This window comes from Streptomyces sp. cg35 (assembly GCF_050410835.1).
Classification (GTDB): Bacteria; Actinomycetota; Actinomycetes; order Streptomycetales; family Streptomycetaceae; genus Streptomyces.
In genome coordinates this window covers 1-112,463 of the sequence record NZ_CP191268.1, presented here as the reverse complement: position 1 = coordinate 112,463, position 112,463 = coordinate 1, and the positions used below count along the sequence as shown (strand labels likewise).

At 69.1% G+C, this 112,463-nt stretch carries 102 protein-coding genes and 5 pseudogenes (1 of these 107 running past the window's edge); 59 read left to right on the top strand and 48 right to left on the bottom strand.

Translation table 11 applies throughout. The features are described from left to right. The 3 genes from ACQUQD_RS00535 to ACQUQD_RS00525 all read left to right on the top strand — a co-directional run. Positions 1-4 carry the 3' portion of an N-acetyltransferase family protein gene (locus ACQUQD_RS00535; protein WP_428957408.1) on the top strand. Its footprint begins 554 nt before the window's first position, so 4 of the gene's 558 nt are visible here — the last part of the coding sequence; its start codon lies off the left edge, out of view; the stop codon is at positions 2-4. Between the two features lie 227 nt (positions 5-231). Then, complete coding sequence (locus tag ACQUQD_RS00530; RefSeq protein WP_428949883.1) at positions 232-2,112, top strand: glycoside hydrolase family 5 protein; 1,881 nt, start codon at positions 232-234, stop codon at positions 2,110-2,112. A gap of 280 nt (positions 2,113-2,392) precedes the next feature. Then, the gene (locus tag ACQUQD_RS00525; RefSeq protein ID WP_428949882.1) at positions 2,393-3,121 is read left to right on the top strand and encodes a glycoside hydrolase family 16 protein; all 729 of its coding nucleotides are present in this window, start codon (positions 2,393-2,395) and stop codon (positions 3,119-3,121) included. Between the two features lie 66 nt (positions 3,122-3,187). Here ACQUQD_RS00525 and glgB read toward each other — a convergent pair whose 3' ends face one another. Genes glgB through ACQUQD_RS00500 form a run of 5 tightly spaced genes read right to left on the bottom strand, consistent with a single transcriptional unit; the run spans position 3,188 to position 10,840 of the window. Next, complete coding sequence (gene glgB, locus ACQUQD_RS00520; RefSeq protein ID WP_428949881.1) at positions 3,188-5,440, bottom strand: 1,4-alpha-glucan branching enzyme; 2,253 nt, start codon at positions 5,438-5,440, stop codon at positions 3,188-3,190. A 37-nt stretch (positions 5,441-5,477) separates the two neighbouring features. Then, entirely contained in the window at positions 5,478-6,806 is a 1,329-nt protein-coding gene (locus tag ACQUQD_RS00515) for a maltokinase N-terminal cap-like domain-containing protein (RefSeq protein ID WP_428949880.1), read from the bottom strand. 6 nt (positions 6,807-6,812) lie between these two features. Then, positions 6,813-8,537: a maltose alpha-D-glucosyltransferase gene (treS, locus tag ACQUQD_RS00510; protein ID WP_428949879.1), complete on the bottom strand. Its 1,725-nt coding sequence runs from the start codon at positions 8,535-8,537 to the stop codon at positions 6,813-6,815. Between the two features lie 56 nt (positions 8,538-8,593). Continuing rightward, complete coding sequence (locus ACQUQD_RS00505; RefSeq protein ID WP_428949878.1) at positions 8,594-10,564, bottom strand: maltotransferase domain-containing protein; 1,971 nt, start codon at positions 10,562-10,564, stop codon at positions 8,594-8,596. 36 nt (positions 10,565-10,600) lie between these two features. After that, a complete protein-coding gene (locus tag ACQUQD_RS00500; protein ID WP_428949877.1) occupies positions 10,601-10,840 on the bottom strand; it encodes a DUF5133 domain-containing protein in 240 nt (79 codons plus the stop codon). 287 nt (positions 10,841-11,127) lie between these two features. Between ACQUQD_RS00500 and ACQUQD_RS00495 the strand changes: the two genes are divergently transcribed. Together ACQUQD_RS00495 and glgX are read left to right on the top strand one after the other, a co-directional pair. Then, positions 11,128-11,610, top strand: coding sequence for a pep a2 (locus ACQUQD_RS00495; RefSeq protein WP_428949876.1), 483 nt, complete (start codon positions 11,128-11,130; stop codon positions 11,608-11,610). Continuing rightward, positions 11,607-13,685, top strand: coding sequence for a glycogen debranching protein GlgX (gene glgX / locus ACQUQD_RS00490; protein ID WP_428949875.1), 2,079 nt, complete (start codon positions 11,607-11,609; stop codon positions 13,683-13,685). Before ACQUQD_RS00495 ends, glgX begins: the two co-directional genes overlap by 4 nt. A gap of 54 nt (positions 13,686-13,739) precedes the next feature. Here the strand turns inward: glgX and ACQUQD_RS00485 are convergent, their stop codons facing one another. Beyond that, on the bottom strand, positions 13,740-14,363 hold the full coding sequence (locus ACQUQD_RS00485; RefSeq protein ID WP_428949874.1) for a hypothetical protein: 624 nt from the start codon (positions 14,361-14,363) through the stop codon (positions 13,740-13,742). 89 nt (positions 14,364-14,452) lie between these two features. Beyond that, on the bottom strand, positions 14,453-15,190 hold the full coding sequence (locus tag ACQUQD_RS00480; RefSeq protein WP_428949873.1) for an SDR family oxidoreductase: 738 nt from the start codon (positions 15,188-15,190) through the stop codon (positions 14,453-14,455). A gap of 270 nt (positions 15,191-15,460) precedes the next feature. On the opposite strand from ACQUQD_RS00480, the gene ACQUQD_RS00475 reads away from it, so the two are divergent. After that, complete coding sequence (locus tag ACQUQD_RS00475; RefSeq protein ID WP_428949872.1) at positions 15,461-16,270, top strand: hypothetical protein; 810 nt, start codon at positions 15,461-15,463, stop codon at positions 16,268-16,270. Here ACQUQD_RS00475 and ACQUQD_RS00470 read toward each other — a convergent pair. The 3 genes and pseudogenes from ACQUQD_RS00470 to ACQUQD_RS00460 form a co-directional block, all read right to left on the bottom strand. Further along, positions 16,254-17,092: pseudogene (locus tag ACQUQD_RS00470) on the bottom strand (IS5 family transposase); the annotation flags it as partial. The gene ACQUQD_RS00475 and the pseudogene ACQUQD_RS00470 sit on opposite strands and share 17 nt — an antisense overlap. A gap of 90 nt (positions 17,093-17,182) precedes the next feature. Then, positions 17,183-17,422: a hypothetical protein gene (locus tag ACQUQD_RS00465; RefSeq protein ID WP_428949871.1), complete on the bottom strand. Its 240-nt coding sequence runs from the start codon at positions 17,420-17,422 to the stop codon at positions 17,183-17,185. Positions 17,423-17,722: 300 nt separating this feature from the next. Further along, complete coding sequence (locus ACQUQD_RS00460) at positions 17,723-20,476, bottom strand: DUF6585 family protein (protein ID WP_428949870.1); 2,754 nt, start codon at positions 20,474-20,476, stop codon at positions 17,723-17,725. A 129-nt stretch (positions 20,477-20,605) separates the two neighbouring features. On the opposite strand from ACQUQD_RS00460, the gene ACQUQD_RS00455 reads away from it, so the two are divergent. Together ACQUQD_RS00455 and ACQUQD_RS00450 are read left to right on the top strand one after the other, a co-directional pair. Then, a complete protein-coding gene (locus ACQUQD_RS00455; protein ID WP_428949869.1) occupies positions 20,606-21,061 on the top strand; it encodes a VOC family protein in 456 nt (151 codons plus the stop codon). A gap of 437 nt (positions 21,062-21,498) precedes the next feature. Further along, entirely contained in the window at positions 21,499-22,176 is a 678-nt protein-coding gene (locus ACQUQD_RS00450) for a DUF4232 domain-containing protein (protein ID WP_428949868.1), read from the top strand. Positions 22,177-22,344: 168 nt separating this feature from the next. On the opposite strand, the pseudogene ACQUQD_RS00445 reads toward ACQUQD_RS00450, so the two are convergent. Beyond that, positions 22,345-22,476, bottom strand: a pseudogene (locus ACQUQD_RS00445) (transcriptional regulator); the annotation flags it as partial. Positions 22,477-22,835: 359 nt separating this feature from the next. Between ACQUQD_RS00445 and ACQUQD_RS00440 the strand changes: the two are divergent. The 3 genes from ACQUQD_RS00440 to ACQUQD_RS00430 all read left to right on the top strand — a co-directional run bounded on the left by ACQUQD_RS00440 (position 22,836) and on the right by ACQUQD_RS00430 (position 24,942). Then, a complete protein-coding gene (locus ACQUQD_RS00440) occupies positions 22,836-23,324 on the top strand; it encodes a hypothetical protein (protein WP_428949867.1) in 489 nt (162 codons plus the stop codon). Between the two features lie 302 nt (positions 23,325-23,626). Then, positions 23,627-24,370: an SAM-dependent methyltransferase gene (locus ACQUQD_RS00435; RefSeq protein ID WP_428957407.1), complete on the top strand. Its 744-nt coding sequence runs from the start codon at positions 23,627-23,629 to the stop codon at positions 24,368-24,370. A 284-nt stretch (positions 24,371-24,654) separates the two neighbouring features. Continuing rightward, positions 24,655-24,942: a hypothetical protein gene (locus ACQUQD_RS00430; protein ID WP_428949866.1), complete on the top strand. Its 288-nt coding sequence runs from the start codon at positions 24,655-24,657 to the stop codon at positions 24,940-24,942. 209 nt (positions 24,943-25,151) lie between these two features. On the opposite strand, the gene ACQUQD_RS00425 is transcribed toward ACQUQD_RS00430, so the two are convergent. Beyond that, positions 25,152-25,739: a TetR family transcriptional regulator gene (locus ACQUQD_RS00425; protein WP_428949865.1), complete on the bottom strand. Its 588-nt coding sequence runs from the start codon at positions 25,737-25,739 to the stop codon at positions 25,152-25,154. A gap of 95 nt (positions 25,740-25,834) precedes the next feature. Between ACQUQD_RS00425 and ACQUQD_RS00420 the strand changes: the two genes are divergently transcribed. Next, positions 25,835-26,875, top strand: coding sequence for an NAD(P)-dependent alcohol dehydrogenase (locus tag ACQUQD_RS00420; RefSeq protein WP_428949864.1), 1,041 nt, complete (start codon positions 25,835-25,837; stop codon positions 26,873-26,875). Positions 26,876-26,994: 119 nt separating this feature from the next. Here ACQUQD_RS00420 and ACQUQD_RS00415 read toward each other — a convergent pair whose 3' ends face one another. Further along, the gene (locus ACQUQD_RS00415) at positions 26,995-28,497 is read right to left on the bottom strand and encodes an MFS transporter (protein ID WP_428949863.1); all 1,503 of its coding nucleotides are present in this window, start codon (positions 28,495-28,497) and stop codon (positions 26,995-26,997) included. 281 nt (positions 28,498-28,778) lie between these two features. Between ACQUQD_RS00415 and ACQUQD_RS00410 the strand changes: the two genes are divergently transcribed. After that, a complete protein-coding gene (locus ACQUQD_RS00410; protein WP_428949862.1) occupies positions 28,779-29,261 on the top strand; it encodes a MarR family winged helix-turn-helix transcriptional regulator in 483 nt (160 codons plus the stop codon). Between the two features lie 332 nt (positions 29,262-29,593). On the opposite strand, the gene ACQUQD_RS00405 is transcribed toward ACQUQD_RS00410, so the two are convergent. The 5 genes from ACQUQD_RS00405 to ACQUQD_RS00385 form a co-directional block, all read right to left on the bottom strand. Beyond that, positions 29,594-30,211: an SUKH-4 family immunity protein gene (locus ACQUQD_RS00405; protein WP_428949861.1), complete on the bottom strand. Its 618-nt coding sequence runs from the start codon at positions 30,209-30,211 to the stop codon at positions 29,594-29,596. A 134-nt stretch (positions 30,212-30,345) separates the two neighbouring features. Next, the gene (locus ACQUQD_RS00400; protein ID WP_428949860.1) at positions 30,346-32,055 is read right to left on the bottom strand and encodes a nucleic acid/nucleotide deaminase domain-containing protein; all 1,710 of its coding nucleotides are present in this window, start codon (positions 32,053-32,055) and stop codon (positions 30,346-30,348) included. A 246-nt stretch (positions 32,056-32,301) separates the two neighbouring features. After that, on the bottom strand, positions 32,302-33,990 hold the full coding sequence (locus tag ACQUQD_RS00395; RefSeq protein WP_428949859.1) for a WD40 repeat domain-containing protein: 1,689 nt from the start codon (positions 33,988-33,990) through the stop codon (positions 32,302-32,304). Positions 33,991-34,027: 37 nt separating this feature from the next. Then, positions 34,028-34,897: a nucleic acid/nucleotide deaminase domain-containing protein gene (locus tag ACQUQD_RS00390; protein WP_428949858.1), complete on the bottom strand. Its 870-nt coding sequence runs from the start codon at positions 34,895-34,897 to the stop codon at positions 34,028-34,030. A gap of 241 nt (positions 34,898-35,138) precedes the next feature. Then, on the bottom strand, positions 35,139-35,657 hold the full coding sequence (locus tag ACQUQD_RS00385) for a hypothetical protein (protein WP_428949857.1): 519 nt from the start codon (positions 35,655-35,657) through the stop codon (positions 35,139-35,141). A 464-nt stretch (positions 35,658-36,121) separates the two neighbouring features. Between ACQUQD_RS00385 and ACQUQD_RS00380 the strand changes: the two genes are divergently transcribed. From ACQUQD_RS00380 to ACQUQD_RS00370, 3 genes are all read left to right on the top strand, one after another. Next, positions 36,122-37,099 carry a teichoic acid biosynthesis protein C gene (locus ACQUQD_RS00380; RefSeq protein ID WP_428949856.1) on the top strand — a complete coding sequence of 326 codons (978 nt, stop codon included), beginning with the start codon at positions 36,122-36,124 and terminating at the stop codon, positions 37,097-37,099. An 89-nt stretch (positions 37,100-37,188) separates the two neighbouring features. Then, on the top strand, positions 37,189-38,187 hold the full coding sequence (locus ACQUQD_RS00375; protein ID WP_428949855.1) for a sigma-70 family RNA polymerase sigma factor: 999 nt from the start codon (positions 37,189-37,191) through the stop codon (positions 38,185-38,187). Positions 38,188-38,301: 114 nt separating this feature from the next. Then, a complete protein-coding gene (locus ACQUQD_RS00370; RefSeq protein ID WP_428949854.1) occupies positions 38,302-39,498 on the top strand; it encodes an NAD(P)/FAD-dependent oxidoreductase in 1,197 nt (398 codons plus the stop codon). A gap of 255 nt (positions 39,499-39,753) precedes the next feature. On the opposite strand, the gene ACQUQD_RS00365 is transcribed toward ACQUQD_RS00370, so the two are convergent. After that, positions 39,754-41,394, bottom strand: a complete 1,641-nt coding sequence (locus ACQUQD_RS00365; RefSeq protein WP_428949853.1) for a GMC oxidoreductase — start codon at positions 41,392-41,394, stop codon at positions 39,754-39,756. Between the two features lie 407 nt (positions 41,395-41,801). Here ACQUQD_RS00365 and ACQUQD_RS00360 point away from each other — a divergent pair, with 407 nt between their 5' ends. From ACQUQD_RS00360 to ACQUQD_RS00330, 7 genes are all read left to right on the top strand, one after another. Continuing rightward, on the top strand, positions 41,802-42,794 hold the full coding sequence (locus ACQUQD_RS00360) for an extracellular catalytic domain type 1 short-chain-length polyhydroxyalkanoate depolymerase (RefSeq protein WP_428949852.1): 993 nt from the start codon (positions 41,802-41,804) through the stop codon (positions 42,792-42,794). 459 nt (positions 42,795-43,253) lie between these two features. After that, complete coding sequence (locus ACQUQD_RS00355) at positions 43,254-43,655, top strand: hypothetical protein (protein WP_428949851.1); 402 nt, start codon at positions 43,254-43,256, stop codon at positions 43,653-43,655. Between the two features lie 352 nt (positions 43,656-44,007). Next, positions 44,008-44,397 (top strand): hypothetical protein, encoded by a 390-nt coding sequence (locus ACQUQD_RS00350; protein ID WP_428949850.1) that lies wholly within the window; start codon positions 44,008-44,010, stop codon positions 44,395-44,397. Between the two features lie 283 nt (positions 44,398-44,680). Further along, positions 44,681-45,691 carry an SPFH domain-containing protein gene (locus tag ACQUQD_RS00345; RefSeq protein WP_428949849.1) on the top strand — a complete coding sequence of 337 codons (1,011 nt, stop codon included), beginning with the start codon at positions 44,681-44,683 and terminating at the stop codon, positions 45,689-45,691. Next, positions 45,688-46,587: a hypothetical protein gene (locus tag ACQUQD_RS00340; RefSeq protein ID WP_428949848.1), complete on the top strand. Its 900-nt coding sequence runs from the start codon at positions 45,688-45,690 to the stop codon at positions 46,585-46,587. The genes ACQUQD_RS00345 and ACQUQD_RS00340 overlap by 4 nt, the downstream gene beginning before the upstream one ends. A 198-nt stretch (positions 46,588-46,785) precedes the next feature. Beyond that, positions 46,786-47,910, top strand: a complete 1,125-nt coding sequence (locus tag ACQUQD_RS00335; protein WP_428949847.1) for an NADH:flavin oxidoreductase — start codon at positions 46,786-46,788, stop codon at positions 47,908-47,910. Positions 47,911-48,171: 261 nt separating this feature from the next. Continuing rightward, positions 48,172-48,462: a hypothetical protein gene (locus ACQUQD_RS00330; protein ID WP_428949846.1), complete on the top strand. Its 291-nt coding sequence runs from the start codon at positions 48,172-48,174 to the stop codon at positions 48,460-48,462. A 180-nt stretch (positions 48,463-48,642) separates the two neighbouring features. Here the strand turns inward: ACQUQD_RS00330 and ACQUQD_RS00325 are convergent, their stop codons facing one another. From ACQUQD_RS00325 to ACQUQD_RS00315, 3 genes are all read right to left on the bottom strand, one after another. Beyond that, a complete protein-coding gene (locus ACQUQD_RS00325; protein WP_428949845.1) occupies positions 48,643-49,053 on the bottom strand; it encodes a hypothetical protein in 411 nt (136 codons plus the stop codon). Between the two features lie 250 nt (positions 49,054-49,303). Further along, positions 49,304-49,966, bottom strand: coding sequence for a VanZ family protein (locus tag ACQUQD_RS00320; protein ID WP_428949844.1), 663 nt, complete (start codon positions 49,964-49,966; stop codon positions 49,304-49,306). Between the two features lie 87 nt (positions 49,967-50,053). Then, positions 50,054-50,395, bottom strand: coding sequence for a hypothetical protein (locus ACQUQD_RS00315; protein ID WP_428949843.1), 342 nt, complete (start codon positions 50,393-50,395; stop codon positions 50,054-50,056). A 291-nt stretch (positions 50,396-50,686) separates the two neighbouring features. Here ACQUQD_RS00315 and ACQUQD_RS00310 point away from each other — a divergent pair, with 291 nt between their 5' ends. The 3 genes and pseudogenes from ACQUQD_RS00310 to ACQUQD_RS00300 all read left to right on the top strand — a co-directional run. After that, complete coding sequence (locus ACQUQD_RS00310) at positions 50,687-50,908, top strand: DUF7489 domain-containing protein (protein ID WP_428949842.1); 222 nt, start codon at positions 50,687-50,689, stop codon at positions 50,906-50,908. Between the two features lie 76 nt (positions 50,909-50,984). Continuing rightward, positions 50,985-52,412, top strand: coding sequence for a serine hydrolase domain-containing protein (locus ACQUQD_RS00305; protein ID WP_428949841.1), 1,428 nt, complete (start codon positions 50,985-50,987; stop codon positions 52,410-52,412). 203 nt (positions 52,413-52,615) lie between these two features. Continuing rightward, positions 52,616-52,918: pseudogene (locus tag ACQUQD_RS00300) on the top strand (NUDIX domain-containing protein); the annotation flags it as partial. Positions 52,919-52,934: 16 nt separating this feature from the next. Here ACQUQD_RS00300 and ACQUQD_RS00295 read toward each other — a convergent pair. Next, entirely contained in the window at positions 52,935-53,315 is a 381-nt protein-coding gene (locus ACQUQD_RS00295) for a hypothetical protein (RefSeq protein WP_428949840.1), read from the bottom strand. A gap of 170 nt (positions 53,316-53,485) precedes the next feature. Here ACQUQD_RS00295 and ACQUQD_RS00290 point away from each other — a divergent pair. After that, positions 53,486-53,826 (top strand): annotated as a pseudogene (locus ACQUQD_RS00290) (oxygenase MpaB family protein); the annotation flags it as partial. A 190-nt stretch (positions 53,827-54,016) separates the two neighbouring features. Here ACQUQD_RS00290 and ACQUQD_RS00285 read toward each other — a convergent pair. From ACQUQD_RS00285 to ACQUQD_RS00260, 6 genes are all read right to left on the bottom strand, one after another. Then, on the bottom strand, positions 54,017-56,548 hold the full coding sequence (locus ACQUQD_RS00285) for an ABC transporter permease (RefSeq protein WP_428949839.1): 2,532 nt from the start codon (positions 56,546-56,548) through the stop codon (positions 54,017-54,019). After that, positions 56,545-57,342 (bottom strand): ABC transporter ATP-binding protein, encoded by a 798-nt coding sequence (locus ACQUQD_RS00280; RefSeq protein ID WP_428949838.1) that lies wholly within the window; start codon positions 57,340-57,342, stop codon positions 56,545-56,547. Before ACQUQD_RS00280 ends, ACQUQD_RS00285 begins: the two co-directional genes overlap by 4 nt. 512 nt (positions 57,343-57,854) lie before the next feature. After that, positions 57,855-60,902 (bottom strand): hypothetical protein, encoded by a 3,048-nt coding sequence (locus ACQUQD_RS00275; protein WP_428949837.1) that lies wholly within the window; start codon positions 60,900-60,902, stop codon positions 57,855-57,857. A gap of 155 nt (positions 60,903-61,057) precedes the next feature. Then, the gene (locus tag ACQUQD_RS00270) at positions 61,058-63,127 is read right to left on the bottom strand and encodes an acyltransferase family protein (protein WP_428949836.1); all 2,070 of its coding nucleotides are present in this window, start codon (positions 63,125-63,127) and stop codon (positions 61,058-61,060) included. A 227-nt stretch (positions 63,128-63,354) separates the two neighbouring features. Further along, a complete protein-coding gene (locus tag ACQUQD_RS00265) occupies positions 63,355-63,714 on the bottom strand; it encodes a hypothetical protein (protein WP_428949835.1) in 360 nt (119 codons plus the stop codon). A 302-nt stretch (positions 63,715-64,016) separates the two neighbouring features. Further along, complete coding sequence (locus ACQUQD_RS00260) at positions 64,017-65,129, bottom strand: mandelate racemase/muconate lactonizing enzyme family protein (protein ID WP_428949834.1); 1,113 nt, start codon at positions 65,127-65,129, stop codon at positions 64,017-64,019. 162 nt (positions 65,130-65,291) lie between these two features. On the opposite strand from ACQUQD_RS00260, the gene ACQUQD_RS00255 reads away from it, so the two are divergent. Both ACQUQD_RS00255 and ACQUQD_RS00250 read left to right on the top strand, forming a co-directional pair. Beyond that, entirely contained in the window at positions 65,292-66,149 is an 858-nt protein-coding gene (locus ACQUQD_RS00255; RefSeq protein ID WP_428949833.1) for an IclR family transcriptional regulator, read from the top strand. 124 nt (positions 66,150-66,273) lie between these two features. Further along, positions 66,274-67,674, top strand: a complete 1,401-nt coding sequence (locus ACQUQD_RS00250) for an MFS transporter (RefSeq protein ID WP_428949832.1) — start codon at positions 66,274-66,276, stop codon at positions 67,672-67,674. Between the two features lie 130 nt (positions 67,675-67,804). Here ACQUQD_RS00250 and ACQUQD_RS00245 read toward each other — a convergent pair whose 3' ends face one another. Continuing rightward, entirely contained in the window at positions 67,805-68,443 is a 639-nt protein-coding gene (locus ACQUQD_RS00245; RefSeq protein WP_428949831.1) for a LysE family translocator, read from the bottom strand. Positions 68,444-68,723: 280 nt separating this feature from the next. On the opposite strand from ACQUQD_RS00245, the gene ACQUQD_RS00240 reads away from it, so the two are divergent. Beyond that, positions 68,724-69,668, top strand: a complete 945-nt coding sequence (locus ACQUQD_RS00240; RefSeq protein WP_428957406.1) for an ANTAR domain-containing protein — start codon at positions 68,724-68,726, stop codon at positions 69,666-69,668. A gap of 151 nt (positions 69,669-69,819) precedes the next feature. On the opposite strand, the gene ACQUQD_RS00235 is transcribed toward ACQUQD_RS00240, so the two are convergent. Then, positions 69,820-70,371, bottom strand: coding sequence for a TetR/AcrR family transcriptional regulator (locus tag ACQUQD_RS00235; RefSeq protein WP_428949830.1), 552 nt, complete (start codon positions 70,369-70,371; stop codon positions 69,820-69,822). Positions 70,372-70,485: 114 nt separating this feature from the next. Here ACQUQD_RS00235 and ACQUQD_RS00230 point away from each other — a divergent pair, with 114 nt between their 5' ends. Both ACQUQD_RS00230 and ACQUQD_RS00225 read left to right on the top strand, forming a co-directional pair. Next, positions 70,486-71,535, top strand: a complete 1,050-nt coding sequence (locus tag ACQUQD_RS00230; RefSeq protein ID WP_428949829.1) for an aldo/keto reductase — start codon at positions 70,486-70,488, stop codon at positions 71,533-71,535. A gap of 21 nt (positions 71,536-71,556) precedes the next feature. After that, positions 71,557-71,787 carry a VOC family protein gene (locus ACQUQD_RS00225; protein ID WP_428957405.1) on the top strand — a complete coding sequence of 77 codons (231 nt, stop codon included), beginning with the start codon at positions 71,557-71,559 and terminating at the stop codon, positions 71,785-71,787. 30 nt (positions 71,788-71,817) lie between these two features. On the opposite strand, the gene ACQUQD_RS00220 is transcribed toward ACQUQD_RS00225, so the two are convergent. Next, a complete protein-coding gene (locus ACQUQD_RS00220) occupies positions 71,818-72,138 on the bottom strand; it encodes a cupin domain-containing protein (RefSeq protein ID WP_428949828.1) in 321 nt (106 codons plus the stop codon). Positions 72,139-72,251: 113 nt separating this feature from the next. Further along, a complete protein-coding gene (locus ACQUQD_RS00215) occupies positions 72,252-73,199 on the bottom strand; it encodes a LysR family transcriptional regulator (protein ID WP_428949827.1) in 948 nt (315 codons plus the stop codon). 144 nt (positions 73,200-73,343) lie between these two features. On the opposite strand from ACQUQD_RS00215, the gene ACQUQD_RS00210 reads away from it, so the two are divergent. Beyond that, positions 73,344-74,213, top strand: coding sequence for an EamA family transporter (locus ACQUQD_RS00210; protein ID WP_428949826.1), 870 nt, complete (start codon positions 73,344-73,346; stop codon positions 74,211-74,213). Between the two features lie 226 nt (positions 74,214-74,439). Here ACQUQD_RS00210 and ACQUQD_RS00205 read toward each other — a convergent pair whose 3' ends face one another. The 3 genes from ACQUQD_RS00205 to ACQUQD_RS00195 all read right to left on the bottom strand — a co-directional run bounded on the left by ACQUQD_RS00205 (position 74,440) and on the right by ACQUQD_RS00195 (position 77,554). Further along, a complete protein-coding gene (locus tag ACQUQD_RS00205; protein ID WP_428949825.1) occupies positions 74,440-74,748 on the bottom strand; it encodes a hypothetical protein in 309 nt (102 codons plus the stop codon). A gap of 292 nt (positions 74,749-75,040) precedes the next feature. Beyond that, entirely contained in the window at positions 75,041-75,994 is a 954-nt protein-coding gene (locus tag ACQUQD_RS00200) for a YihY/virulence factor BrkB family protein (RefSeq protein WP_428949824.1), read from the bottom strand. Positions 75,995-76,804: 810 nt separating this feature from the next. Next, positions 76,805-77,554 (bottom strand): helix-turn-helix domain-containing protein, encoded by a 750-nt coding sequence (locus ACQUQD_RS00195; RefSeq protein ID WP_428949823.1) that lies wholly within the window; start codon positions 77,552-77,554, stop codon positions 76,805-76,807. Positions 77,555-77,820: 266 nt separating this feature from the next. Between ACQUQD_RS00195 and ACQUQD_RS00190 the strand changes: the two genes are divergently transcribed. Both ACQUQD_RS00190 and ACQUQD_RS00185 read left to right on the top strand, forming a co-directional pair. Beyond that, on the top strand, positions 77,821-78,489 hold the full coding sequence (locus ACQUQD_RS00190) for a hypothetical protein (RefSeq protein WP_428949822.1): 669 nt from the start codon (positions 77,821-77,823) through the stop codon (positions 78,487-78,489). An 869-nt stretch (positions 78,490-79,358) separates the two neighbouring features. Then, positions 79,359-79,667, top strand: a complete 309-nt coding sequence (locus ACQUQD_RS00185; protein ID WP_428949821.1) for a hypothetical protein — start codon at positions 79,359-79,361, stop codon at positions 79,665-79,667. 992 nt (positions 79,668-80,659) lie between these two features. Here ACQUQD_RS00185 and ACQUQD_RS00180 read toward each other — a convergent pair. Together ACQUQD_RS00180 and ACQUQD_RS00175 are read right to left on the bottom strand one after the other, a co-directional pair. Beyond that, positions 80,660-81,679 carry a DNA-directed RNA polymerase subunit alpha gene (locus ACQUQD_RS00180; RefSeq protein WP_428949820.1) on the bottom strand — a complete coding sequence of 340 codons (1,020 nt, stop codon included), beginning with the start codon at positions 81,677-81,679 and terminating at the stop codon, positions 80,660-80,662. A 250-nt stretch (positions 81,680-81,929) separates the two neighbouring features. Beyond that, positions 81,930-82,409: pseudogene (locus tag ACQUQD_RS00175) on the bottom strand (hypothetical protein); the annotation flags it as partial. Between the two features lie 891 nt (positions 82,410-83,300). Between ACQUQD_RS00175 and ACQUQD_RS00170 the strand changes: the two are divergent. Both ACQUQD_RS00170 and ACQUQD_RS00165 read left to right on the top strand, forming a co-directional pair. Beyond that, positions 83,301-83,735 (top strand): MerR family transcriptional regulator, encoded by a 435-nt coding sequence (locus ACQUQD_RS00170; RefSeq protein ID WP_428949819.1) that lies wholly within the window; start codon positions 83,301-83,303, stop codon positions 83,733-83,735. Continuing rightward, positions 83,735-84,712 (top strand): NAD-dependent epimerase/dehydratase family protein, encoded by a 978-nt coding sequence (locus ACQUQD_RS00165; RefSeq protein WP_428949818.1) that lies wholly within the window; start codon positions 83,735-83,737, stop codon positions 84,710-84,712. Before ACQUQD_RS00170 ends, ACQUQD_RS00165 begins: the two co-directional genes overlap by 1 nt. A 25-nt stretch (positions 84,713-84,737) precedes the next feature. Here the strand turns inward: ACQUQD_RS00165 and ACQUQD_RS00160 are convergent, their stop codons facing one another. Next, positions 84,738-85,151 carry a hypothetical protein gene (locus ACQUQD_RS00160; RefSeq protein ID WP_428949817.1) on the bottom strand — a complete coding sequence of 138 codons (414 nt, stop codon included), beginning with the start codon at positions 85,149-85,151 and terminating at the stop codon, positions 84,738-84,740. Positions 85,152-85,717: 566 nt separating this feature from the next. On the opposite strand from ACQUQD_RS00160, the gene ACQUQD_RS00155 reads away from it, so the two are divergent. Continuing rightward, positions 85,718-86,053, top strand: coding sequence for a hypothetical protein (locus tag ACQUQD_RS00155; RefSeq protein WP_428949816.1), 336 nt, complete (start codon positions 85,718-85,720; stop codon positions 86,051-86,053). Between the two features lie 118 nt (positions 86,054-86,171). Next, positions 86,172-86,333 carry a hypothetical protein gene (locus ACQUQD_RS00150; RefSeq protein WP_428949815.1) on the top strand — a complete coding sequence of 54 codons (162 nt, stop codon included), beginning with the start codon at positions 86,172-86,174 and terminating at the stop codon, positions 86,331-86,333. Positions 86,334-86,789: 456 nt separating this feature from the next. Here the strand turns inward: ACQUQD_RS00150 and ACQUQD_RS00145 are convergent, their stop codons facing one another. Beyond that, positions 86,790-87,359 carry a hypothetical protein gene (locus ACQUQD_RS00145; RefSeq protein ID WP_428949814.1) on the bottom strand — a complete coding sequence of 190 codons (570 nt, stop codon included), beginning with the start codon at positions 87,357-87,359 and terminating at the stop codon, positions 86,790-86,792. A gap of 233 nt (positions 87,360-87,592) precedes the next feature. Then, positions 87,593-87,766 carry a CsbD family protein gene (locus ACQUQD_RS00140; RefSeq protein WP_428949813.1) on the bottom strand — a complete coding sequence of 58 codons (174 nt, stop codon included), beginning with the start codon at positions 87,764-87,766 and terminating at the stop codon, positions 87,593-87,595. A gap of 244 nt (positions 87,767-88,010) precedes the next feature. Between ACQUQD_RS00140 and ACQUQD_RS00135 the strand changes: the two genes are divergently transcribed. Continuing rightward, positions 88,011-88,181 (top strand): hydrophobic protein, encoded by a 171-nt coding sequence (locus tag ACQUQD_RS00135; RefSeq protein WP_428949812.1) that lies wholly within the window; start codon positions 88,011-88,013, stop codon positions 88,179-88,181. Positions 88,182-88,825: 644 nt separating this feature from the next. Then, positions 88,826-89,236 carry a hypothetical protein gene (locus tag ACQUQD_RS00130; protein ID WP_428949811.1) on the top strand — a complete coding sequence of 137 codons (411 nt, stop codon included), beginning with the start codon at positions 88,826-88,828 and terminating at the stop codon, positions 89,234-89,236. A gap of 98 nt (positions 89,237-89,334) precedes the next feature. On the opposite strand, the gene ACQUQD_RS00125 is transcribed toward ACQUQD_RS00130, so the two are convergent. Beyond that, positions 89,335-90,042: an SDR family oxidoreductase gene (locus ACQUQD_RS00125; RefSeq protein ID WP_428949810.1), complete on the bottom strand. Its 708-nt coding sequence runs from the start codon at positions 90,040-90,042 to the stop codon at positions 89,335-89,337. 86 nt (positions 90,043-90,128) lie between these two features. Between ACQUQD_RS00125 and ACQUQD_RS00120 the strand changes: the two genes are divergently transcribed. Both ACQUQD_RS00120 and ACQUQD_RS00115 read left to right on the top strand, forming a co-directional pair. Further along, positions 90,129-90,488, top strand: a complete 360-nt coding sequence (locus tag ACQUQD_RS00120; protein ID WP_428949809.1) for a winged helix-turn-helix transcriptional regulator — start codon at positions 90,129-90,131, stop codon at positions 90,486-90,488. Between the two features lie 504 nt (positions 90,489-90,992). Continuing rightward, entirely contained in the window at positions 90,993-91,865 is an 873-nt protein-coding gene (locus ACQUQD_RS00115) for a site-specific integrase (RefSeq protein ID WP_428949808.1), read from the top strand. 177 nt (positions 91,866-92,042) lie between these two features. On the opposite strand, the gene ACQUQD_RS00110 is transcribed toward ACQUQD_RS00115, so the two are convergent. Continuing rightward, positions 92,043-92,951 carry a helix-turn-helix transcriptional regulator gene (locus ACQUQD_RS00110; protein ID WP_428949807.1) on the bottom strand — a complete coding sequence of 303 codons (909 nt, stop codon included), beginning with the start codon at positions 92,949-92,951 and terminating at the stop codon, positions 92,043-92,045. A gap of 196 nt (positions 92,952-93,147) precedes the next feature. Here ACQUQD_RS00110 and ACQUQD_RS00105 point away from each other — a divergent pair, with 196 nt between their 5' ends. From ACQUQD_RS00105 to ACQUQD_RS00090, 4 genes are all read left to right on the top strand, one after another. After that, complete coding sequence (locus ACQUQD_RS00105; protein ID WP_428949806.1) at positions 93,148-94,125, top strand: aldo/keto reductase; 978 nt, start codon at positions 93,148-93,150, stop codon at positions 94,123-94,125. Positions 94,126-94,195: 70 nt separating this feature from the next. Continuing rightward, entirely contained in the window at positions 94,196-95,224 is a 1,029-nt protein-coding gene (locus ACQUQD_RS00100) for a zinc-binding dehydrogenase (RefSeq protein WP_428949805.1), read from the top strand. A 49-nt stretch (positions 95,225-95,273) separates the two neighbouring features. Continuing rightward, a complete protein-coding gene (locus tag ACQUQD_RS00095) occupies positions 95,274-96,125 on the top strand; it encodes an aldo/keto reductase (RefSeq protein ID WP_428949804.1) in 852 nt (283 codons plus the stop codon). Positions 96,126-96,196: 71 nt separating this feature from the next. Next, on the top strand, positions 96,197-96,901 hold the full coding sequence (locus tag ACQUQD_RS00090) for a flavodoxin (RefSeq protein WP_428949803.1): 705 nt from the start codon (positions 96,197-96,199) through the stop codon (positions 96,899-96,901). A 129-nt stretch (positions 96,902-97,030) separates the two neighbouring features. Here the strand turns inward: ACQUQD_RS00090 and ACQUQD_RS00085 are convergent, their stop codons facing one another. Together ACQUQD_RS00085 and ACQUQD_RS00080 are read right to left on the bottom strand one after the other, a co-directional pair. Beyond that, on the bottom strand, positions 97,031-98,071 hold the full coding sequence (locus ACQUQD_RS00085; protein WP_428949802.1) for a DNA polymerase Y family protein: 1,041 nt from the start codon (positions 98,069-98,071) through the stop codon (positions 97,031-97,033). Then, entirely contained in the window at positions 98,068-98,373 is a 306-nt protein-coding gene (locus ACQUQD_RS00080; RefSeq protein ID WP_428949801.1) for a hypothetical protein, read from the bottom strand. Before ACQUQD_RS00080 ends, ACQUQD_RS00085 begins: the two co-directional genes overlap by 4 nt. Positions 98,374-98,833: 460 nt before the next feature. On the opposite strand from ACQUQD_RS00080, the gene ACQUQD_RS00075 reads away from it, so the two are divergent. Together ACQUQD_RS00075 and ACQUQD_RS00070 are read left to right on the top strand one after the other, a co-directional pair. Beyond that, a complete protein-coding gene (locus ACQUQD_RS00075) occupies positions 98,834-99,442 on the top strand; it encodes a hypothetical protein (RefSeq protein ID WP_428949800.1) in 609 nt (202 codons plus the stop codon). A gap of 416 nt (positions 99,443-99,858) precedes the next feature. Then, positions 99,859-100,584, top strand: a complete 726-nt coding sequence (locus ACQUQD_RS00070) for a hypothetical protein (RefSeq protein ID WP_428949799.1) — start codon at positions 99,859-99,861, stop codon at positions 100,582-100,584. A 1,075-nt stretch (positions 100,585-101,659) separates the two neighbouring features. Here ACQUQD_RS00070 and ACQUQD_RS00065 read toward each other — a convergent pair. Continuing rightward, the gene (locus tag ACQUQD_RS00065; RefSeq protein WP_428949798.1) at positions 101,660-102,073 is read right to left on the bottom strand and encodes a hypothetical protein; all 414 of its coding nucleotides are present in this window, start codon (positions 102,071-102,073) and stop codon (positions 101,660-101,662) included. A 160-nt stretch (positions 102,074-102,233) separates the two neighbouring features. Between ACQUQD_RS00065 and ACQUQD_RS00060 the strand changes: the two genes are divergently transcribed. From ACQUQD_RS00060 to ACQUQD_RS00030, 7 genes are all read left to right on the top strand, one after another. Next, a complete protein-coding gene (locus ACQUQD_RS00060; protein WP_428949797.1) occupies positions 102,234-102,449 on the top strand; it encodes a hypothetical protein in 216 nt (71 codons plus the stop codon). Between the two features lie 570 nt (positions 102,450-103,019). Then, entirely contained in the window at positions 103,020-103,457 is a 438-nt protein-coding gene (locus ACQUQD_RS00055) for a hypothetical protein (protein ID WP_428949796.1), read from the top strand. Positions 103,458-104,182: 725 nt separating this feature from the next. Next, positions 104,183-104,554 (top strand): hypothetical protein, encoded by a 372-nt coding sequence (locus ACQUQD_RS00050; RefSeq protein WP_428949795.1) that lies wholly within the window; start codon positions 104,183-104,185, stop codon positions 104,552-104,554. A gap of 135 nt (positions 104,555-104,689) precedes the next feature. Continuing rightward, positions 104,690-104,965 (top strand): helix-turn-helix transcriptional regulator, encoded by a 276-nt coding sequence (locus tag ACQUQD_RS00045; RefSeq protein WP_428949794.1) that lies wholly within the window; start codon positions 104,690-104,692, stop codon positions 104,963-104,965. A 217-nt stretch (positions 104,966-105,182) separates the two neighbouring features. Further along, a complete protein-coding gene (locus tag ACQUQD_RS00040) occupies positions 105,183-105,779 on the top strand; it encodes a helix-turn-helix domain-containing protein (RefSeq protein WP_428949793.1) in 597 nt (198 codons plus the stop codon). Between the two features lie 1,011 nt (positions 105,780-106,790). After that, positions 106,791-107,918: a hypothetical protein gene (locus ACQUQD_RS00035; protein ID WP_428949792.1), complete on the top strand. Its 1,128-nt coding sequence runs from the start codon at positions 106,791-106,793 to the stop codon at positions 107,916-107,918. Then, positions 107,918-108,634, top strand: a complete 717-nt coding sequence (locus ACQUQD_RS00030; RefSeq protein ID WP_428949791.1) for a helix-turn-helix domain containing protein — start codon at positions 107,918-107,920, stop codon at positions 108,632-108,634. The genes ACQUQD_RS00035 and ACQUQD_RS00030 overlap by 1 nt, the downstream gene beginning before the upstream one ends. A gap of 106 nt (positions 108,635-108,740) precedes the next feature. Here ACQUQD_RS00030 and ACQUQD_RS00025 read toward each other — a convergent pair whose 3' ends face one another. Continuing rightward, positions 108,741-108,926 carry a hypothetical protein gene (locus ACQUQD_RS00025; protein WP_428949790.1) on the bottom strand — a complete coding sequence of 62 codons (186 nt, stop codon included), beginning with the start codon at positions 108,924-108,926 and terminating at the stop codon, positions 108,741-108,743. Positions 108,927-109,451: 525 nt separating this feature from the next. Between ACQUQD_RS00025 and ACQUQD_RS00020 the strand changes: the two genes are divergently transcribed. Next, complete coding sequence (locus ACQUQD_RS00020) at positions 109,452-110,015, top strand: hypothetical protein (protein WP_428949789.1); 564 nt, start codon at positions 109,452-109,454, stop codon at positions 110,013-110,015. After that, positions 110,002-110,436 (top strand): hypothetical protein, encoded by a 435-nt coding sequence (locus tag ACQUQD_RS00015; protein ID WP_428949788.1) that lies wholly within the window; start codon positions 110,002-110,004, stop codon positions 110,434-110,436. Before ACQUQD_RS00020 ends, ACQUQD_RS00015 begins: the two co-directional genes overlap by 14 nt. 243 nt (positions 110,437-110,679) lie before the next feature. On the opposite strand, the gene ACQUQD_RS00010 is transcribed toward ACQUQD_RS00015, so the two are convergent. Beyond that, positions 110,680-111,288: a TetR/AcrR family transcriptional regulator gene (locus tag ACQUQD_RS00010; RefSeq protein WP_428949787.1), complete on the bottom strand. Its 609-nt coding sequence runs from the start codon at positions 111,286-111,288 to the stop codon at positions 110,680-110,682. 61 nt (positions 111,289-111,349) lie between these two features. On the opposite strand from ACQUQD_RS00010, the gene ACQUQD_RS00005 reads away from it, so the two are divergent. Further along, a partial coding sequence (locus tag ACQUQD_RS00005; RefSeq protein WP_428949786.1) for a flavin monoamine oxidase family protein occupies positions 111,350-112,463 on the top strand: 1,114 nt, incomplete at its 3' end.

Genomic DNA, 112,463 nt, shown 5'->3' with positions numbered 1-112,463 from the left:
GTAAAGCTGACCACGGATGGCTGGGCGACGGGAGCCGACGGCAGGCCGGTCGGGCCGACTTCGGGAACTGAGTCAGGGACAAGTCGGCCGATGCCGGCGTACGCAGGTACCTGCCCGCCGCTTCTCGGGCACTCTTGCGTCCAATCCACCCTAAAGATGTCGGTGTCCCTTCAATTCTGCGTAGTGCGGCTCTAAGGTCGGGGCGATCCTTCCCCACAGAGGAGTCGCCCAGTGCGCTCGCGCTTGCTGCTCGTTCTTGCCCTGCTGGCGACGTGGTTGTTGCTCGGCCCGTCCGCGGTCATGGCTCAGCCGGCCAGGACCACGCCGAACGCCACAGCCGATGCACCACCCGCCTGGAGCGCACCGCTCAGCACCCGAGGTTGCTACATCGTCGATGCGGACGGGAAGCGGTTCAAGCTGAAGTCGGGCAACTGGCATGGCTCCAGCGGCACCTGGGACGGATCGGGCTCGCCCGACGATCCGGCGCACAACCACGCGGGGGAAGTGGGGCACCGGGCGCCACTCGGGCTGGACCGGGTCCCGATGAGCCGGATCATCGCCGACTTCCAGGGCCTGGGACTCAACAGCGTGCGCCTGCCCTTCTCCGACGAGATGCTCAGCGACACCCAGCCGGTGACCGGGCTGACAGCGAACCCGCGCCTGAACGGGCTGCGCCCCCTGGAGGTGTTCGACGAAGCGGTTCAGGCGCTGACCGATGCCGGATTCGCGGTCATCCTCAACAACCACACCACGACGACCCGTTGGTGCTGCGGCGTTGACGGCAATGAACGCTGGAACAGCGGCCAGAGCACCCAGAAGTGGCTCGACGACTGGGTGTTCATGGCGAAGCGCTACCGTTCCAACCCCCGCGTCGTGGGGGCCGACCTCCGCAACGAAGTACGCCGCGATGTGTTCGACGACCCCAACTGGGGCCTGGGCGATGCCCACGACTGGGCCGCAGCCGCACAACAAGCCGGCGACCTGATCCTCAAGGACGCCAATCCGGACCTGCTCATCATGGTCGAGGGCATCAACTGGGCCGGCATCCCGGTGGACGGGTTCTGGCACGACCGACCGCTCCTCAAGCCCGTCGCCGCCCTGTCGAACACACTGGTGCGCTCCCACAAGCTCGTCTACGCCGCCCACTTCTACGGCTACACGGGACCCCGGCACAGCGGTGCGACCGGCACCGGCGAGACCACTGATGCCCGCTACCGCGACCTCGGCCGCGACGACCTGTTCTCGGTCATGCGCGACACGGCCTCCTACGTGGCGGACACTCCCGACCGGCACTTCACAGCCCCTGTGTGGATCAGCGAGTTCGGCGTCGCCAAGGACACCGATGCCAAGGAGCGCACCTGGTTCGCCAACACGGTGGACTTCCTCATCGACCACGACCTCGACTTCGCCTACTGGCCGGCCGTCGGCTTCCACGACAATGACCAAGGCAATCGCTGGGGTCTGATCCGCTACGACACCGCAGGCACGGCCCGCAGCATCCTCGACGGCGACGACTGGCGCGCGACCGCCTGGCGCAAGCTCACCGCCGCTCCAGGGCGGGAGGGGACGGTGCCGCAGGTGCGTACCTGGTCGATGCTGAAGGCCACCCATGCGGACGCCAACCGCGCACTGCGGGCCGCAGCCGACTGGGACAGCGGAGCACGCAAACTGTCCTGCCCCGACGACCAACGGCTCATCGGCATCAGCCAGCGAGGCCAGGGCGCTTTGTGCACCGACGCAGGCGCCTCGGCTCTCGCGGCCTCCGGGGCACCGGTCAAGGTTGCCTCGCAGGCGAACGTCACCGCGGACTGGGCGAGCGGCTTCACCAAGTACCAATGCGCCGAAGCACAGTTCATGATCGGGTACAGCGTCCGGGGCAACCGGGTGTCCGCCGTGTTGTGCTCACCCGCACGCATCACACTCGCAGGCGCGGGCCGCACACTGTGGGACGACCGAGGCGACAGCCGCCCCGCCTCCGGCGAAGGCGGCGACTACGCCACAGGCTTCTACAAGGCGCAATGCAACGCCGACGAGTACGCCGCCGGCATCGCCTTCTCCACGGCCATCGGACGCGGCGGAACAGCCGATGCCCTGTACTGCCGCAAAATCTAGCCCTTCGACCGAACCCCTCTGCCTGCAGTCGAAGCTCCGTCCGGCAGCGGAGTTGCCGCCCGGGCCCTTTCGGAGTGCAAACCCTGAGAGTTGACACATCCGACGCGATGCGGTCGCCAGAAGTGCGCAGGAATCCCCACCTCATGTCTTCAACTAAAGAAGTCAGCTGAAATCTGCTGCCGTGAGTCTTGTCAGGTATTGAACGGACTTCTACAGTCCGCTACTGAAGTGGTCGTGGGACCGCTCCCACGGTCAATGTCATCCGAGCAATGGAGCCGCGATGTCATCCGCACTTCTCAAGCCGGCCAGACTCATCACCGTTGTCCTCGCCTCGCTGTCGCTGCTTCTCCTCGGCCAGCCGCGAGCGCACGCGGGAACCTGGGGAGCGCCGCAGACGGTCAACTCCTGGAACACCATCAGCGGGAGATGGACCGCCAACAACGAGTTGGAGACCTACACACCGGACTGCGTCTGGTACGACGGCGGCACGCTCATGATCAAGACGTACAAGGCCGCCGACGGGACGTACTACTCGGGTCGCGTGGAGTCGAAGGCGCTCTACGGCTACGGCACCTACAGCTTCACCGCGAACATGCCCAACGGCCAGGGCCTTCTGCCCGCCGTATGGGCGGCGTACCTGAACCCGTGGCTGCCCGAGTTCGACGCCGCCGAGATCGTCGGGCAGAACCCGAACACCGTGTACCAGACCTTCCACGACCCGAACAACGCCCAGACGCAGTTCTCGAAGGGCAACTCCTCGGGCTGGACCAATGCGTTCCACACGTACTCGTTCACGTGGTGGCCCGACCACATCGACTTCACTGTGGACGGCACCATCACCGGCACGAAGTGGTACACCACCGCTCCGGGTGTCGGCATGCGCTTCATCGTGAACACGGCAGTCGGCGGGGACTGGCCGGGCAACCCGGACTCCTCGACGTGGGCCACAGCAGACGGGGCCAGGTACCTCAAGGTCTCGTCGATCACCTACACGCCGTACACGCCGTGACAGCAAGATCCGCCGCACGCGCCGCATCTTGAGAGGCCTTCCTCGCCAACGCCTCGACGGCGGCGGTCAGGCGAGCCCGGGGGCTCCGGGGCTGAGCCAGAGCGCCGCCAACGGCGGGAGGCGCAGCGTGATCGAGGCGGGGAAGCCGTTGTGGGCGCGGGGCTCCTGGGGGAGGGGCCCCGCGTTCAGGACGCCGCTGCCGCCGTAGCGCAGGGCATCGGTGTTGAGGATCTCGCGCCAGGTCGACGGGGCAACGTGAGGGACACCGATCCGGTAGTCGTCGCGTACCTCGGGGGAGAAGTTGACGACGACCAGGAGCGGGTCGCCGTCGGCGGAGTGGCGGAGGAACGCCAGGACGTTGTCGTCCGCTGCGTCCGCCTCGGTCCAGGAGAACCCCGCAGGAGTGCAGTCCTGCTCCCACAGGGCGGGGTCGGCCGTGTAGAGCCGGTTGAGGTCGGACACCAGACGCTGGACGCCGCGGTGGTCCTCGTGCGCGGGGTGATGCCCGTCGAGCACCCACCATTGGGGTCCGTCGGCCTCGGACCATTCGGCGCCCTGCGCGAATTCCTGCCCCATGAACAACAGTTTCTTGCCGGGGTGGGCCCACATGAAGCCCAGGTAGGCGCGGTGGTTGGCGCGCTGCTGCCACCAGTCGCCGGGCATCTTCGAGACGAGTGAGCGCTTGCCGTGCACGACTTCGTCGTGGGAGACGGGCAGGACGTAGTTCTCGCTGTACGCGTAGACCATCGAGAACGTCATCTCGTGATGGTGGTACTTGCGGTGGACGGGGTCGCGGGCGAGGTAGGCGAGGGAGTCGTGGGACCAGCCCATGTTCCATTTGAGGCCGAAGCCCAGCCCGCCGAGGCCGCCCGCTGCCGGTTGGTCCGTCGGCCGGGTCACGCCGTCCCACGCGGTCGACTCCTCCGCGATGGTGACGATGCCCGGGCAGCGCCGGTAGAGAGTGGAGTTCATCTCCTGCAGAAAGGCGACAGCGTCCAGGTTCTCCCGTCCGCCGTGCGCGTTGGGCGTCCAGGTGCCGTCCGGGCGGGAGTAGTCGAGGTAGAGCATGGAGGCGACGGCGTCGACGCGCAGGCCGTCGATGTGGAACTCCTGACACCAGTAGATGGCGTTGGCGACGAGGAAGTTGCGCACCTCGCGGCGCCCGAAGTCGAAGACGAGCGTGCCCCAGTCGGGGTGGGCGGCCTGTGCCGGGTCCTCTGGTTCGTACAGGGGGCGTCCGTCGAACCGTGCCAGCGCCCATTCGTCGCGGGGGAAGTGGCCGGGAACCCAGTCGAGGATGACGCCGATACCCGCCTGGTGCAGGGTGTCGACGAAGTACTTGAAGTCGTCGGGGGTGCCTAGGCGCGCGGTGGGGGCGTAGAAGCCGCTGACCTGGTAGCCCCAGGAGCCGCCGAAGGGGTGCTCGGCGATCGGCAGGAGTTCCACGTGCGTGAAGCCCAACTCCCTCGTGTACGCGGCCAGTTCATCGGCCAGCTCTCGATAGGTCGCACCGGGTCTCCATGAGGCGAGGTGCACCTCGTAGACGGACATGGGCGCCGTGTGGGCCGGACGGTCGGCGCGTTGCCTCAACCACTGCGCGTCGCCCCAGCCATAGTCGCTGTCCGCCACGATCGAAGCGGTCGCAGGCGGCGGCTGTGTGCGACGGGCCATGGGGTCGGCACGCTCCAGCCTCGCGCCGTCGGGACCCGTGATCTCGAACTTGTAGAGGGCTCCCGCGCCGACTCCGGGGACGAAGAGTTCCCAGACGCCGGAGCTTCCGAGCGAGCGCATCGGCAATGCTGTGCCGTCCCAGTGGCAGAAGTCGCCGCGCACGCGTACGCCCCTGGCGTCGGGCGCCCAGACAGCGAAACGCGTGCCCGAGACACCTTGCCGCTCCAGCACATGGGCGCCGAGCACGGTCCATAGTTCCTCGTGCCGTCCCTCGGAGATGAGGTGGAGATCGAACTCCCCGAGCGTGGGCGGGAAGCGGTACGGGTCGTCGACCTCGACGACCGCGTCCGCATAGGCCACGCGCAGACGGTGCGCGCCGCTGCTTCCACCCGGGATCGTGCCTGCGAACAGGCCGCCGCCCTCGTCGTGCAGGGCCCACGCGGTGGGCCCTGCGAGGACACAGACGGCGAGCGCGTCCGGCCGCAGGCAGCGCACGATCAGACCGTCGGGCCGCGGGTGCGCGCCCAGGACGGAGTGCGGATCATGGTGCTCGCCGCGCAGCAGCCGGCCGCGGTCCTCCGCGGCCAGAGCCGGCGCGCGGTGCGCGCGGTGGGTGGCGGTGGTCGGTGCCACGTCGGCGACGGCCATCTGCGGAACTCCCTTGCTGCGGTCGTGTGAGGAACGGTCAGCCGACGCGGCACAGGCGTGCGACGGCCGTCATGGGAACGGTGATCCAGTCGGGGCGATGGGCCGCCTCGTAGACGACCTCGTAGACGGCCCGGTCCGCCTCGTGCCCGCGCAGCACCGCCGCGATGGCGTGCGGATCGAACCGCCCCGATTCGGCGTACCCGCTGCAGAACGCGGCGCGCGTGCGCTCGGCCCACCGCGGCCGGGGCGAGGCGCCGACATGGGCCGCGTAGTCGAACGACCGCAGCATGCCCGCCACGTCACCGACCGGGGAGTGGTCACCGCGCCGTTCCGCCGGCGGCTTGGCCGGTTCGCCCTCGAAGTCGACGATGTGCCAGGCGCCACGGGTCCGCAGCACCTGCCCCAGATGGAGGTCGCCGTGGATCCTTTGCAGCGGCAGATCACTGCTCGCCAGCGCGAACTCGGCGAAGACGTCCCTGAGTCGCGGCACGTACGCGCGCAGCGACGGCACGAGGGAGGCCGCGCGCCGCAGGCGATGGGTCATGGCGTCCGCCAGTCGCAGGGCGTGGTCCGAGGGGGCCGCGGTGACGGGGAACGCCTCGGACAGGGCCACGTGCAGTGCGGCCGTCGCGCGGCCCAGGTCCCGGGCCTCCTCGACGAAGTCCGTTCGTTCCAGGGCCGATTCGAGCGCCAGAGTCCAGCCGTCCGTGGCATCGGCGAGGTAGGGCTGGACGACGCCCAGTGTCGCGAAGAACGGGGCGGACGTGTGGAACCAGGCAGTGGGCGCGAGGACCTGCGTGCAGCCGTGCCGCGCCAGGACGGCGGGCACCTCCAGGTCGGGGTTGATGCCGGGCTGTACACGCCGGAAGAGTTTGAGGATGAGCCGGTCGCCGTAGACGATCGAGGTGTTCGACTGCTCGACGTCCAGGACGTGGGGCGTCAGGTGGCTCGGGACGCCTGTGCGCGGGAACGACTCGAAGCGCAGAGTGCCCAACCTGCCGCCCCTGCGGATGCGGTCGAGGAGCAGTGCCGCCGCGCGGTGGTCGTGCACGGCGTCGTACACCAGCAGGCCCTGCCCGGCAGCCCCCTCGACCTCGCCGAGGACGCGGCTCCGCAACCGTGGTGACACGTCGGTGGCCGCGCCCAGCAGCAGCTGGTAGTGGACGCAGTCCTGTTCGCCGCCGTGCTCGACCCTGACCAGCAGGTGGAAGCAGTCGGCCGTGAGTTCCGTCGCCGCGACCACGGACAGGCTCGTGATCTTGTGGTCGCGGCCGGTGAACCACCGCTGGTCGGGCAGCCAGCGGGCCAGAAGCGCGGCGAGCCGCGCGGGTGTGACACCCGGTTCGGTCAGCAGGGGCGTGGTCATGGCGGATCAGGTCCAATCGTGGTGAGCGACACGGGGTGTGAGGGATGTGCCGCGCAGCCGGAACCAGTAGAAGCCGTGTCCTGCGAGGGTGAGCAGGTAGGGCAGTTCACCGATGGCGGGGAACTGGACGTCTCCGATGAGTTCGACGGGATGCCGTCCGTTGAAGGCCTGGAGGTCGAGTTCGGTGGGCTGGGCGAAGCGGGAGAAGTTGTGGACGCACAGCACCAGGTCGTCGCCGTACTCGCGGAGGAACGCCAGGACGGCGGAGTTGGAGGAGGCCAGTTCGCGGTACGAGCCGAGGCCGAACGCCGGGTTCTGCTTGCGGATCTCGATCATGCGTCGGGTCCAGTGCAGCAGCGACGACGGGGAGGACATCGAGGCCTCGACGTTGGTGACCTGGTAGCCGTAGACCGGGTCCATGATCGCGGGCAGGGACAGCCGGCCCGGGTCGCAGGAGGAGAAGCCCGCGTTGCGGTCCGGGGTCCACTGCATCGGGGTGCGCACCGCGTCGCGGTCGCCCAGCCAGATGTTGTCGCCCATGCCGATCTCGTCGCCGTAGTAGAGGATCGGCGAGCCGGGCAGGGACAGCAGCAGGGCGGTGAAGAGCTCGATCTGGTTGCGGTCGTTGTCGAGGAGCGGGGCCAGGCGGCGGCGGATGCCGATGTTCGCGCGCATCCGCGGATCCTTGGCGTACTCCGCGTACATGTAGTCGCGTTCCTCGTCGGTGACCATTTCGAGGGTGAGCTCGTCGTGGTTGCGCAGGAAGATGCCCCACTGGCAGCTCGACGGGATCGCCGGGGTCTTGGCGAGGATCTCCGAGACCGGGTAGCGGGACTCCCGGCGCACCGCCATGAAGATGCGCGGCATGACCGGGAAGTGGAACGCCATGTGGCACTCGTCGCCGCCCGACTGGAAGTCGCCGAAGTAGTCGACGACGTCCTCGGGCCACTGGTTCGCCTCGGCGAGGATCACCACGTCCGGGTACTGGGCGTCGATCTCCTTGCGGACCCGTTTGAGGAAGTCGTGGGTGGCGGGGAGGTTCTCGCAGTTGGTGCCCTCCTCGGCGTACAGGTACGGGACCGCGTCGAGGCGGAACCCGTCGATGCCGAGGTCCAGCCAGAACCGCAGCGCGGCCAGGATCTCCTCCTGGACGGCCGGGTTCTCGTAGTTGAGATCCGGCTGGTGGGAGAAGAAGCGGTGCCAGAAGTACTGCTTGCGCACCGGGTCGAAGGTCCAGTTCGAGGCCTCGGTGTCGACGAAGATGATCCGCGCGTCCTGGTACTGCTTGTCGTCGTCCGCCCAGACGTAGTAATCGCCGTACGGCCCCTCGGGGTCGGAGCGCGACTGCTGGAACCACTCGTGCTGGTCACTGGTGTGGTTCATGACGAAGTCGATGATGACGCGCATCCCGCGCTGGTGCGCCGCGTCCACGAACTCGACGAAGTCGGCCAGGTCACCGAACTCCGGCAGGGCGGAGATGTGGTTGGCGACGTCGTAACCGCCGTCCCGCAGCGGCGATTTGAAGAACGGGGGCAGCCAGAGCGCGTCGACCCCGAGCCACTGGAGATAGTCCAGCTTCGCCGTGAGGCCCTTGAGGTCACCGACACCGTCTCCGTTGCTGTCGTAGAACGAGCGCACCAGCACTTCGTAGAAGACGGCACGCTTGAACCAGTCCGGATCCCACCGCCTGTCGGGAGTGGGCGGGGTCAGCATCGGTTCATGGACGGTCATGGTGATCTCCCTCCGTTGCCGCGTCCTTGCGCGTCCTGGCAGAGCGGGCCGGGTGTTCAGTCGAAGGTGAAGATGTGTGCGGGTGACTCGCCAGGAACCAGGCGGACGTAGTTGGTGGCGCCCCAGGTGTAGGTCGCGCCCGTCAGTTCGTCGCGTACGCGGAACGAGGCGTCAGGGGCCAGGTTCAGGTGCGCGCAGTCGAGCGACACCGTCGCTTCCTGCGTGTGGTGCGGATCGAGGTTCACGACCACCAGGACCGTGTTCGAACCGCTGCGCTTCGAGTACACGATCACTTCGTCCTTGTCGGCGTGGTGGAAGTGCACGTCGCGAAGTCGGCGAAGGGCCGGGCTGCGGCGCCTGATGTCGTTGAGCGCGCTGATCAGCGGGGCGATGCTGCGTCCCTCGCGCGCGGCCGACTCCCAGTCCCGTGGCCGTAGTTCGTATTTCTCGGAGTGCAGATACTCCTCGCTGCCGGAACGCAGCGGAGTGTTCTCGCAGAGTTCGTAGCCGCTGTAGACGCCCCAGGCGGGCGAGAGCGTGGCCGCCAGCACCGCCCGCAGCTCGAAGGCCGGGCGGCCTCCGTCCTGGAGGAACCCGGGCAGGATGTCGGGCGTGTTCACGAAGAAGTTCGGTCGCATCACCGCCGCCGACTCCCGAGCCAACTCCTCCACATAGTCCGTGAGTTCGCGCTTCGTGTTGCGCCAGGTGAAGTACGTGTACGACTGCTGGAAGCCGACTTCGGCCAGCGTTCGCATCATCGCCGGACGGGTGAACGCCTCGGCCAGGAAGATCACGTCGGGGTCGGTACGGTTGATGTCCGCGATGACCTGCTCCCAGAAGACGACCGGCTTCGTGTGCGGGTTGTCCACCCGGAAGATCCGCACTCCGTGCGCCATCCAGTGCCGCAGGATCCGCGTTGTCTCCGCCACCAGTCCCAGCATGTCGCGGTCGAAGGCGATCGGGTAGATGTCCTGGTACTTCTTGGGCGGATTCTCCGCGTACGCGATCGACCCGTCGGGCCGGTGGCGGAACCACTCCGGATGTTTGTCCACCCAGGGATGGTCCGGCGAGCACTGCAGCGCGAAGTCGAGGGCGATCTCCAGACCCACCTCCCGCGCGCGTGTCGCGAACGCGTCGAAGTCCTCCAGCGTCCCCAGACCCGGATGCACCGCGTCGTGCCCGCCTTCCGGCGAACCGATCGCCCAGGGCACCCCCACATCATGAGGATCCGGCGAGAGCGTGTTGTCCCGTCCCTTGCGGTGCGTCGTCCCGATCGGATGGATCGGCGGCAGATACACCACGTCGAAACCCATCTCCGCGATCGCCGGTAGGCGTCGTGCCGCCGTCCGGAACGTCCCGCTCACCGGTGGCTTCCCGGCCTCCAGCACCGCCCCCTCGGAGCGCGGGAAGAACTCGTACCAGGACCCGTACAACGCCCGCTCCCGCTCCACCAGCAACGGCAGCGGTTCGCTCTCGGTGAGCCGCTCTCGCAAGGGATGGGACTCCAGTACGGCGAGGACCTCCCGCACGGTCGTCGCCGCCAGCCGGTCACCTGCGTCACGGCGCCCGTCGCACAGCACGTCGAGGGCGGTGCGCAGCGTGGCCGCGGCCGGGGCGTCGTCGGACGTGCCGGTAAGGATCCGTTCCAGGAGCACGGCCCCTTCTTCGAGCGTGAGGTCGGTGTCCACGCCGGCCTGCACTTTGACGGCGGCATCCCGTTGCCACGTGGCCACGGGATCGCACCAGGCCCGGACGCAGAAGCTCCACGTGCCGGGCGCGGACGGGGTGACCTCCGCGCTCCAGCGGTCCTCGCCCGGGCTCGTCTCACGCATCGCGCGGTACTCGGCACTGCCGCCGGGATCACACAGCACGGCCTGAGCACGGACGACCGCGGATCCTTCGACGAACACCGTGGCCGTGACCGGGAAGGTCTCACCGACGACGGCCTTCGCCATGCCGAGGCCCCCTTCCACCCGGGGGCGTACCCGCTCGATCGACACGGGCACGGGATGCGGCACCGTCGTCATCCGTCTCACCTCTCGCGTTGTGCACGGCAGTTGGGGTCACACGAGGGTCGTCGTCGCGGTCCGCTCGCGCATACCTTCGGCCCGCAAGCGGCGTTCCGCCGTCACCGCGGCCTCCCGGCCGCACCGCTCGCCGGTCACGGCGCACAACGCCCCTGCGGCCCGCTCGAACCGTGCGCGGACATCGGCGTCGGCGGGAGCGGCGAGGAAGCGGCGCTCCCACTGGCGGTAGCGCCGCAGGCGCCGGCCGAGCTCCGTGTCGGTACGCGATGCGTCCATGGCATCCGTCGACCTCCTGGGCTCCGCGCCGCCGGGCCCGATGGGCCCGCACACCGTGCACGGAGAGGGAGCGGCCGGTCACACGCGGCAGCTCCTCCACCATCGTGCGCGGCCGATCGTCATCCGTCCTGTTGAGCCCAGCGTCACGAGACGAACACGCTCGTGTTGCACGAATGGAGTAGTGGGGCGAGGCTGAATCCTGACTCTCGAACCAGCAGTGCTCACGCTCCGTGCGCACGGCCCCGTCGTGTCGACGGGCGCGAGCTCCGCGATGAGGAGCAGAAACCATGAACCGGACAGTGCCCCGCTACTACCACGTCGAGGTGGATCCCGAGCCGGAGCGCGTCGGCCAGATGCAGCGCATCGTCGCCGCGCACCTGCGGTACTGGGGGCTCGAGAAGCTGGTGACGCCCGCGACCCGGGGGGTCGGGCTGCTGATGGAGGCCGCGGTGGGCGGGGGCCCTGTGACGATCGAGACGTGGTGGACCGGCCAGCACTTGATCACCGCCGTGTCGCATCAGGACGCCGCCGGAGCCGACCAGCGGTCCGCCGCTCTGGCCTGCCTGAGCCGTATCGCGGCACTGAGCGACGGCTGGGGCAGCTGCACCACGCACGCCCGGCGCATCGTCTGGTTCTCCCTGCGCAGCCGGAACAGCGTCCGCGAGCCGCTGGCCCCGAAGCGTCCTGTCCCGTCCGCGGGCGCCGAGCGGCAGGTGCCGCGTGCCGTCCCGACGGCCGACGGACCGCTGACGGCCGGGGCGGTTTCGTGACCGCACCCGTGCGCACCGGCCGCCCCTACCCGTTGGGGGCGGCCTACGACGGTCACGGCACGAACTTCGCCCTGTTCAGCGGCGTGGCCGACCAGGTGGATCTGATCCTGGTGGACCCCGATGGCTCCGAACGGACCGTGACACTGCCCGACGTCGACGGATTCGTCTGGCACGGCTACGTGCCCGGCATCGGTCCCGGGCAGCGCTACGGCTACCGGGTCCACGGCCCCTGGGAACCGACGTCCGGACATCGCTGCGACGCCTCTGCCTTCCTGCTGGACCCCTACGCCCGAGCGATCCACGAGCAGGCCGCCCCCGACGGCGGCTTCGCCCAGGGCCTGTGCGGAGTCGTCGTCGACCCGGCCTTCGACTGGGAGGCGGACGAGTCACCCCGGCACCCCTACACCGACTCCGTCATCTACGAGGCGCATGTGCGTGGCCTGACCCGCACACATCCAGGGGTACCGGAGGAATTGCGCGGCACGTATGCCGGCCTGGCCAGTCCGGCCGTCCTGGACCATCTGACATCCCTGAAGGTGACGGCAGTCGAGCTGATGCCGATCCACCAATTCGTCCAGGACGGTTTTCTCCTGGACCGAGGGCTCTCGAACTACTGGGGCTACAACACCATCGGCTTCTTCGCGCCCCATCACGCCTACGCCGCCACCGGCACACTCGGCCACCAGGTCGACGAGTTCAAGGGCATGGTCAAGGCCCTGCACGCGGCCGGGCTCGAAGTGATCCTCGATGTCGTCTACAACCACACGGCCGAGGGCAACGAGAACGGCCCCACGCTCTCCTTCCGCGGCATCGACAACGCGTCGTACTACCGGCTTTCCGACGAGGACTTCAGCCGCTACTACGACACCACAGGCACTGGCAACAGCCTGCTGATGCGCCACCCCAACGTCCTTCAGCTGATCATGGACTCGCTGCGCTACTGGGTCACCGAATGCCACGTGGACGGATTCCGCTTCGACCTCGCGGCGACCCTGGCACGACAGTTCCACGAGGTCGACCGGCTGTCCGCCTTCTTCGACCTCATCCAACAGGACCCCGTCATCAACCGCGTGAAGCTGATCGCCGAGCCCTGGGACGTCGGCGACGGCGGCTACCAGGTAGGGAACTTCCCGCCGCTGTGGTCCGAATGGAACGGCAAGTACCGCGACAGCATCCGCGACCTGTGGTGCGCCCGCGAACATTCACTCCCGGAGTTCGCCGCCCGCCTCACAGGCTCCGCCGACCTGTACCAGCGCGATCGGCGCCGGCCGCGCGCCAGCGTCAACTTCATCACCGCGCACGACGGATTCACACTGCGCGACCTGGTCTCGTACGACTCCAAGCACAACGAGGCCAACGGCGAGGACAACCGCGACGGCGAGAGCAACAACCGTTCCTGGAACTGCGGCGCCGAAGGCCCCACCGACGCTCCCGACGTGCGCGCGCTGCGCTGCCGGCAACAGCGCAACTTCCTAACAACCCTCATGCTGTCGCAAGGCATCCCCATGCTCAGCCACGGCGACGAAGTCGGCCGCACGCAGGACGGCAACAACAACGCCTACTGCCAGGACAACGAACTGACCTGGATCGATTGGAACCTGAGCGACGAGGAGTCGTCCCTGCTGGACTTCACGCGGCGGCTCGGTGAACTGCGCACCGCGCATCCCGTCCTGCGCCGGCGCCGCTTCTTCCAGGGCGAGGTCGCCCCGCACGAGTGGCAGGGGCTGCCGGATCTGGTGTGGCTGCGCCCGGACGGCGCCGAGATGACGCACAAGGACTGGCGATGGCCCGATGCCCACGCGCTGGCCGTCTTCCTGAACGGGGACGCGATCACGGAGCCGGACCCCTGCGGCGACCGGGTCGTGGACGACTCCTTCCTCATGCTCTTCAACTGCTATTGGGAGCCGATGGAGTTTCAGCTCCCCGGCCCCGCGTACGGAGTGTGCTGGACCACGAAGATCGACACGGCGGAGCCGGCCGGCGAGCCCGACGAGAAGGAACACAAGGCTGAGGCACTCCTTCAGGTCGAGTCACGCAGCCTGGTCGTGCTGTCACGGCCGTCGGTCGACACATAGCGTGGTTGTCGCCGGTGCTGTCGCCGGCGGCATCCCGGGCACGGAAGGTTGGGTTCACTGGAGAGCACCGATGCGCCTGCCCTCGTCGAGCAGGGCCCTGACCAGGGCGGAGTTCGCACCCGGCGCCACGAACCAGAGGGGTGCGGCGGAGCGGCTTCTGAACATTTCGATGCGATGGCAGCCCACAACGAAACCCACCACCGTCGTCTGCTGCACACCCGTCACCTCGCTCCACGCCACGGAGTCGCGCACCCGGCCGAATCGGCTGGTGACGGCCACGCCCTCCGCACACAGGTAACACCTGTTCACACCGGACCAGGCCGTCATCCGCCGCCATCCGAACTTCAGGGCGTACACCGCGGCCACCACGGCTGTCGCGACAGCGGCATTGCTATCGACCGCGGACGGGTTGACGACCGTAGCCACGAGCAGGGCGCCCCAGCCAAGCAGCAAGAACCCCCGTAGCACCTGCATCATGGCGCCTGTCGCAGGATTGATGACGGCGTAATCGCCGCGGATCTCACCGAGCCCCATGCCAGCAACCCTGTTGCGCACCGAAGCCCCCCGGTCGAAGCCGAATCCGCGCATATGACGTGCGCGCGGCAAGACATGGCATACCCGCGCCGCCGGTACGTCGAACAGGGTTGGCGAGGTGAGTTCCTGGTGCCTTATCTCCAAGTCTCCTTAACCATAAGGCAGTTGCCCTATGTGGGCCGCGGACTCACCATGCTCGGTCGCGGGCCAGGAGTGAGGGCGACTGCCCCGGCTCAGGCCTGCTGACCGGTGGCGGCGAGGACGATCTCGCGGACGCACACCTGGGGCGGCTGTCCGTAGGCGAACGCCACGGCCTCGGCGACCGCCTCGGGGGCGAGGGCGCCGCCCGCGGACTCCTTCCACGCCTCGTAGTCCGTCTTGATCTGCTCGTCGCTGGTGTGTGAGAGCAGCTCCGTCTCCACGGCCCCGGGCGCGATCGTGACGACTCGGACCCCGCGGTCGGCGACCTCCTCGCGCAGATTCTCGGACATGGCGTGCACGGCGAACTTCGTTCCCACGTACGCGGTGTGGTTCGGGAAAGTCTTGCGGCCCGCGACCGAGCTGATGTTCACGATGGTGCCGGCGCGGCGCTCCAGCATGCCGTTCAAGACGGCGTGCACCCCGTTGAGCAGGCCCCGCACGTTCACATCGAACATCGTGTCCCACTCCTCGGGCGACTGCCGGTCCATCTGCCCGAGGAGCATCACCCCGGCGTTGTTGACCAGGCCGTCCACGGGACCGTACGCCGCCTCGCCCTCCGCGACCGCCGCCGCCACCGCCTCGCGGTCCGTCACGTCGACGGCCCGGCACAGGGCGTGCGGAAGCCCGAGCTCCGTCATCCGTTCGGCGCGACGGGCGAGCAGCAGCAGGGCGTGGCCGCGCTCCGACAGCAGTCGTGCGGTGGCGGCGCCGATACCGGAGCTGGCCCCGGTGACGACGACGAGCGGCCGGGTGGGGGCGGAGGTGGTCATGCGGTTCTCCTGTACGCGGGTATGGCGCAAGGCCGGGGGCTTCCAGGAGATCACCGGCTGAGGCGTCGCGCGCGTTGTGCGGCGCGGACGTCGTCCCCAGGACGCCGGACGAGGAGCGGCCGCTGGGGGAGTGGCTTACAGCGCCTAACAGAATGAGGTGACGCTGCTCTCGCTCCAGGTAGGAGATGGGTGCCCGACCCCTCGACGTCGAGCTCTATGAGTATCCGTACGGGTAGCAGCGGTTCGTGCGGCTAGCGAATCATGGCCGTCATGGCGACCACCTTCTGGATCTTGATACTCGTCCTGGCTGTTCTTCTGGCTACTGTCGCTGCGGCCTGGCTCGGCCTGCCGGCTTTGAGTCGACAGCAGAGATCCTGGATACGTCGTGTGTTCGGGTTACCTTTCACTATCACCTTGGTGCTTGTTCTCGCAGCGTGCGGGCGCGCGACCAGCGAGAAGACCGTGCGCAAGCTGGCTGGCAGTCCTGAAGCCCTGAAGGCACGGCAGGAGGTTGAGTTGGCCAGTCGGGACGTCATCGCCGTCTGGGACGCCGAAACGCCGCTCACGCTGGGGCTGGTTGTTCTGGAAGACGTGTGTGTTGGCGGGAGCGCGAAGGAGCTGTTTTTTCCGACAGGCTCCGACAGGTACAAGATCAAGTGCACCATGTCCGTTGCTGCCTACTTTGGGGCAGATCCCCGCAGGATGGCCGACACCATCGACGGAGTGCTCAGCGCAGGAGACCGTACGGGACCTCCCATCCCCTTCGACCACGACTTCCACTACGCGCGCGCAGTCGTCGACTACTACCGCGGGAAAGCAGGCGACCCACAAGGACCAGGAACCGGGGAACCAACAGAGCTCTTCAGCGCAGGCACCATCACTCTGAGCTGGGACCAGGTGCGCAGTGGGAGCACAGGTGAGGTGATTGAAGAGCCTCGCTCATGTAGCCCCCATGATCCGCCAGTGCGACGTTGCCTCAGAGAGCCCGCCTCGACCAGCGTGGCGGATCTGCGACGCGAGTACGGGATGGTCTTCAAGATCACTATGCCCGTCACGAACTACTTCACCGTCTGGAAGTAGCCAGATTTGTCTCACGGGCCGGCATCGGCCCTCGCAGTGAGCCGATCTGTCGATGGGTGATGAGGCAGCAGGCGAGTTTGCGGAAGGCTTCGTGGATGTCGGCTCGGCGTTCCCAGCGGATGCGGATGCGTTTGAAGCCGTGGAACCAGGCGAAGCTGCGTTCGACGACCCAGCGGTATTTGCCCAGTCCGGTGCCATGGGGGGTGCCGCGGCGGGCGATAGCCGGGACGATGCGGCGCTGGCGGACCTGATCGCGGTAGATGTCGTGGTCGTACCCGCGGTCGGCGAAGAGTGAGTCCGGCCTACGTCGCGGATGCCCGACCCGGCCCCTGATAGCTGGGATGGCGTCGATCAGGGGCAGGAGCTGGGTGACGTCGTTGCGGTTGCCGCCCGTGAGGATCACGGCGAGCGGTGTGCCGTGTCCGTCGGTGATCAGGTGGTGTTTCGATCCGGTTCGGCCGCGATCGACCGGACTCGGTCCCGTCCGGCTCCCCCATTTATGGCCCGCACGTGGCTGGAGTCGACCACCGCACGCGACCAGTCGAGACGGGCCGCCGCGTTGAGTTCGGCCAGCAGTACTTCGTGCAGTTGCTGCCAGACGCCCGCCTCGTTCCAGTCCCGCAGTCGCCGCCAGCAGGTCATGCCAGAACCGAAGCCCAACTCCTGCGGCAGGTACTCCCACTGGATGCCGGTGTGCAGAACAAACATGATTCCGCACAGCACCTGCCGGTCCGGCAGCGGCTTGCGTCCAGGATGCCGAAACCGACGTTCCTTGCGCGGCAGCAGGGGCTCGATCCGCTGCCACAGGTCATCCGACACGATCCACGGCGAAGTCCCCATTCCCAGACAACGCCCGACTCCTGACGCGGACACGGCTAACAGCGCCGATCCGCGTCATCGTGTTAGCCGTTGTTACTCCTCCGGGGTCGGAGGATGCCGAACGGTCTGTCTGACTTGCTTCTCGACCTCGTACCGGTTGAGGTCGTTGCGCGCGGCGTAGTCGGAGACCGCCGCCTGGGATTTCGCCGCCGCTGCGAACCAGACCTCGCGTTGCTTCTCGCGTTCGCCGTCGTCGAGGTGTTCCAGTTTCCGGCCCTCGTCGTCGGCCGCGCGCTGCAGTTCGAGCAGCTCATCAGGTAGTTCGCTCGCCATGAGCGGATCTTAGGACTCGATGCGTTCGAGTTCTCCCCTTCGCCGCCGGGGTCGTTCGTAGTGTCCGCCTTCGGAGTAGTAGAGCCACGGGCGGCGACGCATCCGGCGGTACATCTGAAGGCGGGGGCGCCGGCGTCCGGGCTCAGTGTCTGAGCAGCCACACGACTCGGTCCCACGACCGCACGTGGTAGAAGATCGGCACGCCGGCGAGCGTGGTGGCCGGAACAGTGGACCCCGCCGCGTACAGCGCTGCCGCGCCGCCGAAGAGATCCCCTCTCCGTCGGGGCCGGCGATTCCGATTCAGCGGCGGCCGCCGCCTCCGGTGCCTCCGCCCGTGCTGGATCCGCTGTTCGGGGAGTTGACGCAGCCGGCGCACGGGCCCGTGCCCTGCTGCAGGTACCGGTGCTGGTTCGCCAGGTCGATCGCGGGTGTCAGCGAGGTGTCCTCGCTGGGGACACCGATGCCGAATCGGCCGTAGAAGGCGAGCAGGCTGGCGTCGGCGCGTTCGACCATGGCCCGGGTGCGGTCGTAGGCCACTGTGGTCAGGCGGCGGACGTCGATGCGTACGAGCTGATCGCCGTCGGGCGGGGGCTCGCCGATGCGTTCACCCCACCGGTGGAAGATCTTCTTGACCGGGCCGTCCTCCACCAGCCCGCCGAGGTACTCCTTGACGAGTTGCACGGCTTGGTTGTCGCCCAGGTCGAGGGCGTCGAAGGTGCGGGTGATCGCGAGGGAGGCGAGCTCGGCGAACCGGTCGGTCTGTCTCTCCCGCTCCGCGGTGCGCTGTTGGCTCTCGTCGAGCTGATCGAGTTGTCCGTTGAGATCGTCGGTCTCCGGTGTCCGGGAGGGCTGGGGTGGCGCCGGGTCGTCGGGAGCGAGAGTGCCGGCCTGGAAGCGGCCGACCTGCCGAGCGATGTCCAGCGCCGTCCGGTTCACGGGTCCGCCAGGTGGCGAAGGCGCGGCTCGGTGCGCGGCAAGGATCACGGCTCTCACCCGGGCAGCGGTCCGGGGATGCAGCGTGACCTGCCGGTAGATCTCCTTGTACGCGGCCGCGGCGCCCTCGGCGTACTGCCGACGCTGCACTTCGAGCGTGTATCTCTTGGCTACGGGCTGTTTCCAGGTCCCCTCGGTCACAGGAGCGAGAACGACGACGAACAGCAGGCCGACCATGATGCCGATGTTGATTCCTGAGAGGGACCGCCGTCCGAAGTTGGCACCGAGGCCCAGGGGGAGCCGGGCTCCGCCGAAGCGGGCCGGGCGCAGTCGCCGTCTGACCCGCGCGACATGGTCCGGCCAGCGGAGTGTGACGTAACTGCCGACAGCGAGCAGCGTGTATGCCGCCAGCCAGTACAGCCAGTGCACTTCCGTCAGCCCTTGGACCTTCTCCAACAGGGCGCGTGCGACTGTGACTTGGGGTGGCGTGAACGACAGGACGTTTGCCAGCCACACCATCAGCAAAGTCAGCACGAGGCCGAGTTCCACCGATACGACGATGTCGGCCACCGCCTGCACCGTCGGACGCGTGGAGTCCTTCAGCTTTCGCCAGCCGCGCCAGGAGAGCCAGACGGCGAACGGGAAGAAGAGGCCGGCAGCCGGTGTGACGGTCAGTACGTCGCCGGAGACGAGCTGCTCGACGGCGAGGACGACCAGGAACACCCCAGGGAGGTGCGGCAGATGCCGTACGACCAGGCGCTCGGACGTGCCGCACCACTTCACCGCGAGCAACAGGGCCCAGCCGCCGAAGAAGAGCAGCGCCACCAGCGGGACCAGGCGGGAGGGGAATTGGAGGAACAGTACGAGGAGCAGTGCCGGCGGGGCAGTAAGGACCAGTGCTAGGGCGGTCGACGCGACGTACCGTCGATGCCGGATCCAGCGGATCAGGGGCTCGATGAGGAACTCGCCCACCACTCTCGGCGCAATCATGACGGCTGCCGCGAGGACCAGGCCGAAGGCCGCCCCGACAACTCCGCCGAGAGCCGCCGCGCAGACGGCGAGGAGTACGGACCCCAACCCGTCGATGTCGTGCCGGGTGCCGAGGCGCCAGGCGGCCCACGCGCCCACGCCGAAAGCGACGTACAGGGCCAGTAGTTCTGGTATGTCGCCGGTCGTCTCCTCGTCATCGCGGGGCGTGGGTGGGGGTTCTGGTGTGGGCGTGAGTGTGGGTGTGGGTCCGGTTGGAGTAGGTGCGGCCGGAGTGTGTGCGGCTGGAGTGTGTGCGGCCCGTGCCCTGCGTCCGTGCAGTCGGCCGGAGAGGTCGAGGAAGATGTCCAAATTGGGTATCTGGTATCGGGGTTTTACGTAGTGAGTCGGGAAGTCGCTTCCTCGCGAGGTGATGGAGAGATTGCCTTCGGCCGTGAGGGAGAGCGAGTCGACATCCTCCCAGGTCGTGAAGTCGTCCCGGCCGCGCCTGCGCCGGACGGTCAGCCTGTCTCGGCTCAACACGATGTCCCCGAAGGGGACTTCACCGCCGGCCAGAGCGGTCTGGGTGATCGACGCCAGCTGCGCGTTCCGGACGCCCTCCAGGATCGCCCTGCCCCACTCCTCCTCCTGCGGGAGTTGGGCGCCCCTGATCGCTGCACGGGCGCGAAGACCACGGATCTTCACCCCGTTGAGCAAGGGCCCACGGTGCGCTGCTCCGAGGGTGACGACCGTCCCCTCGGCATTGGACAGCTTGTAGCGATTCCAGGCGTCCGTGAAGACCGTGGTCGACGGCCAGGGGAAGATCGTCTCCGTACCGTTGGCCGCGATCGCGACGAGACCGTGCTCGTAGAGGCGGAGCTCCACTTTTGTGTGCCGCCAGTACCACAGAGCCCTGACAGTGAAGGGCCCCAGCAGCGCCAGCCCGCCGACCACTTCGGCCGCAGCTGTTCCCTCCCAGTCGAAGAACACACCGAGGAGGATCGTCAGGAGACAGGCCAGGGCCGAGAAGGGGAGCAGCCGCAGCAGAAGCAGCACGTACGCTGAAGGCTTCTTGCGCTGCGGGCGATAGGTGTGGCGATGGCGCCCCAGCCCCGGGCGCTCCGTGTCGGCCTCCGCGCCCGTAGTCTCATCCATCTCGCGAAGTGTTCCGCACAACACCGCTTGAATGAAAGCCAGTTGAGCTTGCGCGGCACGATGGCGTTGCAGCACAGTCCTGCTGCCAGGCCGCGCATCACTGTCAGAGGTGTCTGTCAGGCTCTGGTTATGGACATGACGCTGCAACTGACGATCGACTGTGCCGACCCGCAGAGGCTGGTCGCGTTCTGGAGCGAGGCTCTGGGATACGTACCCGAACCTCCACCGGGCGGCCATGCCACGTGGCGGCAGTACTGGGCAGCCATGGGGGTGCCCGAGGAGGAGTTGCCCGTAGGTGCGGGCGACATCCCGGAGTCGATCGTCGATCCCGCAGGACAAGGGCCCCGGGTGTGGTTCCAGCAGGTTCCGGAGCCCAAGGCCACCAAGAACCGCATACATTTCGACCTGAAGGTCGGCGGCGGGCGCGACGTCCCGTTGGCGGTCCGTAGGCAGCGGGTCACCACCACAGTAGAGAGACTCGTCAAAGCCGGTGCCAGCGTGCTTCGGATCGCGGATGAGCCGGACTCGGGGCAGTACGCCGTCCTGCTGCAGGACCCGGAAGGCAACGAGTTCGACGTTGTGTAGGAATACGGCATCGACGCAGGAAGGCGCGGATCCTGCGGGAGCCGCATGCCTTGTCGGCACGAATCGGCAGGGGCGGGTGCGTGGGCGGCCCGGGCCGAGCCGGGGCACCCGCATCCGCTTAACCACTTCCTTCACTGGCAGGTCGCCAGGCCGCCAGAGTGCCTGCGGTCAAGCGCTGTCGGGTTACGGATTCGTCCCAGCGGACGGTGGCTGCGAACAGTCGCGGAGCCCCGGTGGGAGCAGCCTTCCACACCGGCCGGCGGCGCGCTGCCGGCGATGGCGCTACGGGTGCCTCTCCGTGCGTGTAACAGGAATGTATTAGCGAGCGGCTGGACGGAACGTGCCCCCGGACCGTGCCGCTCTAGGTGATCAGAAACGTTCGCTCGTACCGACACGGAACGAGCGGCCGGACTTTCGATCGATACGGGGATGAATCAATGCGCGTTCGCAAGCTGACCTTTGCCGCCCTGGCCGTTGCCGCGGGGCTCTCGCTCACTGCCTGTCAGAACGACGATGGCGACATGGGGAAGGGCGAACCGTCGTCGGCAGCCACTGCGTCGTCCTCGGACGGTGGTTCGGGCTCGGGCAGCTCCGATCAGGGAAGCGGGAAGGACTCCGGGGGGAAGAACTCGGGCGGGCAGAGTTCCGGTGGGAAGGGCACGGCCGCCGGGACCGGCTCCCACACGAACAGCAAGGTCGGCAAGTGCCGCACCGACCAGCTGGAGATCACGGCCTCGGACAACACCATCGATGGCGACCCCGACAACACGGTCGCGGTGACCTTCAAGAACAAGAGCGGCCGCGACTGCGCGATCTCGGGATACGCGGGCGTCGACCTGAAGACCAACTCGGGCGCGCTGTCCGCGAAGCGCACCGGTGAACAGGCTCCTCAGGGCATCCTCAAGAACGGGGAGTCGGTGGCTTTCGGCATCCACTACCCGAGCAACACGTCCGGCGGCTCCGGTGTCCGTATCACGGGGCTTGTGGTGACCCCGCCGGACGAGACGAAGTCGGTCACCCTCGCCTGGCCGGGCGCCGCCACGCTGCCCGTGACGGACGGCTCCGGCAGCCCGGTGCAGGTCGGCCCGATCGGAAGCGCCGGTCAGGGCGGCTGACCTCCCTGTCGCCCCGCGGCAGCTGTCGGCCGGCGGCTGTGGGTCGAACGCAGCGTTGGGAGGCGCCACCTTCGGCCCGGGTGCGAGTGGCTCCCGAGGTACGCCAGGTGCGGCCGTGGGGCAGTCGGGTCCGGGGTGCAGCAGCAGGACTTCCAAGCCGCTGCCGGGCACCGGGAATTTCTCGACCAGCAGGTCCATGGGCCCGACCCGGGGATGTCGTCTCCTGAACGTCACGTCGTGCGCGGAACGCACATCCTGACGCCCGCACAACTGACGGAACCGGTCACTCTTGAGCGACAACTCCCCGAGCAGTGCGTAAAGCCGCTCGTCGTCGTCGAGCAGACCTTCGCGCTACTCCACCAGTTCCAGCGCCTGGCAATGCGATGGGAACAAGGCCTCGAACTCCACGACGCCTTCGTCTCGTTGGCCTGGAGTCTTATCTGCTGGCGACGACTCAAGAAGACCCAGCCATGATCGCGTTACGAACGCGACGGGAACCGCAGTTCGGGGCGAGCGCTTTCACGTAGCCCGTCGCGCACACGCCCTTGAAAGGGGGAGGCGCACTGTCGATGTCCTCGGCGTCGAAGTGCAGCTCGCGGGTAAGCCGAAGGCGGGAAAACCGGATGCGTTGGTCGGCCTGAGCCGCTTACCGTTTGCTCATGCAGGTCGTCTTCACCAAGGGCCCGGGAACCAGCTACCGCATCGCCGTGCAGCGCGACGCCGGTCCTGCTCTCGCCCCGCGCAACGGGCCGGGAGGCCATGACTATCTCCCTCATGACCTGGTCCATCTGCTCGTCGAGGCAGAGGCAGGGATCGAGCAGGGGGTGTTCGGACAGCTTGCCGCTGGTGACAACGGCATGTTCTGGCCTGCCGACCCGGCGGAGCGCACCAAGGCACTGCGCCGCCGCAAGATGAAGCGGACCAGATCCTCCGCGCGTGAGCGCGCCGACATGATCAGGTCGGAGGAACTGGCGGGCATCACACTGCCCGTGTGGGAAGTACGCCGCGGCCACGCCGCGGACCTTCCGGCCTACGTCACGGCGCAGCACATCCCGCCGGTCGTCGATCGGATCGTGGCTCGCTTCGACGAATACGCCGAGCGCTGGCACGCACTTCCGGTGGGAGGAACGCTGAACGTGACGTGGTGAGCGTGGCCGGCCACCGGCCACGCCGAGCCTGCGGCACTGATCGATTCGTGAGCAGGCTGACTGCCACCCGCTCAACCTGGATCCGCTCCACACCGACGCCATGGGGATAGGCCGTGCGTGACGTGTGAGCAGTCAGTTTCGCCGCCGTCGGCTGCGGCTCCCGGAACGACACCGCTTCTTCGACCCCCGATGCCAAGAAAGAGTCGAACACCGCCGCCCCGCAAAAGGCAGAAGCGATGGACGTGACGCTCGGTGTGGAAATGAAGATGCGTACGGTCTTGCGACGGTGTCAGGCTGCGCCAATGAACCGCGAACAGATGTCACGGATCGCGCATGCCAACCATCCGATCAAGTCCCCGCTCGACGACGATTCGGTGCGCGCACTGCTCGAGCACGGAATCTCCCGACAGGACGCGCGTGTGCTCGACCTCGGTTGTGGGGGAGCGGAGTGGCTCCTTCGTGCCCTGGCCACCAGTCCTCGCCTGCATGCCGAGGGCGTCGACATCTCTGAAGACGCACTGGCGCAAGCTCGTGAGGCGGCAATCGGACTGGGCGTTCAAGAGCGCCTGACTCTCCACCGTCAGGCAGCAGCCGACTTCTCCTCCGTGCACCCGTTTGACTTGGTGTTGAGCGTCGGGGCCGCCCATGCCTTCGGTGGACTGCTGCCCACTCTCGCGGCGGCACGCAAGCATCTGGCTCCGGGCGGATCCGTCCTGGTCGGTGACGGATTCTGGGAGAAGGAGCCTTCTCCTGAGGCCGTGGAGATGTTGGGCGACTTCGCGGACCTGGCGACCACCTTGGACCGTGTGACCGCTGACGGCTGGACGCCCGTGCACGGCCACGTGAGCACCCGCCGGGAGCTGGACGACTACGAGTGGGCGTGCTGGGGATCGCTGGCCGCATGGGCCTTGGACCACCCTGATGATCCGGACAGCTCCGAAGCCCTCTCCACAGCCGCCACCCGCCGCTCAGAATGGCTGCGTTCTTACCGGGACAGCTTCGGCTTCGTCTGCCTGGTATTGCGCCGGACCTCCGACCGACCTTGACCGGCTCCAATCCGTAGGACCCTGAGGTGCCCGAGGCAGTGGCGTGCCCCCACGAGACCCAGAACCTGAGACCGAGCTATCCGACGCGAGCGTGAAGAGCTCGCCCACGACGGACGACGCGTTGCCCGGCCCGGCGGTGGTTCAGCCCACCACTACCGCGGTCCCCGCTGCCCGCACGGCCAGGCGGAGTCGCGTGGCCTGTTCGGGGGCGGGGATCGTGACCAAGGCGGGGCTCAGGGGTTGAGCAGGCGATGTCCTGTCGTCCTCTCATCAAGGAGACCTTCATGCGTATCCGTACCGCCACGGGCGCCGTCGTCCTGGCCCTGGCCGCGTCCATCGCCTGGTCAGCCCCGGCCCTCGCCGCCGACCCCGACCCCGGCACCGTCGTGCTGTCGAACGAGGCGTACGACAGTTTCGCCGGCGCGGACGACGACGAGCAGGAGCTGATCCTGACGAACCCGTCCTACCGTCAGGCGTGGCTCTTCTGCCTGCGCTCCACGGAGCCGAGTCATGTCGAGCGGAACGCGTGGGGCCGGGGATACGTGTGCATTCCGGACGGGGCGGTTCAGTAAGGGCCGTTGTAGAGCGGTTGTTGTGATTCCGCAGCGTGGAGCGCCCGTGCCGGCCATGGGCGCTCCACGAAGTGGAGGCGCTCGCGCCTGAGCCAGCTGTACGGGCGTCCGACGAGCTCGAGGCCCTCGATCTCCGCAGCGCCCGGTCAGCGGCGCTGCAGTGTCGGCGGGGGAGGGGCCCGTGCTGATGCCGACCGTGTCAGCCGGCCTCAGGCGGGGGTGGTGGCTCCCCGGACGCAGTCTCGGAGCAGGGCCCGGCGCTGTTCGTGCACGGCGTCGGGCTCCTCGCTGGTGGCCGCGTACACGTTGCTGACCGGCGACCAGGCCATGGACATGGCGATCACCATGGCCATGATGTCGAACGGGTCGCCCGCCCGGACACGTCCGGCCGCCTGGGCCTCGGCAATGGCCGCCAGTTTGCGGTCGTCGTAGCGCTCACGGGTGTCGACCAAGTGCCCGTCGGGCCGACGCTCCAACCGCGTCCAGGTCGCGAGCCGAATCAGATCAGGGCGGCGCAGGTACTCGTCGTAGAGACGCACGGCCCAGTCCGGAAGATCGTCGGCGTCGATCGGCACGACATTGGTGATGCGCTCCAGCGAGCCGAGGAAGATCGCATCGAAGAGCTGGTCCTTGTCGCCGAAATAGGCGTACAGCTGGGCCTTGTTGGTGCGGGCTGCCTTCACTATGCGTTCGATGCGCGCTCCGGCGATGCCGTGCTGCGCGAACTCTTCGGTGGCGGCATCCACGATGCGCTGATACGTCGCCGCACCACGCGCGGTCTGGGGTTGTTCCGGCATGTGCCGATTCTACTCAACAGAACAGTCGGTTTGTTCAGGGCGCCCAATGGGTCTACGCTCCAATAGACCGAACAGTCTGTTTGAAGAGGATCGAGATGCGTACAACCACCGGATGGAAAGCGACCGGCCCCGGCTCCGTGGAGCGCGCACAGCTCACACGACGCGATCTGCGGCCGGACGACATCGCGGTGCGCGTGGACTACTGCGGGGTCTGCCACACCGACGTGCACACACTGCGCACCTACGATCCACACGCCGAAAGCCTCCTGGTGCCGGGCCACGAATTCACCGGTGTGGTGACCGAGACCGGTGCCGACGTGACCGCCTTCTCGGTCGGCGACCCGGTCGCGGTCGGCAACATCGTCGACTCCTGCGGCACGTGCGCCATGTGCGCCGCGGGGCAGGAGAACTTCTGCCACACCTTCCCGACGCTCACCTACGGCGGCACCGATCGGCAGGACGGCTCGACCACGTTGGGCGGCTACTCCCGCGAATACGTCGTCCGCGACACGTTCGCCTACCCGCTGCCCACCGGCCTGGACGCGGCAGCGGCCGCTCCGCTGATGTGCGCCGGAGTCACCGTCTGGGAACCGCTGCGCTCTCTCGGCGTGGGCCCGGGCAGCCGGGTCGCGGTGGCAGGGCTCGGCGGCTTGGGCCACCTCGCCGTCAAGATCGTCGTGGCACTCGGGGCCACCACCACCGTCATCAGCCGCAGCACGGACAAACGCGACGACGCGCTGCAGCTCGGGGCGCACGACCTGATCGCCTCCACGGATGCGCAGCAGATGGCCGCGGCGCGCGACACCTTCGACGTCGTCATCGACACCGTTTCCGCACCCCATGACCTGGCTCCGTACCTGAAGCTGGTCGCGATGGACGGCACCCTCTCCCTCGTGGGATACCTGGGGGAGCTCACCATCGAGGCCATGGACCTGCTCGTGGGCCGCAAGAAACTCAGCTCGGCCGGCAGCGGCGGGCGGCCCTCGACAGCCGAGATGCTCCGCTTCTGTGCCGACAACGGCATCGGAGCCGACGTCGAGGTCCTCCCCTCGGCCCAGGTCAACACGGCGCTGGAGCGCCTGGCCCGGAACGACGTCCGCTATCGCTTCGTGCTGGACATGTCGGACCTGACCTGACGAGACCGGGGCGCGACCGGCTGCGGTGGCCCCACCGCGGCTCCCGCGCATGCGAAGTGCGCAAGGCGAAGGGGTCCGTACGGCCTGTCGGCCGTACGGACCCCTTCACTCGGTGGGTGTCAGTGCGAGCCGTGGCGGACCGGCTTGGCGTTGACCAGGAGAGCCGCCGCACAGCCGGCGAGCAGCATCGCGGCGACCGCGTAGCCGATCGCGTGGGTGTAGCCGTGGACCACGCCTTCCGCGACGACCTGGGCCTTCTTCGACGGGTCGGTCAGGTGGCCCGCGATGTACGTCGACGTGGCCGAGGTCGCGATGGTGTTCAGCAGGGCCGTGCCCAGCGAACCGCCCACCTGCTGCGAGGTGTTGACCATGGCCGAGGTGACGCCCGCGTCCTGCGGGCGCACGCCGTGCGTGGCGGTGGAGAAGACCGGCATGAAGGTGAGACCCATGCCGAGGCCCATGATCAGCTCGGCCGGCAGGACGTGCGTCGCGTAGGCCGAGTCGACGCCGAGCTGCGTCAGGATCAACAGACCGCACGCGGCGAGCAGCATGCCGGGCACCATCAGGGCGCGGGCCGGGACGCGGGGCAGCAGACGGGCCGAGATCTGCGTCGAACCGATGATGATCGCGACCGACATCGGCAGGAACGCCAGGCCCGTCTTGACGGGGGAGTACCCGAGGATGCCCTGCAGGTAGTACGTCATGAACAGGAACAGGCCGAACATGCCGATCGTGGCGAGGCCCATGGTGAGGAAGCAGCCGGCGCGGTTGCGGTCACGCAGGATGTGCAGCGGCAGCAGCGGCGACTTCGCCCGGGCCTGCCACAGGACGAACGCCAGCAGCGCCGCGACGCCACCGACCAGCAGCGAGACGACCAGCGAGTCGCTCCAGCCGCGCGGCTCGGCCTCGGAGAAGCCGTAGACGATGGCGACCAGGCCGCCGCAGCCGAGGATCACGCCGGGCACGTCGAGCTTGACGTCCTTGTGGCCCGGACGGTCGTGCAGCAGGATCCTGGCGCCGATGACCGCGACGATCGCGATCGGGATGTTGACGTACAGGCACCAGCGCCAGTTCAGGTACGAGGTGAGCACGCCGCCGAGCAGCAGGCCGACGGCGCCACCGGCGCCGGCCAGCGCGCCGTAGATGCCGAACGCCTTGCCGCGCTCGCGCGGGTCCGTGAACGTCGTCGTCATCAGGGACAGCGCGGACGGAGCGAGGAGCGCGCCGAAGACGCCCTGCGCCGCGCGGGCGGCGAAGAGCATGCCGGAGCCCGTCGCGGCACCGCCGACCGCGGACGCGAGGGCGAAGCCGACCAGGCCGATCATGAAGGTGCGCTTGCGGCCGACGAGGTCGGCCACGCGGCCGCCGAGCAGCAGCAGACCGCCGAAGGCCAGGGTGTAGGCGGTGATGACCCACTGACGGTTGCCGTCCGACATGCCCAGGTCGGTCTGGGCGGACGGCAGCGCGATGTTCACGATGGTCGCGTCGAGCACCACCATGAGCTGGGCCAGGGCGATGATGACCAGACCCCACCAGCGCCGGGGGTCGGGTGCCTCGAGCGCGTCGGGGGAGCCGGAGCCCGGCGCCGTCCGGTTGGCGCCGGTGGTTATGGAGTCGCTCATACGGAGGACGTCTCTTCCTTGCCGAGAGTTGTGCGGTGCGCTGTGCGCGGCGGCCCGGAGCCGGGCGCCGTGCTGCGGCGGGACGAGCCGCGCGCACAGTGCGTTCCTGCGGGGATGTGGGCCGGGACGTCGCTGTCCCGGTGAGGTGACCGCGTACCCGGGGGTGAGCCTGGGCGTGAAGGTCTGTCTGCGGTGCGTGCGCCGAGCGATTCGCGTCGCCTTCGGATGTGCGAGGAATCGTCAGTGCAGCTGATTATCAGGAACAGGATACGCTATCGGGCATGACGGACGAAGTCGGATTGGCCGACGTGCTCACGCATCGGCTCGGCTACCTGATGAAGCACGCGTTTCTGCGGCTGGCCGACCTGATGGGCGAGGCGCTGGCCCCGTACGACGTGCACCCCAAGGAACTGGGCGTGCTCTCAGTGATCGCAGCCGACGGTGCCGAGCGGTCGCAGAACGAGCTGGCGTCGGCGATCGGCCTGGACCGCACGACGATGGTCGCCGTCATCGACGGCCTGGAGGGCAAGGGCCTCGTCGAGCGCCGTCGCAGCGACCGGGACCGCCGCCGGAACGTGGTGACACTCACCGAGACCGGCACCGTCTGCCTGCGTGAAGCCGAACAGGCCCGCATCGAGGCCGAAGCGGCGTTCCTCGCCCCGCTCGACGAGGACGCGGCGCGCCGGCTGACGGTGGCGCTGCGCACCCTGTACGACGCACACGAGACGGGCCCCGCACCCGCGGACAGCGTCCGCGATTCATGAGGGTGGCGATGAGCGCCCGCGTGAGGTCTGCCCCGGGCTCGCGGGGAGAGCCCGGACGGCTTGTTCCGCCGCTGGTACCGGGAGTTAGCGGGGGAGACTGTCCCATCTCCCCGGCCCGGGCCTATGGCCGTGGCTACTCGTCGGCGTCGCGGCAGCTCTGATCTGCCACCGGCGCCCCATCAATGGAGCGGCGTGCAGGCCACGCGCCTACTGGGCCGGGGCGCATGCGGCGTGGGGAGTTCGTCGGACAGGTTCAGGAGAAGACGGGTCCGCAGGAAAGAGGCCCGTGCACGGCGCAGACCGCGCGGTGCACGGGCGACATCGGAGAACGATCAGCCGTAGAGCGAGCGGGCGCCCGGGCTGTCGCCCTGGAAGCGCTGGCCCGCGGCGATCTCTTCGCTGACCGTCGACCAGACGGTCTCGTCGTCCTGGAAGGGGAGCGGGTCGATGTCGCTCGTCTCCTCGCGGATGCGCTCGACCTCGCCTTCCAGGCGCTCGAAGTCGGCTTCTTCCTCGTCCTCGCCGCCGCTGAAGGTGAACTCCTCGAGCAGGCGCTGGAGCCTGGCGGTGACCTGGACGAGGGAGGAGACGTCCGCGTGGAGTTCCTGCGCGGTCTCCTCGTCCTCGTCGAAGGCGTGCACCGCGCCGGAACCCGGGTCGAGGGCGAGGTGGGCGTTGAGCAGCCAGCCGATGACGGGCCAGTCACCCGCGCCTTCCGCGGCGTCCTCGAAGTCCTCGATCCGGACGACGTTCTGGACGAGGGGCAGCCGGCCGTCGTCCTCGTCGGGCTGACGCAGCAGGAGCGTCCCGGTGGGGACGCCGACGGTCTGCAGGAGGCGGGCGCCCTCGGTGTCCGCGGCGGTGGGCGGGAAAGCGTCGGCGGGCAAACTCGCGAGCCGGTCCTCGCCGAAGATGTCGACGAGCTCGCTGCGGGTGACGTCGAAAAGCACTGCCAAAACTCCGAACTCGGCGGCGGCACAGGCGCCGTGGGACTCTCAGTTGATAAAAGCGGTCACAACAACAGCGTTGCGGATCGAGACGCCCTTGGCGACCCCGATTCCTTCCCGCCGGCGGGCCCGCCCTCTTATGGAACGAACTTGTTGTCCGAGGGCGAGAAGTTCATCACCGTATCAGTGCGCCCGCCCTCGACACCGTGCTGGTCCCACTGGTCGTGCAGCCACTTGACGTAGGCGCGGTGCTCCCTGTCCTTCTTGTAACCGGAGAGCTCCTTGCCGTCCGGCCCCTTCTCGGACTGGTCGTACTTCTGGCTGTGGGTGACGTCGAGATTGTCAGGGAATTCCCTCGCGAGATACTTGTCGCACTTGGGATTCTTCTGGCACGGCTCACGTTCCGTGTAGAGCTCGCCGACGTTGCCCTCGTGGCCCTTCTTGATCAGCGGGTGTCCGATGGAACGTTCCGAGTGTGCCTTACCGCTGGCGCCGACCAAGATGAAACGGTTCCCCTTGCCGTCGTCGTGCAGCGCTGAAGCGTAGTTGCCGCCGGGGATGTAGGAGCCGGGGCGCTCGGTGCGGTTGGCGAAGCGCCCGAGCTGGGTGGCGCGGGCCAGGTCGGTGGAGCCGGGCGCGACCTTCGTGGAGCCGACGCTTCCCTTGCCGGGCTTGTCCTTGCGCTGCTTGTCCCCCTTGTTGTTCCACGGGTACCAGGCCTTGTCGCCGAGTACGTCGTTCACTCCGGAGGAGTCGTTGTGGGGGACGGGACTGGTGGTCCCGTTGTGATGCAGCTGGCGGATCGAACCGTCGTCGCTGAGAAGGTACATGGGCGTGCCCCCGTCACGCTTGACCTTCTTGACGTCGACCTTGTCGGCCTCGTCGCGGACGTCGTAGTCCTTGCGCTTCTGATGCCGGGAGGCAGCCTTCACACGGTCCGGAACCGTGTCCGTGACGTGGTCGGCGACCTTCTTCGTGGCCTTTTCCATCCCGTCGATGGCGCCCTCGAGGATGCCGTCGAAGACCTCGGTGAAGGGGTCCTTGCCCTTGGTCTTGCCGAAGGAGGTCTTCGACTTGCTGAGGTGGATCCCGGACTGGCTGCTCATGTCGCTGCCGTGGCGGGAGACCTTGCCGGCGCCGTCCTCGAACTCGAAGTGGTCGATGACCGTCTTCTTACCCGCGCTCCCGGAGCCGCCGCTGTCGCTGTCGCCCGCGGAGGCCAGTGTCATGCCGCCCGGCTTGTCCCCGGGGTTGAAGGCTCCCTCGGCGAGGTCGAGGGTCATGTCCGAGACGAGCTCGGCGAGTTTGCCGGTGACGGGCTCGGTGACCTTCGTGATGAGCGCGTCGACGATCTGATCGACCGCCTCGTCGATGAGCCGCTTCACGATGGTGCGCATCAGCGTGATCTCACCGGCGGCGACCGCGGCGGAGATACCCAAGGTGAAGGGAGCGGCGGCGAGTTCGGCGACGATGGTGCCCGCGAGAATGCCGAGCTCGACACCGGCTTTGACCTTCAGGCCGCGGATGATCTCGCCGACCCCGTCGCAGGCGTCCGCGAACAGCCTTGCCACTTCGGGGATCTTGTCCAGGTGACCGGTCTTCACGTGCGACCAGTGCTTCTGCATGGACTCGACAGCCCAGCCCTCGGAGGAGTTGAGGATGCGGGTCACGGCCTTGTCCGCATCACCGCCGCGCCCCTCGAACTCCTCGGCGAAGTCCCGCATGGACGTCGCCATTTCGAAGTAGTCGTCCTCGTCGACGTTGGGCCAGCTGACCCCGATGAGGTCGAGTGCCTCGTCGATGACGCTGGGCAGTACCAGACCCATGGCCGCGTGCTCCGTCCCCATGAACTACAAGATCTTCTGCCCCAGGCTAGCTGGACGGGTTGTCAGGTGCACAAGGGGAACCCGGACGCGTCACGGATCTGTGACAAGAGTCCCATCTGGCGCTGATGGCGGCGGAGTTGACCGAGAGGGCGCGGAGAAGCGGAATGCAACGAAATGCAACCGCCAGACGCATTGCTGGTCGCCCTTTGGCGCGTACCTCAGTGATCGACGCCCTGGAGGTCCCCGCCGCTCACCGCCCGGTCGTCGTCACCGACCCCGCAACCGCACGAGCGCCTCGTCCGTCCCCACCACCAAGTCCCCTTCCGCCGTGAAGGCGAGGGCGTGAGCCTGGCCGCCGGGACGGAAGGTACGCAACCGGTCGTCGTCCAGGGCGCGTTGTTCCACCAGGCCGTCGGCCCAGGCGATCGCGAGGACGAGCCCGGCCTCGGTCGTCGCCACCGCGACCGCGTTGACAGCACAGTCGCGGGCGGCCACCGGCTCGGACATCGGGTCGGTGTGGGGGGCCCATGCGCGTACGGTGCCGTCGGCGCCACCCGTGTACAGCAGGGTGACGGTGTCGCCCTCCGAAGAGACGGGCAGGGCGGTTCCGGCGACCGCGGTGACCTGCCCCCGGTGCAGAGCGGCGGTGCGCGGCTCGGTGCCGACGGTCACCGCGTGCACGGTGCCTGCGGCGTCACCGAGGATCACGTGGTCCCCTGCTGTGCTGACCGCTGTGACCGTCTCCTGCTGACGCTGCGTGTAGTCCTGTACGGCTTCGAGGACTTGCTCATGCCCGGAGGGACCGTCGTCGAGGAGGGCGGCTAGCCCCTTGGGCTGTGCGGACTCGGCGGCGCGCTGGGTGTGCAGGAGGCCGTGTTCGTCGAGGACGCTGACAGTGCCGTCGCCGTGCACGGCAGTGGCACGGGCGCCGTGCGCGGAATGCGGGAGGCGACCGGCGGAACCGGCGCTCTCCGCATCGAGGACGCGCACGGTCCCCTGGTGGTCAGCGGCGACGAGTTGCCCCGCCAGCGGGCCGGTACCGGCTGCCAGGGATCGGACCGGGCCGGGCCACGGCGGGGTGACGTCGCCGCGCACCCGATGCCACACGACGGTCCAGGAAGCTTCTCGGGCGGCCGAGTTGAGGGCAGCGGGCAGGCGCGGATCACCGGCGTCACCAAGAGCGGCGAGGAGAACCAGGGCACGTTCGGCAGCCGGCTGCTCGCGGGTCAGAGAGGCGCCGGCCCGGAGCCAGGCGGCGCGCAGTCCGCCGTGGCTCTCCTCGGAGCGTTCGTACGCGGTGGTCACACTCCAGGGGTCGGCGGCGCAGACCGAGACGGGATCATCCAGGTCGAACGGTTCAATCGACTCCGGGTCCTGCTCCGCGAGCCCGGCCGGGCCGACGGGGTGCGCCGCCTCCCAGGACTCGCGGCGGGCTTCGTCGGTCCACTGGGGCTCGTCCAGGTCCATGCGGGCGCAGGGTCCGGCGGTGAGCGCCTGCGCCCATTCCGTACCGGAGCGGACCTCGACCAGGACACGGACATGCTCCAACGAGGCCAGATCCAGGACGAGTTCGACGAGAGAGTTCGGCTCTTCGGCGGAGTGCAGGTCGGGCAGCGCGATGACGGTGCGGCGCCGGTCGGCGGCAATCGCGGCCAGCAGGTCGCCGGGGGAGGAAGCGGCGATCGACAACTGCTCGCCGAGCATCCAGGCAGCCGTGGTCGCAGTCTGGCCGGGCAGCGGTACGAAGCCGTGAACGCGACGTTCCTCGGCAGTGCCGGGCTGTGTTCCGTGACCGATCAGCCATGAGAGGAGCCGCGACTTACCGCTGCCCTCGGCGCCGGTGACCACGGCGAGACCGGGGGCGTGGGGGTCAGCGAGCCAGGCGAGCAGGGCGGCCGCGGCGGGCTCCCGCCCGGATGCGGGTCGGGGCCAGCCCGTGGCGGGGTCGGCGGTCATCAACCCATCTCCATTCCTGCGGCACCCGGGCGGCGCATCACTGCTGGGCCTGCTGCGCGGCGTGCGTGATGAGTTCCTTGAGGCCTTCCTCGCGTGACTCCGCGGTGTCGCCGTAGTCGAAGCTGTGTGTGAACTCGGCGTGCGGGAGCACGACTTGGAGCCAGGCGGCGCAGTAGTGACCCGGCATCATGCACGGCTGGAGTTCGCAGTAGACGCGGCGGACCTGCTCGGGCTCCACCCCGGCGGAGGAGAGCTGCTGCCACAGCTGCTCCTCGGGGTGCATGCGGCCAGGGCCGGTCTGGGCGGTGACGATCTGCTTCGTGCCGTCCTTGCCGACGTACTCGAAAGCCGACGAGAACGGGAAGTTGAGGGTGTGACGGACGTCGTCGAGCACCCGCGGCCACCAGTTCTCCCGATCGGCGACGGCCTCCGGGTCGACCTGCCGGATCTCCTGGACCAGCGCGGTGAACGCCTCGGCGGCGGACTGGAGCCCGTCTGATGCGGCAATCACCGGGAGGGCGCGATCCAGGACGGCCGCACAGTGCGTGAAGGCGGCGATGTCCGAGTTGACGAACAGCGCGGCCTCGTCACGGCCGAGGAAGAGGGCCTGCACCGAGCCGTCGGTACGGACACACAAGCTCGCCAGGCGGTCGGTGCCGATGCGCACCCACTCCGCCCAGTCGCCCTGGAGAGCGACGCCGCGGTGACCGGTGTACATCCCGAGGGTGGGTCCGTCGGTGTCGTCCGCCGCGATGAAGTACGGGCCGACGTGCAGCGGCACACCGACCTGCGCGAGATGGGTACGGGCCGAGGCCGGCACGGTTCCGTACGAGGCGGGCACGCTGATACGGCGCAGCCCCTGGGGGCCGAACTGTGCGACGGCGGGATCCGAGGGGAGCTCGGGCATTACAGACCTCTCGCGCTGGCGGACTTACCGGCTCCACCCTATGTGCAGGGAAGGCGCGGCCGGGCAGGGGCTGCGAGGAACCCGAGACGGGACCGCGACGGGCACTCCCCGGACGGAGCTCACGGCCGAAGCATTATCAGGAAGCAGCCGACGGTGGGCCTTCGCCCTCGGCTGCGGAACCGCTGAGTGTTTGCTGAACCCGGCGCGCGGCACTCTTGACGGCGCTGATGTGAGGAGCCGTTCAGTCTGTCCGGTGGCGGCCCTTGAAGAAGACGGCGCGTGCGGCGCGTATCCGTTCGGCCTGCCGGTCCGGATCCAGCGCGCGATCGAGCGCGGTGGCCAGGTCGTCGGACGCGGCGAGGGTCCCCGCGCCGTTCGGCGCGGTCCGCCACATGTACCGGTGGTGCCGCTGCACGCCGGTGATGGCGTCCGCGAGCGGGGACGGGACGGTCAGTGTGTCGCCCGCACTCAGGATCGTGGCTCCCGACTGCCGGCGGCGGGTGCCCCAGGCCTCGGCCGTGCCGGGCTCGGCCAGCACGTAGATCCAGGGCTTGGGGCGTGCGTGCTCTTCGAGGACGGGGATGCGGCTTCGGTCCCGGGCGAGCTCCCAGAGGAGCGTGAGGCCCAGCATCTGGGGCAGACGCAGCGCGTCGAATCTCCGGCCCAGGGGGATCTCGGCGAGGTGCGGGGGTTGTTCCCACTGGGTGTAGGCCGCGTCGGGCGTGGGGTGGCAGGACGCCAACCAGTGTTCACCGTCCATGAGTTGACCCTAGAGCCTCACTCTCTGTGCGTCAGCCGGATCGGTCGATCTCCGCTCGAACAGGCAGAAACAGTGCGATAGCGCATGTTCGGCTGGTACGCAGAAGTCACTGAGCGGGGTCACGGCCCGGTGACTCCTGCGTACTTCTTCCAGTGCTGGCTGACAATTGGATGCGGGCGTGACGCACTTCGTCGCGGTCGGTCCTGGGCGCTGCGGCGTGCTGCTTCAGCAAGGGGGATTCTCGTCAGGGCGTGTGTCACGGCGTGGGTCTCGCGGACGTGGTTGTGGGTGTCGCCGCGCTCACCGCCGGCGGGCCGGAGCGGCTTCGGGCGACTCCACTTCGTGCTCGGCCGAGCGGCGATCCGACGCTCAACTGCGCGCTGGGGCACGGCACTCCGTCCTCCCTCCTGCGGCGGATAGCATCACGTGTCCCTTTCCTTCACTCCATGCCTCTGGAGTCCCTCATGAACCGCAACCCTGGCCCTTCTCTCTCCCGGCGCGGCCTCATACGCACCGGCGCCGGCGTCTCCCTCGCCGCGCTCGGGCTCGGTGCCGGCGCGCAGACCGCCTCCGCCGCCGTGGCAGCCACCAAGCGGTTCGATCTCACGCAGCCGTCGTACGACCTGTTCCGGTCCAAGGACCTGCACGGTCCGCGGGTCCAGCAGAGCTTCGCCTTCGACTGGGTGAACAAGTTCCTGTTCGTGGCGACCAAGCGGGACGGAAGCGCCGAGTCCGCCGGTGACCTGTGCATCAACAAGATGGACTTCGACGGGAACTACATCTCGTACATGCACCTCAACGGCTTCGGCCACGGGGTCGCTTTCGCCGCGCTGCCGGATGGTTCCGGCACCGAGCTGTGGATCGAGTGCGCCACGAACACCGGCGGGTTCGGCACCGCGCTCGCCCCCATCCGCTACACCGCCGACACCACGCTGAACTCGCCGGCCGCATCGGCCGCCTTCCGGCCGATCTCCGGGGCCAGCGAGTACACCTGCTCCGTCGACCCGGTCTACGAGCGCGTGATCGTCCGGTACCACACCAGCGCCGGCAAGCGGATCGCCGTGTATCCGCTCTCCGCCTTCCAGGCACGCACCTTCGGCACACCGCTCGTCGACTTCAAGCAGCCGACGATCTCCGGCACTGCGCAGGGCTACACGCTGTACGGCTCGTACATGTACTACCTGACGGGTGACGCCTACCCCGGCGACGGGACCCCCACTGGCGACGGCAACACTTACGTCACCAGCGTCGACATCAACACGGGCGCCGTGAAGCAGGGCCCCGTCCTCACCAAGGCAGGCTCCACCCTCCACCACCGCGAGCCCGAGGGCCTGGCGGTCTACCGCACCGACGCCGGCGAGGCCCGCCTTTTCATCGGCTTCGCCACCGGCCTGGAGGGCGACCGCCGCTCCAGCATCTTCTACAAGAACGCCCTGGTCTGAGCCATGCCCGCCCGGCGGGGCTCGCGGCCCTGATGGCCCCTTCCGGTGTGGCCGTGAAAGCGAGCACCCCGACGGTTAGGATCCGGGGCATGGCCCTGACCCTGAGTGACGTGGACCGGTTCGAGGCGGCCAGGCCGCGTCTCGAGGCCATCGCCTACCGCATGCTCGGCTCGGCGAGCGAGGCGGAGGACGCAGCACAGGAGACCTATCTGCGCTGGCAGGCCGCCGATGTCGAGCGCATCGAAGTGCCCGAGGCCTGGCTGACCAAGGTGCTCACCAACCTGTGCCTCAACCAGCTCACTTCGGCCCGTGCACGCCGCGAGACCTACGTCGGCCAGTGGCTGCCCGAGCCGCTGCTCGAAGGCGACCCGATGCTGGGCCCGGCGGAGACGGCCGAGCAGCGTGACTCGGTGTCGTACGCCGTGCTGGTCCTGCTCGAGCGCCTCTCGCCCAACGAGCGCGCGGTGTACGTGCTGCGCGAGGCGTTTGCGTACTCCCACCGGGAGATCGCCGACATCCTGGACCTCAGCGAGGCGGCCAGCCAGCAGATCCTCCATCGCGCGAAGAAGCATGTGGCGGAGGGCAGAGCGCGGGCGGCATCCGGAGGGGGTGCTGCTGGTGGAGCGGCTTCCGGCGGGGCACGGGCCGACATCGACGAGGCGGCTGTGCGCCGTGTCGTCGAGGAGTTCCTCGCTGCGGCGACCAGCGGCGAGACGCAGCCGCTGATCAAGCTGCTGACCTCGGACGCCATCGCGGTCGGCGACGGCGGCGGAAAGGTGCCGGCCCGGGCCAGCGCCTTCGAGGGCGCACTTGCCGTGGCGAAGTTCCTGCGCGGGATGTTCAAGCCTGCCAAGGCCAAGCGGGATCTGGTCGGCGGTTCGCCCGACCTCTACGCCACCACCGCCAACGGCGGCCCCGCGATCGTCGCGGTGGTCGACGGCCGGGTCTTCGGCGTCATGTGCCTGGAGCAGACACCGGAGGGCATCGTCGCGATCCGCAGCCAGGTCAACCCGGACAAGCTGGAGCGCGCGACGGAGCGCTGGGCGGCGGGCGATTTCGGTGCTCCGGTCCTGACCGAGGCCCTCTGATCCACCTTGTGACGCAGGTCACACTCCTCTCCTGTCAGGAATCAGCGGGCTGCCCGGTTCAAGGGGCGTGACCGGGCCAGAAGGCGCCGGAACCGCGCAGACAGGAGCAGGAACATGCAGCACCGCATCATCGTCCTCGGCGCCGGCTACTCCGGAGCGATCGCGGCCGGCCGGCTCGCCAAGCGGCTCCGCCGCGAGGACGTCTCCATCACCCTCGTCAACGCCGAACCCGACTTCGTCGAGCGGGTCCGGATGCACCAGCTGGCCGTGGGCCAGGACCTGACGCCGCGCCCGCTGCGCGAGATGTTCGCGGGCACGGGAGTCGAGCTGAAGCTCGCGAAGGTCACGTCGATCGACGTGGACCGCAAGACGGTCGCCGTCGACAGCGCCGACGGCTCGGCACAGCTGCCGTACGACACCCTCGTCTACGCCCTCGGCAGCGGCGGGAACGACAACGGTGTCCCGGGCGTCGCCGAGCACGCCCATGAGATCGCGAGCCGCCCCGGCGCGCTCCGGCTGCGCGAGCGCCTGGCCGGTCTCACCGAGGGCGAGACGGTCCTCGTCGTGGGCGGTGGCCTGACCGGCCTGGAGTTCGCCACGGAGGTGGCCGAGACCCGCCCGGACCTCGACATCGCGCTCGCCGCGCGCGGCGACCTCGGCGACTGGCTCTCCCCGAAGGGCCGCGCGCACCTGCGCAAGGTCACCGACGGGCTCGGTATCACCGTGCACGAGAACGCCGAGGTGACCGCGGTCGAGGCGGACCGGGTCACGACCGCGGACGGCAGGACCGTCCCGGCCGCCGTCACCGTCTGGACCACGGGCTTCGCGGTCCACCCACTGGCCGAAGCCACCAGCCTGGAACTGGCGGACACCGGCCGGATCGTGGTCGACGAGACGATGCGCTCGGTCTCCCACCCGGACGTGTACGCGATCGGCGACTCCGGCCACGCTCTGGGCGCAGGCGACAAGCCCCTGCGCATGTCCTGCGCCTCGGGCACTCCCATGGCCTGGCAGGCCGCCGACTCCATCGCGGCCCGTCTGACCGGAGGCAAGCTGCCGAACGCCCCGCTGCGCTACTTCAACCAGTGCATCTCGCTCGGCCGCAAGGAGGGCTTGATCCAGTTCGTCACCGCCGACGACCGTTCCGTGGACCGCGCTCTGACCGGCCGCTTCGCGGCGCGCTACAAGGAGTTGGTCTGCAAGGGTGCGGCCTGGGGTGTCGCCAACCCGACGATGGGCATTCCGGTGCGTCGCCGGCGTGTGGTGGCCGACCGGGCCGCGTCGGAGGGGACGGCACGCGTGGCGGCTTGAGGAGAGCCTGTTCGCTGCGCCGAGAACCGCTGTCCGAAGAGGTGTCTGACCTGGGAGACGATGACTCGCGTGGCGCCGCCGAAAGCTCCCGCCGGGCGGGAAGCGGCGGTGCGCGATCACTCGTACGGGGAAGCAGGTGGCGACACAGGGAACGGTGCGGGCTGGGGCTGTTCTCGTCCTTGTCGGTGCTGAGGTGTGCTGCGTGCGTTCGTGGCCACGAACATCAAGTGCTGAGGAACTGAACAGGACGCGGTGTCACAGGTCGGTCGCGATGATCCTCTCGATGTTGCGTTCGGCGAGCGCGGTGATGGTGACGAACGGGTTCACGGTCGTGTTGCCGGGGATGAGGGCACCGTCGATGACGTACAGGCCGTTGTAGCCCTGCAGGCGGCCGTAGTTGTCCGTGGCCTTGTCGAGGACCGCACCGCCCAGGGGGTGGTAGGTGAGATGGTCGCCCCAGATCTTGTTGGATCCGAAGAGATCGGACCGGTAGATCGTCCCCTCCTTCTTGTTGATCTTGTCGAAGATGCTCTTCGCCATGTTGATGGAGTCCTGTTTCCAGGCGGTCTGCCAGGACAGGTCGACCTTGCCCGTCGAGGCGTTGTACGAGAACTCGGCGCGATGCGTGTTCTTCGTGATGGACAGGTAGAAGGACGCGAAGGTCTCGATGCCGGTCGGCAGCGGGGCGACCTCGGCGAACGCGCCTCCGGCGTCCCAGTTGTCGATGCCGGAGCAGGGGATGGTCGACTGGACGTCACCGGTGGGGTCCCACAGGTGGTTGGCCCGGCCGCACATGACGTTGCCGTTGTCGCCCCAGCCCTTTCCGACCTCGTTGTTGAGGTTCGGCAGCGCGCCGGTGGACTTGAGCTTCACCAGCAGCTTGCTGGTGCCGACACTGCCGGCGGCGAAGAACACCTTCCCCGACGTCACCGTCTTGGTGGCCACGGTGTCGCCCGCGGTGTTGAGCTGTCTGATGGTGACCGTGTAGCCGCCGCTCGAAGCCGGTTGGACCGAGGTGACCTCGTGCAGCGGTGAAATCGTCACCTTGCCCGTCGCCTTGGCCTGGGCGAGGTACGTCTTGGCCAGTGTCTTCTTGCCGTAGTTGTTGCCGTAGAGGATTTCCTGAGCGAGTGCCGACTTGGGCACGGTGCCGTTGTCCTCGGCGACCATGTAGTTCCAGTCGTACACGTCGGGGACGAACGTCCAGGCGAAGCCGGAGCGTTGGGCGTGCTTACGCCCCACGCGCGAGTACTGGTAGTACGAGGTCCGCTCGAACCAGGCCGGGTCGATCAGGCCGACGCCGAGCCCGGAGTTGGCCCGCGGGTAGTACGTGTTGTACATCTCGTCCGCGTTGACCGTGGGCAGGACCCCGGCGAAGTTCTGGCGCTTGGGCGTGACGGCCATGCCGCCGTTGACGAGGGAGCCGCCTCCCACGCCGCGCCCTTGGTAGACGGTGATCCCCGCGAAGTCCTCCGCGTCCAGGATGCCCGCGTACTTCGGCACGTTCTTGTCGATCGGGAAGCCGAGGAAGTTGCTGAGCGGCGCCTTCGTCTTGGTGCGCATCCAGAACGACCGGTAGTCGGGGCTGGTGACCTTCGGATGGATCAAGCCGTCGGGACCGGGCGTGACCCAGTCCTGCCCCAGCTCCACCATGTGGACGTCGATGCCCGCCTGGGCGAGACGCAGCGCCGCCACCGCACCGCCGTAGCCGGTGCCGATGACGAGGACCGGAACGTTGGCTCCGCTGGGGATGTCCGCGGCGGCCATCGGGCGCGCGTACGCCGCGGAGCTCTGCCCGATCAACGCGGAGGCTCCGATTATGGAACCCGTTCCAACGATGAGTCTTCGACGTGATATCCCGTCAGGTCTGTTCTTGGGCTGGCCATTTGTCGTCATGTGATCTCCCTCACGTTCGGACGAACGGGAACGAGTTCTACTGCCAAGTGCTAGGGAAGTCACGGCATACGGACAAGTAACTTCTGTCCGATCTTGTTACAGGGAGAGCCGCTCTGAGCTGTATTACCGGATGGATGATCAACGCCGTAAACGTCCCTGTCTGGGCCCTGCGGATGCGCGATGGCATCTCTGGCCCGTCGATGCAGGGGCATCGAGCCCGATGTGGTTGCCCTGACTGATGTCTCAGTCCGCGGCCTGTCCGCGGGGGATCGGTGGAGGCCGCCGTCCGACGGCAAGGTGAGGCGTCACAGGATCCGGCGGCCGCCGTTGGGCGCGTGCCCCTGGCTGGTGACAGAGCCGGGGACTCAGGATGTGCGGCATCTGATCACATCCACGGGAGGCCTGTGATGGGAGAGAGGTTCCGGCGTGCGCTGGTCGTCGCGGCGGCGATGGGAATGGCGCTGCCACTCCTGACGGACACGTCGTTCGCTGCCGCGGGACACGACGAGCGCGGCGTCTACGCCAATGCCGCGGGGAGGGTGGAGTACGAGGTACACCTGCCGCCCGGCTACCGGCCGGACAAGAAGCTGCCGGTGGTGGTGGCGCTGCACGGCTGCGATATGACCGGCTTCGGCGGCAACTCGATGAAGGACATGACTCGGTTCAACCAGGTGGCCGACACCAAGGAGTTCATCGTCGTCTATCCGTCGCAGGACCCGCTGCGCAATCTGGGGCGCTGCTGGAACGCGATTCAGCCGAGGCACCAGCACCGGGGCAGCGGTGAGCCCTCCTTGATCGCGGGCGCCACCCAGGCGGTGGTGGAGCGCTACCGCGCCGACGCCCAGCGCGTTCACGTGGTCGGAGCCTCCTCGGGCGCCGGTCTCTCGGTCGTCATGGCGGTGACCTACCCGGACGTGTACGCGTCGGCGGCCTCGCTGGCCGGTGGGGAGTACGCCTTCGACAAGGTCAAGCCCGACCCGGACAAGGTCAGCCCGGTGGACACCGCGAAGCTGGCTCATGCCGAGATGGGTTCGCGTGCCCGGCAGGTGCCGATACTCATCGAACAGGGCGACGCCGACTCGACAGTGCCGCCGTGGATGGCCAATCGCCTGGCATCGCAGTGGGCCGCCGTCGACGACCTGGCCCCCGACGGCAGGCTCGACGGGGATGTGGACGACATGCCCGAGACCACCGAGCGGGTGGATGCGCCGGGGGAGCGCCCCTACACCCGCACTCGGTACACGGCGCGCGGCGGCGGTCAACCGCTGATCGAGAAGTACGACGTGGAGGGGCTGGAGCACAAGTGGCCCGGCGGCGGCACCGGCCCGTTCGCGGACCCGCTGGGCCCGAACATGAGCTCCCTCATGTGGGACTTCTTCGCCCAGCAGCACTTGCCCTGACGGAAGCAAGGAGGTCCTGCCCCGACTGCCATGATCAGCGGTCCTGTGTGGTGTGCGCGCCGGCACCGAGGGCACCTGCTCATCTACAGGACCGCTACGGGACCGCGCTGTGCTGCTCAACTAGTGTGACGCAGAGCCAGTGCGCCCGGTGCGAGGCGCTGCATGCTGCCTGCGCTGGCGGCGTGCTCGTACTGAACAACTGTGGAACGACCTCCGATGCGAAGGGCGCCGTCAGATGCTTCAGCACCTTACGATCCCGCGCGGGCCGATCCATCTCGCCGCCGGGCACTGCCCTATCCCGAACGCGGGGTTGCGCCTTCACAGAGCTCGGCTTCAGCTGACTTGCGCCCTCCGAGCCGTCTGCACATAGCAACAGCAACCCTGTCGACAAAGCCTGTACCACGCGCTGGCCGCAGCGGATGCGCTCACGGGTGAGCGCCGCTGCTAGGTTCTTTCGCCATGCGATCACGCGAGTACGACCTTGACTTCAGGGACAGGAATGGGCGGATACGTGCCTGGGGCGTCGGCTTGCTGGTGGTGGCAGCGCTGCAATGGGCATGGTGTGCCCTGTTGCTGCTCACGCCGTACGAGGTCGACAGGCAGCCCGACGACCACTATCCGGCGGAGTGCGAATCGCGGCTGCTGACCGAACGCGGTACGGCCAACAATGGTCTGCAGCGCGGGGATTGGTGTCAGAACGAGCGCGACTGGCCTGAGGCCCTCGGTGTGTTGGGGCTGTCCGTGCCGGTGTCGATTGCTGGTGTCGCGCTCTTCGTCAGCGGCAGTGTGAGTCTGCGGATGAGTGCTCATGCCGAGGCGATGCGTGAACTCGACAAGATTGCTGACAGACGGCAGGCGTAGAGGGCGAGCGGCTCCGACCGGATTCTGCGGCGGTGAGGGCGCGGGGGAGTTGGGCGCGAACGAGGGCACGCCAGGGGCCAGTCCGCCGGTCCGGGTCTGTCGGTTCGGGTCTGTCGCCGAATGCGCGTGGGTTGCACCGGGCGGGGGACATGTACACGTTGAGCACCGCGAACCAGCGATGTTCCCCGCGCGACCGTCACCGACTTCATGAAGCCGATCGAGGACGTGGATTCTGACTTGCCGTGGGCGACTGACCTGCGAGGCCTGGTGTCCCGTGGGCTGGCCGCCTTCCCCTCTTGGGGGTGATCTCTCGTGCCCGGGTCGCGCACACCCCGGTTGGTTGATCATGAAGATGATCCGAACCGCTGCCGCCGTCGCCGCCGTGATGTGCGCGAGCGTCATCACGACCGCGTCCCCGGCCGCAGCTGACAGTAGCGCTTGTACCCACCACTTCTCCGGGCCTCAGGTCTGCATCCGGCTCGTCGGGCACAACGGAGGCAACAGTGCGACGGGCTTCTGGTCGAACCCGCCCAAGTCTGTGAAGAGCCGCGCGGTCTACCTGACCCTCAACGGTCACAACTACGGCAGCCCGTCCACGGCCAAGCGCGTCGGCAAGACGATCTCCTACACCTGGTCGAGTTTCGACATGGACACCGACACCAAGGTCTGCGTCCGCTTCAAGGGCATCAACCGCATTGCCTGCCAGGCCACCAAGTACAAGGGTGTGCCCGGTCCGGTCTGAGGTGTGACGCGTGAGGGTGGCCGTGGGCCCGAAGTCCAGGGCGGCCACCAAGGACGAGCAAGCCGGAAGCGGTAGACGGGCGGCTCCCCGAGTCTGGGCAGCCGCCTGATCCTTGAGGTCAGCAAAACGGCTGGCCGCCTCCCTGCGTGTCGGTCGGGGTGCGACCGGACGGGCTCTCGCCGCTGTCCTGAGACGCCTCGCTGACTGACCCTGTTTTTTCGTCCCCTTGACGACAAGCATCTCTCTATTTAGAGTCCTAATGACTCAAATCAAGGGGGTTCTCATGGCCGACATCACCAAGCGCTTCGGCTGGCGCCATCTGCGGACGGCGCCCACGTCCCACGTACGGCACCACCGTTCAGGGAAGCTCGCCCACGACGGCTCGGGGCTGAGCTTCTGGTTCCGGCCCCTCACGGCCGCGCTGTCGGAAGTGCCGGTGGACGACCGGGAACTGGCGATGACCTTCCACGCTCGTACCGCCGATTTCCAGGATGTCGCCGTGCAGGCCACGGTCACGTACCGGATCGCGGATCCGGCTGTCGCGGCCGAGCGGCTCGACTTCTCCGTCGACCCCGACACGGGCGTGTGGCGCGGCGCCCCGCTGGAGCAGCTCGCCACCCTCCTGACCGAGAGCGCCCAGCAGCACGCCCTTGAAGTGCTCGCCCGCACCCCGCTGGCCGCGGCCCTCGCCGACGGTGTGCCCGCGGTGCGCGAGCGCATCACCCAGGGCCTGGGCGAGGAGCCGCGACTGCCCGCCACCGGCATCGAGATCGTCGCCGTCCGCGTGATGGCGGTGCGCCCTGAACCGGAGGTGGAGCGCGCACTGCGCACCCCGGCCCGGGAGCTCATCCAGCAGGAGGCGGACCGCGCCACGTACGAGCGGCGCGCGGTCGCCGTGGAGCGTGAGCGCACCATCGCCGAGAACGAACTGGCCAGCCAGATCGAACTGGCCCGGCGCGAGGAGCAGTTGGTCGAGCAGCGCGGCGCCAACAGCCGGCGCGAGGCCGAGGAGAAGGCGGCCGCCGACGCGGTACGGGTCGGCGCGGAGGCCGACCGGGCCGTCCGGCTCGCCCGGGCGGAGGCGGAGGGCGCCCGCGAGGTCGGCGAGGCCCGAGCTCAGGCGCAGGCGGCCTGGCTGCGGGTGCACGGCGACGTCGACGTGGCGACCCTGCACGCCCTGACCGGCACCCGTCTCGCCGAGAACCTGCCCCGCATCGACAGCGTGACCGTCTCCCCGGACGTGCTGACCGGGCTGCTCGCGCGGCTCGGCGCGCACCAGGAGCCGGGGGCATGACCCTCGCGCCCCGCGCCGTCATCGTTCACCGCACCACGGAGTACGAGGAGCTGGTCGCCCGGCACGGCACCCACGGGCAGGCTGCCTTCTTCCTCTCCTCACGCGGTCGGTCCATCGACGAGGTCGTCGAACGGCACCATCGGGCGCGACAAGCGCTCGCGCAGGTGTCGGCCGCGGTCCCGCTGAACTGGCGGCGCGCGCAGGTGGAGCGGGCGGATCTGGACCGGTTCCTGTTCGGCCCCGAGGATGCCGTGGTGGTGGTCGGACAGGACGGGCTCGTGGCCAACACCGCGCAGTACGTCGGGGCCCAGCCGGTACTCGGAGTCGACACCGATCCCGGCCGCAACCCGGGCGTCCTGGTGCGTCACCGCCCGGACGACGTGGCCCGGCTGCTGCCCGCAGCCTTCACCCCGACGACCGGTGCGGACGAGCTGACGATGGTCGAGGCCGTCACCGACGACACCCAGCGCCTGGTGGCACTCAACGAGATCTACGTCGGTGCGGCCGGCCACCGCACCGCCCGCTACCGCCTGGGCCTCGACGGTGACAGGGGTACCGTCGAGGCCCAGGCCTCCTCCGGAGTGCTGATCGGCACGGGGACGGGCGCGACCGGCTGGCTGCGCTCGGTGTGGCAGGAGCGTGCCACGCAGCTACGGCTGCCGGAGCCGACGGACGACCGGCTCGCCTGGTTCGTACGGGAGGCGTGGCCGTCACCCGTCACGGGGACGCACCTGAACGCGGGCGAACTCACGGCCGACGCACGACTGTCGGTGACCGTGGAATCCGAGCGGCTCGTCGCTTTCGGGGACGGCATGGAGAGCGACGCGATCGAGCTGACCTGGGGCCAGACGATCCGGCTCGGCCTGTGCCCCACGAAACTGCGGCTCATCGGTTGAACGCGCCTGCGTGGTCCAGTGGATCCGTGTCCTGTGGGTCCGTGTCCTATGGATCCGTGTCCTATGGGTTCGTGCATCTCACCCTGGATGTGCTGTCCAAGGAATGCAGCCGCCGCGCACGCCGTTACTTCAGAGAATGTAAGAATGCATGCTCACATACCAACCGGTTTACCCTGCGAATCCTGAGGAGCCCCCCACGTGACCGGCACCACGCTGACCTCCCGCGCGGCCCAGATACTGGGCCGCCCGATCGCGCTCAACGGCCTCACCGTCCCGAACCGGATCGTGATGGCGCCGATGACGCGCATGTTCTCGCCCGGCGGCGTTCCCGGTGATGACGTGCGCTCCTATTACGCCCGCCGCGCCGCTGCGGGGGTTGGGCTGATCGTCACAGAGGGAACGTATGTCGGCCACGAGTCGGCCGGGCAGAGCGACCGAGTGCCGCGGTTCCACGGTGAGGACCAGCTGGCGGGCTGGGCGAAGATCGCAGAGGACGTCCATGCGGCCGGCGGCACCATCGTGCCGCAGCTGTGGCACATCGGCATGGTGCGCGCCCAGGGCGACGCCCCCTACCCGGAGGCTCCCGCAGTCGGACCGTCCGGCCTGGTCACCGCGGGCGCGGAGCCCACGGGCAAGGCCATGACCCAGAAGGACCTGGACGACGTTGTCGCCGCGTTCGCCCGGGCCGCCGCAGACGCGGAGCGCATCGGCTTCGACGGCGTCGAGCTCCACGGCGCACACGGCTATCTCGTCGACCAGTTCCTGTGGGAGGGCACGAACCGGCGCACCGATGCCTACGGTGGCGATCCGGTCGCACGGACGAAGTTCGCCGCGGAGATCGTTGCAGCGGTCCGCGAGCAGGTCTCCCCGGGCTTCCCGATCCTCTTCCGCTACTCGCAGTGGAAGCAGCAGGACTACACCGCGCGGCTCGCCGAGACCCCTGAGGAACTGGAGGCCATCCTCACCCCGCTCGCCGCGGCCGGCGTCGACGTGTTCCATGCCTCCACCCGCCGCTACTGGCTGCCGGAGTTCGAGGACTCGGACCTGAACCTGGCCGGCTGGACGAAGAAGATCACCGGCAAGCAGGTCATCAGCGTCGGCTCCGTCGGCCTCGACGGCGACTTCGTGAACGCGTTCCAGGGCGAGGGCTCTCCCGTCAAGAGCATCGACAACCTCCTCGACCGCCTGGAGGCGGAGGAGTTCGACATGGTTGCCGTCGGCCGCGCGCTGCTCCAGGACCCCGAATGGGCGGCCAAGGTGCTCGCCGACCGCTTCGGCGAGCTGAAGCCGTACGACGCTGCCGCGATCAAGACGCTGAGCTGACCCCACTGGCGTGCGTGGACGGGACGTTCCGAGCCTTTTGCTGATCGGGCGAACCGTCCGCGCTCCGTGGACGCGCGCCGCGCATGCGAAACCCGATGCCTGGGACCGAGCATCCCGCTGCTGTCGGGCGACCTGTCGATGTGGAGGGTGAGCTTTTCGCTCGGGTCCAGTCACGGGGGGTGTGGGCCGAACTCGACTCCGTCGGCAGCCGGTTCCGGTTTGCCGCGGACGCCGAGCCCTGAATTCACGCAAGCTTCGCGGATGGGCCCGACGGTCAGCTGTCGTGATCTTCGGGTGCGGGGGTATCCGATCCGGATGAACCTGTCCAGGAGATCGCGGGATGCCCTGATCGTCATGGCGGTCTACGCCGTAGCCGTGCTCGTCATGCACTACTCGGGTGACGGCGTCAGTTGGCCGATGTCGCTGCTGCTGGGCCTGGTGGTGACGCCGCTGGCGTTCTGGATGGGGTGGCTACGCCGTCGCTTCACCGAGCGTGCGGTGGAAGCCGGGCGGCGTCGATTTCGACCGTGGCCCGAGGAGCGACGGCGCTGAGAGGTGCGCGGCGCGTGCTTACGGGGCGTACACGGTCGCCGTCGCGGCAGCCTCGAACACGGCGTAGAGCGCTGGAGCGCTGAGTCGGCCGCGCCGACGAGGGCGCAGGCCGTCGCGGACGCGGGCGAGACAACGGTCCAGCGCTCTACGCCATGTTCGCGCCCAGCCGGATCCTGCCGGTCAAGCGGCGTTGCTCCTCGCCGAGGCCATCCGGCACCTCGGATCGTGGGTCCTGTCACGTGAGACGAACGCGTCGGAGCAGCAGGCGTTCTGCAGTTCGGCGTCCGGGTCGTGAGGGCTCAGACATCCGGGCCCGTGAACCTCACCGTCGGACACGTTCCACAGTTGGCAGCATGGGAGCCCGTCATCGATCAGCTCGCCCAGGGCGATACGCCGGGCTCTGTCGTGCTGGACGAGGATCCGGCGGTGATCCGCGCGGGATCGCTGAGCGCAGTAGGCGAGCAGCGCTGCGACGTACACGGCGGCGATGGCCCACCACACCCTGGCTGTGGCGGCGAGGTAGGCCCCGGTGGCGCAGGTGAGGACGGCGGCGGCGATGAGGGCGCGGGCAGTACGGATAGCGGGTGTCATGGGGTCCTCTTGCCCGGGTAGTTGGGCGGCATGCTGTGGGTGAGAGCGGCTGTCGTGTCGTTCGTCGGGGGAATGGATCCGGGAGGGCGTAGGCGCCCCTGCGATACTCGACGGCGCGCGCGATGCGGGCCGGGCCAGGTGCAGCGCGGCGATGCGGCCGAGGCCGCGACGGCAGTTCGTCATCCTCCCACCGAGCATCGCCGATCTGCCGCGGGTGGTCGCCGTGCGGCGCGGCCCAAGTCTTCGAGAATCAGGGCCGCTTCGTTCGGAGCAACGCGGGGAGCTTCCTGCGGGAGCGCTTCGGAGGGGTGGCATTCTTGGCGTCCGGTGCAGGACGGGGGTTGCTCCTGCGCCAGCCCCACATCCAGCGGCTCCGGTCCTTCTCTGCCGCTGCGGTCGGAGCCGGTTCGGTGCGGCGTGGGTGCCACCAATGGGCGCGGCGCGGATGCAACGCCCGGCCGAGCCTGCGGCCCAGGACGAGGTACCCGAAGAAGGCCCCCGCCGAATTGAGGATCACGTCGTCGATGTCGAAGGCTCGCCCGGCGACCAGCAGCCCCTGCGCGATCTCGACGGTGAGCATGACGAAAGCCGTCATGAGGACCACCCGGACCAAGCCCCGGGTGCGCGGGAAGAGAACCGGCAACAGGAAGCCGAACGGTACTCCCAGAAGGATGTTCCCGCCGACCTGCTTGATGGTGTCACGCCAGTCCGGCTGCTCCAGGTAGAGGCGAATGGAACTGCCGGGGTGCAGATTGTTGTGGGTCAACGGCACTGACGCCGGCGACGGGACGAGCGTGACCTTCGCCAGCGCGACGGCGAACGCCACCATGCAGACGAATCCCAGCGCCATGACGAAGGCGCGCACCAGTCTCCAGCCCCATGTGTGCCGCCGCAGGCGGCGTTCGCGTTCCATGCGCCGCCAGATACCCCGGAGTTGGCCTCCCACGCCCTGAACGCCGGGGCAGGGGTTCGACGACATTGAGGAAGACGTACGACCGGGTCACTCGGTCGTACGTGGACTGGATTCCCGTGCTGTGCGCTTCTCTCGGGAGTCCAGGTAGGCGAGGGCGAGGACCAGCAGCGGGGTGATGCAGGCCAGCAGGGCGATGCGGAGCGCTCCCGACGTCAGCCCGGCGATCGCGGCGATCACCACGGCGACAAGAACGAAGCGCAGGAACTCCTTCCAGGAAGCGAACCCCCCGGGTGCACTGCGCGATGTGGGCTCGTCGTCCCCGAGCTCGTGCAGCGCGGTGTGAGCAGGATGTCTGTGCCCCTCCGACTGGGCCTGCCGCCAGGCGAAGAACCAGCGCCCCAGGAAGTAGAGCGTGAGAGCGCCCAGCATGAGTCCCCACTCGGCGGGTGTGTCCGGTAGTGATCGGGCAAGAATCATGGCTGGCGGATGCCCGTGGCCGGCAGGAGTAGCCGCCTCCGGAAGTGCAGTTGTGCCGGCTCCGCGCTCGATGGCCAGATGGTGCTGGTGCGAGACAATGACCTGCTGTACGTGATCGGCCCATTGCCGGCGGCGCAGCGAGGCGCACCACAAATGTTCCGGATCGGGAATGACATATGTCATCTCCAAGAGGGGATCTGAAGCCCTGCACCGGCGACCATGTGGCTTCGTAGAATCTCCAATATGTTCACATCACGCAAAGTAAGGCAGGACGACGCTTGGGAAGGCGCCGTCACCGAGAAGTCCCGGGGCATGCTCGACGGCTCGAACATGTATCACTTCGTCAAGGTGCGCCGTGCGGACGGCGAAAACGTGAAGGTCCGCATCAGCCGCCGGCTCTGGAAGGCGGTCGCAGTCGGTGACCGGCTCGTCAAAAGGCCGGGATCCGATCCGGTCAAGGAGTGAACTGAAACGCCTGGGCCGAGGCCGGCTGCCCACGGGTAGTCGCACCTGGTCATCCGGGATCTGTTAGAAAGTCGGAATGTCTTTCCAGCGTGCTTTGCTGCCGCGTTCGGCACCGACTGCCTCGGGTATCTCGTCCCGTTCGATCGCCGCGTTGTTGGACCGGCTCGAGGATCGATCCGTCGAGTGCCACTCGATCATGGTCGTGCATCGCGGTCACGTCGTCGCCGAAGGCTGGTGGGACCCGTACTCGGCGGACCGCCCGCACCTCCTCTACTCGCTGACCAAGTCGTTCACGTCGATCGCCGTGGGGCTCGCGATCGCCGACGGGCTTCTCTCGCTGGACGATCGAGTGGTGGACGTGTTGCCGGACCACGTCCCTTCCGACGTCTCGGAGCAGGGAGGCCGCATCACCGTTCACCATCTGCTGTCCATGTCAGCCGGGCATGCCACGGACAGCCTTGCCGAGGCATGGGAGCTGGAACCCGACGACCTGGTGAAGGGTTTCCTGCGTTTGCCGTTCGCCGCGACCGAGGGCACGCGGCACACCTACGACAACTCGACCACCTTCATCCTGGCCCGGATGGTGGAACGGGTCACGGGCTGCGGTCTTCCGGAGTTCCTCGACGCACGCCTGTTCAAGCCGATGGGCGTCGACCACGCCGAATGGGACCGGGTGGCCAGCGGTGCCGCTTTCGGATTCCACGGACTGCACCTCACGACCGAAGCCATCGCCGCCTTCGGGCAACTGCTGCTGAGTGGTGGCCGTTGGGACGAGCAGCAGCTCGTCCCGCGCGCGTGGGTGGAGCTCGCGACCAGACGGCACATCGACTGCGTCTGGGACCTGGACGAGCCGAACCAGGCGGACTTCCGCTGCGGCTACGGCTACCAGTTCTGGATGTCGCGTCACGGGTACCACGGTCACGGCTCCTTCGGGCAGCAGTGCGTGGTGATCCCGTCGCATGATCTCGTGGTCGCCGTGACCGCCCAGGGGGACGCTCAGGAGGTACTCGACTCCATCTGGGAGTGCCTGCTGCCCGGTGTGCAGCATTCGGCAAGCGCCGGGGAAGACGAGATCCTCGCCGATCGGCTGCGGCGGCTGTCGTTGCCGCCGACGCCGGGTTCGGCCGGTCCGGGGCGCTCGGTCAGTGCGAGACTCGACGCCTCCTCCGAGGATTCGGCCCTGCCCGACGGAACGACAGTGACCATCGACCCCACCGACGGCGGATGGCTCGTACGATTCGACTCCCTCCTCGACGTCGAGATCGGCCACGGCGCCTGGCGAGAAAGCTCCCCGCTCGGCCGGCCCGTTGTCGCGGCCGGCGCCTGGCAGGGAAGCACATTCGCCGCCGACCTCTACGTCATCACCACCCCGCACCGGGTTCGCCTCGTCGTCGACACCGAAGCGGGGACCGCAGCGGCGACCTGGAGCACCGTGCCCCTGACCGGCCCCAGCTTGGAGCTGCATGTGCGGTCGCCGCTGATGACACGACCTGACGTTGCGTAGCGAAGGTCACCGGCCGCCACAGTCCTCCATCCAGCGCGCTGCGGAATGGGTAACTGGTCCAGCGACAGGAGCCCTTGTGCGCCCGCGAGATGACGCTTGGCCTGGAGAAAGGCTGGGCGATACCCAACGTTCCCGGGTGACGCGTCGCTTGCATCCGAAACGATCCGGCAGGCGATGTCAGTGGCTCTTGCCAGGATGGACGGATGCCGGCATCAGACCCCACATCCGTCACCGAAACAGACCACCTACGGTCTCAACTCCTGGAATCGGAAAGGGGCATCAGCCCGTGGGACGACTTGGAGCGCACTCACCTGGAGACCGCTACGGAGTGGATCGCCGGCGGTGCCCCGCTCTACCGCACTCGCAAACCCGACGTGCCGGCACAGCACCTGGTGAGCTACTTCGTCGTCCTCGACGAAACGCACGAGCGGGTGTTGCTCGTCGCGCACCGCAAGGCGGGCCTGTGGCTTCCCCCGGCCGGTCACGTAGACCCCGGCGAGGACCCGTGGACCACCGTGGTCCTCAGCAGGTCAAGCGACGTTCGGCGCTCTCGTAGGTGGCGAGGTTGGAGTCGACGCCCACGACGGTCTTGTAGGTGTAGGTGCCAGAACCCGTGCAGTTCCAGTACGCCAGCTTGGTGCCGCTCTCCAGCGGGGTCCAGTCCATCTCTTCCCAGCCGTACCAGCGGTGACGCTGCAGGGAAATGGTGGCGTCCGTGCAGCCGCTGCGGGTTTTTCCGGCCTTGCCGATGATTTCACTGATGCCCTTGTAGGGGGCGGAGATGCTGTAGCAGTTCCGGTCCCAGTCTGAGGCGGCGGCCGGAGTGGCCGGCATCAACAACGTGGCCGCGCAGCCCAGTGCGAGAGCTACGGATGACTTTCCGGCGATTCCGAGAGTGCTCATGAGAAACGTTCCTTGTCTGCGAAACATGCGGGATGCAACATACGAAGACACCCCTACACCGGGGCCGAGGCAAGATCAAGTAGGTGCCGCCATCTTGATCGATGTCGTCCGTGCCCTCCACGCCGCCGGCTTGGTCGCCCGCAGGCGCCTTCGTGGTCCACCTTCTCCACATCAGTGCGAGCGCCCGCCACGGTCGGCGAGGTCCGTTGTGTGCCGCGGGCTTCCTGACGGCAGGGCTGTCGCCTCCGACGCCGTCCGCCATCGTGCCCCACCTCCTGGGCGTACTGGAGACGATCGAGGACCGCTCCCCAGTCGGCGCCCGGGCGTTGGACCGTCTCGGCCATCTGGCCAGAGTTCTGGAACTGTCCCCCCTCACGCGTGGACGCGTCACGCACGACGCCATCGCTGAGCAACTCAAGACGGATTTCGGCGTATCCCCCACGATCCCCGCACGCACCGGTGGACCCTACCGGCCGCCACGGTCGACGTCTCAACGGATCGATGTCCGTAACGTAGCCGCATTCCCTCTGACCGAAGCGCGCGCCCGCACCCTTCGACGCCGGACGGCTTCTCGGTTCCCATTCCGATACGCAACGCACGTTTCGTTCCTGTCGGTTGGCCCAGCGCGCGGAGGCCTCTGGTAGCGACAGCTCGCGCACAGTGTTCCGTGGGGCGGTACCCCTGATCCACGTCATGCGCCGCTACTCCCGCAGCCCCGCCGCGTCCTGTGGCCGCCCCCGCAGCACCGCCCCCGCGGCGAGCAGCGTCGTCAGCAGAGTCAGGGCTGCCGCGCCGGCGATCACCGTGATCAGGATCCACGGGGACCCGCCGGGCAGGACCGTGCCGAGGACGCTCATGCTCAACGGAACCAACGTCGCCCCGGCGACCAGGAGGCCGAGCGCGCTCCCGGCCAGCGCCACCAAGGTCGCCTCGACCGACATCATCTGCAGGATCTGACGGCGGGTGGCCCCGATGAGCCGCTGCAGCATGAACTCCTTGCGCCGTTCGGCCGTCGCCAGGACCTGCGTGTTGATCAGAGCGAGCGTCGCGTAACCGACGACCACACCGAGCACCAGATACGCCATCGAGGCCTGCGTATGGTCCGTGTCGGCCTGAGCGGCTTCCAGTACCTGTGTTCCGGACACCTGGACCCCGGGCTGGAGATCATCCAACTTCGTGAGAGAAGCGATGAGTTGGGTTCGGTCCGTGCCGTCTGCCGCACTCACCACGATCTGCGGGACGAGCCCGCCGTCCGTGTGCCCGATGAGGAGTGACGCCGGGACAAGTGCCGTCTCGTAGCCGCGCCGCCCGTCGATGGTGGCGACCAACTTCAACGTGACCTGGGTGCCGTCGCCGAGGCGCATCGGGACCGGGTCGCCGAGCTTGTGGTCCTTGGCGTACGCGGTGGGGAGTGCCACGGAGTCGCCGCTCAGGGCGGTGAGGCTGCCGCTCGCCGCCCGGTACGCGGTGGTGCGGTCCAGGCCCTGCGGAGTCACCCCCTGCATCGACAGCTCGATCGGCTGCGGGCCGGTGTCCTCACCCTCGCTCGGCCGCATCGGCTCGTCCGGCTCGATGTAGCCGGTCGTCGGGATCTGCGCGGACGCCGCGACCACTCCCGGCTGTTCGCGGATCCTGCCGACGAGGTCGAGGGGGAGACCGCCAGAGGCCGACGTCACCACGACGTCCGCGCGCAGGTTCTCGTCGAACGCCCGCTTGGCGCCGTCGGACTGCGTCGTCTGCATGTAGACCAGGCCGACCGCCAGGCCGCTGGCCAGCATCACCGGCATCACGGCGGATGCCAGCCGCGCCGTGCGCGCCCGCGCGTTGTGCGCGGCGAGCTCACCGGCGAGCCCGAACGCCCTCCCGACGGGACGGCGCAGCACTGCCACGAGGGCTCGTACGACGACGGGTCCCAGGAGACCGAACGCCGCGGCCCACACCATCGCGGCCGGTGTCGCGACCCCCGCCGCGTCAGGGCCGGCCGCACCCGTGGTGCCCCAGGCGAGGGCCGCACCGCCGATGAGGCACAGCAGCCCGACGATCAACCGGAACGCGCTGAACCAGCGCCGGTGCAGCGTCGCTTCGGCCAGCGCCTCGGTCGGCCTGGTGCGGGCCGCGGCCTGCGCCGCGATGTACGCCGAGCCGAGCGCGGTGAGCAGCGCGGTGGCTGCCCCGACGATCACCGGCACGGAGCCTGCCCGGTACGCGATCGAGTCGGGCACGACGCCCGCGTTGGAGAAGGCGTCCAGCAGCCGCCGCCCGAACCAGGGCCCGGGGACGGCCGCGAGACCGGTGGCGATGACGGCGAGGAAGAGGGTCTCGCCGAGGATGAGCCGGCGCAGTTGCCCCGGTGTCGTACCGATCGTGCGCAGCAGCGCCATCTCGCGCTGTCGCTGCTGGACGGAGAGGCCGAGCGTGCTGGCCACCACGAACACCGTGACCATCGCCGACAGACCGCCGAACGCGGCGGCCAACGGGATCAGGTCGCTGCCGTCGGCGATGACGCCCGGATCCTCGGCACGGCCGCCGTCGTCCCCGGTCAGCACGGTGATCGGCGAGCCGTCCACGGCCTTGCGCACAGTGGAGGCGACGTCCTGCACCTTCGCACCAGGGGCCGGGAAGACCCCGATGTTGTCGATCCTTCCGACACGGTCCGCGGCCCGGGCGGCCTCCGTGTCGGCCAGGAACACGGCGCCGTCGTCGTCCGCACCGGCGGCCAGCCCCGAGACCTGGTAGCTCTCCTCGACGCCGTGGACCAGCAGTCGTATCCGCTCGCCGGTCTTCAGTCCCGTACGGTCCGCGAGCCGTTCCCCGAGGACGATCTGGCTGTCCCCGACGGGTGCCCTGCCTTCGGTGAGGTGGTACGGGGCGAGCTTGGCGGAGGACCAGCCGTGGCCGGTGACCTCGCCGCCCCGGGCGAGAGCCGCCGGGAAGGAGAGGTCCTGGACCGAAGAGCCGACCCCCGGGAGCTTGTCGAGCTTGTCTCCCAACTCGGCGCCCATGTGCAGGCGTTCGGGGAAGACGAGCTCCTCCTGGGTGTACGCGAAGCGCTGATCGCCGGTGACGACGATCGGCGCGGCGGCGAGGCGATGCGGTGGTGCCGCGTTGTGGATGCCGGTCTCGAGAAGACCGCCGGAGCCGATGACGATGACGGCACCGAGGAACAGCGCCACGAACGAAGCGATGAAGCCGCCCTTGTGCAAGCGCAGGGTGCGCAGCGCGATACGGATCATCGCTGCACCCCGTACCCGGTCTGCTGGAGCGCGCCACGGTCGTCCCACGTGCCCAGCTTCTGCATCTGCCCCGTCACCTGCTCGACGCTCGGCCGCTCGAGCGCACCGATCAGCCGTCCGTCGGCGAGAAAGACGACCTGGTCCGCGTACGCGGCGGCCACCGGGTCGTGCGTGACCATGACGATGGTCTGGCCCGCTCTGTCGACCGACTGCCGTAAGAGAGTGAGGACTTCGGCCGCGGTGCGCGTGTCCAGGGCGCCGGTCGGCTCGTCCGCGTATATCACCGCAGGCCGTGTGACCAGCGCCCGTGCGATCGCGACCCGCTGCTGCTGGCCACCGGACAGCTCGCCCGGCCGGCTGGCCCGCTTCCCGCTCAGTCCGACCTGCTCGAGGACCTCGTCCACGACTGCTCTGGCGGGCCGAGTGCCGGCCAGGCGCAGGGGCAGCGTCACGTTGTCGACGACGTTCAGCGCGGGCAGCAGGTTGAACGCCTGGAACACGAAGCCGATGCGCTCGCGGCGGAACCTGGTCAAGGACCGCTCACGCAGCGAGGCGAGGTCCACGCCGTCCAGACGCACGGTCCCCGACGTGGGCCGGTCCAGGCCCGCCGCACAATGCAGCAGGGTGGACTTGCCCGATCCGGACGGACCCATGACGGCGGTGAAGGTACCCGCGTCAAGGCAGATGCTGACGTCGTCGAGCGCGGTCACCGGGTTCTTCGCTCCGCCATAGACCCGGCTGACGCAGTCGAGCCGGACAACCGGCTCGGCATGCGGATCCCGGGTTCTGCTCATCGTCGTTGCACCTGAATTCTTCATGACAGCCATGCTGGTCGCGGAGGTGTGACGCCGACAGCGGCGACCGGTTGAACCTGGGGTCCGCCAGTCGGTGGACTCTCGGCCCGGAGGACGTCGGCGGAACTCCTGCTCTTCACCGCCCCGTACTCGCGACGCGAGTACGGGGCGCGGTGTCGGCCCGTACGCTCGCCGAGGTCGAGAACCGGGTGCCCCTGCCGCAGTTCCGGATGCTGGCGGTCCTGTCCTCGCGCGGGGCGACCCAACTGGGCTGCCTGGCAGACCTGTTGGGGGCGCGCCGCCGACCTCGATGCGCATAGGGCGAAGTCGAAGCCGTCGAGCAGGCGGCCGGTCCACGTCCCGGATGGCGCGCGAGGTGCTCGCCGACGAGCCGACGCGAACTCGCTCTCAGGGCGGGGGAGACGCCGAAGTGCACGCCGGCGAGGAGGGGTCGGAGCCCGTCTCAGGCTGAACGCGCCTGCCTCCCATGCCGCCCTAGTTTCCGGACGCCCTCACCTCGAGACCTGCCCCGCCCTCCGCTCGGCGCCGGATGTCTCTTCCGCCGACTCGCCTCTCCGACGGACCGTCACCAGCAGGGCCGACGCGACCGTCACGACCGCGGCCGCGACGGTGAGCGTGCGCGGGACCGTTCCCGGGATGCCCAGGTACTCCGTGAGGCCCAGGATGCGGTGCAGGCCCCACGGCAGCAGCGCCATCTGGTCGTTCCAGGTGCTGAGCGAAGTTTCCGTGCCCACCGCCCAGGCCACCAGAGCACCCACCGAGACAGTGCTGCCCACGGCACCGAGGAGCCAGCCCCAGGCCCGCCGGGCGCTCAGCCGGTAGCCAAGACGAAGGGCCCACCAGGCGGCTGCGCACACCCAGAGGAACAGGGCCCACGCCACCATCACGTACAGGAAGCGGCCCGCTGCCGAGGTCCAGAACCCGAACCAGTAGAAGCCGGGCCCGCGCACGGCGAGCACGCCCAGCAGGAGCAGCGTCCGTAGAAGAGCGGCGCCGCCCACCGCCGCCGCAAGCCGGTACCCATGACGCCCCACCGCGCAACGCAGTACGCCCGCGAAGACCACCCAGGCGCCCATCGTCACCGCCACGTGCACCGGCGCCAGGAACCAGGTCTGCACCGCGCGACTCAGCACGAGGACCAGTCCCGGGAGCATCCACACCACGAGCCGGTCAAGCCGGCCCGGCGGCTCGGGGAGCGTCCGCACCTGCCACGGGCGCAGCGAGGCAGTCAGCAGTGCCCGGACCCCAGCGGCTCCGGGCAGCCTCCTCAACGTCACGGCGGCCACGGCAGTCAGGAGCAGGGCGAGCAGCAGAGCACGCGCCCACCAGGCCATGGCCGGATCGCGGTCCGCCCGCCGCAGACCCCCATCGGCTGCCGTGAAGTTGTAGGCCGGCAGCGCCAGATCGTCGCCGTAGCGCTGCTCGTGGTCCTTTGCCGCTGCCCGGAACCGATGCTCGGCCGCGTGCCATCGCCTGCTCGCGTCGGCCGATCCGGTGTCGAGCCATCTCTGGTGCCACAACACGGCACCGCGGTACTCGCCCAGCACCGTGAGCAGGTTCGTCTGGTAGGCGAGTGCGTCGGCAAACCGTTCGCGCAACTGCGCGTCGCGCCAGGTGCCGGGGTCCGTCCCTGACAGAAGCCGTTGCTGACGGCGCGAGAGCTCCACTGCCCTTTGTGCGTCGGCCAGCGCCTCGGGCATCCGGGTGCGGGTGGCGGCGTAGATGCTGGAAAGGGCGGCGCTGTCACCGGTCGCGATGTCCCACTCGAAGATCCACATCATCGGCGGGGGTTCGAGACCGAGTGCCTTGGCCGAGGTGTCCGCGTACGGACCGATGTACAGCCCCTTGGTGATCGTCGCGCGCGACAGCCCCAGGATCCGGCCGATCGCTGCCACGGTCGCCGGATCGTCCGAGAACGTCCGGCGGATCCACGCCGTACGAGCCTTGGCCACGTCGGTTTCGGGATCCTGCGCCAGGCGGGCGGTCAGATACACGTTCACGTCCCACAACTGCCAGAATCCGGTCCGCAGGTACAGCGAGCGCGGACCGGCGTACAGCGGTCCGCCCGTCTGCGCCCAGGTCCACACGCCCTCGATGGGAGGATTGGCGGACAGAAAGCGTCGCAGCGCCGTCTGTTCCAGCTCCGCCAGGTCATCCGGCAGGGCGCCCTGCCCCTCGAACTCCCGGCGGGCCTGGAACTCCACGATGCGCCGCTGGGAGCCACCTAGCAGCGTCGGGTTGAGCGGCAGATGCGAGTAGAAGTCGCCCTGGGAGTACTTCGTCGACACGATCAGCCGAGGATCGTCCATGCCGTCCAGCACCGCTCTGTACGAGGCAGGGTTGGTGTGCAGATCGCCGACGGCGCCGACGCCCACGCTCCACGTACGGAAGATCACCTCTCGGTCGCCGCCTGCCCGTTCGGCGGCGCCCAGGAGCGACCGCAGCATGGCGCGCACCGATCCGGCCGTCGTCACCTCGATCGCCGAGGTGTAGTCCCAGCCCGGCAGCCGGTACGCGGATCCGCCTTCGCCGGTACGGATCATCACTCCGGACGCGAACGGCATCGCGTGGAACAGTTCCTCGAGCCCGGCCGCGTACACCGACCACAGCTTCGGGTTCTCGGTGTCCAGCCTGCCGAACTCGCGCTCCAGATAGCGGCGAAGAGGCGGTGACAGTGCCAGCATGTCCGTCTGGAAGTAGACCCGCATGCCCGCTTCGTGGGCGTACCGCCACACCGGCGCGAATGCCTTGACCATCGCGCGGGCCCGAGCGACGTGCACGTCGTCCGCCGGGTACACGGACCGCCCGTCGCCGACGCCGGAGAAGGTCACGTACTCGAGGAAGCCGGGTACCACCACGCCGTTGTAGCCGTCTCGCACCGCGTGCCGGACGAGTGTCCGGAACTGCTGCCCGATCCGCCCGACCTCGGCGCCGTCCACCCAGGGGGCCCGCGGCAGCAACGCCCTCCCCACGACATCGGAGTTGAGGGAGTAGTCCTTGCCCCCGACGAACCGGGCGCGATCGGCGTCCAGGCCGACGGCACCGGTGTCGATCAACCGGAGCCCCAACTTCGGCGCCACGACGCGCCCTCGGTCCGCCTGGACGTCCTCGCCGCCGCGGACGCGATCCGCGAACCGATACAGACCCGCCGCGGCACCGGCCGCCGACGCCGCATCCAGGACGTAACCACGCCCGGTACGCCTCAGCCGGTACCGCTCGTCGGACCCGCCACCGGAGAGGCCGCCCACCCGCACGGCCAGCGCGTCGCCGGCGGCCACGTCGTCGCGGCTCGTCCGGATCGCGGGCGCGGCACGACCGCGGGCTGCGAGCGCGTCACCGACCGCCTCGCCGGCGAGCCGCAGTCGGGTACCGGTGACACCGGTGATCGCACGCAGCGTCGGCGCCGCCCGCGGGGTGCGCACCGGCTCCTGCCGGGCCTGTTCCACGGGTACGGCCTTCGCCGTGAACGACAGACCCAGAGCGCCGTCGAGCGCCCACGCCACCATTGCGCCGGACAGCAGAAACACGAGCACTGTCACGACAACGGAAACTCGCAGTCTCACGCATCCCACCCGCCCCCAGCGTTCATCGCGTCATCGTAGGAAGAACAAGCTCCGGGCAGAAGGCCCGCGCTCTGTAGGGCGCTGAACGGGGAGCACGCCTGGTCGACCAGGCCTGAGGGAGTACCGGGGGATCACGGCATTCCGAACCGCCGGGTGAGCTCGGCGCCGAGGACCGGGGACAGAGCCCGCGCGTAGGCCTCCGCCATGTGGCCGTCGTCGCGGTACACGAGTGTGTCGGCCACCAGCACCGGACACACCCGGGGCGCGCACAGCCATCGGCCCGGATCGACGGCCGAGGCCCCGGTCGACGCCGCAGCCGCCCGTACCGCGGCGGCCTTGTGAGGGTCCTTCACCGCACGGCCGGGCGCGGCAGCGCACCGCCCCAGACGCAGCGAATACGTCGCCGCGCAGTCCACCGCGTCCGACACAGGCCAGGGCGTGTCGAGGAGCGCCACCACCCGGGCCCCGCTCGCCCGGATCGACCGGTACGTCCGCTCGAAGCCCGACGTCCACTGCCGCACCGCGCCCTCGGCGCCCGGGCGCGCGGCATCGCCCGCCTCCGACGAGGAGGCGATCACCAGGTCGGGCCGCAGGTCCGCGATCCGCGCCAGGACCTTCGAGCGCCACGTGTCGCACGCGGTGTACGGTGCGCCCGCGCTGACGATCGTGACGTCGGCGACCTTGCACGAGGCCTTCGTCCAGGAGACGAGCCGCCAGTGGCGCTCGCGCGCGAGGCGTTCGAGAGCCGGGAACCACTGGGCTGCGTGCGAGTCACCGAAGAGCACCACCGTGGTGTCCGACGCAGGGTCTCCGTACACGCACGGCGGCACGTCGACCGAGGCCGGGCCGACGTGGCAGCCGTCCCGGTACACCGCCGAACGACCCGCCTTGATCTCGGCGAGGCCGGGCGAGAGATTGCCGGGGACGACGTCGTTGGGCGCGGTGAGCAACTGGGCCAGGCGTGCCTGCGGGTCCGGTGCCCGGTCGAGGGCCGCGGCCAGACCCGGCGCCGGACGACCGGAGCCGATCGCGGGCGGAAAGAGCGCCGCGACGAGCGCGAGCGTCACGATCCCCGCCGTCGAACCGGCGCCCAGGCCCAGCGCCCTGCGCGGCCGGTCCCGGAACACGGCGCCGAACCGTATCGGGTTCTCCACGAGCCGAAGCGTCAGCCAGGCCGGCACCAGGGCGAACACGCACACCGCCAACCGGGCGGGTACGCCGGCCGTCGGTCGGTCCAGGGCGACGGGAAGAATCACGAGCAGCGGCCAGTGCCACAAGTACCAGCCGTAGGAGAGGCCGCCGATGCCGGTCAACAGCCGCTGCCGCAGGACGAGTTCGCCGCCGAACCGGCTCGGTACGCAGCCGCCCGCCAGCACGAGCACCGTGCCCGAGACTGGCACGAGCGCCGCGTACCCGGGAAACGGAGTCGCGTTGTCGAACGTGAGCGCTGCTCCGACGACGGCCGCCAGGCCCGCCCAGGAGAGCGTTCCGGCGAGCGGCGGCGGCATGGCCCGCAGACGGTGGGCACAGAGGGCGAGGAGCGCCCCGGCAGCCAGCTCCCACCCCCGCGTGTGCGAACCGAAGTAGGCCCAGGACGGAGATACCCGCGTCGTACGGAGGCTGAGGAAGAACGACAGTGCGAGGAGGACGGCCGCGGTCGCGGCCGGCGCCGCGACCGTTCGCCAGGACGTTCGTCCTGCCCGTCGGTGCCGGCCTACGACCAGATACGCGGCAGCCAGAAGCAGCGGCCACACCACGTAGAACTGCTCCTCGACGGCCAGCGACCAGAAGTGCTGGAAGGGCGACGGAGGGTCGGCCGCCTGCAGATAGTCCGTGCCGGACGCGGCGAGCCGGATGTTGACCGCGTACAGGCCGCTCGCGATCGCGTCGCCCGCGTACTGCGCGAAGCGCACCTTCGAGAGGAAGAGATACGCCCCTCCCAGCGTCACGACCGAGACCAGGGTGGAGGCAGGCAGCAGGCGCAGGGCCCGTCGGGCGTAGAAACGGGACAGGGAGATGCGGCCGGTGCGCTCCAGCTCGCGGGAGAGCAGGGACGTGATCAGGAAGCCGGAAATGACGAAGAAGACGTCGACGCCCAAGTAACCGCCGCTGAACTGCCGCACCCCGGCGTGCGACAGCACGACGAGCGTGACGGCCACGGTACGCAGCCCTTGAATGTCCGGGCGCCTGCCGTCGGCCACACCTGGCGGGCGCCCCGCCGCTCGCGGCCTCGGCGGACGTCGTCCGGACAGCGGCAGTGCTTGGGTCACGGTGCTTCGTCTTCCTCACGGATGCATGGGTGCATTCGTGGGACGGACGTGACAGTTGAACAGTTGCGCCCCGGCGAGGGAGTTCCGCGTGTCTCCGATCCCTTGTGACCTGGGGCTCATCCCGTGGTCGACCCGGGTTCACACATGACGGTGGAAACCTAGGCCGGGAAGCCGCTCAGCTGCGTGAGCACACGGGCGAGCGCGCCGGCTTCGGGATCGGGAGCGGGACAGACGGCGCCCTCGGGGGCGATGGTCCCCAGGACCGCGCCGTCGGCGTGCACCACGACCGTGCAGGGCGGCGTCAGCAGCCGGGCACGGTGGATGACGGTGGCTGAGTCCGGAGCGAACCGGGCACTGAGATCGGCGACGAGGACGTCGGGCAGGAGGGTCTGGGCACGGGCGAGCGCGAGCGCGCTGTCGTGGGTGGAGGAGACCACGCGGGCCTCCGCCACACCTTCGATCTGCGCGATGAGGTCGGCCGCCTGGTCGGGGGCGGCCAGCACGAGCACGGTCAGCATCCCTCCATGATCACCGCAAGCCGCGGGGACCGTGTGATGGCGGCGCCGGGCGCGTGTCGTCAACTGAGCGGCAGGGGAGGGGCTACTGCGTGGCTGTCGAGAGCGGCGACGAATCGGCACCCTCCACATCGACATCCCTCACCTCGCTTCACCGAAGCACCCGCCATGACCCGCGATGACCCGCGTCGCACGAGGGCCGAAGGCGAGACCTCCCGTTGCGGCCGGCCGCGCCGGACAACTCCTTTTGCCCGGCGCGGCGGGCGGGCGCCGAGTGCGCCTCGCCGCCTCGGGGACCGGTCGGTTCAGCCGATCCGCCAGCGTCGTACCGCGTCCTCGTCGAGGTCCACGCCCAGCCCCGGAGCGTCCGGCACGACGACGCAGCCGTCCGCCTCGATGCGTACCGGGTCGGTGAGCATGAAGTCGCGGCGCTCGGGCGTCCAGCCGGGCGGGTCGAAGGGGAACTCGAAGTAGGGGCCACCGCCGACTCCGGCCGCGACGTGCACGTTGGCGAGGACGCCGATGCCGTTGGTCCAGCTGTGCGGTGTGAAGTGGCGGTGCTTGAGCTGGGCCACCTCGGCGAGTGTGCGCGCCCGGTGCATGCCGATCGCGAGGACGACGTCCATCTGGTAGACGTCCAGCGCGTCCTCCTCGAGGAAACGCAGCAGCTCGGTGGTGGAGTGGTGCATCTCTCCGGCCGCGATCCGCACGGTGGGGTTGGCGGCACGCAGTCGCTTGAACCCGTCGAGATCGGCGTACGGCAGCGGCTCCTCCACCCAGAACACGCCGAGTTCGGCGAGCTCGGCGACGATCGTCTGGGTGCGGACGAGATCGGTGGCGGGGGCGGTGTCCCCGGCCATGCGCCACGACTGGTTGAGGTCGACCATGATCTCGAAGTCGTCACCGAGCCGCTCCCGGACCGCCCGCACGGCGGCGATGCCCTCGCGGACCCGGTTCCGGTCGATACGGATCTTCATCGCGCGAAAGCCGATCTCACGGGCGAGCAGCGCCGTGTCGACACGGTCCTTCGGCGACTTCAGCTCGCCCGAGGACGCGTACGCGGGAAGCCGCTTCGTGGCGTTGCCGAACAGCTCGGCCACGGGGCGGTCGTGCACCTTGCCGATGATGTCCCACAGCGCGACCTCCAGAGGCCAGTAGTGGCCGCCGTGGAAGTTGGCCGTCTCGATGGCGCGCACGTGACGGGTGATGTCCAGCGGATCGGTCCCGACGAAGAGGTGACGGAACGCGTCGAACCCGTCCATGGTGTCGCCCGAGCCGATGCCCGTGATTCCTTCGTCGGTGTGCACCCGAACGACGGTCGCGTCGAAGTGCCGGCGCGGCTCCGGGTCCCAGGCCGCGCGAAACGGAGGCTCCAGTTCCAGCCGTAGGCGGTCGAGGGTAATGTCAGTGATCTTCATGAAGGAATCTCCCAGGGACGTGCGACGGCCCCGGCGGCAGAGGCGGGGCCCACGTCCGTCAACGTAAGGACGGCCGGACGCGGCGGGCAACGAATCGCGGGGGATCGCAATACGGGTTGCACTGCCGGCAACCCCGCGCTGCGGCGACACGGAGGACCTGGCGTGACGCGGAACCCGGACACCCCCGACCTGCCGGGCACGACCACTCCCGCGAGCCCCGCCGGGGACCGGCGGCAAGGACTCAACCGTGATCTGCGCCTGCTCGACGCGCTCGCCCTGCACGAGGCGGAGCGCGGCAGAGGGCTCGGCGTCGTCGAGCTCGCCCAGCGCACCGGACGCGAGAAGAGCCAGGTCTCGCGCGCGCTCAAGGCACTCGCCGAGGAGGGAGTCGTGGAGCGCGACCCCGACACCCTGGAGTACCGCCTCGGCTGGCGCCTGTTCTCGATGGTGGCCCGCACGGCGGAGAGCCGGCTGCTCCGGATCGCCGAGCCGGTCATGCGGCGCCTGGCCGCACAGCTCGAGGAGACCTGTCACCTGTGCGTCCTGCGGGACAGCGAAGTCCTCACCGTGCTGTCCGTCTCCGCGCATTCCTACCGCGCGCACGGCTGGGAGGGGCGCGGCGTGCCGGCCGCGCGCACCTCGGCGGGACGGGTGCTGCTGCTCGACGCGACCCCGGACGAGCTGTACGTACGCCTCGGCATGGGCGACCTGTCGGGTGGCTTCGACGGTTCGCTCGTGCATTCCGTGCAGGAGTTGTGGCAGCGCATCCAGGAGGCCCGCGCCCGCGGGTACGCCGAGGTGCGGGAGGAGTTCGAATCGGGCCTCGTCGGCGTCTCGGCGCCGATCCGCGACTTCCGCGGCCGGGTGGTCGCCGCGTTCAACGTCGGTGCGCCCGAGGAGCGCCTGGGCGGGTCGCTGGAGGAGGCCGGACGGATCACGGTCCGGGCGGCGGCCCGGGTATCGGCCGCCCTCGGCTGGGAACCGCGCCGACGTCCGACACCGACCGACCGGTTGCTCTGAGCGCAACGCACATTGCGGTCTTCCCGGATTCCTTGTTCCCGTGCTCCCCGGCTTCCTACAGTCCCTCCACTAGCAGCGCAGGGCCGGTTCGCCCCGCTGACCAGCACATGAGGGCGAGGCACGCGTGACCACGATCCATCCCGGCGCCAGGCCCACGGCTGTCCACGAAGGACACCGGCGCCAGTACCGGCGCGTGTTCCTGCTCGTGTTCACCGTCGCGATGTGCGGCAAGCTCATCGACGGCTACGTCCAGGCTGTGGGGCCCGGACTGGCCATGGCGACACGCCAGTTGGACATGTCGGCACTGTGGCAGGGCCTGGTCGGAGCAGGCGCGCTCATCGGCTGCTTCGTCGGAGGTCCGCTGTTCGGCTGGCTCACCGATCGCTACGGACGCAAACCGCTCGTGGTGTTCACGATGGCCGCCTATCTGGTGGGCTGCCTGGCCCAGTTGTGGGTCACCACCGCCGGACAGCTCTTCGCCGTGCGGTTGTTCATCGGCATGATCATCGGAGCCGAGTACGTCGTGACGTCCCCGATGGTCGCGGAGTTCGCCCCGGCCAGGCGACGCGGCACGCTCCTGGCCTCCCTGCAGTTCGGCTGGTACGTCGGCTTCATCCTCGCGTACGTCGTCGGTTACCTGGTCGCGGAGTCGGCACCGGACGCCTGGCGGTGGCCGTTCGCCGGAGCGGCCGTGCTGGCGGCGCTCGGCCTGTGCCTGGCGCTGCGGGTGCCCGAGTCACCGGCCTGGCTGGCCGGGAGGGGCCGCCGGGCGGAGGCCGAGCGGCTGGTAGCGCGGCGGATCGGGCCCGCCTACGATCTCGACGCCTTCGCCCCGAAGTCCGCGGAGTCCGGCACCTCGTCACGGCAGGGCGCGGGATGGGCGCTGCTGCTGGGGCGTGAGTACCGCAAGCGCACCGTCTTCGTCTGCGTGTTCTGGGCATGCAGCGTGCTGCCGTACTTCGCGATCGGCACGTTCGCGCCCCAGGTGCTCTCCGCGCTGGGCCTGGGCAACGGCCTCGCCGCGTCGGTGGCGACCAGCGTCCTCGCGGTCGTCGGCTCGGCGATCGGAGTCGTTCTCGTCGACCGCACGGGCCGGCGTCCGCTGGTGCTGTGGACGTTCTGGATCAGCGCCGTGGCCCTGGCGGTGATCGGGCTGTGGAGCGGGGCTCCGGTCGCGGTCGTCGTGATCTGTTTCCTCGTCTTCTCCTTCTTCAACGCCGCACAAGGTGTTCTGCCGGGCGTCTACCCGAAGGAACTCTTCCCGGCGCAGGTGCGGGCGGGCGCCAGCGGCATCGGCACGGCCGTCAGCCGGGCCGCATCCGCGGCCGGTACGTTCCTTCTTCCCCTGGCCATGGACCGGTTCGGCGTCTCGGCGACGATCCTGCTGGCCGCGGCCGTCCTGGTGTGCGGCGCCGCGGTCTCGCACGTCCTCGCGCCCGAGACCCGCGGCGCCTCCCTGGCCGGTGCCAGCACCAGTGCCACGAGCTCCCCAGCAGACGGGCGAGACGGTCGGCCGAAGGGCTGATGCTTGTGCTGGTAGATCTCGTCGGTGTCGGTGTCGGTGTCGGTGTCGGTGGGGGTGGGGGTGGGGGTGTGAGTGTGAATGCGTTCGTGCCAGTGCAGTGCCAGTACACCGTGCCGAGCCGCTCGGATCGTTAGTCGCTGAGTGCCAGCCTGATGCCGAATGCGCCGATGACGGTGCCGTTGATCCGGTCGAGCAGACGGCGCGCGTTGGGCTTGCGGAGCCAGCCGTGCAGGACGCGAGCGAAGCCGATGAGGACGGCAGACCAGAGCAGACCTATGAGGATGTGCACCGTGGTGAGGAGGAGGCCCATGGTGAAGTGGTCTGTCCCTGAGGGGATGAACTGCGGCAGGACAGCGACGTAGAAGGCACCCATCTTCGGGTTCAGGAGGTTGGTGAGTGTTCCCTGCCGCCAGCCCGCGCTGAGCGAGTCAGCGCCGACGGCCAGAAGTGGTGCGACCGTCTCTGGACCGGGCAGCGCCCGGAACGTGTCCCGGAGCATGCGGGCCGCCATCCAGATCAGGTAGGCGGCGCCGATCCAGCGCAACGCGGTGTAGGCGAGATGGGAGGCCGTGAGGAGCGCCGTCACTCCGAGGAAGGTGAACGCACCCCACACCAGGGTGCCGGTCTGGATTCCAAGGACGACGCCCAAGGCCCTCCCGCGCCTGCCAAGGGCCGAGGTGCGCAGTATCAGCGCGGTGTCGAGTCCGGGAGTCAGAGTGAGAAGCCCTACAACTAGGGCGAAGGAGCACAGCGCGGAACTTATTGCCATGGAAGGCCAGGGTATCTCTCCAGATCACCTGCCTTTCGAGCGAGGTCCGGTAGCGCGCGCTGTTCCGCTCCTGCTCCGAGGAGACAGGCTCCTGGTGCCCGAAGGTCTGGCGCTGTGCGTCTGACTGACGCCCCGTGGGGACAGAAGCAGGCGTCGGGGGCACGCGACGCCGCGCCACCAGGGTGGCGATAAGATCGGCGACGAGTGCTTGGGAAGCAGGCACGGCCGCACACAGGCAGCCACCGGACGGAAGCGCAAGCGCACCTTCGTCCGGCCGTCAGTGCTACGCGGTTGTCCCCTGTATCCGCCGCACTCTTCGGAGGCCGCCGTGACGCACGGCCATGCCCAGCCGGCACGTCCCCTCGCCCCCATTCCGCTCCTCCCTGCGCTGCGCAGGGAAGCGTGGACGAGCGAGGAAGGACTGCGGTCCGAAGCCACAGAACTTCGGGAGCTCGTCGCCAGCGTCCACAAACAAGGTCGCGCCAGGGCCCAAGTGTCCTTCGCTCTGGGCAGGCTGGTCGAGCGCTACAGCCTCAGCAACGAAGAGGACGCCTTCGCGTTGCTGCGCACTGTCTCGCAACGCAGCAACATCAAAGTTCATGAACTGGCTGCCGCTCTCGCACAGACCACGCCACCACACGACAAGGACGAAGACTGGTTCCCCGGGCGGGTGCGAAGACCCTCCCCGCCCTTGCGGGCCCTGGGACGCAAGCAGGTCGATGCCCGGAGCCAGAGTTCGGTCCTGTCCGCGGTGCTGAACCGAGTGCTGGACGTGACCGGCGGAGAAGCGGGCAACGTGCAGGTACGGCAAGGCAGAACGCTGCGCATGGTGCAGCATGAAGGCCACCCGCAGATCTTCACGGACTACTTTGCTTTTGTGGACGACGGCACTCCGTGCTCCAGAGCCGCCAAGTCGGCCCGCCAGGTCACCGTCCCCGATATTGCCCGCAGCACCGGCTTCGACGAGGCGAGCAAGCAGATCCTGTTGGACGCGGGCAGCCGCGCCTGCCACAGCGTCCCCCTGATCGCGCGTCGGGGCGGCATGGTGCTCGGCGTGGTGTCCAGCCACCACCGCGAGCCCCTGACCGGCCTGCGCCAGGAACAGCTTTTGCAGTTGCAGCAGTTGCAGCGCGTGGCGGGTACCTGGCTGGACTGGTACCAGCGCACCGTCGTCCTGGACGCCCTCGAAGCCCTGCACCAGGCTGCGCGCGAGGCGGGTGCCTGAAGGCGCCGGCCAGCGGGCAGGTGCGGAGACAGCGTGGCGAGCTGCTGAGAGGGCTAGCAGCGGAACGCAGCCGCACTCAGGGCCTGATGACCTCGGCTCAGGCCGCCGTGCGGTCAAGGGAGGATGCCGCTCGTTGCACGGCCACTCTGCCTCAGGGACGGAAGCCCTTGATCGCGAGGTCCATCAGACGCTGGACCTGGGCGGCGCCGTCCGGCGTGTCCGGGGTACGCCACAGGCAGCTCATGAGCATGACGACATCGACGGGATCAATGCCGGGGCGAATCTCCCCGGCCCGCTCGCATGCGTCGAGGAGCTGGCCGACGGCGGCGCTGACGGGAGGCCAAGAGGCGCTGACGACTTCTTGCGCCGCCGCGGAGTTCAGCGCTTCGCCCAGTCCGTGCTTGATGCGTACGTAGCCCGTGAGGTCGGTGAACCAGCGCCGCAGTGCGTCCAGCGGGTCCAGGGAGGCCAGGATGTCCGGCACCGACGCCACCAGGCGGCCGATGTCGTGGCGGTAGACCTCGAGGATCAGCGCTTCGCGGGTCGGGAAGTGGCGGTAGAGCGTCCCGGGTCCCACGCCGGCCCGCTTGGCGATGGAGTTCAGCGAGGCGTCGGGGTTTTCGGCGAGTGCGTCGTGGGCGACCTGAAGGATCGCCTCCCGGTTCTTGAGTGCGTCGGAGCGCTGCAGTGACGTGCCGGCCATAGGTCCTCCTTCGGGTCGCGGCGATCGGGTCCGGTTGCTAAGCGGAGAACTCTCCGTTAACGTCGAAAGTGAACCGGAGACCTCTCCGCTCGTTCCCATCATAGGAGCTTCCGCATGCGTTACATCAAGCTGGGCCGCACCGGCCTGGACGTGTCACCGGTCGCCATCGGCGCCATGACCTACGGCGAACCCGACCGCGGGCACCCCGTCTGGTCCCTCGACGAGGAGTCCAGCCGTCCCCTGATCAAGCACGCCCTCGAGGCGGGCATCAACTTCTTCGACACCGCGAACATGTACTCCTACGGCTCCAGCGAAGAGATCCTGGGCCGCGCCCTGAAGGACTACGCGAACCGCGACGACGTCGTCATCACCACCAAAGTCCGCCACACCATGCGGCCGGGCCGCCCCAACGGCGGCGGGCTGTCCCGCAAGGCGATCATGGCCGAGATCGACGCCAGCCTGCGCCGCCTGGGTACTGACTACGTCGACGTGTACATGATTCACCGGTTCGACAACGGGACGCCGCTGGAGGAGACCCTGGAGGCGCTGAACGACGTGGTGAAGGCCGGCAAGGCCCGCTACCTCGGCGCCTCCTCCATGCACGCCTGGCAGTTCGCGAAGGCCCTCCACCTGCAGGAGCGGCACGGCTGGGCCCGCTTCGTCACCATGCAGAACCACTACAACCTGCTCGCCCGTGAAGAGGAACGCGAGATGCTGCCGCTCTGTGCCGACGAGGGCGTCGCCACCATGGTGTGGAGTCCGCTGGCCCGAGGCCGGCTCGCCCGCCCCTTCGACCAGGCCAACACGGGCGAACGCGCCGCCACCGACGGTGCCTTCGCCGACATGCTCTACAAGGCCACCGCCGACAGTGACCGCCTCATCATCGACGAGGTAGGCGCCATCGCCGACGCCCACGGCGTGTCCCGCGCCCAGGTCGCCCTCGCCTGGCTGCGCCGCAACCCCGTCGTCGCGGCCCCCCTCGTCGGCGCCCGCACCATCGAGCAGATCAACGACGCCGTCGCTTCCCTCGACCTCGAACTCACCGACGACGAGGCCCGCCGCCTGGAGATCCCGTACACCCCCCGCTACGACTTCCAGGGCGTCTCCGACGAACGCGAACTCGAGCGCATCAAGGCCGGCATCCCTGGCTACGCCAACGTCTGACATCCCCACGTGCGACGGCGGATGGCGGGCGACAGGGCGCGACGGCGTAGCTGTCTGTCGCATGCGCCTACGCCGCTTCGCTCCATGAGCCGAGGTATCCCCAAGACCGAACCTTTAGGCCGTCTGGGCTCCGTAGCCCTGGACTGCGATGGCCCGAGAGCGCTCGCGGAATTCTGGGCGGCCATTCTGGGCGGCGAGATCACCACCGAGCTGACGCCTTCTGCGGAGTCACCCGCGCTCATCCCGGCCTAGAGGGATCGAACGCCTGAGGAGCAGAGTGCCTCAAGAAGCGGCAGGTGCCACGACGTGCTTCGCGGGTTCCTTGAGTTCGATTTCGACGAAGGCCAGAAAGGAGTCGCCTGCGTTGACGACTTCGTGCTCGGCGCCTGCGGGACGTGCGTAGGACTCGCCCGCCTTCAGTTCCGATACGGCTTCTGCCCCGCCGAGGGTGAGGATCTTGGTCGTGCCATCGGTGATCGGCACCACGATGTAGTCGTGCTCGTGCACGTGCGGGCCTGTGCTGGTTCCGGGCTCGAAATCCCAGCGGGTGACGCGTACGCGTTCACTGTCTTGCTGCACCGTGGCTCGGGCTGTGGTGGTCATCACGATTCCTTCTTTCTGGTGTGCCGTGCTTGTCGCGAGCCAAGGAAGCCGCTGGCTGGTGAGCGCGGGCCGGAGTGCCTGACGTCGCCTCCCGCACAGGCTAGCCATGTTGATCACGGCAGCTGACGGGGCTCCTCGCTGGTCGGGACTGCGGGCCGACCGGTGTGTTGCCCGGTCGTGGACCGTCTGACGAGGAGGTCGGTGACCAGGGCGAGGGCAGGCCAGTCCAGGCGGCCGTGGCGGGCGACGGCGTAGGCACGCAGTTCGACGTCTGGGCCGGTGAGTGGAAGGAGTCGCACGGCGGGGAACGTTGCGGTCCCGACCGGGAGGAGGCCCACGCCGAGTCCGGCGGTGATCATGCCCTGCACGAGGTCGAGGCTGTCGGCCTGATGGGTGATGCGCGGGGTGAAGCCTGCCATAGACGCAAGGGTGCGGATGACGGTCTCGTCCGCGGTGTTGCGCGAGTTCACGATCCAGTCCTGCCCGGCGAACTGGGTGAAGACCTCCAGCGCTGTCCCCTCTCGAGTGTCGGCCTGTGCTGGGACGCCCAGGCCCCAGCGCGCGGTCCACAGGGCGGTGGCGGACACCTCGGGGTCCTCGGTCGCGGGTGCCAGGTTGTAGTCGTAGGTCAACGCCAGATCTGTCGCGTCCTCGGTCAGGAGCTGCAGTGCCTCGGCGGGTTCGTGTTCGCGGATCAGGACACGGAGGCGGGGATGGCTCGTGGCCAGGGCCGTGACGATGGGCAGAACGTGCGCACGGATCGCGGTGGCGAAGCCCGCGACGCGCAACGTGCCATTGGGCTCAGCTCCTGGGGTGAGGTCGTGGCGCGCCGTCTCCACGGCGGCGAGGATCGTCACCGCGTGCTCGGCCAGCCGGCGGCCCGCGGGCGTCAGCCGGACCAGGCGCCCGTGCGGTTCCGTCAATGCGGTGCCCATGTCGTCCGCCAGGGCGGCGAGCTGCTGCGAGATCGTCGAGGTGGTCGTGCGCAGGGTGTCGGCCACCGCGCGCATGGACCCCAGACGGGACAGCTCCACCAGCATGCGCAGTCGGCGAGTCTCCATCCCGGCATTGTCCAGGATCGGCGAACGGATCGTCCATAATTAGCACGTGGACACGAATGGTCCGGACGCCGTGTACTCGGATCCATGAGCTTGTCGAAACACCGCGCAGGTCCACGCCTGCCCACACCTGCCACTGGGGCCCTGATGGCCGTGGCTTCCATGTCCACCATTCAGCTCGGGCTGGCGCTGTCGGTCCCGCTGGTCGATCAGCTCGGAGCCCTGGGCACGACAGGGCTCCGTCTGGCGTGGGCCGGTGTCCTCCTGCTGGTGCTGGTGCGGCCCCGCCTGCGCGACTTCACCGGCCGCGACCTGGTGGCATGCACCACGCTGGGCGCGGTCAGCGCGGGCATGATGGTCTTCTTCATGCTCGCCGTGACCCGCCTGCCGCTGGGCACGGCCAGCGCACTGGAATTCCTCGGCCCGCTCGCCGTATCCCTCTACGGCCCAGGTCGTGGCCGGACACGCTGGACAGCCATGGCGGCTATCGGCGTCCTGGCACTGACCGAACCCTGGCACGGTGGCATCGACGCGGCCGGCGCCGGCTTCGCATTGGCCGCCGCAGCCTGCTGGGCTGCCTACATCCTGCTGACCCAACGCGTGGGCGACTCCGTGACCGGCCTCAACGGACTGGCCATCTCCATGCCCGTCGCCGGCCTCATCGGCCTCCTCGCCGCGGCACCGTCCGACCTGGCACACGTCACCTGGAAGCTGCTCGGAGCCATGCTGGGACTGGCCGCTCTGAGCGCCGTACTGCCCTTCATCCTCGAGTTCCTCGCCCTGCGCCGCCTCACGACCTCCGCCTTCGGCACCCTGATGAGCCTGGAACCAGCCATCGCACTCCTCGCAGGCCTGCTGGTGCTCGGTCAGATACCCGGCCTCGCGCCCGCAGTCGGTGTCGCCTTCGTCGTGATCGCCGGCATCGGCGCCACCCGCACCGGTGCCCGCCCCGCAACGCCGCCTCCCGAACGCATCGAGGCACAGGCATCCACCAAGGTGAGCTCGTGGTCGAGCTGAACCGCCAGACCGGACCACCGAGACAGGCCTCACACCGACACCGACACCGCCATCGACCGCGTCGCCGGACGCTTGGTCAGCAGCCGCTGCGTCGGAGCTCGCGGGCAGGCCTTGGCTATGGGCGTCGCATCAGAGTCAGTTCGCAGTGCGGGCCCGTCCCTCATCAGCCCGCGCTCGCTCCTGTGCCCGGGCCCTGAAGTGAGCCCGGCACCCCTGGGCGAGGCACTCAGCGAGCTGCCCGATACACCCCTCGCCGATGTCTGACCCGCACCTCGGCCAGGTCAAAATCCGTATCGCCGCCGATCCGGTCGCCATCGATGGCTCGAGCGGCTGCGGGATCACCTGCGATGAAGTCGACCATCACAGACTCGGCAGGCACCTGAGACGACAGCGCCACCAGCTGTGCCACCAAGCGGCGGGCCTCGCCGATCGTGCGCGCACCGGTGTGATCAAGGCCGACAGGCATGCCGTGAATCCGTACCTCGAACCCCAGCCCCTGTCCCTTGCTGCTCATGACCGTTGCCTCGACCCGCATTGCATCTCCTCAGCCTCATCTGCCCAGGTGTGGAGAGCTCCTCATACCCCTCATCGCTCTCATAACCTGCTCGGCTCCACCGGAACGGATCCGGAACGGATAGCGTCCCGCTCGACGCGCCTCCGGTGCTGACGGAGCGAGCCCCGGCGAGCGCCAGACTTCGGGGTGAACCGATCGAACAGCGAGCAGTCGTGTGTGGAGTCCGGTGCCGTGCTGCTGCATGCCCCGCTGTTGGCGCGTTCGCCTGCAGCGCACGTGGCCTCTTCCACACACGCTGCGCAGCCGCGTCCGGTCAGACCCCAGGATCGGGAGTGGTGGGACCTGGGCGCAGGGCCCGGGCGGCCTCGAGCTGTGCCGCGAACGACAAGCCCAGGAAGAGGGCGATGGAGGTCAGATAGGCCCACAGAAGAAGGGACATGAAGGCACTCAGGGGCCCGTAGACGGTGTCGAAAGAGCCGCTGACCGAGAGATACAGACTCAGCGCCCACGTCAGCAGGGACCACAGCACCAGATACACGGCAGCTCCGAATGCCAGCCAGGTGTAGCCGGGTTGCCGACGACGTGGCGAGCGCCTGAAGACGGTACTCGCCGAAACGAGTGCCAACGCCAGACCGAGTGGCCACCGCAGGATGTCCCAGGCGGTATTGGCCCCGTCGCCGAGACCGTAGACGGACACCGCCGCCGCTCCCAGATCGCGGCCGGCCACCATCATGACGAAGCCGAGCCCGAGTGGGAGTCCGGCGCTCACCGCCATGACGAGCCCACGGGTGTACTTCTTGAGGAACGGACGGTCGCGCTCATTGCCGTATATGCGGTTGGCGCCGCGCTCGATCTGGCACATCGCAGTGGTCACGTTGGAAAGAGAGAACGCAAGAGCCAGCCAGAGGGCAACCTGGGTGCCCTCGCCGGCGGTTCGTCGGCTTCTGTTCAGAGCCTCGTCCACCACTGCGGCACTCGGCCCTCGCGCGATTCGGTGAATGGTCATCTCCGCGAACCGGCCGATGGACTCGGTGTGCAGCGTCGTCGACAGACCGACGAACACGATGGCGAGAGGTATCAGAGCCAGCACGGTCTGCAGAGCAAGGGCCCGGGCATGGCTGAACCCATCCGCGTAACGGAAGCGGACAAAGGAGTCACGCAGCAGCTTCTGACCTCCGTAGCGGCGAATCGCTGCGTACGCCTCGTCGCCGGACAGCTCGTCGCCCATCATGTCCCGGGTCTCCGGGACCTTGGTCGCCGTCCCCATCTAGAACGCCTGATCCACGGTGGTGGCACGGCCTGCGGCGGTGCGGGCCGCCGACGTCTTCTGCGAGCTGCCCGATGGCACGGTCTGCTCCTTACGCCCTGAGGTCGCGCCCCTTGTGGCTGACCTACGCACCCTCTGCCCCCGGACGCCGCAGCCAATCGGGCCCGTCCCGTCAACTGCGCACCCCTGACGTGCGGATACCCATCCGCTCTTGTGTCGCGGAACGGTGGTCCGATTGATCTTCTCCTTGGTTCTCAGGTCCGGTCCGAGTGTGACGGCCAGTGTGCTGACGTAAGGGTCGTACGGCTGGAATCGCTCAACGGGGCCAGCGTCTTGAGCGGCTCGTGAGCGGCTCAACACCCGATCGTGCGGTCACCGCCGCCAAGGTATTGCCGCACATGATTCCTACGGGGGGAATGTGGAGTTAATTGCGCATTGCGGGCATACGAGGATCCAGTCAGAGATCCAGTCCGACTCCGATGAGCAGGAGGGTGATCCAGATGGCCTCGCGAAATCCGGACGACAGTTGGTGGGTACGCGTGTTCGCCGCCAAGTGGGTCGGGAAGAGACCGCAGTCCCCGGCGCGGCCCATTCGGATTCCGCACCCCCAGGGCAGAGCGCTGAACATTCCGTCGCAGAGGACCCAACCACCGTTCTGACACCGGATGACCTGTCGCGGGTACAGGCCCCTGCGGGTGCAGTGGCCTGTACCCGACCCCCGGCTGAACCTCCTACGATCGCCCGCAATGCAGGCCCGTGGGGGCAAGTCAGGCGTCCAGCTCGCAAGTCGACACCGCGGACCGCGCTAGGTCACTTGGTGTCGGTATCGGGATCGGTATCGGTGTTGGTGGTGGGTTGGGTGTGGAGGATGTCGCGGGCTTGGTTGGCGGCGCGGGTGATGCTTTCGGAGACGAAGTCGAGGAAGCGGGCGGTGTTTTCCAGGCGGGTGGCGGCGGGGGTGCCGGGGCCGAGGACGGGGAGGCCTTGGCGGGCGGTGTCGGCGAGGTGGGTGGTGGAGCGGGCGCTGGCGATCATGGATTGGTACATGACGTCGTTGTCGACGACGTAGCGTTCGCGACGGTTTTCGTCGCGTTCGCGGCGGATGAGGCCCTGGTTGTCGAGGAAGGTGATGGCTTTGGAGATGGAGGCGGGGCTGACCTGGAGGCGTTCGGCGAGTTCGGCGGCGGTGAGGCTGCCGGAGTCGGTGGTGAAGAGGCTGGCCAGGACGCGGGACATCATGGTGGGGGCGCCGGAGGCGGCGATGACGGCGGTGAAGGTTTCCTCGTAGGCGCGGACGGCGTCGGGGTCGCGTCCGTAGGGCTGGGGTGAGGTTCTGGGGTCGCGGGGAGTGGCTTTCCTGCGGCGATGGGCCCGGTGTTCGGTGGCGCGGTGGGCGGTGTCGGCGCGGTAGGCGGTGGGGCCGCCGTTGCGCATGACTTCGCGGGTGATGGTGGAGGTCGGGCGGTCCAGACGGCGGGCGATCTCGGCGTAGGCGAGGCCATCGGCGAGTCCCCGGGCGATCTCCTGACGTTCGGACTGGGTGAGTCGGCCTCCCGGCATCGCACTCTCCTTCATGGTCTGGGGTGGCCCGGTGGTGGCTGGCGGGGTCGACTATAGCGTTCACTCTCATTTCATTGCAACAACTATTCCCGTGATTCGTTGCGTTATCTGCGAGGTCATTGCTTCAAATTCCACTGCTCTAGCTGCGATGATGAGTTTCGCATGCAACAAGTATGTTGCCGATTGCGTGAACGCAACGTAGCGTTTTCCTTGTTGGAAACGGCGGGCTGCACGGGGTTCGCCGCCTATGGGCAAGGGAGAGCACGATGCAGAAGTTCACCACCGCCGCCCCGGTCGCCGCCGTTGTGGACATCCCGGCGGGGCGTATCCAGGTGATCGCGGCCGACCGCACCGACGCCACGGTCGAGGTCCGGCCCGCCAACCCCGGTAAGTCCCGTGACGTGAAGGCCGCCGAACAGACCGAGGTCGCCTGCGCCGACGGTGTGGTGCGGATCAAGGCCCCGCAGGCGACCAATCGGTTCCTGGGTAACTCCGGATCCGTCGAAGTCACTGTTCAGGTGCCGGTCGGTTCGCGGATCGAGGCGAAGGCGGCGGCCGCCGAGTTCCGTGGTGTGGGGCGCCTGGGTGAGGTGGTCTTCGAGGGTGGCTACGGTCAAGTGAAGCTGGACGAGGCGGACCGGGTCCGCCTGGGCGGCCTGGATGCCACGATCACGGTCGGCCGACTGCACGCCGGGGGTGAGATCAGTAACCAGCGGGGCGATGTGAGCGTCAGCGAGGCCGTGTCCGGGCAGCTCATCCTGAGCACCCAGCAGGGCGACATCACCGTCATTGCCGCCCCCGGAGTCTCCGCTTCCCTCGATGCCGGCACCAGCTACGGCCGTATCGACAACGCGCTGAAGAACACCGGCGAAACGCCCGCTCTGACCGTCAAGGCGACCGTCATGCAGGGCGACATCACCGCCCGCAGCCTCTAAGGCCGACCACGCGCAGCCTGTGGAAGGAGCCCTTGTTCGCGCCCCGACACGGCTGTTGCGGCGAACGAGTTGGGCAAGTCCGGTGGCTGCAAGAGCGTCCTGGACGGCATCGGCCTGCGCATCCCGGCCGGTGCGGCCTTCGTGCCGCGTGGCCCGAACGGCGCCGGGAGGGACGTCACGGTGCGGATGGTGGGCTGCGTACATCGGGTACCGGGCGCGGGCGCGGCGGCGGCCGGGTGTGGCATGCGGTGGTGTCGCAGGGGCGCATCGAGTGGCACCTCAACCTCAACTTTAGGGTGAGGGTGAGGCCGGGGTCGGGCTGGAGGACGAGCCGTGCGTCGGGAGTGGATGGCAGAGCGGATGGTGGCGACGTCGTGCGGTTTGCCTGGTGTACTGCGGCGCCGGCGGGCCGTGCTTGAGCCTGCTTGCTGTGCCGGGGTGCCGGCCGGACGGGCCGTGGGGCGCCCGGTGCTGCTGCGGTCTGAGTGAGGTTTGGTGGGGCAGCGTCGTCCGGGGTGCGCCGTGAGGCAGGGCGGGGTGGGCGTGCTGAGCGTTGGAGGGGCGAACGAGGCGGTGTTGGAGCGTGGGTAGTCACCTGGAGTCGGGGTCGGCCGCTTTCGTGCCCGGCCGGGGTTCGGGAGCGAGGGGTGGGCTGGGCCGAAGCACTTGCGGCGATGAGGGGGTCTCGCGTCCGGGGAGGCAGAGGTGCTGCGTTTCCCGGGGGGCGCGGGCACGCTGAAGGGGCCGGTTGTGTGGGCGAGTTGCCAGCCCCTGTTCGTGTCGCTGGTCTGTCCGCGAGACTGGACCGACTGCAGTCCCAGCGGACGACCGAGGCGGTCGTCGGCACCCGCGCCCCATGGAGGATCGACATGCTGTTCGCAGCCGAGAAGGGTGACATCGACACCATCATCGGGGGCATCGCTCCCGACTGGGGACCGTTCGGCTCGCTGGGCGCGGAGGCCAAGACCATGATTCAGGTGGTCATGGCGGTGGCTATTCTGCTCTGTCTCGCGCTGGCCATTTGGGGTGCGGCAAAGCAGCGCATCGGTGCCACGGCGTTGCGTGACACGTTCAGTGCCGAGCAGGGCAAGGGGCTCATCGTCGCGGGCCTGACCGGGGTGTTCATCATCGGTTCGCTCGGCACCTTGTTCACCATCGTGTACGGCATGGCGGTGTAGGTCTTTACCGGGGCGGTGTGCGCCGCCCCGGGCCGGATCTCGACCGCCCGCGCCTGGCCGGTCCGGTGCGGGCATGCAACGTGCTCCCTCGCTGGCCGTCTTCGGCCCCGCCGTTCGGGCGAGGTGCTGCGGCCGTGTGACGGCGGGCACGGATGTGCCAGGTGCCCATCGTGGTTGGTGAGGGCCGGAGGAGTGCAGGTATGGCGATGCCCGGGGCTGAGGGGGCGGGTGCGGGACCTGAGGAGGGGGTGAGGTCCCGCACCCGCCGTGCGCACCGGCCCGACGGGTTCTGCCCTGACCGTCGAAGCCCTGCGGTGCGGCGCGGGCTGGTTCACGGGCGGGTCCGAAGGGCGCCAGCGTCGTCTGCGGGCCCGCGTTGCCCGGTTCAACGAGCGGTGCGCAGAAACGATGCGTCCCCTTCTCGTCGACCGTAGGCCCGGCAGTGGTGTTGACCGCGCCGTGGTGGGCCTGTCTCGCCCTCGGGGCGCGGCCCCACGCTTTCCAGGAGCGTTGTGGGAGTGGCTGGCGTGGGTTTCCGGCCGCTGTCTGTGTACGGCTGGTTCGGCATGCCAGTTCGTGACCTGCCCGCCTGGTACAGGAAGTCTGTCTGTGAAGGCCACGGCCCCACAGCGGCCGTTCCCCGGCGGGGCGATACACCGGTCCGGTGCCGCCCGGCGTGTTGGCCCGCCATCCCGCTAGGGCCGCCTGTGGAGGGTCGTCTGGCGCCCCCGGCCTGCTGTCCGGCGGGCACCTGCCGGAATTAGCCCTTCGCTTCCGTGCCCCGCTCCGGTGCAGCGCCGGAGCACGGAGAGCCGTGAACCTCCACGGAGACGCCCACCCCGCCTCTGACAACTCAAGCCCGGGCCGAGATGGAGGTCCGGTATGGTCGCGGCCCGGACTGCGTCGCCGGGTTGTTCTGGCGGGTGCAGTCCGGGCCGTGGTCCGCTGGCCGGTATCGGCGTTGGGCGGGGGTTCTGTGGTGGGTGTGGTGGTTAGTACTGTTCGGTTTCGATGAAGCCAGTGTCGGTGTCGTCGGCGCCGAAGGCGTCGGCGGCGGTGGTGGGGTCGAAGCCGGGCGGGCTGTTCTTGAGGGCGAGGTCCATGCCGGCGAGTTTGGCCTTGATCTCGTCGATGGACTTCGCGCCGAAGTTGCGGATGTCGAGCAGGTCCGCCTCGGAACGGGCCACGAGCTCACCCACGGAGTGGATGCCCTCGCGCTTGAGGCAGTTGTACGACCGAACGGTGAGCTCGAGGTCCTCGATCGGCAGGGCCAGGTCGGCGGCGAGGGCGGTGTCGGTGGGGGAGGGGCCCATGTCGATGCCCTCGGCGTCGATGTTCAGCTCGCGGGCCAGACCGAACAGTTCGACCAGGGTCTTGCCGGCCGATGCCATGGCGTCGCGGGGGCGCATGGCCTGCTTGGTCTCGACGTCGACGATCAGCTTGTCGAAGTCGGTGCGCTGCTCGACACGCGTGGCCTCGACCTTGTAGGTGACCTTGAGGACCGGGGAGTAGATCGAGTCGACCGGGATGCGCCCGATCTCCTGGCCGGCCTGCTTGTTCTGGACGGCGGAGACGTAGCCGCGGCCGCGTTCGACGGTCAGCTCCATCTCCAGTTTGCCCTTGCCGTTGAGGGTGGCGAGGACGAGGTCGGGGTTGTGGACCTCGACGCCGGCCGGGGGTGCGATGTCGGCGGCGGTGACCAGGCCCGGGCCCTGCTTGCGCAGGTACATCACGACGGGCTCGTCGTGCTCGGAGGAGACGACCAGCTGTTTGATGTTGAGGATGAGGTCGGTGACGTCTTCCTTGACGCCCGGCACGGTGGTGAACTCGTGCAGCACGCCGTCGATCCGGATGGAGGTGACGGCCGCGCCCGGGATCGAGGACAGGAGGGTGCGGCGGAGCGAGTTGCCGAGGGTGTAGCCGAAGCCGGGTTCGAGGGGTTCGATCAGGAACCGGGAGCGGAACTCGTCGACGACCTCTTCGGTCAGCGAGGGACGCTGAGCGATCAGCATGAAGTAGTGCCTTTCCTGCGGGGGCGCCCGCTATTTGACGCCGTGGACAGGGTGAAGGTTAACCGGCGGGAACCGACTCACCTGTCCCGCCATGCCTCTGCCGCCCCACGAAACCCGGCAGTGTCCCTGGACGGTGCCCCGGCGTGGGCGGCGGGCACCGCCAGGCCCGCATCGGGCAGCGGCCCCGCGGATACCGGAGATCACTTCGCTGCTGGTGGAGCGCCCGGGAGAACGCCAGGCCCTCCCCGGTCGGCGCCGTGGGGGCCGGCCGGGCGGTGACCACGGTGACCACGGTGGGTGCGATCTGCCGGCGTTTGCGGCCGAAGACGACGAGGCGTAGCACCGCGAACCGCGCGGCGCCGGCCAGTGCGGAGGCGGTCAGGTAGACGGCCTGCTCGAGGACGGCGCCGGGCGTCGCCACGAGCAGGTGCAGCACGAGCATCGCTACGGAGGTCACCGCGTATGCGGCTGCCGCGGAGCCAGCCGACTGCACGTGCTGGCTGCGCGTCGCGTGCCCGCCCGCGCCGAAGGTGAAGCGGGCGTGCAGCTCGGTGGCCAAGAGCGTGGATGCCGCGGTGATCACGGCGTTCGCCGCGCCCCAGGGGATCCAGGAGGCGAGACCGGTCACGGCGAAGCTGGAGGCGAGTCCCACGCCGCCGCCGCAGAGGGCGAAGCGGGCGAAGGCGGCGAAGGCGCCGGGTGGCGCCTGCCGGTGATGTGCCGTTTCCATACCCCACCCCTTTACTGCCCCACCCTCAGTCTTTCTGACATGCGAAACGCTACGTTGCATTCATGAGATGGGCAAGGAGATTATTGCGTTGGATCGCTAATTTGCCAGGTGGATGCCGTCGGACTGGAAGTGAAAGCGCTACGGCCTCGGAACGGGGCCGCGGCCCGGGGCGGCTCGGCCGCCGACCTGGCGACAACGCGCCTCCGGCCACTTACCCGGTGCCTCCGGATCGCACGGCACCGGGCCCGACCCCACCCCGGCGATCGAGGCGGTCCGGCACCTCACCCGCACAGCACCCCTGTGACGACCTGAAGCCGCCCGGCGCCACGCGCGAGTCATCAGGGGCGGCAGGCAGCCGTATGCCCGGCACCTTCCACAGCAGCGGCCTCCTGCCGTCAGGCCTGCCGTCAGGGTGGACCCGTCCGAACAGCCCCGACGGGTACGGAACATGCGCCGATGGAGTGGTCCAGCGCAACCACCGGACCCGCCTTTCCGTGCTCCGGGCGCAGTGATCCATCTCTGACGATCAAGGAAGTACGTCATGCTGAACAAGCCGGCGTGTTCCCTTGAAGAGGAACACGCCGAGGCGCCGGGGGCGGCGCAGCGCCGCCCATGGGTTGAACCAGAAGAACGAGGGACGCGTCCGCCGTCCGCACCGGGGCGCGTGCCGACGGGTACGACGTCCCGACGCGTGGACGCAAGCCCGGCCCCAGGTGCGGCAGGCGCCTCAGTCGTTCTCGGAGCAGGCTCCGAGAACGACTGAGGCGCCTGCTGTTCGACATGACCTGCTGCACTTCCTCGAGGGCAGGCAGAAGCTCCTCCGGCCCGAGCCACAGACCACGCATTCCGCGCATTTGCCTTCAAGCGCTTGAAGTGTGTTCTGCTCCCCGCATGACAGCTTTCTCCATCCAGGACGTCGCCCGGCGCAGCGGGCTGAGCGAGCCGACCCTGCGCTACTACGAGGAGATCGGGCTGATCGGCCCGGTCGACCGGGACGAGCGCAGCGGCCACCGCCGCTACGGCGAGCGGGACCTCGACGAGCTCCAGGCGCTGGCCTGCCTGCGTGCGGTCGGCATGAGCATCGAGGACATGCGCACCTACCAGAGCAACCGCACGCGCGGGCGGTCCGCCGCGGCCGAGCAGCGCGATCTGCTGCTGCGCCACGCCGATCGCGTCGAGACGGAGATCGCCGCTCAGCGGGCCCGGCTCGCTTATCTGCGCCACAAGGCCGCTTTGTGGGACGCCCGCGAACGCGGCGACGCCGGAGCGGAGGCCGAGGCGACACGGCTCTGCCTCGAGGCGGCGCAGCGGCTGGGGGTGGCGTGATGAGCCCGGTCCTGGTCACCGGCGGGTCCGGATACCTCGGCAGCCAGCTGGTCGCCGCCCTGCTGCGCTCGGGCAAGGAGGTGCGCGCGACGGTGCGTTCGCTCGGCCGTGCGCAGGAACTGCGGGCGGCACTGCGCCGGGGCGGTGCTGATGACGCGGGTCTTCAGGTCGTCGCCGCTCACCTGATGGCCGACGACGGGTGGGCCGCCGCGCTGGCCGGCTGCGAAGAGGTCCACCACGTGGCCTCACCGATCCCCGTCGCACAGCCCGACGACGCGGACGAGTTGATCGTGCCCGCCCGCGAGGGCACACTGCGGGTGCTGCGCGCGGCCCGCGACGCGGGGGTCCGGCGCACCGTGCTCACCTCGTCGTTCGCCGCGGTCGGCTACACCCCCAAGGCGGGCGCCGAGTTCACCGAGGCCGACTGGACCGACCCCGACACACCGGGCCTGGCCCCCTATCCCCGTTCGAAGGCGATCGCCGAGCGCGCCGCGTGGGACTGGATGCAGCGCGACGGCGGCGACAGCGAACTCGTCGTGGTCAACCCGACCGGCATCTTCGGCCCCACCCTGACGACCGCACTCGGCTCCTCCATGCAGCTGGTCAAGGCGATGCTGGACGGAACGATGAACATCGCACCCCGCGCCCGCTTCGGCATCGTCGACGTCCGTGACGTGGCGGACCTGCATCTGCGTGCGATGGCCGCGCCCCAAGCGGCGGGCCGGCGCTATGTGGCCGTCGCCGACGGCCCGACACTCAGCTTCGTCGAGATGGCCGGCATCCTGCGCGGCCGGCTAGGCTCACTCGCCGCGCGGGCGCCGCAACGCGAGGCTCCCGGCGAGGATCTCCCACGCCCGGTCATCCACAACGACAGGGCCCGCGACGAGCTCGGCTGGCGGCCGCGTCCCGCCGCGACGACGCTCGTGGAGACCGCAGAGTGCCTGCGGGACCTGGGACTTGTGGAGCCGGGGCGGTGACAGCCGGCTGCAGTTCGCCTGCCGCTCAGGGGTGGTCGAGGTCGTCCGCACCATGAGAGGAGTCGCCGTGCGCGGAGAACTGGCTCGCCGTCAGCAGCGCCGCCATCGCCAACGCGTCCTCGCCCTCACCCGATGCCCCTGACGAGGAGGCCCCGGAAGGGCGCCGGGAGGGCACGGTGGTGGAGCGCAGGGCAAGTTCGCGAGGGCTCGGCTGAAGGAGAGCGGCGCGAACGTGCCGGCGGCGCCGCAGAAGCAACCAGCCGGCCGCGGCCACGGCCGCAACGATGAGCTCCGGAGCGTACGTGCCTGCCTTCACCTCGGTGAGGAACGACTGCCGGTCCGTAAACAGCAGCATGAACGCAAAGCCGAGCGCGGCGATCAGAGTGATGCCTGCAAGGACGCGCTCGATGTGATGGACGCCCTGCTTCGCACCAGACATCTCGGGTGGCTCCTTCCTGCCCCTGTTGGCCGTGCCGAGTCGCTAGTGCACATGAAGCTGCTGTGGGCGTCAACCGAAGTGTGCCGTGCACCTCGGTTTGTCTGCCGCTGGGGGACGGCGGGTTGAGCGCGGGAATCGGCTCGCCTGCGGCGGCCGGGCTGGATGACCGAAGCGCCCATAACGATTCACGTGATCTTCCTGTTCGGTGATCGTTACGTGGAGCGCCAGTGTCGGAACGCCGAAGGTGGTGTGACAGCCCGGCGTCAGAGCGGCGCCGCTGACGGTGCGCCGCCCGTGATCGGTCAACCCCCTTCTGAGTATGGTGAGTTGACGGTCTGTGGGGTGGTGCGGCCAGCGGCTGCGGGGTGTGTGGCCCGTCCCGTCTCCGTTACAAGGTCCGGCGTGGTGTGCGGGTCCCCTCTGTCCGTAGGAAGGGCGTGAAAGGGGGATATGTGTGCACCGTTGCGCACCCTGTCGAACGGATGTCACGGTTGCGCAGGTAAGCAAGCGTTGACATGTGCCGGAGGCATGTGTGTACCGCGAAAGAACACATGAAGGATGAAGAAATGCGGCGTTCAGCGAAGATTGTCGGCTCCGTGCTCGGTGCCATGCTGGCGGCGGGGGTCGCAAGTGCCGCGCCGGCGAGCGCGGACACGGACGGCGGCGCCACGGTCCTCAAGAAGCGAGAGGGAAGCGTCACGTGCTTCAACTACTCGTGGGGTGACGACGGCATCGCCACGTACACGGTCTACTACCACAACACCTGTGCCGGGACGCACGGTCTGTATGTCACCACGAACGCCGGACTCTCCCACGAGTGCATCTCGGTCAAGGGCGGCGCCAAGGGCAACAAGGTGTTCCTGACCACGCCCATCAAGTTCGAGTACAAGAAGACCTGCTAGGCCCCACGGTTCTGTGCGGACAGGGGGTTTGGGCAGGTGCGCACCTGCCCAAACCCCGCACCAGCAGGCCTCGGCTGCTGTCCTGGGCGGGGGAGGTCCCCTGGCGGAGATCGTCACGGTGGAGACGGGCTGCTCGGGGACGGTCTTCACCACCGGTAGCGGTGACACGGTGAGGGCGCTGGCGGTCGAAAAGCCCAAGTGGGCCAGGTGGTGGGGCCGGACCAGCCGGGCCGACCAGATCATGAAGAGCGTGCGGGCGGCCGTGCGCCGCGCCGGCTGAGGACGGCCTGCGACGGGAGACGGGGCCGGTGACGCGGATGCGCCATGGCCTCCGTCGGCCGATGGGTACGCCCGCCAACGCGTCAGCGAGGACGGCGCCATCGCCGAAACCACCCGCACCAACACGCGTGCAGCTGGTCTCGGAGGCCGGCCGCGGTCCAGGCGTCGCCGGCCGTCGCCGGCGCGTCATGCCCGGACCGAAGCCCGAATTCTGTGGCAGGTGGCCCCACCGGTCGCCCGTTGTGTGGAGGGCGAACAGGATCTCGCACCGTGTCTGCCGGTCCGGCGCCGGCGGTCTGCCTCGGCCTGCTTCGCGCCCGGCGCCGGTGGCAACGGTGCGACGAGAGGCCACAGTTCGCCCGACGCGATCCACGGTTGCGGCCGGCGGTTCCGCATCGAGGGACGGGCGAGTCGAGAGGTCTGCAGTCGCAAGACCAGCAGCTTTGGTCGGTGCCGCTCAGTTCAGGGCGAATTTGAGTGCGGGGACCGAGACGCCTGAGTCGGTCGCAGGGATCTTCCATTGGGAAGAGGCCCCGTCGCCGTCCACGTAGACGAGGGTGCCGCCCTTCTCGGCAGCGGTGATGTCAAAGACCGCGACGTCCTGGTGCATTGTCCGTGGTGCAAGGACGGGACCGCCCTCGCTGAAGCCGATGGGGGCCAGCTTCTTCGCAGCCGTGGTGTTCCCCGCGGTGACGGCAGGCCCGTCCGGGGACTTCCATCGGAAGCCTCCCTGAGCGGCGGTCGTCGTTGCGCGGTGCGCGGTCCGGTTCGTGGACTGGTAGGCGACGACGGCGAAAACGCCGTGCTGGGAATCGCCGAAGCTGGTGCTGCCGTCATAGACCACCGTATCCGGATGGATCTGTACGGTGCTCTTGCTGTCGACGGCAGAAGTCTCGGCGCCCCGCCCCAGCTGGAGCGTGGAACGCGGGCTCGGCTCAGGTGCACTTCTGTCCTCGCTGTGCGTGCAGGCGGCGAGGCTCAGGCAGCAGACGGCCGCAATCCCGCACGCGGTGATGGCGTGGCGCATGGTCCCCCCAGGAAGAAGCGAACAGAGAAGGCACATACTGCGGTAACAGCGTCTCGGTGCGCACGGGCGGGGTGTCTCTGTCCCGCAAGTCGGGATGCTCGATGGCAGAGCGGGCTCCGTGATCAAGCAAGCCACTCGAGCAAGCGGGCCTGAAGCAGGATCGCACGCGGCAACGCCGGTGGGGCGGCCCCCTGTCCCAGGGGGCCGCCCCACCGGCGTCGCATCCTCGGCGCTCAGTGTTTGCCGATGTCCTTGGTCTTTTCCTTGGCCTGGCGGGCGTCGCCCTTCATCTGCTGGGCGCGGCCTTCGGCGGTGAGCCGTTCGTTGCCCACGGCGCGTCCGGCGGCTTCCTTGACGGCACCGGTGACCTGCTCGGTCTTCGCCTTGGCCTTCTCGCTGGCGGTCATGTCCGCTCACGCTCCCTTGGCATCGACATCATGTGCTTGGTCTTCGCCTGGCCGCTCGAGCGGACGGCAAACATGGTCGCGGCGGTCGGTTCGCGCCTTCTGCCTGGGGGCTGGTGCGCATGAGGTGCGTGGACGGGGGCACTCCGAGGTGCGGTCGAATGCCCTGCAGTCCGTAAAAGAAACGCGCCTTTTGTGTGTTTGTAGGTTCACGGTAAGAGCACACGGTCGCCAGGAGGTAATAACAATGGTTCCCCTGCTTGTGGTTCTTCTTCTGGCTCTGATCCTCTTCGGTGCGGGCTTCGCCCTGAAGGCGCTGTGGTGGATCGCGGTCGTTGTGCTGGTGGTGTGGCTGCTCGGCTTCGTGATCCGGCCCGCTGCGAGCGGCGGCCGCAAGGGCCGCTGGTACCGGTGGTGAGGCATGCCGTCGCCTGACGACGGCACAGATGCGGCAGCACGTCGCGGGCAGCGGCGTGTGTGCCCATGAGGAGTGGGCCCGGCCTGGGACGGCCGGGCCCACCCCTCTGTTTGCGTGCTGCAGGTGCCGGGCCGCGAGGGTCTGATCAAACCGGACGCCAGATGTGGATCGGGGCGTATCGGGCGGTGCGGTGGGTACAGGGCCTGCATCGGCCCCCGCGGGACAGCAGTGGGAACCCTGCACCTCCGAACCCGGCGGGGGCCGATCCGGTTCACCGGCGGCGACAAGGCCGCGGAAGCCGAGGTCGGCCTGCGCCCCGAGGCCGGCGGCGCGCGGGTGGGCCAGGATGTGGCTGTGGCGGGCGGCGGTGTTGTCGTGGGTGGAGCCGGGCCGGGCGGCGCACGTCCAGATCAGGTGACGCCACGGTCAAGGGCCACGAGGGACCGCCACCACCGACCACGAAGCGTTCGCCGGCATGCCACGCGAGAAAGTGGTCTGCGACGGCGACGGCGGCGCCCCCGTCGACGAGGAGCCCGCCACCTCCACCCGCCAACTCATCCTCGACCGTGCCGGTTTCCTCCCGCATGGCGTGGGGTGGGGGGTGACCGAACGGCGGTCTGGGCTGGTAGCTACTCTGCCCCGTCATGCGGGCGTTGGAGCAGGTCTCGTCTGAAGGCGATCAGTACGGTGAGAGTCGTGAACGGCGGCCGTGGTGGGCACGCTGGATGCCGTTGTGGGTGAACTTGGTGATGGGAGTGCCGGCGGTTGTGCCGCTGCACTCGGCGTGGGTGTTGCTGACGAAGTACCGATCGTGCGCCTTCGATACCGCCGGGGTGGGCGAAACCGATTGCGGCGGTGTTGACGTGATCGAAGGGGCAGGTTGGGCGCGGCTTTGCCTGGTCGGTCTCGGCGGTCTTGTGCTGCTGTTGGTTGTCACCGTCGACGTGCTCTTTCCTGTGGCATACGGCCGCCGAGTTCGGGCGTGGCTGTGTGCCGCCCTCCTGGTGCCGGTGCCATACCTGGTCACGATCACTGTGTGCGCCGTGATCCGCTGAGAGGGCGATAGGTCCGTTTTTGATCCAGCGGAACCGCTCCTGGATGTCCCCACTTCCGGCGTGGTCGTCGGCGGCACGTAGCACTCGCCGGTCGGGTGTCAGGCGGTCTTGTGGCGGGCGCCGCCCTCGATGTGGATGGTCTCGCCGGAGACGAATCCCGCGCGCAGGAGCCACATCACCGTGTCGACGACGTCGTCGGTCTCGCCGTGGCGTCCGACGAAGGTCCCGGCCGCGCTCCTGCTCAGCAGGCCGGCCCTTGCGTCGCCGAGTCGGTCCCAGGCGCCCGAGTCGACGACACCGGGCGAGACGGCATTGACGCGTACCGGCGCGAGGTCCGCCGCGAGGTGGCGCGCGGTGTACTCGACCGCGCCGTTCGTGACCCCCTTGACGAGTGATCCCGGCCCGGGGCGCCAGCCGACGACACCGGAGAACAGCACCAGCGACCCGGTGGGTCGCAGTACCGGTGCGAAATGTTTGGCGACCAGCAGCGGGCCGATCACCTTCGCCGCGAACGCGGCGAGCAGTTTGTCGCGGTCCAGTTCGATGGCGCGGACGTCGTGCGGCGCCGAGCCGGTCGTCACGATGTGGTCGACGCCACCCTCCTTCAGGCGCTCCGCCGCGGCGGCGAGTGTTGATTCGTCCTGCAGATCGATCCGTACCGCGGTGGCGCCGATCTCGCGCGCGAGTCCGTCGGCCGCAGCTTCGTTCCGGGCGCCGATGACCACGTCGTACCCGTCCGCCACCGCACGCCTCGCGACGGCCGCGCCGAGCGCCCGTGCGCCGCCAATGACCAGGATCCGCTCCATGCGTCCCACTCCCTCTCATAGGATCGGGCTCAACGGTATGGATTTGATACCGGTATCTTCAACGGAACCAGAACTCGGGAGCGGATGTGGGCAAGGCGTACAACGTGATGGCGGCGAGCTGTCCGAGCCGCACAGTGCTGCACCGGATCGGCGCCCGCTGGACGGTGTTCGTCGTCAACGCCCTCGACGACGGGCCGCTCCGCTTCACGGAACTGAAGGGCCACATCCAGGGCATCACCCCCAAAGTCCTGACCGAGACCCTTCGCGCCCTGGAGGCAGACGGCCTGATCAGCCGCCACGAGTACGACGAGAATCCGCCCCGCGTCGAGTACACCCTGACACCGCTGGGCCGCTCCCTGTTCGTCCCGCTCCGCGCCGTACGGCTCTGGGCCGAGGAGCACGTCCCAGACATCGAAGCGGCCCGCGCCCGCCGGCCGGTTCAGTGACCCGTGCGCCACCGCGCTGCGCCGGTACGGGGCGTGGCGAATCGGTGTCTTCAACGGCTTGGACGGCGGTGGTGCGAGCGCGGCGGGTCTGATGACATCTGCGCCGAACCGCGCCCGAGCCGCGTCCGCGATCTCCTCAAGACGGTGGTCCTTGCCGTCTGTCGGATCGAAGAGCAGCTGGTGAGGGGAGCCTTCGGTAGATTCGAGCTGCTTGGCTCGCAAGGAGAGCCGCCGGACGCGGGCCCGCTGCAGTCCCAGCTCCTGGGAGAGGTCCGGCGGTGGTGGTGGCGAGGCTCGGGGGAGGGTGCGGCGGCGCGTGCCATGGAGGCGATCATCAAACTGGAGTAGCGACGGGTTCGTCGAGCATCCCGGGAGAGGCGCGCGGGCAGTTCCTGCAGCGCGAGGGGCTGTGCGGGCGCTGCGCACGAATGAGTGAAGATGCGCCAGTAACTCGCAGATTTCAAAAATCAGTTCTCTGATTTGCGTGTCTGTGGGGGATTCCGCATGGCCGACACCGTACCCGGCCCGTTCCGTATGCCCGTGCACCGATGGATCGATGTACTGACCGGCACCGCCGTACGCAGCAGCCATCCCCTGTCGCCGGTCACCGTATGCGGCTACCTACGCCGAACTGTCCCGGTCCTCAAGACCTGGCACGGCGACGGCATCGAGAATCTGCGTGCCGTCACCCATGACCACATCACCCGTGCCATCACGGAACTCACAGGCTTCCCGGCCCAGGCCCGCTCCGTCGCACTGCGCTCGCTGTTCCGCGCCCTCAAACGCGAAGGGCTCCTCTTCCAAGACCCGGCCCGGCACATCCCGGTACCTGCCGCGCGCACCCTGCCCAAGCCACTGCACGAGGACCAACTCCGTGGTGCGCTACGCCAGATTCCCGCGGTGCGCGCCCAGCTCACGTTCGTCCTCGCTGCTGTCCACGCGCTGACCGTGCACGACCAGCGGGGCCTGCTGATGGACGATCTCGACCGCGCCGCGGGCACGCTTCTCGTACGCCGCCCAGGCGCCCTCGTCCACACCGTCTACCTGGACGAGCTCACCAGCCGCCTGATCGTGTTGTGGCTGTCCGAGCGGTACCGCCGCTGGCCCGCCGGCGCCAACCCGCATCTCCTCGTCACGGCACATACCGCCTTAGACCCGGCCCACCCACCGGTGTCCTCCAGCGCCATCGACCGGCCCCTGCACCGGATGGGGCATCAAGTCGGCAGGCTGCGCCGCGACCGGATCCTCGACGAGGCACGGCACAACACCGACCCTCTCAACCTGGTGCGACTGTTCGGGATCCACCCGCGTACCGCCATGACGTACCTCTGTGCAGCGCACCCGGGGCGTTTCAGGCCCGATGCTGTCGCACCCTGAAGATCCGGTGGCATACCCGTGGCCGAGACGTTTCCCCGTCCCGCAGCACGCTTTCAAGGACGGAGGCGGACCTATGGTCCTGAAGTCCAGGGCTCCGATGAACCTCACGAGCGCCGGTGGGCGATGTCGTTTGCCAACGAACATAGTCGTGCCAGGGAGAGGGCCGAGCCACGCCGCTTACGGCTGCCGACCGGTGGCTTTCGGGGCTGCGACAGGGCGTTCGGCAGGTCGGGGCGCGGTCATGTCGAGCAGGAGCAGGGCGTCGTGGTCGGGGGTGCCGGGTTCGGCTGTGTAGACGCCGATGCGCTGGCCGGGGGTGCCTTCGACGTGCAGGGACTGCGAGGTGAGGGTGAGCGTGCCGACCTGCGGGTGCTGGAACGTCTTGTGCGTGGGCTTGCGGCCGGTTACCTCGTAGCGTTCCCACAGTCCCGCGAAGTCGGGGCTCTTCAGGAGGAGTTCGCCGACGAGGTTGGTGAGGTCGGGCGCGTCCGGAGCGGTGCCTGCGATGGCGCGCAGGCGGGCGACGCAGGCGGTGATCTGTCGGTCCCAGTCGGGGAACAGATCGCGCGCGGCGGGGTGCAGGAAGAGGTAGCGGGCCAGGTTGCGATGCTTGACCGGCCAGTCGTCGAGGCCCGCGTACAGGGCGAGGCCGCCGGGGTTCCAGGCGAGCATGTCCATGCTGCGGCTGATCACGTAGGCGGGGTTCGGGCGCAGCGATTCCAGCAGCAGCTTGAGGTGGGGACGCACGGTGCGGCTCGGTGCGGGCGGCGGTTCGGAGACGTAGCGGGCGGCGCGGGCGGCGAGCTCGCGCAGGTGCTGGTGCTCCTGGTCGTCCATGCGCAGGGCGCGGGCGAGCGCGTCGAGGACGGCGGGGCTGGGGCGGGTCTCCTTGCCGCGTTCCAGGCGTACGTAGTAGTCGATGCTGATGCCCGCGAGGGTGGCCAGTTCCTCGCGGCGCAGGCCGGGGGTGCGGCGGATGCCGGCGCCGATGGTGAGGCCGACGTGTTCGGGGCTGGTCTGGGTGCGGCGGGCGCGCAGGTAGCGGCCCAGCTCGGCGCCCTCGCTGTGTGCGCTCGTCGATGCCATGACTCCAGTTTCACCCGGTGAGCACGCGCCGCGCGGGCCGGTGGGGGGCCCTGTCATTACCCCCGAAGAGTTCGCCCTGCCACGACGGTGCGATCCAGGCGAAGGTGGATGAGCAAGACGCCGGCTCTCACACCGCCGCGGCATGACCTGCCGAGAGCGAGTGAGCCGGGCGACGCCACGATACGAAGAGGGCGAAATGCGCTACATCAAGCTGCGTGACCTGGAGGTTTCCCGGATCGGTCTGGGCGCGATGGGCATGTCCCACGGCTACACGGGCTCGGGGACGGACGACGCGGAGTCGATCCGTACGGTGCACCGGGCGCTGGAGCTGGGCGTCACGCTCATCGACACCGCCGAGATCTACGGCCCGTACACCAACGAGGAACTACTCGGGAAGGCGCTCAAGGGGCGCCGGGACAAGGTGGTGCTGGCCACCAAGTTCGGCCTGGTCTCGCACGGCGGCGAGGGCGCGTGGAACCTGGACTCCGGCCCGGCCAACATCCGCGCCGCGGTCGAGGGCTCCCTGAAGCGGCTGGGCACCGATTACATCGACCTGTACTACCAGCACCGGGTCGACCCGAACACGCCGATCGAGGAGACCGCGGGCGCGGTCGCTGAGCTGATCGCCGAGGGCAAGGTCCGCGCGTTCGGCCTCTCGGAGGCCGGCCCGGACACGATCCGCCGCGCGCACGCCGTACAACCGGTGACGGCGGTGCAGTCGGAGTACTCCCTGTTCACGCGCGGTATCGAGGAGCGCGTCCTGCCCGTGCTGCGGGAGCTGAACATCGGCCTGGTCCCGTTCTCCCCGCTCGGACGCGGTGTCCTGACCGGCACCGTCCGCTCCACAGACCAGTTCGACGAGAACGACTTCCGGCGCGGCAATCCGCGCTTCACCGGCGAGAACTTCCAGCGCAACCTGGCCCTCGCCGACGAGGTCAAGGCCGTAGCCGACGAGGCCGGGGCCACGCCCGGGCAGGTGGCACTGGCCTGGCTGCTCGCCCAGGGGGACGACATCGCCCCCATTCCCGGCACCAAGCGCGTGAGCCGCATCAAGGAGAACGCCGCCGCCGACGCAGTGACCCTGAGCGCCGAGCAGCTCGACACGCTCTCCAGCCTCCCGCCCGCCGCCGGTGACACCCACACCGAGGCCCAGGCGCGGATGCTCGAACGCTGACCGCCCCCTTCCACCTGCTGGCGCCGCCGACCCGGCGCCGCCGTCCCACCCGTTTGGAGCAACACCTGTCATGCGTGCAGCCGTGATGTACGGAGCCGGGGACGTCCGTGTCGAGGACCGGGCCGACCCGAAGATCGTCCAGCCCGCTGATGCCGTCGTCCGCGTCGTCGCCTCCTGCGTGTGCGGCAGCGACCTGTGGCCGTATGGGGCGATGCCCGCCACGGACACCGGCAGGCCGATGGGCCACGAGTTCCTCGGCGTCGTCGAGGAGACCGGCGCGGACGTCACCGGCCTCAGCGCGGGGGACCTGGTCGTGGCGCCGTTCACCTACAGCGACAACACCTGCGACTACTGCGCGCGGGGCCTGCACATCTCGTGCCGCAACGGCGGCCGGTACGGGTTCGACGGAGTAGATGGCGGGCAGGGTGAGGCCGTCCGCGTCCCGCACGCCGATGGCACCCTCGTGAAGCTGCCGGTGGCCGCCGACTCGGCCCTGATCCCGTCGCTGCTGGCGCTGTCGGACGTGATGACCACCGGCCACCACGGCGCGGTCACCGCCGGTGTCGGGCGCGGCGACACGGTGCTGGTCGTGGGGGACGGCGCGGTCGGCCTGTGCGCGGTCATCGCCGCCCACCGCCTCGGCGCCGAGCGGATCGTCCTCGCGGGCCGCCATGAAGCACGTACGGATCTCGGGCGGCACTTCGGCGCCACCGACGTGGTCGCCGAACGCGGTGAAGCGGGCATCGCCCGCATCCGTGAGCTGACCGGAAACGTGGACAAGGTCATCGAGGCCGTCGGCACCCGGCCGGCCCTCGACACGGCGCTCGGCGCGGTGAGGGACGGCGGCACCATCAGCCGCCTCGGCGTCCCCCAGTACGAGCAGGCCCCGATCGGCCCGGCCGAGTTCATGCGCAACATCACCCTGACCGGCGGCGCCAGCCCCGCCCGCGCCTACATCGAGCAGCTCCTGCCCGACGTCCTGGACGGCACCATCGCCCCCGGCCGCGTCTTCGACCAGACCTACGCCCTCGACCAGACGCCGCAGGCGTACCGGGCCATGGCCGACCGCCAGGTCCTCAAGGCCCTCATCCGCCCCTGACCGGCCTTCGTCCCAGCAACACCCCCACGCAGCGAAGGAATCTCCCCTCATGCAGACCGTGACCCTCAACAACGGCGTCGAGATGCCGATCCTCGGCTTCGGCGTCTACCAGATCCCCGCCGACGACACCGAGCGCGCCGTCACCGACGCACTCGCCGCCGGCTACCGACTCCTGGACACCGCCGCCGCCTACGGCAACGAAGAAGCCGTCGGCCACGCCATCAAGAACAGCGGCATCCCCCGAAAGGACCTCTTCGTCACCACCAAGCTGTGGGTCCAGGACGCCCCCGCCCAGGACAACACCCGCCGCGCCCTGGAGACCTCACTGACCAAGCTGGGACTGGACCACGTCGACCTGTACCTGATGCACCAGCCCTTCGGTGACGTATACGGCCAGTGGCGTGCCATGGAAGCCGCCCACCGTGAGGGCCTGACCCGGGCCATCGGCGTTGCCAACTTCTACCCCGACCGCCTCCTGGACCTGATCTTCAACAACGAGATCACCCCGCAGGTCAACCAGATCGAGACCCACCCGTTCTTCCAGCGCACGACCGACAACGACCTCATGCGCGAGCACGGCGTCCAGCATCAAGCCTGGGGCGGCTTCGCCGAAGGAAAGAACGGCCTGTTCACCCACCCCGTCCTCAGCGAGATCGGCGCCGCGCACGGCAAGTCCGTCGCCCAGGTCGTACTGCGCTGGCTCATCCAGCGCGACATCGTCACCATCCCCAAGTCGGTCAACCCCGACCGGATGGCACAGAACCTCGACGTCTTCGACTTCGAGCTCACCGGCGACGACATGGAGCGGATCGCCGCCCTGGACACCGGATCGACGCTGTTCTTCGACCACCACGACCCCGAGATGGTCGCCTGGCTCTCCAAGCGCCGCCTGGACGCCTGACCCACACCCGCACAGGGGCGAGCGCCCTCGGCGCCGCTCGCCCCCGGCCGCCTACCGCGCGAAGGACGACCGTGACGCAGCAGAACCACCCGTCGGCCCGGCGTCGCACCATCCTGCGCGCAGCGCTGCTGACCGGAGCCACCACCATGACCGCACCGCACCTCACCAGCTGCTCACCCGGAAACGACCAGCCACCGTCCGACCGGCAGCGCCCGTCAACGAGTCAGACCACGAACGCCCCCGTGGCGCGGCCCAAGGTCCTGCTGGCGTACTTCTCGCGTGCCGGCGAGAACTACCACTACGGCGATCGCACCACGCTCAAGGTCGGTAATACCGAGGTTCTGGCCCACAAGATCAGCGATCTCATCGACTGCGACGTCTACCGGATCGAGCCCGCCGTCCCATACCCCGACAGTTACGACGCGACCGTCGAGCGCAACGTGCGCGAACAGAACGCCGACGCGCGCCCCGCCATTAAAGGCGCGCTGCCCAGCCTCGATGACTACGACACCGTGCTGCTGGGAAGCCCCATCTGGAACGTCCGGGCACCCATGATCATGACGACCTTCACGGAGCGCCTCGACTTCACCGGCAAGACCGTCGCTCCCGTCACTACCCACGCCATGAGCGGCCTGGGCACCACCGCACGGGACTATGCAGCCTCCTGCCGCGGCGCCTCGTTCGCCGACGGCCTCGCCGTCCAAGGCGAGAAGGTTGAGCAAGCCGACCGCGCCGTCAAAGCCTGGCTGCAACGCATCAAGGTGGCAGCACCCTGACCGCGAGCGTTCCGCTCGGAACGCCCACGCCACGATTGGAAGCGGCCGGGCTCGCGCCGTGAGCCTGACGAGCCTGCCGCCGTTGATCACGCGTCAATGCTCTCGGTGCCGCGATGCAGGAACGGGCCCTCATGAGTCCAACACCGGCCCGCAGAACGAGGTAGCCGGGGCCACTGTGCCCGCACCGAACCGGGCGTTGAGCTGGTCGATCACTGGCTCAACACGCAACCACGATGCCCGGGCCGGGTCGAATGTCAGCTGTGTGTACGCCTGCTCGGCGTTCACGATTCGTTCTGCGACGACCGTGAGCCGGCGGATCCGCGCGCGCTGCAGAGCGAAGCCGCCCAGGATCGCGTACGTGGCCCCGCGCAGGACATCGGTGTGACCCGAGGGCTCGGCCACAGTCCGGGTCGTGGACACTGTCTGGCCATCGGCCAGCCGCACCATCACAGTGACTCCGCCTGCCGCCTGCCGCCTGCCGCCTGCCGCCTGCCGCCTGCCGCCTGCCGCCTGCCGCCTGCCGCCTGCCGCCTGCTGCGCGAGGCGCAGGCGGCCGCCCAACTCAGCTGCGAGGCGTGCCGCGGTTGTCCGGAGCTGTTCACTGTCGAGGACATCCTGCGCGAAGTCGGCCCGGACGCTACAGGATCTCGGCGTGCCGCCTGGGGAGATTGCACGGCGGTCCGTCCCGCGTGCGCGCTCCTGCAGCACTCGCCCGTGCCGGCCCAGAATGCGGAGCGCGGTCGTCGCCGACAACGCGGCCAGCTGCCCGATGCTCCGCACCCCGAAACGACGCAGTGTCTCGGCCTGGGCCCGTCGGATCCCGTACAGGTCCCCTACAGGCAGCGGCCGCAAGAACGCCTCGGTCTCCGCATCGGACACGTGCTTCACGCCGTGGGAACCAGCCCGGGCCGAGGCCATCGCCGCCACCGCCCACGAGGGCCCGATCCCCGCCACCACGTTGAGGCTGAACCAGGCCATCGCCTGCAGCCTCAGCCGATAGGCAAGGTCTGTCGGCCCCGCGTCGAACAGACGCAGGGCCCCGCCGACTTGTGCCACCGCTGCGGTCGGGGGGAGAGCCTGGGCGACCGGCGTGAACCGCTCGATGGCCATCAGGTCGGGCAGCTCTCCGCCTTGCGGCATGCGCAGGTGAAAGAAGACGTGGGCGCTCACTCGCACTCCCCGAGTGCCGGGAGCGTGTCACGAGAACCAGCGAACTGGCTGGGTTTCCCGCCGTAATGGCGCCGCCCACAGGCGAGTTTCTCGTTGGGCAACTGCAGGAGTGTCCGAACCGGTTGGGTTCCCGAGGGGCCGATCCCGATGGTGGTCTGCACGCCGTAGAGGGCGATCGCGCGTATCTGGAGCATCTGCGCGATGCGACGCGGACCGTCGCCGAGGAAGGCCAGCGCACCTGATAGGTCCGCATCCACCAGATCGGACGGCAGAGGCTGCGAGACCGGCGTGAAGTCCTCCACCAACTCAGGCAACTTCTCGAACCATTTAGGGTCCTGTGTCGCGAAGTCCGCGAGAAGGGGCGGGTGGGGGTGGAGTAGGAGTGTGCATCCGGCGCTCCCGGGCCTCTTGTGTCCACGATCAGGTCTGCCTGCGCCACCACCGGTGGCTCGGCCACCGGGGCATGCTCGGCATTTGGCTGGCATCGGCGTACCGGCATCTCGAAACCGCGGTCGATGACCGGTTCTCGGCGGGAGGGGGGCATCCCGGGATTGCGCGCCCTCGGCCTCGCTCTGGGCCGGGGGCGCGCTGCCGTGCGCCGCAACCGCGAGACTGCGGTCAGCGCACGCATGTCCCGTCAGAGTCAGACCGCCGCCGGCGGCAGGCACTTCCAGCTGGGGCATGCCCTTCAGCGCAGCCAGCACCCTCGTCAAGCGCCCGCCGGTTGTACGCGTCAGACACCGCAGTCGAGCGCTGGATCTCGTGCGTGGCTGCTGGCCCCGCGACGTGGTCGGCGCACTGCGCGCCCAGCGGCGTGCCGTCCATGAGCTCGGGCAGATCTTCGTCGAAGGGGTACTGGCCGGTCACGCGTACGGAGCGGTCCGTCAGCTGGGTGACTGCTTTGCCGAGATCCGGCGCCTGCCGGGCCCTCGTCGCTGCTCGGCGTCCTGTGCGGAGCCCGGATGTCTCACCGTCGCCGAAGCCTTCCTCGCTGCGGCCGCCGAGCGGCTCCTGCACGAGGTGCATGCTGCCCAGCAGCTGCTGGACGACGCACCCGAACACTTCCTCGGCGTGGACGAGGTGGTTCGGGACTTCGCAGACGACCTGGAACAGGCCTGCGGACGGGCCATGACGCTGTTGTGGGCCACGGCGGAAGTGGAATGGGCCGGCCACGGCCTCGTCGGAGTTGATCTGCGTGAGGGGGACCTTCAGGGCGTACGGTTCGAGGGTATCCGCTGGGACGCAGCCACCAGCTGGCCCCAGCTGTGGGAGACGCTGATCCGCCGGGCATCACGGCCCGCCACCGACGAGGGCGGAGTCCTCATCGTGTCCGCCGAACCCCACGACAGCGTGGTCGCTGCCGATGTCTGACCAGGGGAGGTCGGGCCGGCATCGTCTGCCTGACGAGTAGGGAATTCTCTCTGCTCCTGCCGGGGGCCGGAGCGCGCCTGCGCGAGGCCGCTGTGTGGTCGGGGAGGCGTATGCCAGGCCCGCGGATCGCGTTGGCTGGCCCGGTCGCGCAGGGACCACGGCACATGCCGCCCAGGTCCGTCGACTCACCTTGGCCCACCTCGCCTGTGGTTCGTCAGTCCCTGGACCGTTCGGCTCGAAGATCCAGCACCTGCACCAAGCCGGTGAGCCCAGTGCCGAGAAGCTGTGATCCGTGCGGGGTGGGTCGGGATCGACGGTGTCCGGCCAGCAGATGGCTGATTGGTGTTCTTCAGGGTCCTGCGTCAGCAGCGCGTGCCGAGAATCAGCTACGCCTTCAACGCTATTGGAGCGTCACATTGACCTACCAGCACCGCGATTTGAACCTGACCGACCCGACGCGCGGCTATCTGCACTTTGTCCTGCACACCGAGCCGGCCCTGGGCGTCGCCGCGTCATCACTGAACGCCGTCGTGCCGATCAAGGGCCAGACCCCCCTCGAGCTGGAATGGCTGGACAGGCTGCAGCGCTGCGAGCCGAACAGTCTGCACTGCGCGCTCGTGGAGCAGTCGAGGATTCCTGCCCTGTTCCAGCCGTGCGTGGAGGACGACCAGCGCAGCCCCTCCACGGCTGCCGGGGCGGTGGGCTGTGTCTGCCGCCGGGCCTACTACGACCCCCAGTCCGGACTCCCGGTCGTCGCCAAACACCTCAAGCAGGCGGGCACCGGGGCAGCCGACCGGTGGACTTTCGACACGTACGCCCCGCTGGCCTTGCGCCCCCTGGACCGGCTCCACCACTTCATGGTCAGCGGCGGCAGGTTCTGGGCCCGTACGGCGAAGGGTGTGCTGTCGATCCTGCCGCAGCAGCGCGGCACCAGGTACAACATCGGCTACAGCGGCGGCGGACCGCACGCCCTGGCCGCCTACCTCACCCAGATCGCGGACAGCGACGGAAGGAACACCGCCGCCGGGGCCCCTTACGAAACGGCCCATCCGGCGATCGTGAAATGGGCCGAGAGCCCGGCCGTGTGGCGAGGAACGAACGAACTGACCCTGCAGGACCTCAAAGCACTGCAGCAAGGCTGACTCTGGCCGCCGCAGCGAACGCCCGTCAGCGCGCCGCAGAGACCGGCTGCTCCTGCCCGGGCCGGACCCGGCCGCCCGCCCGTGCCGGTATGCCCCGCCGACCGCAACGGCGGTCGTTTCGGGCCGCCGCTCACGCACGCCCGGAGACGGCTGCGGCGCCATTCACGCGGCTGCGCGAGCCCTGCAGGAAGAGCCCGCCCCCCCCAACGCGTGCACTGGACCGGGCTGCCGGCCCGATGGCTGGCCCGCCGGCTCGGCCTGACCACCGGCCCAGACCCGCCCGGAACACGAGGATGCTGCCCGCTCCCGGCACCAGCAGCGCGCCCACATCCAGGACGACGCCCAGGCCTGCACCGGTGGGCCGAGACCGCGCGGACCCGTTGCCCTCGACGCGCTCGCGCACACGGATCGCATCCGCCCGCACCGGTGTGCTCCCGGGGGCCTGTTCGGCCGGACCGTCTGCGTCTCGCCGCGGACAGTCTCAGCGCACCCGGCCCCGGCTTCCACGCATCTGCGGGACCCGCCGCGATGGGAAGTGCTCTGTGGGGCCGGTTATCGGGCCAGGCCGCCGCTGAGAGGCTGAGCGCCGCTTCGGGTATGCAGGCCAGAAGGCGGCGAGGCCGGCTGCGTCCGCTCTTGGCGACGCGGCTGATCGGTGAGTCACCTGTAGCGGATCTGACGTCGAGCGCGCAGGCCGCCGCAGAAGGGCGCCTCGTCGCGTGGACGCCGTTGTCCGAAAACGCCTGGCGACGAGTGGTTGCCCTCTTACTGACTGTCAGCGGTACGTGCTCTCATACCTACTGCGTGGCCATGCCAATGGCTGTGGCAGGGGGAGGGCGTTGTGGGGAGATCGAAACCGCCAGGTACGAGCGGCATGCGACCCGGTAGACCGCTGGGGTCTGGTGGCAGGCACTGGCGCGACGCGGCCAAAGGGCCGCAATGAGCCGGTGCCCGGCGGCGAGCGGGCCAGCCCGTGGCTGCTCCCGTCGACGTCGTCACGAGCAGCAGGTGACGGTCGGCGGTCCACGGTCATCGTGGGCAGGCTGGTGATCGCCGTGGTGCAGCGGTTGTTGGCTCACCGGTGGGTGCTCCACGTCATCGGAGTGATCGCCGCCTGTGTCCTCGGCCCGTGGGCTCGGCCGGTGCGATCGCGGGCTCGCTGCGAGCGTGACAGGGCTTCAGGCTTCGCGTGCGTGCGGCCGAGACCGACGCCCTGGATCTTCGTGCATTCGAGCCTGCTGCGTGAGATCTGATGCGCCAAGACGGATGCCGGGCAGAGCGAATCGGCGGGGCCGGCGACGTCGTCCGGGACGCTCGTGCAGTCGCCCCCACGGGCCGCGTCTGGCCGATTCAGTGCCAGCACCGGCGCGACGGTGAGCACGGCCCGGCAGCCGGTGCCGGCGTACGCCGGCAAGTCGACGGCACGGCCCGCCAGGTGCTCGGCGCGGCCGTCGGGGGCGTCCTGACGGGCGGCCACTTCCTTCTCCAAGGGGGCCACTTGGGGGCGAGAGCACCGCATGCACCTGGCGGAGCGCCACCTGCTCGGCCAGTGGGCGGTGAGGCCCCGGCCCTTGTCGGCTTGCTCCACCGTGTCCATGCCATCACGCCGACCGAACGTGTTGTCCTGTTCCGCTGGGGGAGTTTCAGCGATGATCTTGACGCTCGATGTGGCCGTCCTGCTCGCCGTCATCATCTACTTCCGCATCCGGCGCCGCGTGCAGGCCAGGAGCCGCTCAGATCAGTGGACGACCGTGGCGATCGTGCTGGTCTTCGGCCTGTTGATTGCCCCGACCGACTTCGGCCAGGGAGTGCTGGAGGTGGTCGGTCAGCTGGCGCAGGGCGTCTCGCAGACCGACCATCCATGACGGCCTGTCTGTGCACTCCGACGGTCATGAAGAGGGCGCTCGGGCCGTCAGGCTGAGGCACAGATGAGCCCATCACCGCCGGTGCGGCGCCGGCGGTCACTTCATAGGGCACGGTCTCGTCCCGGCTACCGCCTGCCTCGCGATCGGCGACGCCTGCTGACGCGGACCCGTTCCCGGGCGAGCTGTGCGCGATCGCCGGCGGCGATGCGGTGCAGCCCGGCTACTGCTCGGTGTGCTGCTTGTCCATAGCTCGTGCCGCCGGACTCATCGCGGGTGTCTGAGTCTGCAAGCGTTTTGCAAGGATGCTGCACCCGGGTGCTGGCAGGGTCTTCCCTGGGTGGGCGGAAGCATGGGGCGCGGCGGAAGCAGGGGGGGCGCGGTGCCGTGCGGTGCAGTTGGGCCGTGCGGTCAGGCGTGGGGCCGCCGCGCCGCCTGCCGACGCGCGGAGAGGCGCAGATGCACACCTGGGGGAAAGGAAGAAGGCGCTGAAGTCGGATTGTCCGCTGTTTCAGGGATTGTCGTTTCGGTGATTTTGCGTCTTCTGCAGTAACAAAAGCACGGGAGGACCAAGTGAAGAGGATTCTACGAGGCCTTGGCGTCGGCTCGATCGCGCTCGCTTGCGTATGCGCGGGTAGCGGCGGGGCCCAGGCGGCCACGGGGCACGGGAAGTCCTACGAAGGCTGCACGAACTACGTGAAGGTGTGGCGCAGCCACGGCAAGGTGTACGCCTACGGCTACCAGAAGTGCAGCAAGAAGCGCAGCGTGCAACGCCCTGAGGCGGCCCTCAGCTCCTACAAGAGCGGGAAGCTGAAGGACTACTCGGGAGGCAAGCTGGGGAGCTGCCACAACAAGAAGTACTGCAAGTCCCCGACCGTCTCGCTGAAGGCCCACAAGGGCTATAAGTACCGGGCGTCGAACACGGGGACCGCGTCGATCGGCGTCCCTGACGAGGGCGACTACTTCTGGCCGAAGCGCACGCACGCCGTGAAGTGGTACACGGCCCGCTAGGAGCCGTCTGCGGCTGCTGGCGCCATGAACGGGCAGGCCCTCCTTGACGTGGGGAGGGCCTGCCCTTCTTGCCGTCTGGCATCAGGTGCCCGGCGGGCGCGGCTGCCGGACGGCACAGGACGACTTCACGGATCACATGGGTGCAGTCCGGGACGGTGGATCCAACGGCAACACTGCCCAGCAGAAGGCCAGGGCGCTGCAGCAGACCGAGGGAATCAGTTGCCACGAATGCCACGAAGCACGGGGCGTTTTCCCACCTCACGCTGATGCGTGGTGAGGGACGAGGACAGCCTTCACGACGTCGGCGATGTGATGGGTGCTGCAGCAGAGCTTTCAGAAGCCGCCAGCCTCTCAAGGGGGCCATGACCTGCTCGCCGACACAGCCAGCAGATCTTGGCGTGGGAGCCTTGATGGCTTCGGTCAAGAGGCAACGGGGGATGGTGGGTGAGAGAAGGTCCCGTCGCGGCCGTCACAGGGGGAGCGGGCGAGCACGCCAGCCACACCATCAACGGACGAGCGCGCCCGCCGGCTCCTGGCCTTCCGCCTGGACAGCTACGGCACGCTGGGCATGGCGGATCCGCGGCGAACTCCACGGCACCCTCGACGTCGGCGATCTGCCCGTCATCTCCCGTCTGCTGCAAGCCGCCTGCCCCGACCCCGACCCCGGCACCGGCGAGCAGCCCCGCTCCGCTTCGGGCTGGACCGCCCAGGAGTCCCGGCGACTGGTGCAGCGCCACCGCCAAGAGCGCGACTTCGGCGTCTTGGCCCAGGAGCTCAACCGACGGCGCGGCGAGATCCACCTAGAACTGGTGCGCCGGGGCGTCATCGCCGGCAAGCCCGGCCCCGCCGTCGAACCCGTCCGCGTACCTGCGCAGTACTCACCGGCCTTTCGGCGGCGCAGGCAACTGCACAGCAACACCCACGCCCGCTGGACAGATGCCGAGAAAGCCCGCCTCGCCCGGCGCAGCGCCGAGGGAGCCGACGCCGAGCAGCTCAGCCGGGAATTCGGACGCACCACAGGGGCCATCGACGACCGACTAGTGAAGATCAACGCCACCGGGCCCGCGGCCGATCAGGCGCGACGCAACCCCCTGTGAAGCCCGCACCGCACGCCCCCCCGCAGGCGGGCGCCCACAGCCTCCGCACGAGCAAGCTCTCTACCAAGGGTGAGTGCACCGACACGGCGCGCTAGGGCTCCCGGAGAAACTCTCATCCCTAAGGAAGCCACTCGCGTGAGCACCGAGCTGGCACGGCAGTTGCGCGCCACTGGCGCCATGCTCCTGCACGAAACCGGCATGACCCAGGCGGAACTCGCCGAAGCGCTCGGCGTGAGCCAGGCCCAGATCGGCCGACGTCGAAGCGGCGCCACTCCGTGGGGCATCGACGACTGCGTCCTGCTGGCCGCCTGCTTCGACATCGACGTCATGGACCTCCTCGCCGGTCCCTCGCCGGCCTGTCACGCAGTGCAGCAGGCACAGCCGTCACCCGGCACGCCTGCACCCAACTGACCGGCCGAGACCGCCTTTCACGCCGAAGCGCTGCGCCCCATGCAGCGCCGTTGACCCTCCGGTCGTCCACGCCCACACCCTCACCCGCCGGCCTTGGCCGAATCCAGGAGAACGGCACCCCCCGCTTTCATTTGACGCCCCGTCATCTCCTGCCTAGTGTTGAGTACGATCAGATATCAGAGTTGACTTGGATGCTCGCGGACGGAAAGGGTGAACGGTGCTGCTGACAACCGGCCAGGCCGCCCAAGAACTCGGCTGCGCCATCACCACGCTGCGCCGCCTGATCCGAGCCGATCTGCTCCCCGGCCTGACACGGCACGGGGTGCGGGTGATGATTCCGCTGGACACCGTGCAGCGCCTGGCCGCCCGCCCAACCGCCGTTCTGCAGCATCTGGATGCGGACGAGGTGGCGGTTCTTCGGGTGGACGCCGCCTGCAGGATCGACGACGAGGACCGGCAATGGTCCGGATTCTCCGCCCTGCTGCCGCCCGAAAGCCTGCTCAAAGCGCTCCGCGGCGGCTGGCGTTGCGACGCCGCCAGCGTCGCCGCCGCAAACGTCCTGCCCGTGACCGTCGCCGGATACGTGGTCGCCGTCCTGGCCCACCTGAACGTGTGGGAGAACTTGCCCCGCGGACGCCGAGCCTTTCCCCACGCCCGCCTGGCCGGATACGTCACCGACCTGACCGCCCCGACCAAACACCTCACCGGTGCCACCCCCGCCGAGCGCGCCCTGGCCGACCATCTCCTGGGAGCCCGCCTGCCCTCCCAGTCCAGCGGCCCCATCGCCTACGTCCCCACCCACCGCACCGCCTGAGCCGAGGAACCGATGGACGCATCCAGCTACAACGCTGCTCTCGCCGACCTGCGCACGGTGCGCGACGACATCAAAAAGGCCCGGGCCGCCCTCGCCAAGCTGGAGGCCGAACGCGACAAGCACCTCGCCCGACTGGCCGGCTACGCCAAGGCCAAGGCCGAACGCATCGCCCCGGCCGCCGGCCTGAGCCTGGCCGAAGTCGTCGCCCGCGTCCCGGCCCTGGCCCCGCAAACGCTGGCCGGCACGGCCCCCGCAAAGCACCAGCCCCCTGCGCCGACGCCCGAGGCCGACCCCACGCTGCCGCACGCGCCACAGCCCCACGTGCCCCCACCCGCCACGGCGCCCGAGCCCGCGGCCGACGAGGGCCCTGATGCACCCCCCACCCGGCTCCCGCGCCGCCTGCAGCACAGGCTCCGCCCGGGGCCGCCCCCGCACGGCAGGACGAGCCGCGCACCCTGCCCTCGATCCCCGACGGCCAGGAAGGCGAGAGTTGGTTCGCCCACACCAGGAGCCTGGCCTCCACTCGGCCCAACTTCGTGCAGCAGACCCGCTCCACCGTCTTCCTCGACACCGACACCGGGATCCTGGTCCACCGCAACGACACCCACCACCTCGATCTCGGCACCCGTTCGGCCGCCGAGATCCTCACCGCGGTCTGCCACGTGCTGCCCGACGGCGCCGACCGCATCTACATCACCGCGGGCGCCCCCTGGCACCGCGACGCCGAGCGCTACCCCTACCTGCGCGACGCGGTCGCCGCCTGGCTGAATGCCCCCGCCCCGGGCTGGCGCACCGACACCGGCCGCGGCCGCGACAAAATGGCCGGACACTTCGTCCACGCCCGCCACCCCGTCGCCCGCTACATGCGCGACGGCGGATCTGCCCACGTGGAAATCCGCTCCATGGGGGAGTGGTTCGACCTCCAGCCCGAGGACCCCCCCGGCCATCGCCCGCGACGCCTTCGTCCTGCTCTGGCAGGCCCTGCGCCGCCACTTCGACGACGCCGTCCTGATGGGCTCGCCCTCCCAGACCGGCCGCGACCTGTGGACCCGCACCATCCCCGCCCGCGGCCAGCACAGCGAGGGCTTCCCCGTCCTGTCCGAAGAACTGCGCGGCCTGCTGCACGCCACCGCCGGACAGGGCCGCAACGAGCTGATCGCCCCGCCCCGTGTGCCCGAACGCCTGCCCCAACTTGTCGAGTACGACCGCACCTTCGCCTACGCCAAGCACACCTGGAAATCCCCCATCGGCACCCCCCGCCGCATCACCGGCCACCAGTTCAGCGCCTGGTCCGAGAAGGAACAGGCCCGCGCCCTGTACGGGTGCGGGCACTGGCACATCCGCGTCACCGTCCCCAATACCTGGGACCACGTCGGCCTGCTGCCCGCCCCTGCCCCCGGCGACCGTGCCTGGCACTACCCGGCCACCCCCGGTGCCACCTTCACCACCTGGGCCGGCGGGCCGGAAGTCCACACCGCCCTGACCAACCCGCTCACCCCGTGGAAGATCCAGGTTCTCGACGGCATCCTGTGGGAGGACGGCAAACCACTGGACGACTGGGCTAAGAAACTCAAGGAAGCCTGGGCCACCCTCACCGCCCAGGCTCACTTCCAGCAAGACCCGCCTCAGGCCCGCGCCGCGCACCTCGCCGCCCGCGCCGTGCGCTCCATCCTCCTGTATGGCATCGGCTCCTTCGCCCAACGCCCCCGCATGGTCACCGGCACCACCCCCCGTACCCAGGAGCGGGACGTTCCCGCGGACGCCGAAATCATCGGCCTTAACGACGAGTTGATCACCTGGCAGCGGCCCACCGGCTTCAGCCGCGACCCCAACGCCCACCCCGAATGGGCCGCCGCCATCTGGTCCGGCGCCCGCGCCGCCCTGCTCACCCAGCGCCACCGCGCCGACGACACCCACGCCGGCGCCCTGCACGCCGCCCCCGGCACCGTCATCGCCTTCCGCACCGACGCCCTCTACCTCACCCAGCCCCAGGCCTGGCCCTATCACCAACAGCCCGGCGACTACCTCAAAAAGGGCTACCTCACCGGCCCGCTGGCCGCACCCACCAGCGAAGAAGAACTCCTGGCCCTGCGCGACGCCGGACGCACCGCCCTCACCACCCCGGCGGCGAGTGTCTGATGCCTCCACGCCGCCGACCGGCCGCCCCGGCACCCCAGTTGAACGAGGCCGCCCAACTCGCCGACCAACTCCAGCAAGCCGGCTGCACTAAACGTGACATCGCCGGCATCATCGACCGCGACCCCTCCCTGGTCTCCCAGTTCTACACAAAGAACAAAGGCGCCGCCTTCGTCCCCGCCCTGCGCCAGGTCCTCGCCGCCATCACTACCGCCGGCATCACCGACCTGACCGAACTCGCCGCCCTCGCCGCCCGTCACACCACCCGCCGCACCACCATCAAAGGCACCCGGGCCCGCGTGCGCACCAAGGCCGTCCTGATCACCCCCACCGGTACCGGCACCGGCCGTGTTGCCGCCCAGGCCATCGCCTCCGGCTCCGCCCGCCTGCGCCCCCTCATCGCGGAAGCTGCCCGCCGCGGCCTCAGACTCGCCTTCACCGTCCGCGTCCACAAGTCCGGCTACGTCCTGCCCTCCGGCAGCCGCACCGACTCACCCGGCATCCGCCGCGACGTCATCCAGCGCACCGACCACACCGAAGAACGCTCCTACGGCTCGGCCGCCACTGGCGGCTTCGACGCAGCCAGCTTTGCCCGACGCGTCGACGCGGCAGGCGGCGACGTCACGGCCGCCGTACAGCAGTGGTTGATCGAGACCGGCCGTATCCAACCCGACGCCCGTATCGTCCACCTCGAAGTACGCACCTGGCAGCCCCGCTGACACGCGGGCAGGAGAGGCCCGGCAACGCCGTCGAATTGCGGTGTTGTTGTGGGGTCGTGATGGGTCTGTGGGCGGTCGTGTCCGGGTTGGGATTAGGCGCTGCACCTCACTGCTGTGTGGTGCCGTATGTCCAGGTGATCAGCTCACGGACCATCTCGAGCACGACGTGCTGCCGGTGCGCCGGCAGGAACGGCCAGGCCGGCCAGGCCGGCCTGGACAGGACGACGACGAGGACGACGGGCAGTAGGCGCAGTGCCGGCAGCAGGCGCGCGGTCCGCTCTGCAGGGAACACGGTCGACCATCCGTTGGCTGGTGTGTGGGGAGTGCTTCAAGGGCTGAGGCCACGGGCAGACGGGCCGACTGTGACCGCGATCGGTAGGACACTGTGGTGCGCGGGGGCCGGACGTGCCGAGCGGCCGGCGGTGCGGGCGGACGTGATGCGGAAGAGGAACTCACCTGACACTCCGGTCGAGTTGTTGTCTCGGATGTCTCCTCCTGCGTCGGATCCGTCCCGCTGCCCCACGCGTTCTCCAACATTTTGGTTCGCGGAGCACATGCGGCGAGCGGCGTGGGGAGAGTCCCGCAGACGCACATACGACAGGTCACGGCCCGTCGCCAGGCGGACCGGACGGCAAGCAAAAGGCAAGGGCGGGCATGTCACCTGACGGCACCGACGGGCGCGACGACACCGTGCGCCCTCGGCGACCGCCGCGCCCCGCCAGCCAGGGCAGCGGGCCTCGTCTGCCCGGACAGCCTCCGAAGGCCCCGGAGCAGTGCGGTGACACGACCGACTCACAGGCCGACGGACGGCTCTTACGTGATCGGCAGATCGTCGACACACTGGCCCGGGCCCCGGTACGACCGGTCTGTCGATGAACTGGTCCGTTACGCGCTCGCGGTGCTGAACGGATGGATGCGCCTGGGCAGCATTTTCGAACGCGTCACCCACCGGGGCTTCGGTGGCCTTCCCCACGACACCCAGGACCTCAAAGAGTTGGGGCGTGACGGCGACCTGCGCCAGGAGCCGGCCATGATGACCGCGGCCCGGGCCCTGCCGCGATTGCGGCAGCGCGCCCTGGTCGAGCGGCTGGACAGCCAGGAACGGCGCCTCAAGGCCGTTGGGCTGCAGCGCACCAGCCACGACCTCCCGCACCATGACGCACGCCTGGCCGAGGTACTCGGGAACATGTGGGTGGCCGCGGTCCTTGAAGAGATCCAGGATCCGCGCACCCGGGCGGCAGCAGCCCTGACGTACGACGGATACTCGCAAGAAGAGATCCGACACATCCTGGACGCACCCTCGGCTCGAGCCATCGAAGGGCTGCCTCAGTGCCGTCACGATCTACCGGTACTTCGACAGCAAGGAAATGCTCGTCCTTGAAGGGTTCCAGGAGAAGTACGGGCCCTGCCTGAGCACGTTGCGTGCACAGACCGCGGAAGAGGACGTCCCGACCGTCCTCAGCCGGGCCGTCTGCGCGCGCCTCACGATGACAGCCGAGGACCGCGAGCGCGTGCTCATGGCCGGAGACGTGATCGACGAAGCGCCCGCTGCCCGCGCCCGCCTGTGGGACATCCTCGCCGAACACTGCAGCGCGACCGCACATGCGATCGCGGAACGCAGCGGAGCCGCACCCGACGACATGGCCGTGCAACTCTCCGCGCGCATCGCGGTACTCATCGCCGAGACAGCCGGCGACCGTTTCCGGGCCAACCCCGGCGGTGCCGAACCGCAGGACATCGCCCGAGACCTCATGCGAGTACTGCGGGACGGCAAAGTGGTGCTGCCCGACCCGGACGCGTGACCTCGACGGCGGGAACTGCCGGACCATAGGCACCGTGCCCGGGCTCAAACCGACCCGGCACGGACATGCGGGTGACCAGCGCTGCCGTGTTACGGCTCTGCAGCCACACTGGCCCGGGGCCGGTGACCTCGAAGACCAGTCCCTGGCCGCACTTCAGGGTCTCCGTCAGCCCGTGGGGGCGGGGTTTGCCCGGATGGCCCGGTCGGCGGTTCGCAGGTGCGGGCCGGTCCACGTCGCTGCGGGTTATGCGCAGGGCGGGGTGGCGTCCGTGGTCACCCCGTCGATGAGATCGCGGACGAGTTCCGCGGCCTGGGACCGGGCTTGCTCCGGTGCGTCGCTGTCGGCGATCGCGAGGGACAGTTCTGTGAGCGCGCCGTAGAAGGCCCCGGCTACCAGGTTGGCCGGGTGGGGACGTAGGCGTCCGGCATCGAGCGCGGCATTGACGACGTCGAGGACCAGGGCGCCGAGGTGGAGCTGGTCCAGCTCACGCCAGCGTTGCCAGCCCAGGGCGATGGGCCCCTGCTGGAGCACGATGTGCCGGTAGGCGCCGTCGCTGCAGACGTCGAGGAACGCGCCGACCGCCCGGGAGGCCCGCTCACGCGGATCGTCCACGGGGGCGATCGCCGTCCGGATGTGCTGGGTGGCCTGCCGCTCCAGCTCCTCGAAGACTGCTGCGAAGAGGCCGGGCTTGCCGTCGAAGTGGTGGTAGAGAGCGCCTCGTGTCAGCCCTGCGGTACGCACCAACTCCTCTGCGGAGACGCTGGCGTAGTCCCGCTCGGTGAAGAGCCGCAGTCCCGTCTCGAGCAGGGCGCGGCGCGTGTTCTCCGCGTACTTCTCTCGCAGCGTTTCCATACGCCATGGATATCACATACGTTGTGTATGTCAGATGCGTTCTGTATGAGAGGTGGGCGTGGTGGAGAAGTCCGTGGACGTCGTGATCGTCGGCGCCGGAGTGGCCGGGCTGGTGGCCGCCCGTGACCTCGTACGGAACGGGGCGGATGTGCTCGTCCTGGAGGCACGCGACCGTGTCGGCGGACGCCTCCTGAACGGCGAGCTGCCAGGTGGCGCCCCCATCGAGGTGGGCGGGCAGTGGGTCGGCCCGACCCAGCGTCACGCCATGAAGCTGATCAGGGAACTCGGCCTGCGGACCTACCCCACGTACGGCGACGGTGAGCACATCGCGGAGTTCCGCTCCACCCGCTCCCGGTACAAGGGCCGCATCCCCAAGCTCAACCCGCTCGTCCTCGCCGACATCGGACAGGCCCAGTACCGACTGGACCGGACAGCCCGGCAGGTCGCGGCGGCCGAGCCGTGGCTGGCGTCCCGGGCCGAGAAGCTCGACCGGCAGACCTTCGACACCTGGCTGCGCAGGACCGCGCACACCGAAGGCGGCCGGGACTTCTTCCGGCTGGTCACCGAGGCGGTCTTCGCCGCCGAGCCGGAAGACGTGTCCGCGCTATGGGCCGCGTTCTACATCGGCGCCGCCGGAGGCGTCGACCAGATGATCAACGTCGAGGGCGCAGCCCAGCAGGACCGCGTCGTCGGCGGAACGCAGCGCATTGCGCTCGAACTGGCGGAGAAGCTCGGGGGCCGGATCGTCCTGGAGGCGCCCGTCACCGACATCGACTGGCGGCCCACAGCGACCTCCGGCGTCCGCATCACCACTCGCAGCGGCCTGACCGTCCGCGCCCGGCGGGCCGTAGTCGCCGTCCCGCCGCCGCTGGCCGCCCGTATCCGCTACACCCCGGGTCTGCCCGGCGACCGGGACCAGCTCGTCCAGCGGATGCCGATGGGCCGCGTCATCAAGATCAACATCGCCTACGGCGAGCCGTTCTGGCGCCACGCCGGCCTCAGCGGCCAGGCCAACAGCACCCACCGTCCCTTCGGCACCGTCCTCGACAACACACCTCATGACGGGTCGTGCGGCGTGCTCGTCGGCTTCCTCGAAGGACGCCACGCCGACACCGGCTCCCGCATGGACCCCGACGAGCGCCGCGCCATGGTGCTCAACGATCTCGCCGGTTACT

What these genes read in the sequence shown, in the direction of transcription:
- glgB (WP_428949881.1), bottom strand. Translation starts at nt 5,440, where the DNA reads ATGGCCGTCGCCGACGTGGCACCGACCACCGCCACCCACCGCGCGCAC.
- ACQUQD_RS00460 (WP_428949870.1), bottom strand. Translation starts at nt 20,476, where the DNA reads ATGGATGAGACTACGGGCGCGGAGGCCGACACGGAGCGCCCGGGGCTG.
- ACQUQD_RS00155 (WP_428949816.1), top strand. Translation starts at nt 85,718, where the DNA reads ATGCGGCGTTCAGCGAAGATTGTCGGCTCCGTGCTCGGTGCCATGCTG.
- ACQUQD_RS00200 (WP_428949824.1), bottom strand. Translation starts at nt 75,994, where the DNA reads ATGGGGACGGCGACCAAGGTCCCGGAGACCCGGGACATGATGGGCGAC.
- ACQUQD_RS00380 (WP_428949856.1), top strand. Translation starts at nt 36,122, where the DNA reads ATGAACCGCAACCCTGGCCCTTCTCTCTCCCGGCGCGGCCTCATACGC.
- ACQUQD_RS00130 (WP_428949811.1), top strand. Translation starts at nt 88,826, where the DNA reads ATGCGGGCGTTGGAGCAGGTCTCGTCTGAAGGCGATCAGTACGGTGAG.
- ACQUQD_RS00030 (WP_428949791.1), top strand. Translation starts at nt 107,918, where the DNA reads ATGCCTCCACGCCGCCGACCGGCCGCCCCGGCACCCCAGTTGAACGAG.
- ACQUQD_RS00135 (WP_428949812.1), top strand. Translation starts at nt 88,011, where the DNA reads ATGGTTCCCCTGCTTGTGGTTCTTCTTCTGGCTCTGATCCTCTTCGGT.
- ACQUQD_RS00385 (WP_428949857.1), bottom strand. Translation starts at nt 35,657, where the DNA reads ATGGACGGTGAACACTGGTTGGCGTCCTGCCACCCCACGCCCGACGCG.
- ACQUQD_RS00355 (WP_428949851.1), top strand. Translation starts at nt 43,254, where the DNA reads ATGCGATCACGCGAGTACGACCTTGACTTCAGGGACAGGAATGGGCGG.
- ACQUQD_RS00500 (WP_428949877.1), bottom strand. Translation starts at nt 10,840, where the DNA reads ATGGACGCATCGCGTACCGACACGGAGCTCGGCCGGCGCCTGCGGCGC.
- ACQUQD_RS00495 (WP_428949876.1), top strand. Translation starts at nt 11,128, where the DNA reads ATGAACCGGACAGTGCCCCGCTACTACCACGTCGAGGTGGATCCCGAG.
- ACQUQD_RS00235 (WP_428949830.1), bottom strand. Translation starts at nt 70,371, where the DNA reads ATGGCCGGCACGTCACTGCAGCGCTCCGACGCACTCAAGAACCGGGAG.
- ACQUQD_RS00395 (WP_428949859.1), bottom strand. Translation starts at nt 33,990, where the DNA reads ATGACCGCCGACCCCGCCACGGGCTGGCCCCGACCCGCATCCGGGCGG.
- ACQUQD_RS00315 (WP_428949843.1), bottom strand. Translation starts at nt 50,395, where the DNA reads ATGCTGGGCGCTCTCACGCTCTACTTCCTGGGGCGCTGGTTCTTCGCC.
- ACQUQD_RS00035 (WP_428949792.1), top strand. Translation starts at nt 106,791, where the DNA reads ATGGGCTCGCCCTCCCAGACCGGCCGCGACCTGTGGACCCGCACCATC.
- ACQUQD_RS00160 (WP_428949817.1), bottom strand. Translation starts at nt 85,151, where the DNA reads ATGTCTGGTGCGAAGCAGGGCGTCCATCACATCGAGCGCGTCCTTGCA.
- ACQUQD_RS00415 (WP_428949863.1), bottom strand. Translation starts at nt 28,497, where the DNA reads ATGAGCGACTCCATAACCACCGGCGCCAACCGGACGGCGCCGGGCTCC.
- ACQUQD_RS00280 (WP_428949838.1), bottom strand. Translation starts at nt 57,342, where the DNA reads ATGAGCAGAACCCGGGATCCGCATGCCGAGCCGGTTGTCCGGCTCGAC.
- ACQUQD_RS00010 (WP_428949787.1), bottom strand. Translation starts at nt 111,288, where the DNA reads ATGGAAACGCTGCGAGAGAAGTACGCGGAGAACACGCGCCGCGCCCTG.
- ACQUQD_RS00410 (WP_428949862.1), top strand. Translation starts at nt 28,779, where the DNA reads ATGACGGACGAAGTCGGATTGGCCGACGTGCTCACGCATCGGCTCGGC.
- ACQUQD_RS00185 (WP_428949821.1), top strand. Translation starts at nt 79,359, where the DNA reads ATGCTGTTCGCAGCCGAGAAGGGTGACATCGACACCATCATCGGGGGC.
- ACQUQD_RS00465 (WP_428949871.1), bottom strand. Translation starts at nt 17,422, where the DNA reads ATGGCGAGCGAACTACCTGATGAGCTGCTCGAACTGCAGCGCGCGGCC.
- ACQUQD_RS00390 (WP_428949858.1), bottom strand. Translation starts at nt 34,897, where the DNA reads ATGCCCGAGCTCCCCTCGGATCCCGCCGTCGCACAGTTCGGCCCCCAG.
- ACQUQD_RS00015 (WP_428949788.1), top strand. Translation starts at nt 110,002, where the DNA reads ATGCTCGTCCTTGAAGGGTTCCAGGAGAAGTACGGGCCCTGCCTGAGC.
- ACQUQD_RS00320 (WP_428949844.1), bottom strand. Translation starts at nt 49,966, where the DNA reads ATGGAACGCGAACGCCGCCTGCGGCGGCACACATGGGGCTGGAGACTG.
- ACQUQD_RS00350 (WP_428949850.1), top strand. Translation starts at nt 44,008, where the DNA reads ATGATCCGAACCGCTGCCGCCGTCGCCGCCGTGATGTGCGCGAGCGTC.
- ACQUQD_RS00265 (WP_428949835.1), bottom strand. Translation starts at nt 63,714, where the DNA reads ATGCTGACCGTGCTCGTGCTGGCCGCCCCCGACCAGGCGGCCGACCTC.
- ACQUQD_RS00260 (WP_428949834.1), bottom strand. Translation starts at nt 65,129, where the DNA reads ATGAAGATCACTGACATTACCCTCGACCGCCTACGGCTGGAACTGGAG.
- ACQUQD_RS00170 (WP_428949819.1), top strand. Translation starts at nt 83,301, where the DNA reads ATGACAGCTTTCTCCATCCAGGACGTCGCCCGGCGCAGCGGGCTGAGC.
- ACQUQD_RS00370 (WP_428949854.1), top strand. Translation starts at nt 38,302, where the DNA reads ATGCAGCACCGCATCATCGTCCTCGGCGCCGGCTACTCCGGAGCGATC.
- ACQUQD_RS00330 (WP_428949846.1), top strand. Translation starts at nt 48,172, where the DNA reads ATGGGCCCGACGGTCAGCTGTCGTGATCTTCGGGTGCGGGGGTATCCG.
- ACQUQD_RS00230 (WP_428949829.1), top strand. Translation starts at nt 70,486, where the DNA reads ATGCGTTACATCAAGCTGGGCCGCACCGGCCTGGACGTGTCACCGGTC.
- ACQUQD_RS00110 (WP_428949807.1), bottom strand. Translation starts at nt 92,951, where the DNA reads ATGGCATCGACGAGCGCACACAGCGAGGGCGCCGAGCTGGGCCGCTAC.
- ACQUQD_RS00205 (WP_428949825.1), bottom strand. Translation starts at nt 74,748, where the DNA reads ATGCGGGTCGAGGCAACGGTCATGAGCAGCAAGGGACAGGGGCTGGGG.
- ACQUQD_RS00210 (WP_428949826.1), top strand. Translation starts at nt 73,344, where the DNA reads ATGGCCGTGGCTTCCATGTCCACCATTCAGCTCGGGCTGGCGCTGTCG.
- ACQUQD_RS00450 (WP_428949868.1), top strand. Translation starts at nt 21,499, where the DNA reads ATGCGCGTTCGCAAGCTGACCTTTGCCGCCCTGGCCGTTGCCGCGGGG.
- ACQUQD_RS00435 (WP_428957407.1), top strand. Translation starts at nt 23,627, where the DNA reads ATGAACCGCGAACAGATGTCACGGATCGCGCATGCCAACCATCCGATC.
- ACQUQD_RS00375 (WP_428949855.1), top strand. Translation starts at nt 37,189, where the DNA reads ATGGCCCTGACCCTGAGTGACGTGGACCGGTTCGAGGCGGCCAGGCCG.
- ACQUQD_RS00310 (WP_428949842.1), top strand. Translation starts at nt 50,687, where the DNA reads ATGTTCACATCACGCAAAGTAAGGCAGGACGACGCTTGGGAAGGCGCC.
- ACQUQD_RS00360 (WP_428949852.1), top strand. Translation starts at nt 41,802, where the DNA reads ATGGGAGAGAGGTTCCGGCGTGCGCTGGTCGTCGCGGCGGCGATGGGA.
- ACQUQD_RS00220 (WP_428949828.1), bottom strand. Translation starts at nt 72,138, where the DNA reads ATGACCACCACAGCCCGAGCCACGGTGCAGCAAGACAGTGAACGCGTA.
- ACQUQD_RS00340 (WP_428949848.1), top strand. Translation starts at nt 45,688, where the DNA reads ATGACCCTCGCGCCCCGCGCCGTCATCGTTCACCGCACCACGGAGTAC.
- ACQUQD_RS00420 (WP_428949864.1), top strand. Translation starts at nt 25,835, where the DNA reads ATGCGTACAACCACCGGATGGAAAGCGACCGGCCCCGGCTCCGTGGAG.
- ACQUQD_RS00095 (WP_428949804.1), top strand. Translation starts at nt 95,274, where the DNA reads ATGCAGACCGTGACCCTCAACAACGGCGTCGAGATGCCGATCCTCGGC.
- ACQUQD_RS00440 (WP_428949867.1), top strand. Translation starts at nt 22,836, where the DNA reads ATGCAGGTCGTCTTCACCAAGGGCCCGGGAACCAGCTACCGCATCGCC.
- ACQUQD_RS00295 (WP_428949840.1), bottom strand. Translation starts at nt 53,315, where the DNA reads ATGAGCACTCTCGGAATCGCCGGAAAGTCATCCGTAGCTCTCGCACTG.
- ACQUQD_RS00215 (WP_428949827.1), bottom strand. Translation starts at nt 73,199, where the DNA reads ATGGAGACTCGCCGACTGCGCATGCTGGTGGAGCTGTCCCGTCTGGGG.
- ACQUQD_RS00285 (WP_428949839.1), bottom strand. Translation starts at nt 56,548, where the DNA reads ATGATCCGTATCGCGCTGCGCACCCTGCGCTTGCACAAGGGCGGCTTC.
- ACQUQD_RS00505 (WP_428949878.1), bottom strand. Translation starts at nt 10,564, where the DNA reads ATGACGACGGTGCCGCATCCCGTGCCCGTGTCGATCGAGCGGGTACGC.
- ACQUQD_RS00105 (WP_428949806.1), top strand. Translation starts at nt 93,148, where the DNA reads ATGCGCTACATCAAGCTGCGTGACCTGGAGGTTTCCCGGATCGGTCTG.
- ACQUQD_RS00125 (WP_428949810.1), bottom strand. Translation starts at nt 90,042, where the DNA reads ATGGAGCGGATCCTGGTCATTGGCGGCGCACGGGCGCTCGGCGCGGCC.
- ACQUQD_RS00245 (WP_428949831.1), bottom strand. Translation starts at nt 68,443, where the DNA reads ATGGCAATAAGTTCCGCGCTGTGCTCCTTCGCCCTAGTTGTAGGGCTT.
- ACQUQD_RS00195 (WP_428949823.1), bottom strand. Translation starts at nt 77,554, where the DNA reads ATGCCGGGAGGCCGACTCACCCAGTCCGAACGTCAGGAGATCGCCCGG.
- ACQUQD_RS00430 (WP_428949866.1), top strand. Translation starts at nt 24,655, where the DNA reads ATGCGTATCCGTACCGCCACGGGCGCCGTCGTCCTGGCCCTGGCCGCG.
- ACQUQD_RS00475 (WP_428949872.1), top strand. Translation starts at nt 15,461, where the DNA reads ATGGCGACCACCTTCTGGATCTTGATACTCGTCCTGGCTGTTCTTCTG.
- ACQUQD_RS00345 (WP_428949849.1), top strand. Translation starts at nt 44,681, where the DNA reads ATGGCCGACATCACCAAGCGCTTCGGCTGGCGCCATCTGCGGACGGCG.
- ACQUQD_RS00115 (WP_428949808.1), top strand. Translation starts at nt 90,993, where the DNA reads ATGGCCGACACCGTACCCGGCCCGTTCCGTATGCCCGTGCACCGATGG.
- ACQUQD_RS00455 (WP_428949869.1), top strand. Translation starts at nt 20,606, where the DNA reads ATGGACATGACGCTGCAACTGACGATCGACTGTGCCGACCCGCAGAGG.
- ACQUQD_RS00140 (WP_428949813.1), bottom strand. Translation starts at nt 87,766, where the DNA reads ATGACCGCCAGCGAGAAGGCCAAGGCGAAGACCGAGCAGGTCACCGGT.
- ACQUQD_RS00365 (WP_428949853.1), bottom strand. Translation starts at nt 41,394, where the DNA reads ATGACGACAAATGGCCAGCCCAAGAACAGACCTGACGGGATATCACGT.
- treS (WP_428949879.1), bottom strand. Translation starts at nt 8,537, where the DNA reads ATGACCGTCCATGAACCGATGCTGACCCCGCCCACTCCCGACAGGCGG.
- ACQUQD_RS00100 (WP_428949805.1), top strand. Translation starts at nt 94,196, where the DNA reads ATGCGTGCAGCCGTGATGTACGGAGCCGGGGACGTCCGTGTCGAGGAC.
- ACQUQD_RS00425 (WP_428949865.1), bottom strand. Translation starts at nt 25,739, where the DNA reads ATGCCGGAACAACCCCAGACCGCGCGTGGTGCGGCGACGTATCAGCGC.
- ACQUQD_RS00305 (WP_428949841.1), top strand. Translation starts at nt 50,985, where the DNA reads ATGTCTTTCCAGCGTGCTTTGCTGCCGCGTTCGGCACCGACTGCCTCG.
- ACQUQD_RS00400 (WP_428949860.1), bottom strand. Translation starts at nt 32,055, where the DNA reads ATGGGGACGGAGCACGCGGCCATGGGTCTGGTACTGCCCAGCGTCATC.
- ACQUQD_RS00515 (WP_428949880.1), bottom strand. Translation starts at nt 6,806, where the DNA reads ATGACCACGCCCCTGCTGACCGAACCGGGTGTCACACCCGCGCGGCTC.
- ACQUQD_RS00145 (WP_428949814.1), bottom strand. Translation starts at nt 87,359, where the DNA reads ATGCGCCACGCCATCACCGCGTGCGGGATTGCGGCCGTCTGCTGCCTG.
- ACQUQD_RS00480 (WP_428949873.1), bottom strand. Translation starts at nt 15,190, where the DNA reads ATGACCACCTCCGCCCCCACCCGGCCGCTCGTCGTCGTCACCGGGGCC.
- ACQUQD_RS00180 (WP_428949820.1), bottom strand. Translation starts at nt 81,679, where the DNA reads ATGCTGATCGCTCAGCGTCCCTCGCTGACCGAAGAGGTCGTCGACGAG.
- ACQUQD_RS00060 (WP_428949797.1), top strand. Translation starts at nt 102,234, where the DNA reads ATGATCTTGACGCTCGATGTGGCCGTCCTGCTCGCCGTCATCATCTAC.
- ACQUQD_RS00325 (WP_428949845.1), bottom strand. Translation starts at nt 49,053, where the DNA reads ATGACACCCGCTATCCGTACTGCCCGCGCCCTCATCGCCGCCGCCGTC.
- ACQUQD_RS00165 (WP_428949818.1), top strand. Translation starts at nt 83,735, where the DNA reads ATGAGCCCGGTCCTGGTCACCGGCGGGTCCGGATACCTCGGCAGCCAG.
- ACQUQD_RS00225 (WP_428957405.1), top strand. Translation starts at nt 71,557, where the DNA reads ATGGCGGGCGACAGGGCGCGACGGCGTAGCTGTCTGTCGCATGCGCCT.
- ACQUQD_RS00190 (WP_428949822.1), top strand. Translation starts at nt 77,821, where the DNA reads ATGCAGAAGTTCACCACCGCCGCCCCGGTCGCCGCCGTTGTGGACATC.
- ACQUQD_RS00525 (WP_428949882.1), top strand. Translation starts at nt 2,393, where the DNA reads ATGTCATCCGCACTTCTCAAGCCGGCCAGACTCATCACCGTTGTCCTC.